This is a genomic window from Haloferax prahovense (assembly GCF_000723845.1).
Taxonomy (GTDB): Archaea; Halobacteriota; Halobacteria; order Halobacteriales; family Haloferacaceae; genus Haloferax; species Haloferax prahovense.
The window spans coordinates 723,541-834,885 of sequence record NZ_LK053000.1 but is presented as its reverse complement, the minus strand read 5'-3'; the positions used below and the strand labels follow the sequence as shown (position 1 = coordinate 834,885).

General features: G+C 64.3%; 115 protein-coding genes, 2 tRNA genes and 1 pseudogene. 59 read left to right on the top strand and 59 right to left on the bottom strand.

Annotated elements, in window-relative coordinates:
- Positions 1-260: 260 nt before the first annotated feature.
- Both BN984_RS03965 and BN984_RS03960 read right to left on the bottom strand, forming a co-directional pair.
- Positions 261-2,135: a DUF2075 domain-containing protein gene (locus BN984_RS03965; RefSeq protein WP_049967728.1), complete on the bottom strand. Its 1,875-nt coding sequence runs from the start codon at positions 2,133-2,135 to the stop codon at positions 261-263.
- 5 nt (positions 2,136-2,140) lie between these two features.
- Positions 2,141-2,488, bottom strand: a complete 348-nt coding sequence (locus tag BN984_RS03960) for a nucleotide pyrophosphohydrolase (RefSeq protein ID WP_049967727.1) — start codon at positions 2,486-2,488, stop codon at positions 2,141-2,143.
- 871 nt (positions 2,489-3,359) lie between these two features.
- Between BN984_RS03960 and BN984_RS19015 the strand changes: the two genes are divergently transcribed.
- Entirely contained in the window at positions 3,360-4,067 is a 708-nt protein-coding gene (locus BN984_RS19015) for an endonuclease/exonuclease/phosphatase family protein (protein ID WP_081909177.1), read from the top strand.
- A gap of 96 nt (positions 4,068-4,163) precedes the next feature.
- On the opposite strand, the gene BN984_RS03955 is transcribed toward BN984_RS19015, so the two are convergent.
- The 8 genes from BN984_RS03955 to BN984_RS03925 all read right to left on the bottom strand — a co-directional run bounded on the left by BN984_RS03955 (position 4,164) and on the right by BN984_RS03925 (position 10,071).
- On the bottom strand, positions 4,164-4,772 hold the full coding sequence (locus BN984_RS03955; protein ID WP_049967726.1) for a methyltransferase domain-containing protein: 609 nt from the start codon (positions 4,770-4,772) through the stop codon (positions 4,164-4,166).
- A gap of 369 nt (positions 4,773-5,141) precedes the next feature.
- Entirely contained in the window at positions 5,142-6,077 is a 936-nt protein-coding gene (locus tag BN984_RS03950; protein WP_049967725.1) for an alkaline phosphatase family protein, read from the bottom strand.
- Positions 6,074-6,415, bottom strand: coding sequence for a hypothetical protein (locus BN984_RS03945; RefSeq protein ID WP_049967724.1), 342 nt, complete (start codon positions 6,413-6,415; stop codon positions 6,074-6,076). Before BN984_RS03945 ends, BN984_RS03950 begins: the two co-directional genes overlap by 4 nt.
- Positions 6,412-6,945, bottom strand: a complete 534-nt coding sequence (locus tag BN984_RS19335; protein ID WP_156037876.1) for a class I SAM-dependent methyltransferase — start codon at positions 6,943-6,945, stop codon at positions 6,412-6,414. The genes BN984_RS03945 and BN984_RS19335 overlap by 4 nt, the downstream gene beginning before the upstream one ends.
- Complete coding sequence (locus tag BN984_RS03940) at positions 6,942-8,093, bottom strand: glycosyltransferase (protein ID WP_049967723.1); 1,152 nt, start codon at positions 8,091-8,093, stop codon at positions 6,942-6,944. The genes BN984_RS19335 and BN984_RS03940 overlap by 4 nt, the downstream gene beginning before the upstream one ends.
- Positions 8,094-8,232: 139 nt before the next feature.
- Positions 8,233-9,186, bottom strand: a complete 954-nt coding sequence (locus BN984_RS03935) for a hypothetical protein (RefSeq protein ID WP_049967722.1) — start codon at positions 9,184-9,186, stop codon at positions 8,233-8,235.
- Positions 9,183-9,770: a hypothetical protein gene (locus BN984_RS03930; protein ID WP_049967721.1), complete on the bottom strand. Its 588-nt coding sequence runs from the start codon at positions 9,768-9,770 to the stop codon at positions 9,183-9,185. The genes BN984_RS03935 and BN984_RS03930 overlap by 4 nt, the downstream gene beginning before the upstream one ends.
- A complete protein-coding gene (locus BN984_RS03925) occupies positions 9,763-10,071 on the bottom strand; it encodes a hypothetical protein (RefSeq protein ID WP_049967720.1) in 309 nt (102 codons plus the stop codon). Before BN984_RS03925 ends, BN984_RS03930 begins: the two co-directional genes overlap by 8 nt.
- Positions 10,072-10,222: 151 nt before the next feature.
- Here BN984_RS03925 and BN984_RS03920 point away from each other — a divergent pair, with 151 nt between their 5' ends.
- The 14 genes from BN984_RS03920 to BN984_RS03855 all read left to right on the top strand — a co-directional run bounded on the left by BN984_RS03920 (position 10,223) and on the right by BN984_RS03855 (position 20,569).
- On the top strand, positions 10,223-10,723 hold the full coding sequence (locus tag BN984_RS03920; RefSeq protein WP_244877446.1) for a hypothetical protein: 501 nt from the start codon (positions 10,223-10,225) through the stop codon (positions 10,721-10,723).
- Positions 10,724-10,781: 58 nt separating this feature from the next.
- Positions 10,782-11,213 (top strand): hypothetical protein, encoded by a 432-nt coding sequence (locus BN984_RS03915; RefSeq protein WP_049967719.1) that lies wholly within the window; start codon positions 10,782-10,784, stop codon positions 11,211-11,213.
- On the top strand, positions 11,210-11,509 hold the full coding sequence (locus tag BN984_RS03910) for a hypothetical protein (RefSeq protein WP_049967718.1): 300 nt from the start codon (positions 11,210-11,212) through the stop codon (positions 11,507-11,509). The genes BN984_RS03915 and BN984_RS03910 overlap by 4 nt, the downstream gene beginning before the upstream one ends.
- Positions 11,506-12,105 (top strand): hypothetical protein, encoded by a 600-nt coding sequence (locus BN984_RS03905; protein ID WP_049967717.1) that lies wholly within the window; start codon positions 11,506-11,508, stop codon positions 12,103-12,105. Before BN984_RS03910 ends, BN984_RS03905 begins: the two co-directional genes overlap by 4 nt.
- Before the next feature lie 3 nt (positions 12,106-12,108).
- A complete protein-coding gene (locus tag BN984_RS03900; RefSeq protein WP_049967716.1) occupies positions 12,109-12,981 on the top strand; it encodes a hypothetical protein in 873 nt (290 codons plus the stop codon).
- Complete coding sequence (locus BN984_RS03895; protein ID WP_049967715.1) at positions 12,981-13,421, top strand: hypothetical protein; 441 nt, start codon at positions 12,981-12,983, stop codon at positions 13,419-13,421. The genes BN984_RS03900 and BN984_RS03895 overlap by 1 nt, the downstream gene beginning before the upstream one ends.
- A 435-nt stretch (positions 13,422-13,856) precedes the next feature.
- Positions 13,857-16,091 (top strand): hypothetical protein, encoded by a 2,235-nt coding sequence (locus BN984_RS03890; RefSeq protein WP_049967714.1) that lies wholly within the window; start codon positions 13,857-13,859, stop codon positions 16,089-16,091.
- Positions 16,091-16,351 carry a hypothetical protein gene (locus BN984_RS03885; protein WP_049967713.1) on the top strand — a complete coding sequence of 87 codons (261 nt, stop codon included), beginning with the start codon at positions 16,091-16,093 and terminating at the stop codon, positions 16,349-16,351. The genes BN984_RS03890 and BN984_RS03885 overlap by 1 nt, the downstream gene beginning before the upstream one ends.
- Positions 16,348-16,626: a hypothetical protein gene (locus BN984_RS03880; RefSeq protein ID WP_049967712.1), complete on the top strand. Its 279-nt coding sequence runs from the start codon at positions 16,348-16,350 to the stop codon at positions 16,624-16,626. The genes BN984_RS03885 and BN984_RS03880 overlap by 4 nt, the downstream gene beginning before the upstream one ends.
- Positions 16,627-16,682: 56 nt before the next feature.
- Positions 16,683-19,334, top strand: a complete 2,652-nt coding sequence (locus BN984_RS19915) for an Ig-like domain repeat protein (protein ID WP_244877445.1) — start codon at positions 16,683-16,685, stop codon at positions 19,332-19,334.
- Entirely contained in the window at positions 19,334-19,702 is a 369-nt protein-coding gene (locus tag BN984_RS03870) for a hypothetical protein (protein ID WP_233517318.1), read from the top strand. The genes BN984_RS19915 and BN984_RS03870 overlap by 1 nt, the downstream gene beginning before the upstream one ends.
- Positions 19,699-19,998, top strand: a complete 300-nt coding sequence (locus BN984_RS03865; protein ID WP_042663252.1) for a hypothetical protein — start codon at positions 19,699-19,701, stop codon at positions 19,996-19,998. The genes BN984_RS03870 and BN984_RS03865 overlap by 4 nt, the downstream gene beginning before the upstream one ends.
- Complete coding sequence (locus tag BN984_RS03860; RefSeq protein WP_049967710.1) at positions 19,995-20,222, top strand: hypothetical protein; 228 nt, start codon at positions 19,995-19,997, stop codon at positions 20,220-20,222. Before BN984_RS03865 ends, BN984_RS03860 begins: the two co-directional genes overlap by 4 nt.
- Positions 20,219-20,569, top strand: coding sequence for a hypothetical protein (locus BN984_RS03855; RefSeq protein WP_049967709.1), 351 nt, complete (start codon positions 20,219-20,221; stop codon positions 20,567-20,569). Before BN984_RS03860 ends, BN984_RS03855 begins: the two co-directional genes overlap by 4 nt.
- Here BN984_RS03855 and BN984_RS03850 read toward each other — a convergent pair.
- Complete coding sequence (locus BN984_RS03850) at positions 20,566-20,922, bottom strand: hypothetical protein (RefSeq protein ID WP_049967708.1); 357 nt, start codon at positions 20,920-20,922, stop codon at positions 20,566-20,568. The two genes, BN984_RS03855 and BN984_RS03850, sit on opposite strands and share 4 nt — an antisense overlap.
- Before the next feature lie 119 nt (positions 20,923-21,041).
- Between BN984_RS03850 and BN984_RS03845 the strand changes: the two genes are divergently transcribed.
- Positions 21,042-22,046 (top strand): Cdc6/Cdc18 family protein, encoded by a 1,005-nt coding sequence (locus BN984_RS03845; protein WP_049967707.1) that lies wholly within the window; start codon positions 21,042-21,044, stop codon positions 22,044-22,046.
- 2 nt (positions 22,047-22,048) lie between these two features.
- On the opposite strand, the gene BN984_RS03840 is transcribed toward BN984_RS03845, so the two are convergent.
- The gene (locus tag BN984_RS03840) at positions 22,049-22,498 is read right to left on the bottom strand and encodes an HVO_A0114 family putative DNA-binding protein (protein WP_181950683.1); all 450 of its coding nucleotides are present in this window, start codon (positions 22,496-22,498) and stop codon (positions 22,049-22,051) included.
- Positions 22,499-22,519: 21 nt separating this feature from the next.
- Entirely contained in the window at positions 22,520-22,858 is a 339-nt protein-coding gene (locus BN984_RS03835; protein WP_049967706.1) for a toxin-antitoxin system TumE family protein, read from the bottom strand.
- Positions 22,859-23,109: 251 nt separating this feature from the next.
- Here BN984_RS03835 and BN984_RS03830 point away from each other — a divergent pair, with 251 nt between their 5' ends.
- The 6 genes from BN984_RS03830 (at position 23,110) to BN984_RS19330 (ending at position 27,943) form a co-directional block, all read left to right on the top strand.
- A complete protein-coding gene (locus BN984_RS03830; protein ID WP_049967705.1) occupies positions 23,110-23,382 on the top strand; it encodes a hypothetical protein in 273 nt (90 codons plus the stop codon).
- A gap of 702 nt (positions 23,383-24,084) precedes the next feature.
- Positions 24,085-24,699, top strand: a complete 615-nt coding sequence (locus BN984_RS03820) for a hypothetical protein (RefSeq protein WP_049967703.1) — start codon at positions 24,085-24,087, stop codon at positions 24,697-24,699.
- Positions 24,696-25,637 carry a hypothetical protein gene (locus BN984_RS19005; RefSeq protein ID WP_181950682.1) on the top strand — a complete coding sequence of 314 codons (942 nt, stop codon included), beginning with the start codon at positions 24,696-24,698 and terminating at the stop codon, positions 25,635-25,637. Before BN984_RS03820 ends, BN984_RS19005 begins: the two co-directional genes overlap by 4 nt.
- Positions 25,634-25,951 (top strand): hypothetical protein, encoded by a 318-nt coding sequence (locus tag BN984_RS03810; protein ID WP_049967702.1) that lies wholly within the window; start codon positions 25,634-25,636, stop codon positions 25,949-25,951. Before BN984_RS19005 ends, BN984_RS03810 begins: the two co-directional genes overlap by 4 nt.
- Positions 25,952-26,152: 201 nt before the next feature.
- Entirely contained in the window at positions 26,153-27,265 is a 1,113-nt protein-coding gene (locus BN984_RS03800; RefSeq protein ID WP_049967700.1) for a tyrosine-type recombinase/integrase, read from the top strand.
- 312 nt (positions 27,266-27,577) lie between these two features.
- Complete coding sequence (locus BN984_RS19330) at positions 27,578-27,943, top strand: hypothetical protein (protein ID WP_147298771.1); 366 nt, start codon at positions 27,578-27,580, stop codon at positions 27,941-27,943.
- A gap of 492 nt (positions 27,944-28,435) precedes the next feature.
- Here BN984_RS19330 and BN984_RS03790 read toward each other — a convergent pair.
- The 4 genes and pseudogenes from BN984_RS03790 to BN984_RS03780 all read right to left on the bottom strand — a co-directional run.
- A pseudogene (locus tag BN984_RS03790) lies at positions 28,436-29,695 on the bottom strand (RNA-guided endonuclease InsQ/TnpB family protein); the annotation flags it as partial.
- Positions 29,696-29,776: 81 nt separating this feature from the next.
- Positions 29,777-29,902, bottom strand: coding sequence for a hypothetical protein (locus tag BN984_RS20050; RefSeq protein ID WP_255409923.1), 126 nt, complete (start codon positions 29,900-29,902; stop codon positions 29,777-29,779).
- A gap of 113 nt (positions 29,903-30,015) precedes the next feature.
- Complete coding sequence (locus BN984_RS03785; RefSeq protein WP_004042445.1) at positions 30,016-30,285, bottom strand: DUF7571 family protein; 270 nt, start codon at positions 30,283-30,285, stop codon at positions 30,016-30,018.
- Between the two features lie 326 nt (positions 30,286-30,611).
- Positions 30,612-31,133 (bottom strand): HPP family protein, encoded by a 522-nt coding sequence (locus tag BN984_RS03780; protein WP_049967697.1) that lies wholly within the window; start codon positions 31,131-31,133, stop codon positions 30,612-30,614.
- A 136-nt stretch (positions 31,134-31,269) separates the two neighbouring features.
- On the opposite strand from BN984_RS03780, the gene BN984_RS03775 reads away from it, so the two are divergent.
- Positions 31,270-31,854: a GNAT family N-acetyltransferase gene (locus tag BN984_RS03775; RefSeq protein WP_049913608.1), complete on the top strand. Its 585-nt coding sequence runs from the start codon at positions 31,270-31,272 to the stop codon at positions 31,852-31,854.
- 1 nt (position 31,855) lies between these two features.
- Here the strand turns inward: BN984_RS03775 and asd are convergent, their stop codons facing one another.
- Positions 31,856-32,890, bottom strand: coding sequence for an aspartate-semialdehyde dehydrogenase (gene asd, locus BN984_RS03770; RefSeq protein ID WP_008095439.1), 1,035 nt, complete (start codon positions 32,888-32,890; stop codon positions 31,856-31,858).
- Positions 32,891-33,087: 197 nt separating this feature from the next.
- On the opposite strand from asd, the gene pccA reads away from it, so the two are divergent.
- Positions 33,088-34,890 carry a propionyl-CoA carboxylase biotin carboxylase/biotin-carboxyl carrier subunit gene (gene pccA, locus BN984_RS03765; RefSeq protein WP_049967696.1) on the top strand — a complete coding sequence of 601 codons (1,803 nt, stop codon included), beginning with the start codon at positions 33,088-33,090 and terminating at the stop codon, positions 34,888-34,890.
- 66 nt (positions 34,891-34,956) lie between these two features.
- Positions 34,957-36,033, top strand: coding sequence for a biotin--[acetyl-CoA-carboxylase] ligase (locus BN984_RS03760; RefSeq protein WP_049967695.1), 1,077 nt, complete (start codon positions 34,957-34,959; stop codon positions 36,031-36,033).
- 48 nt (positions 36,034-36,081) lie between these two features.
- On the opposite strand, the gene BN984_RS03755 is transcribed toward BN984_RS03760, so the two are convergent.
- From BN984_RS03755 to BN984_RS03735, 5 genes are all read right to left on the bottom strand, one after another.
- Complete coding sequence (locus tag BN984_RS03755; protein ID WP_008095442.1) at positions 36,082-36,636, bottom strand: universal stress protein; 555 nt, start codon at positions 36,634-36,636, stop codon at positions 36,082-36,084.
- A 132-nt stretch (positions 36,637-36,768) separates the two neighbouring features.
- Positions 36,769-37,782: an amidohydrolase family protein gene (locus tag BN984_RS03750; protein WP_008095443.1), complete on the bottom strand. Its 1,014-nt coding sequence runs from the start codon at positions 37,780-37,782 to the stop codon at positions 36,769-36,771.
- Positions 37,783-37,834: 52 nt separating this feature from the next.
- Positions 37,835-39,058, bottom strand: coding sequence for an HD domain-containing protein (locus tag BN984_RS03745; protein WP_049967694.1), 1,224 nt, complete (start codon positions 39,056-39,058; stop codon positions 37,835-37,837).
- Positions 39,059-39,127: 69 nt separating this feature from the next.
- Positions 39,128-40,300, bottom strand: coding sequence for an HD domain-containing protein (locus BN984_RS03740; RefSeq protein WP_049967693.1), 1,173 nt, complete (start codon positions 40,298-40,300; stop codon positions 39,128-39,130).
- A 93-nt stretch (positions 40,301-40,393) separates the two neighbouring features.
- Complete coding sequence (locus tag BN984_RS03735) at positions 40,394-40,996, bottom strand: hypothetical protein (protein ID WP_049967692.1); 603 nt, start codon at positions 40,994-40,996, stop codon at positions 40,394-40,396.
- Positions 40,997-41,775: 779 nt separating this feature from the next.
- On the opposite strand from BN984_RS03735, the gene BN984_RS03730 reads away from it, so the two are divergent.
- The 7 genes from BN984_RS03730 (at position 41,776) to BN984_RS03700 (ending at position 46,537) form a co-directional block, all read left to right on the top strand.
- Positions 41,776-42,036: a hypothetical protein gene (locus tag BN984_RS03730; RefSeq protein WP_008095449.1), complete on the top strand. Its 261-nt coding sequence runs from the start codon at positions 41,776-41,778 to the stop codon at positions 42,034-42,036.
- A 102-nt stretch (positions 42,037-42,138) separates the two neighbouring features.
- Positions 42,139-43,131 carry a 2-phospho-L-lactate transferase gene (gene cofD, locus BN984_RS03725; RefSeq protein ID WP_008095451.1) on the top strand — a complete coding sequence of 331 codons (993 nt, stop codon included), beginning with the start codon at positions 42,139-42,141 and terminating at the stop codon, positions 43,129-43,131.
- Positions 43,131-43,922 (top strand): tRNA-dihydrouridine synthase, encoded by a 792-nt coding sequence (locus BN984_RS03720; RefSeq protein WP_008095453.1) that lies wholly within the window; start codon positions 43,131-43,133, stop codon positions 43,920-43,922. The genes cofD and BN984_RS03720 overlap by 1 nt, the downstream gene beginning before the upstream one ends.
- Entirely contained in the window at positions 43,922-44,782 is an 861-nt protein-coding gene (locus BN984_RS03715) for a triphosphoribosyl-dephospho-CoA synthase (RefSeq protein ID WP_008095455.1), read from the top strand. The genes BN984_RS03720 and BN984_RS03715 overlap by 1 nt, the downstream gene beginning before the upstream one ends.
- Positions 44,779-45,468 (top strand): DUF447 domain-containing protein, encoded by a 690-nt coding sequence (locus tag BN984_RS03710; protein ID WP_008095457.1) that lies wholly within the window; start codon positions 44,779-44,781, stop codon positions 45,466-45,468. Before BN984_RS03715 ends, BN984_RS03710 begins: the two co-directional genes overlap by 4 nt.
- A gap of 24 nt (positions 45,469-45,492) precedes the next feature.
- Positions 45,493-45,681, top strand: coding sequence for a 30S ribosomal protein S17e (locus BN984_RS03705; RefSeq protein WP_004042417.1), 189 nt, complete (start codon positions 45,493-45,495; stop codon positions 45,679-45,681).
- A 199-nt stretch (positions 45,682-45,880) separates the two neighbouring features.
- Positions 45,881-46,537 (top strand): glycerophosphodiester phosphodiesterase, encoded by a 657-nt coding sequence (locus BN984_RS03700; RefSeq protein ID WP_008095462.1) that lies wholly within the window; start codon positions 45,881-45,883, stop codon positions 46,535-46,537.
- Between the two features lie 36 nt (positions 46,538-46,573).
- Here the strand turns inward: BN984_RS03700 and BN984_RS03695 are convergent, their stop codons facing one another.
- The 7 genes from BN984_RS03695 to BN984_RS03665 all read right to left on the bottom strand — a co-directional run bounded on the left by BN984_RS03695 (position 46,574) and on the right by BN984_RS03665 (position 53,933).
- The gene (locus BN984_RS03695; protein ID WP_049967691.1) at positions 46,574-46,882 is read right to left on the bottom strand and encodes a hypothetical protein; all 309 of its coding nucleotides are present in this window, start codon (positions 46,880-46,882) and stop codon (positions 46,574-46,576) included.
- 64 nt (positions 46,883-46,946) lie between these two features.
- Positions 46,947-47,216, bottom strand: a complete 270-nt coding sequence (locus BN984_RS03690; protein WP_008095466.1) for a hypothetical protein — start codon at positions 47,214-47,216, stop codon at positions 46,947-46,949.
- Positions 47,213-48,757, bottom strand: coding sequence for an acyl-CoA carboxylase subunit beta (locus BN984_RS03685; RefSeq protein WP_004975110.1), 1,545 nt, complete (start codon positions 48,755-48,757; stop codon positions 47,213-47,215). The genes BN984_RS03690 and BN984_RS03685 overlap by 4 nt, the downstream gene beginning before the upstream one ends.
- A 232-nt stretch (positions 48,758-48,989) precedes the next feature.
- Positions 48,990-50,408, bottom strand: a complete 1,419-nt coding sequence (locus BN984_RS03680) for a sodium-dependent transporter (protein ID WP_049967690.1) — start codon at positions 50,406-50,408, stop codon at positions 48,990-48,992.
- A 172-nt stretch (positions 50,409-50,580) separates the two neighbouring features.
- Entirely contained in the window at positions 50,581-51,918 is a 1,338-nt protein-coding gene (locus BN984_RS03675) for a sodium-dependent transporter (protein WP_008095471.1), read from the bottom strand.
- A 251-nt stretch (positions 51,919-52,169) separates the two neighbouring features.
- Positions 52,170-52,877, bottom strand: a complete 708-nt coding sequence (locus tag BN984_RS03670) for an SDR family oxidoreductase (protein WP_049967689.1) — start codon at positions 52,875-52,877, stop codon at positions 52,170-52,172.
- A 90-nt stretch (positions 52,878-52,967) separates the two neighbouring features.
- The gene (locus tag BN984_RS03665; RefSeq protein WP_049967688.1) at positions 52,968-53,933 is read right to left on the bottom strand and encodes an NADPH:quinone reductase; all 966 of its coding nucleotides are present in this window, start codon (positions 53,931-53,933) and stop codon (positions 52,968-52,970) included.
- A gap of 185 nt (positions 53,934-54,118) precedes the next feature.
- Here BN984_RS03665 and sucC point away from each other — a divergent pair, with 185 nt between their 5' ends.
- Positions 54,119-55,264 carry an ADP-forming succinate--CoA ligase subunit beta gene (sucC, locus tag BN984_RS03660; protein WP_049968576.1) on the top strand — a complete coding sequence of 382 codons (1,146 nt, stop codon included), beginning with the start codon at positions 54,119-54,121 and terminating at the stop codon, positions 55,262-55,264.
- Positions 55,261-56,130 (top strand): succinate--CoA ligase subunit alpha, encoded by an 870-nt coding sequence (sucD, locus tag BN984_RS03655; RefSeq protein WP_004062518.1) that lies wholly within the window; start codon positions 55,261-55,263, stop codon positions 56,128-56,130. The genes sucC and sucD overlap by 4 nt, the downstream gene beginning before the upstream one ends.
- 48 nt (positions 56,131-56,178) lie before the next feature.
- Here sucD and BN984_RS03650 read toward each other — a convergent pair whose 3' ends face one another.
- Positions 56,179-56,472, bottom strand: a complete 294-nt coding sequence (locus BN984_RS03650; protein WP_008095476.1) for a hypothetical protein — start codon at positions 56,470-56,472, stop codon at positions 56,179-56,181.
- Between the two features lie 142 nt (positions 56,473-56,614).
- Here BN984_RS03650 and BN984_RS03645 point away from each other — a divergent pair, with 142 nt between their 5' ends.
- From BN984_RS03645 to BN984_RS03635, 3 genes are all read left to right on the top strand, one after another.
- The gene (locus tag BN984_RS03645) at positions 56,615-58,921 is read left to right on the top strand and encodes a methyl-accepting chemotaxis protein (protein ID WP_049967687.1); all 2,307 of its coding nucleotides are present in this window, start codon (positions 56,615-56,617) and stop codon (positions 58,919-58,921) included.
- 1 nt (position 58,922) lies between these two features.
- Complete coding sequence (locus BN984_RS03640) at positions 58,923-59,360, top strand: CBS domain-containing protein (RefSeq protein WP_049967686.1); 438 nt, start codon at positions 58,923-58,925, stop codon at positions 59,358-59,360.
- Between the two features lie 93 nt (positions 59,361-59,453).
- Positions 59,454-59,963: a DUF2062 domain-containing protein gene (locus BN984_RS03635; RefSeq protein WP_049967685.1), complete on the top strand. Its 510-nt coding sequence runs from the start codon at positions 59,454-59,456 to the stop codon at positions 59,961-59,963.
- A 2-nt stretch (positions 59,964-59,965) separates the two neighbouring features.
- Here BN984_RS03635 and BN984_RS19635 read toward each other — a convergent pair whose 3' ends face one another.
- The 3 genes from BN984_RS19635 to BN984_RS03625 form a co-directional block, all read right to left on the bottom strand.
- Positions 59,966-60,115 (bottom strand): hypothetical protein, encoded by a 150-nt coding sequence (locus BN984_RS19635; RefSeq protein WP_004975129.1) that lies wholly within the window; start codon positions 60,113-60,115, stop codon positions 59,966-59,968.
- 227 nt (positions 60,116-60,342) lie between these two features.
- Positions 60,343-60,417: transfer RNA gene (locus tag BN984_RS03630), tRNA-Val, on the bottom strand.
- A 45-nt stretch (positions 60,418-60,462) separates the two neighbouring features.
- Positions 60,463-60,537 (bottom strand) — tRNA-Val (locus BN984_RS03625).
- A gap of 239 nt (positions 60,538-60,776) precedes the next feature.
- Between BN984_RS03625 and trpD the strand changes: the two genes are divergently transcribed.
- The 4 genes from trpD to trpG are packed head-to-tail and all read left to right on the top strand — an operon-like array spanning position 60,777 to position 64,621.
- On the top strand, positions 60,777-61,772 hold the full coding sequence (gene trpD / locus BN984_RS03620) for an anthranilate phosphoribosyltransferase (protein WP_049967684.1): 996 nt from the start codon (positions 60,777-60,779) through the stop codon (positions 61,770-61,772).
- Between the two features lies 1 nt (position 61,773).
- Positions 61,774-62,439 carry a phosphoribosylanthranilate isomerase gene (gene trpF / locus BN984_RS03615; RefSeq protein ID WP_008095489.1) on the top strand — a complete coding sequence of 222 codons (666 nt, stop codon included), beginning with the start codon at positions 61,774-61,776 and terminating at the stop codon, positions 62,437-62,439.
- Entirely contained in the window at positions 62,436-64,010 is a 1,575-nt protein-coding gene (trpE, locus tag BN984_RS03610; RefSeq protein WP_008095491.1) for an anthranilate synthase component I, read from the top strand. The genes trpF and trpE overlap by 4 nt, the downstream gene beginning before the upstream one ends.
- Positions 64,007-64,621, top strand: a complete 615-nt coding sequence (trpG, locus tag BN984_RS03605; protein ID WP_008095494.1) for an anthranilate synthase component II — start codon at positions 64,007-64,009, stop codon at positions 64,619-64,621. Before trpE ends, trpG begins: the two co-directional genes overlap by 4 nt.
- A gap of 70 nt (positions 64,622-64,691) precedes the next feature.
- Here trpG and BN984_RS03600 read toward each other — a convergent pair whose 3' ends face one another.
- Positions 64,692-64,904: a hypothetical protein gene (locus BN984_RS03600; protein ID WP_004975139.1), complete on the bottom strand. Its 213-nt coding sequence runs from the start codon at positions 64,902-64,904 to the stop codon at positions 64,692-64,694.
- Between the two features lie 535 nt (positions 64,905-65,439).
- Here BN984_RS03600 and BN984_RS03595 point away from each other — a divergent pair.
- The gene (locus BN984_RS03595) at positions 65,440-68,541 is read left to right on the top strand and encodes an adenosylcobalamin-dependent ribonucleoside-diphosphate reductase (RefSeq protein ID WP_049967683.1); all 3,102 of its coding nucleotides are present in this window, start codon (positions 65,440-65,442) and stop codon (positions 68,539-68,541) included.
- Positions 68,542-69,322: 781 nt separating this feature from the next.
- Here BN984_RS03595 and BN984_RS03590 read toward each other — a convergent pair.
- Positions 69,323-72,061, bottom strand: a complete 2,739-nt coding sequence (locus BN984_RS03590; RefSeq protein WP_049967682.1) for a BGTF surface domain-containing protein — start codon at positions 72,059-72,061, stop codon at positions 69,323-69,325.
- Positions 72,062-72,843: 782 nt separating this feature from the next.
- On the opposite strand from BN984_RS03590, the gene BN984_RS03585 reads away from it, so the two are divergent.
- Together BN984_RS03585 and BN984_RS03580 are read left to right on the top strand one after the other, a co-directional pair.
- Positions 72,844-73,272 (top strand): type IV pilin, encoded by a 429-nt coding sequence (locus BN984_RS03585; RefSeq protein WP_008095501.1) that lies wholly within the window; start codon positions 72,844-72,846, stop codon positions 73,270-73,272.
- Entirely contained in the window at positions 73,273-73,746 is a 474-nt protein-coding gene (locus BN984_RS03580) for a type IV pilin (RefSeq protein WP_008095502.1), read from the top strand.
- Positions 73,747-73,907: 161 nt separating this feature from the next.
- On the opposite strand, the gene BN984_RS03575 is transcribed toward BN984_RS03580, so the two are convergent.
- The 4 genes from BN984_RS03575 to BN984_RS03560 all read right to left on the bottom strand — a co-directional run bounded on the left by BN984_RS03575 (position 73,908) and on the right by BN984_RS03560 (position 76,329).
- A complete protein-coding gene (locus BN984_RS03575; protein WP_008095503.1) occupies positions 73,908-74,096 on the bottom strand; it encodes a hypothetical protein in 189 nt (62 codons plus the stop codon).
- Positions 74,097-74,148: 52 nt separating this feature from the next.
- Complete coding sequence (locus BN984_RS03570; RefSeq protein ID WP_049967681.1) at positions 74,149-74,709, bottom strand: DUF1684 domain-containing protein; 561 nt, start codon at positions 74,707-74,709, stop codon at positions 74,149-74,151.
- Positions 74,710-74,769: 60 nt separating this feature from the next.
- Complete coding sequence (locus BN984_RS03565) at positions 74,770-75,753, bottom strand: aldo/keto reductase (protein ID WP_008095505.1); 984 nt, start codon at positions 75,751-75,753, stop codon at positions 74,770-74,772.
- Between the two features lie 309 nt (positions 75,754-76,062).
- Positions 76,063-76,329, bottom strand: coding sequence for a hypothetical protein (locus tag BN984_RS03560; RefSeq protein WP_008095506.1), 267 nt, complete (start codon positions 76,327-76,329; stop codon positions 76,063-76,065).
- Between the two features lie 351 nt (positions 76,330-76,680).
- Between BN984_RS03560 and BN984_RS03555 the strand changes: the two genes are divergently transcribed.
- Positions 76,681-76,962 (top strand): hypothetical protein, encoded by a 282-nt coding sequence (locus BN984_RS03555; RefSeq protein ID WP_049967680.1) that lies wholly within the window; start codon positions 76,681-76,683, stop codon positions 76,960-76,962.
- A gap of 9 nt (positions 76,963-76,971) precedes the next feature.
- Here the strand turns inward: BN984_RS03555 and BN984_RS03550 are convergent, their stop codons facing one another.
- The 6 genes from BN984_RS03550 to BN984_RS03525 all read right to left on the bottom strand — a co-directional run bounded on the left by BN984_RS03550 (position 76,972) and on the right by BN984_RS03525 (position 84,203).
- Positions 76,972-77,907 carry a DMT family transporter gene (locus BN984_RS03550; protein ID WP_004975175.1) on the bottom strand — a complete coding sequence of 312 codons (936 nt, stop codon included), beginning with the start codon at positions 77,905-77,907 and terminating at the stop codon, positions 76,972-76,974.
- Between the two features lie 126 nt (positions 77,908-78,033).
- On the bottom strand, positions 78,034-79,365 hold the full coding sequence (locus BN984_RS03545) for an ABC transporter ATP-binding protein (protein ID WP_049967679.1): 1,332 nt from the start codon (positions 79,363-79,365) through the stop codon (positions 78,034-78,036).
- Positions 79,358-80,542 (bottom strand): ABC transporter ATP-binding protein, encoded by a 1,185-nt coding sequence (locus tag BN984_RS03540; RefSeq protein WP_008095509.1) that lies wholly within the window; start codon positions 80,540-80,542, stop codon positions 79,358-79,360. Before BN984_RS03540 ends, BN984_RS03545 begins: the two co-directional genes overlap by 8 nt.
- 1 nt (position 80,543) lies before the next feature.
- Positions 80,544-81,608 (bottom strand): ABC transporter permease, encoded by a 1,065-nt coding sequence (locus BN984_RS03535; protein ID WP_008095510.1) that lies wholly within the window; start codon positions 81,606-81,608, stop codon positions 80,544-80,546.
- Positions 81,609-81,614: 6 nt separating this feature from the next.
- Positions 81,615-82,613, bottom strand: coding sequence for an ABC transporter permease (locus tag BN984_RS03530; RefSeq protein WP_008095513.1), 999 nt, complete (start codon positions 82,611-82,613; stop codon positions 81,615-81,617).
- A gap of 3 nt (positions 82,614-82,616) precedes the next feature.
- Positions 82,617-84,203, bottom strand: a complete 1,587-nt coding sequence (locus tag BN984_RS03525) for an ABC transporter substrate-binding protein (protein ID WP_233517274.1) — start codon at positions 84,201-84,203, stop codon at positions 82,617-82,619.
- A 199-nt stretch (positions 84,204-84,402) separates the two neighbouring features.
- Between BN984_RS03525 and BN984_RS03520 the strand changes: the two genes are divergently transcribed.
- Both BN984_RS03520 and BN984_RS03515 read left to right on the top strand, forming a co-directional pair.
- A complete protein-coding gene (locus BN984_RS03520; protein WP_008095516.1) occupies positions 84,403-85,041 on the top strand; it encodes a ribonuclease H family protein in 639 nt (212 codons plus the stop codon).
- A gap of 152 nt (positions 85,042-85,193) precedes the next feature.
- Positions 85,194-85,901, top strand: coding sequence for a hypothetical protein (locus BN984_RS03515; RefSeq protein WP_049967677.1), 708 nt, complete (start codon positions 85,194-85,196; stop codon positions 85,899-85,901).
- A gap of 35 nt (positions 85,902-85,936) precedes the next feature.
- Here the strand turns inward: BN984_RS03515 and BN984_RS03510 are convergent, their stop codons facing one another.
- Positions 85,937-88,195 (bottom strand): NADP-dependent malic enzyme, encoded by a 2,259-nt coding sequence (locus BN984_RS03510; protein WP_049967675.1) that lies wholly within the window; start codon positions 88,193-88,195, stop codon positions 85,937-85,939.
- Between the two features lie 131 nt (positions 88,196-88,326).
- On the bottom strand, positions 88,327-89,433 hold the full coding sequence (locus BN984_RS03505; RefSeq protein WP_008095520.1) for a M24 family metallopeptidase: 1,107 nt from the start codon (positions 89,431-89,433) through the stop codon (positions 88,327-88,329).
- 222 nt (positions 89,434-89,655) lie between these two features.
- Here BN984_RS03505 and BN984_RS03500 point away from each other — a divergent pair, with 222 nt between their 5' ends.
- From BN984_RS03500 to BN984_RS03480, 5 genes are all read left to right on the top strand, one after another.
- Entirely contained in the window at positions 89,656-90,447 is a 792-nt protein-coding gene (locus BN984_RS03500) for a COX15/CtaA family protein (protein ID WP_181950703.1), read from the top strand.
- Positions 90,448-90,713: 266 nt separating this feature from the next.
- Positions 90,714-91,526, top strand: a complete 813-nt coding sequence (locus BN984_RS03495) for a basic amino acid ABC transporter substrate-binding protein (RefSeq protein WP_008095523.1) — start codon at positions 90,714-90,716, stop codon at positions 91,524-91,526.
- A 49-nt stretch (positions 91,527-91,575) separates the two neighbouring features.
- Positions 91,576-92,409, top strand: coding sequence for an amino acid ABC transporter permease (locus BN984_RS03490; RefSeq protein WP_004975207.1), 834 nt, complete (start codon positions 91,576-91,578; stop codon positions 92,407-92,409).
- The gene (locus tag BN984_RS03485; protein ID WP_008095525.1) at positions 92,406-93,134 is read left to right on the top strand and encodes an amino acid ABC transporter ATP-binding protein; all 729 of its coding nucleotides are present in this window, start codon (positions 92,406-92,408) and stop codon (positions 93,132-93,134) included. Before BN984_RS03490 ends, BN984_RS03485 begins: the two co-directional genes overlap by 4 nt.
- 70 nt (positions 93,135-93,204) lie before the next feature.
- A complete protein-coding gene (locus tag BN984_RS03480) occupies positions 93,205-93,438 on the top strand; it encodes a hypothetical protein (protein ID WP_049967673.1) in 234 nt (77 codons plus the stop codon).
- Between the two features lie 35 nt (positions 93,439-93,473).
- Here BN984_RS03480 and BN984_RS03475 read toward each other — a convergent pair whose 3' ends face one another.
- From BN984_RS03475 to BN984_RS03465, 3 genes are all read right to left on the bottom strand, one after another.
- Positions 93,474-94,535, bottom strand: coding sequence for a zinc-dependent alcohol dehydrogenase family protein (locus BN984_RS03475; protein ID WP_008095527.1), 1,062 nt, complete (start codon positions 94,533-94,535; stop codon positions 93,474-93,476).
- Between the two features lie 87 nt (positions 94,536-94,622).
- The gene (locus BN984_RS03470) at positions 94,623-96,086 is read right to left on the bottom strand and encodes a replication factor C large subunit (RefSeq protein ID WP_008095528.1); all 1,464 of its coding nucleotides are present in this window, start codon (positions 96,084-96,086) and stop codon (positions 94,623-94,625) included.
- A 65-nt stretch (positions 96,087-96,151) separates the two neighbouring features.
- On the bottom strand, positions 96,152-96,544 hold the full coding sequence (locus BN984_RS03465) for a hypothetical protein (RefSeq protein ID WP_008095529.1): 393 nt from the start codon (positions 96,542-96,544) through the stop codon (positions 96,152-96,154).
- Positions 96,545-96,742: 198 nt separating this feature from the next.
- Between BN984_RS03465 and BN984_RS03460 the strand changes: the two genes are divergently transcribed.
- A complete protein-coding gene (locus tag BN984_RS03460; protein WP_049967672.1) occupies positions 96,743-97,381 on the top strand; it encodes a GNAT family N-acetyltransferase in 639 nt (212 codons plus the stop codon).
- Positions 97,378-98,025, top strand: a complete 648-nt coding sequence (locus BN984_RS03455; RefSeq protein WP_008095533.1) for a GNAT family N-acetyltransferase — start codon at positions 97,378-97,380, stop codon at positions 98,023-98,025. Before BN984_RS03460 ends, BN984_RS03455 begins: the two co-directional genes overlap by 4 nt.
- A 7-nt stretch (positions 98,026-98,032) precedes the next feature.
- On the opposite strand, the gene BN984_RS03450 is transcribed toward BN984_RS03455, so the two are convergent.
- Positions 98,033-99,208 carry a metal-dependent hydrolase family protein gene (locus BN984_RS03450; RefSeq protein ID WP_049967671.1) on the bottom strand — a complete coding sequence of 392 codons (1,176 nt, stop codon included), beginning with the start codon at positions 99,206-99,208 and terminating at the stop codon, positions 98,033-98,035.
- 171 nt (positions 99,209-99,379) lie between these two features.
- Between BN984_RS03450 and BN984_RS03445 the strand changes: the two genes are divergently transcribed.
- Positions 99,380-99,961 carry a hypothetical protein gene (locus BN984_RS03445; protein ID WP_008095537.1) on the top strand — a complete coding sequence of 194 codons (582 nt, stop codon included), beginning with the start codon at positions 99,380-99,382 and terminating at the stop codon, positions 99,959-99,961.
- A gap of 55 nt (positions 99,962-100,016) precedes the next feature.
- On the opposite strand, the gene BN984_RS03440 is transcribed toward BN984_RS03445, so the two are convergent.
- Positions 100,017-100,583: a GNAT family N-acetyltransferase gene (locus tag BN984_RS03440; protein ID WP_008095539.1), complete on the bottom strand. Its 567-nt coding sequence runs from the start codon at positions 100,581-100,583 to the stop codon at positions 100,017-100,019.
- A 78-nt stretch (positions 100,584-100,661) separates the two neighbouring features.
- The gene (locus BN984_RS03435) at positions 100,662-101,309 is read right to left on the bottom strand and encodes a metal-dependent hydrolase (protein WP_049967669.1); all 648 of its coding nucleotides are present in this window, start codon (positions 101,307-101,309) and stop codon (positions 100,662-100,664) included.
- Positions 101,310-101,449: 140 nt separating this feature from the next.
- On the opposite strand from BN984_RS03435, the gene BN984_RS03430 reads away from it, so the two are divergent.
- Together BN984_RS03430 and BN984_RS03425 are read left to right on the top strand one after the other, a co-directional pair.
- A complete protein-coding gene (locus BN984_RS03430) occupies positions 101,450-102,157 on the top strand; it encodes a helix-turn-helix domain-containing protein (RefSeq protein ID WP_004975230.1) in 708 nt (235 codons plus the stop codon).
- A 108-nt stretch (positions 102,158-102,265) separates the two neighbouring features.
- Positions 102,266-102,568, top strand: a complete 303-nt coding sequence (locus BN984_RS03425; RefSeq protein ID WP_008095543.1) for a DUF5789 family protein — start codon at positions 102,266-102,268, stop codon at positions 102,566-102,568.
- Positions 102,569-102,632: 64 nt separating this feature from the next.
- Here the strand turns inward: BN984_RS03425 and hmgB are convergent, their stop codons facing one another.
- Together hmgB and BN984_RS03415 are read right to left on the bottom strand one after the other, a co-directional pair.
- Complete coding sequence (gene hmgB / locus BN984_RS03420; RefSeq protein WP_008095545.1) at positions 102,633-103,970, bottom strand: hydroxymethylglutaryl-CoA synthase; 1,338 nt, start codon at positions 103,968-103,970, stop codon at positions 102,633-102,635.
- A 79-nt stretch (positions 103,971-104,049) separates the two neighbouring features.
- Entirely contained in the window at positions 104,050-105,957 is a 1,908-nt protein-coding gene (locus BN984_RS03415) for a type IV pilin (RefSeq protein WP_049913597.1), read from the bottom strand.
- A 77-nt stretch (positions 105,958-106,034) separates the two neighbouring features.
- On the opposite strand from BN984_RS03415, the gene BN984_RS03410 reads away from it, so the two are divergent.
- Positions 106,035-107,666 carry a hypothetical protein gene (locus BN984_RS03410; protein ID WP_008095548.1) on the top strand — a complete coding sequence of 544 codons (1,632 nt, stop codon included), beginning with the start codon at positions 106,035-106,037 and terminating at the stop codon, positions 107,664-107,666.
- A gap of 102 nt (positions 107,667-107,768) precedes the next feature.
- On the opposite strand, the gene BN984_RS03405 is transcribed toward BN984_RS03410, so the two are convergent.
- The 3 genes from BN984_RS03405 to BN984_RS03395 form a co-directional block, all read right to left on the bottom strand.
- Positions 107,769-108,356: a DUF2150 family protein gene (locus BN984_RS03405; RefSeq protein ID WP_008095550.1), complete on the bottom strand. Its 588-nt coding sequence runs from the start codon at positions 108,354-108,356 to the stop codon at positions 107,769-107,771.
- A gap of 139 nt (positions 108,357-108,495) precedes the next feature.
- A complete protein-coding gene (locus BN984_RS03400; protein WP_049967668.1) occupies positions 108,496-109,344 on the bottom strand; it encodes a TatD family hydrolase in 849 nt (282 codons plus the stop codon).
- Between the two features lie 142 nt (positions 109,345-109,486).
- Positions 109,487-109,963, bottom strand: a complete 477-nt coding sequence (locus tag BN984_RS03395) for an NYN domain-containing protein (protein WP_008095553.1) — start codon at positions 109,961-109,963, stop codon at positions 109,487-109,489.
- Positions 109,964-110,158: 195 nt separating this feature from the next.
- Between BN984_RS03395 and BN984_RS03390 the strand changes: the two genes are divergently transcribed.
- A partial coding sequence (locus tag BN984_RS03390) for a S8 family peptidase (protein WP_244877475.1) occupies positions 110,159-111,345 on the top strand: 1,187 nt, incomplete at its 3' end.

Genomic DNA, 111,345 nt, shown 5'->3' with positions numbered 1-111,345 from the left:
TTATTTCTTTGTAGGCCGTTGTTTCACGAGTTTTCCGAGCTGTGTTAGCCGCGGATATAGCTTCTCAACCGTTTTATAGTGATTTACTCGTGAAAAGGTCCGTCCTGGAGACACCATCCGAGAGAATCTGTTTGATCAGCGCTTCCACCGAATGTTTAAGTGGTGTTGATATACTGACATAGATGGCTCAAAAAGATAAAATAGCATGGGTGGTAGCAGCTCATTTACTCTGTCACACGGTTCAATTTAAACAATCGTCGTCAGAGGACCTCGTTAATTCGTTGCCTGAAGTACTCCTGAAGACCATCATCACAACAATAAATATAGCAACCCTTCATACCACGAGTCATTAGCGTCCGATAGGTGTTCTTGATAATCTCATCGGCTAATTCCTGAGCATCTTCGGGCGTCTCTTTGAACATCTTCTTCATCCCAAAGACCGACCGATCGCTACTCGCTCGCTGTTTGAAGTCGGTCACAATCTCACCGTCTTCATATCGGAGATCTGGTCCGATGATGACGCCAGCGTAGTCGAACTCGAGGCCTTGGCACGTGTGGATACAGCCGACCTCGTCAACTGATCCTTCAGCAATCGCCCACGGGTCTCCCTTAGTGAGGTTCCAACTCCGTTCGTAATCTCCGATTTCGATATCCATGTAGTCCGCATCGCCCTGTCCGTCTGTATCCCACTCCCAACAGTACCCAGCAACGACCCGTGAGAGGCCAACCTGCTCATTCTTCTCTTCGATGGCATCGTGTAGCGACTCAGGCGAGTCGAACAACTGGACATCGTAATCGACCTCGAGGGAGTCGGCTACAGTTGGTGTTTCAATATCTAATACATCGTTGACCCAGGCGATGTAGTCGCCAGAACCACCACACCGCAACTGTGACTCAAGTGCAGTCTCTTCAATTTCTGCTCCGAGCTCGCCCGCCTGCTTTCTAATCTCAGCCTTCGTTCCAATGTCGTCAATATGGACACGCTGTTCCTCGTCGATGAAGAACACGCTGAACTGGGCAGCGTTGATGATCTCCATGATCTGGTTCTCACCATGCCCGAAGAAGTTCGACTCCGCGTTGAGGCGGTGGGCCTCATCAGCGATGAGCGCTGGGATCGCGTTTGCAGACTCGTCGACGTACGAGCCAGCACCTTTGAACAGATGCTTGATGTTCTTGACCAGCATGTCGCCCCGCAGCTTCTGTTCGTACACGTCTCGAGGAGCGGCGTTCTTTGAGACGTACTGGGCAGTCAGGTCGTTTTGAATGAGTTCTGCGAGGATGTTAATCGCGACAACTGTCTTCCCCGTACCCGGTTCCCCTTCGACGAGGAGGACACGCTTCTGGCCATCCTGCTGAGATTTCTTCGCAAGCTCAATAGCCCGCTCGTAGACGACTTTCTGGGAATCGAGGAGCGTGAACTCTCGATTTCCATCGATCATCTCTCGAATTGAGTCTTGGAGCGATTTGCTGGGTCGAAGGCTGCTGTCTTCGATATCACGGAGGAGTTGACCACCGTCTCCGACTTGGAGTCGCTCTTCTAGGAATTCCCGGAGTTCGACTGCATCTCCTTTGAGATATAGGGGTGCAGCCTCGGTGTAGTGTTCGTAGCTCTTGTTGTCGATGGCGTCGCGGTATTCTGGTTCGTAGTTGTGGAGGTACGCCAGAGGATGCAGTTCGATTGGTTGCTCTTGGATTTCGACGTTGAAATCACGGAGGAAACTGGCGTAGGACCATGCCTGATAGCTGGGGTGAGTCGTCTCGCGAATACCGTTGCCGATGTAAGTCTCAACGATTCCATCTTTGCCTTCAACCCGCGAAGTGTCCTTGCCTTCCCACTGTTTCAGTTCAATGACGACGACGTTCGCGTTCCCGTCGTTGTCCCGTCCTGAGAGCATCAGATCGACTCGACGCGAAGTGAGTGGGATTTTGAATTCAATCGCGACGCCAACGTCGTCTGGGATATCGCTGCCCGCGAGTACTTTGTTAACGTGCTGGAACGAATTGTGCCAGGCGCGACGTTCATTCGGGTTTACTCCTAGCCCATTGGCCGCATACGCATCTTCGAGTTCAGAGACAAGATCGTCAGTGAGGATATCTTCTAAGAGTCCAGATTTGGTATTCTCGTAGATTAGCATCTCAGTTATTCGTTGTATTTCCTGTTGCTAGACTTGTATTCTTCTTTCGGGTACCGCTCGCGGTTTTTCTCGAGTTTCGTTGCTAATGCTTCCTCAAGATCAATGTCGTTGAGATCAGCAAAACGCAGCAAGAAGAAGAGTACGTCTGCAAGTTCATCTTCGATATCCCCACGCTTATCTGAGTCTTCAAGAATGGTTGATTGCTCGTGTTCGTCTTTGAATCGGAAAATCTCTAGTAATTCGTTTGACTCTGTCGTCAAGCCAATTGCCAGATCTTTTGGTGTATGAAACTGCCCCCAGTCTCGTACCTCACAGAAGGTCCGAATCTCTTGATTCAGGTCGGTGAAATCCATAGTCGTCTTTCAAACTCAATAAGTAAATACTGCAATCCTCTCAACCGAGACAGGCGTCTCTCGATTACACAGTTCGAGAGCAATTGGTTACGAGAATAGCCTGTTCTCGGAACTGGTGAATGCCTTCGAAGTTCTCGCATACCCGACGTTTCCGACGCTAACCGAGTCGCACAAAATCATTGGGATATACAGCGCGCAAGTCGATCACAAGTCAGTGGTCGCCTGATCAGGGAACGGTCCCTACAGGGAACTAACAATCACCCTCGTGTTCGTTTTCAGTGGTTTCCTACTCTGAGCGCACCGGGTCAAAGCTCGGTCCTCTCCTCACGATGTGTTGATTTCGGTCCCAGATGACCAATCCCTTCTCCTCCAATTCGTCAAGAGGGACGTGAGACAGCTTTAGGCGGAGTTTTGCCACATCTTCATCGGCAGATGGTGGGTCATCACGCGGTGCAGTTTCAGACGACCTTTCGCCCAGCATAGATATATAGAACGGTTCTTGAGACTGATGAACCCCGGAGCTTTTCACTGAAGTTTGTTGTTTGAGTAACCGGCTGACTACTCATTCCTGCGTAAACTTCGCAGCGAACTTCAACGTCTGTTAAAGCCAAGATTTGCTAAACCAATCGAACGGGACTGCTGCATACACCCTTTGTCTGTGTCACGCGGGTTCTATCAAGTTCTACGGATTTCAACAGGGCCGTAAATACTGCAATCCTCTCAACCGAGACAGACGTCTCTCGATTACACAGTTTGAGAGCAATTGGTTACGAGAATAGCCTCTTCTCGGAGCTAGTCGAAGGTTGAACGATAACTACAGAGGATTCAGTTAGCGGCTGTACTTTTGTCATTTCGGATGTGAGTCCTGCCTATGACTACAATAGCGACTTGGAACTGTAATATGGCCTTCCGAGAAAAGAAGGGTTTAATTCTCAAATATGATCCAGATGTTCTAATAATTCAGGAGTGTGAAAATCCAGAGACGAAAGGGGAATGGGGAGAATTTTCTGACTGGCGGTGGATTGGTGACAATGATCACAAAGGTCTCGGAGTGTTTTGTAGAAATGGCTTAACAGTCGACTCTACACCCTCACAAGATAGCAAATCCCGATACGTACTTCCAGTTCACATCTCTGGAGGGATAGACATTCTCGGCATCTGGGCAATGAACGATAAAGAAAATCCACGGCAGAGGTACATCAGCCAAGTGTATACAGCTCTTCAAGATTATCGGGAGTTTTTAAGCTCTAACTCAGTTGTTGCGGGCGACTTCAACTGGAATATCATCTGGGACGAGTCACCAGATGCTCCACTTCAAGGAAACTTCTTAGAAACAGTTGATAAATTGAGTGAGATTGGACTGGTTAGTTCATACCACCGCTTGAGAGGGAGCAAATACGGAACTGAGGACTTACCAACATTCTTCATGTATAAGAAGCAGAGTCGCGGTTACCACACAGATTATCTATTTATTCCAGAAAAATTGTCATACAGCGTGGATAACCTCAAAGTCGGCTCATTTCAGAACTGGATTGATGCAAGTGATCACATGCCAATAATTGTCGATCTCGGCAACTAAAGAGGGAGAGTTCAGCGGTCTGTAACTGAGGGCATCGCCACCGAACGTTATCCCCATCCGTCGTGCTCCAAAGAGGAGGCTCAAGAGGCTTCAATTCTACTTCCGTACAAACAATATTTCAGCAGCATGTTGGTGTGGTTCATCTCCAGAATCGTCGTCGAAGATGACAGTTTCTGACTGAAGAACCTCCCAGTCTTCGTAATAGCTCAGGAGTTCACCCTGTTCGTAGAAATATTCGTTCTCCGTCCAGTCAGGTGGTGTCGGTACGTCTGGGTGATCGATGAACGCAAAAATTGCGTGTACTCCGCCCACCGCTGTGTTCTGTTTGAAGTGATTGAACTGCTGCGAGCGACTCGTTGGATGAATGTACTGGACAGCCCCTGCCGAATACACAACTTCGACCGGTTCCGGGAGAGAGACCTCATTTGCGTCGGCTCGGATCGTCTGGAGGGTTACTCCTCTCTGGTCAGCGAGCCGCTCGGCCTTCTGCAATCCATTTGGAGAGACGTCCATCGCATAGACGTTCCACCCTTGTTGGGCGAAGAAGACAGCATCTCGCCCTTCGCCAGCACCAATATCAATCGCTGTTATGTCAGTAAAATCTCCAGAGGTGAGTTCTACAACCGTTTCTGCCATCTGATTCGGTTCTGTTCCCCAGTAGTAGTCGTCTCGTCCGTAGATCTGTTCTCTGTCTTCGAAGTCCATTATATGGCTGTGTTTTCAGACACTAGATAAGAAATACTCGGTTCTTTGACCGACTTGATAGCTCGAACTATAGTAGAATCTGGAAGTCTTTGCACCCTATGACGACGTAACCTGCTGCTATCCGTCGCTTTTTACCCTTGCGTCAAGAGAAATGAACAAATTCTTCTGGAGATTACTATAGTCGTTTCAGAGCTGGCCACCCTCCAATCGCAAGGACGCCGACGAATCCGTTGAGAACAGACCCAACGATCGCGTGATTCCACGCCCCAAAGGCTGCGAAGGCGACCATCAGAAAGCCCCCGACTAATCGGACTCTCTGAGAATTGTTGACCGCCCATCTCTCAGCCCGTCCGGGCTGTTGCGAGTCAGTCATCGGTACCCTAGTGCCTCCAGTTGCTCTGCGATATCAGTCTTCGACGCGTTTGCCGTTACCTCACCGGGTCTGTACACCCCGCTGTCACTCGCGTCGAGTTCTATCCACGGCACCCGCTTTAGCGCTGGAACCCACGAGTTCCGCGGATGTCCGAAGACACCGAACTCGCCAACTGCGTTCGCATGGTCAGCCGAGACCACAACCATCCCATCGACATTCTCGACGAGAATTCGAACTTCGTCGAGCACAAGTTCGAGGTTCCGTCGATAGGCGTCCCACACTTCGTCAAACGAACGCTCGCCATCTCGAAGTTGCATCCACGGTGATTTGACCCCACTATCGACACTCGTCTTGCCGACGTCACGTCGGTCGGGGTAACCATCCGACCACTCTTCCTCGACGAACGGAACGTGCGGCTGCATGAACCAGACAATTATCCGGTCCTGGTCGCCAGCACGAGACTGTCGAATCGCGGCATCAGTCACCGACCGAGGCAGAATCGTTCCGTGGTCGTCATCCCACGAGTGTCTCCACACCTCGTTGACGGTGAACCACTCCTCGCTGTCGATGTCACGAGAGAATGGATTCGCCGTCACTAGTGCGGTTCGCGACATCTCGTCACGATATCGTGGTCGCGTCATCCGCTCGACGAACTCCGCTGACATCGACGCCGGACTCACATGAGTGTCGACATCCGGGATCCAGTCAGTCTCGTCAGCGACCTCGGTCATCAAGTCGAACCGGCACGCGTCGAGGAGAACCAGAATGTCCCAGTCGCCACGCTCCCAGTGAGGAACACCATAGTTCACGCGCCCACCAACGCGCCGGCCAACGCCGTTGACGATTTCGCCAACTGTGGTCTCGAAGGCTTTCGACGGCGGATGTCGCTCGAAGTCGGAGCGCACCTGAGCGAGAAAGTCCGACACCGTCATTTCTCGTCCTCCAGTTTGTCGAGAATCGCCTCAGTATCGCGCTTCAGAGGGCTTCTTGCGGCCCTCTGCGATTGCGTTTGGTTGAACGATTGCTCGCTCGGCAGAACCACCGCGTAGTCGAACAGCATCCACACCGACAGCGACGAAACAGCCACACCGATGAACACGACGAAGCTTCCGAAGACTTCGCGAATCACCGGCGTCGTCGACCAAGCTGCAGACATCGCCGAGAGCATCGTGATGAGCTGCGTCACCATCCCAGACCGCTGGAACAGCACTTTTGCACCACCGAGACGGATCACGCCGCTCTCGAGCTGGGGCAGCAGTCGAGAACTCATTTGTCGCACCTCCGGAACACAGCAGTCAATTCACCAGCGTAGCATCGACTTGACGCCCAATCTGGCCACCGTTGTGCTGCGAGTCGCAGCAGCGGAGATGCTGGGGACAGCGGACCACCAAGCCAAACGTCGACCTCGCGGTGCACAAGTTCCAGCGGGATATCCGGGTCCCACTGTCTTCGATGCGCCCGCGAGAACTGTTCAGGAGTTCGCCACGTCCACCGTGGAGCGACGTGGTCAGAGTCAGTGTCGAAGTTCGAACCCAGCGGGACCGTGATGCGCAGAATCCCGTTTGGTCGCAGTGCCTTCGCCGCCTCAACGAAGAACGCCGCCCGGTCTTCCAGGTGCTCAACGACGTGGTGCGCCTCGATCACTCGCACATCATCCGACGCGAAGTCCCACGGCTTGGTTAGGTCAGCCACCACGTCCGGGTCAGCGTCTTCGTTTACGTCGACATTTGTCCAGCCATCTCGGTAGTCGGGTCCACTCCCGAGATGGAGATACTCAGCGCTTCTCTCTGTCAGGCTCATTGTTCATCACCACCATCTGCTGCGAGCCTCCGCGTTGGTAACGGCGGCTCGACGGACGTCTCGATTTGCGAGTCTTCGACCGCTTCGTTCACGATAGAACGCATCTGACGTCTGAATCGCTCCACCGAGAACTGTTGCGCGAACCTCTCGATATCGTGCTCAGTCGCAGTGACGCCCTCCGACTCGAATCGCTCTATCGCGTCGACGAGGTTGTCGACGCCGCGGTCGAAGAGAACTCCGTTCACGCCATCGATGATTTGGTGGCGAGTGAAGCCTTCACGAACACCGATAACTGGCGTCCCCGCGGCCATCGATTCGACTGGGACCATCCCGAAGTCCTCGTTGTCCGCTGCGAAGAGCGTCGCTTTCGCTCCACTCACCAGACGGCACAGTTCGTCCCACTCGACGAATCCACGGAACTCGACTGTTGGCCCCGCTATCTCTTCGAGACGCTCGCGTTCCGGACCATCACCACCGACAATCAGCTTCGTCCCCGTTCGGTTGCACGCGCGAACAATCTCGTCGATGTTCTTGTTGTCGAACATCCGGGACCACGTCACAACGTAGTCGCCAGTCTCATCGTCATGTCGAGACCAGCCCTCGACATCGATTGGAGGGTACACCACGTCGACGTCGTCAGCATCCACGTCCCAGTATCGAACAATCCGGCGCTTCACGAGGTCGCTGTTCGCGACCAATCGGTCCGCGTACTTCCCTTCTGGATGGAGCGTCCTCGCAGCCTTCGTGTAGATGTGTTTGGCAAGACCGTGGGTCTCCTCAGAGTCCGCCCACATGTCGTAAGGCGTCCGTTGAGGTGAGTGCACGTAACTGACGACCGTCTGCGTGTCACGCGGCACGAACCAACCGGGATTGTTCCCGCTCGTCACGATCACGTCGAAGTCACGCAGCTCAACCACATCCGTCCACGCGAACTGATAGAACGCGTCTCTGATGAACGCAGACCGTCTGATGAGTTGGCCCAGGACTCCATCACCAAACAAGTCGTGAAGCTCGACGTCCGGCGCGGTCGCATCCCTGTTGACGAACCCGGCGTAGACTGGTGCGTCGAACGTCCGTGCGAGTTCGTCCGAAACCATCTCGCCGCCCCCGCGCTGCGGATAGTGCTCGTGAGCGATGGCAATCTTCATCGCACACCACCGTAGGACCTCGCGAGCGCCGCGCCAGCCGGGCGTACACGCGATGAAACGCCGAAGGACCGCCGAAAGCCACGACCCGACGAACCGCCACTTGCGTATCTCAAGTTAATATAAACACAAGGGTGTGGGGCTACATGACATCCAGATCCGCCTCCCGTACGACGTATTTCTTGATCTGCTTCGACTCGTCCTCGCTCACGCCGTAGTCCATCTTCAACAGAGCACGGTCGAAGTACTCGCCACCCGACGCCTCACTAATGTACTCCTCAACGCGGCCCTCGTCGAGAATCTCTTTTGCCACCTGCACCGGCGAGAGTTGCTCCGCCTCGGCTTCCTTCGACTCCGCCCGTACCTTCTCCAGCAAGTCCTCGATGAGGTCGTCAGTGAACTCTCCCTTTGTCGACTCGTACTCCTCCACGAGATCGGGTGTCGGGAGCTGAAACTTCATCCACTTGTGCCGGCGAAGCACACCATCGTCGCCGATCATCCGATGGTACTTCTTGTACATCTTTCCCGTCTCGTTGTTCGTCTGGATGTACTTCCACCGTGCCTTGCTGATGCCGGCTGACTCGTCCTTGCCGACCATAATCCCGAGGTGATGGAACCGACGCTGAACGTGCGAGTCGATGAGGTCGAAGTCAGGCGCGGTCATGATCGCGCCGTTGTTTCGATGTCGCCACGTCTGCGTTAGAGCGTCTAAGACCTGATTGGCGACCGTGTACCAATTCCGGTTCCCCGCGGCGACACCCGCTTCTTCGAGCACGATAATCGCACCCTCTGGGAGGTCACTCGCAGCGATTTCGAGGAACTCCTCAACGGAGTACGTCACACGATGCGGCCCGAACGTCGGGTCAAGTGCCTCCGCGAGTCGGAGTGCCGCGTAAGACTTCCCGTCCCCAGTCTCCCCGGCTAAAAAGCACATCCAGTTCTCGTTGTACACGTTCATCCGCGGCCATATCTTGCGTCGGAGAATCAGGTTCTCGCGAACTCGGTCGGGCATCTCCGACCAGTGGCTTGAGAGATTCTTAGGAGGTACGTGCGACTGCATCCGGTCGACGATCTCCGGCTCGATCTGTGAACTCATACGACTTCACCCTCCGCGTCCTGAAGTTCGATAGACGGCTTGAACCCGAGTTTCGTCGCCGCGTCGTCGAGGACACCCGCGATATCCATCAACTGTCGTACGTCGAGGACGACCTGTTGCGTCGTCTGTTCCTCCCGCACTCCGCGCATCGTTGAGCGGGTTTCCACGACTGTCTCGGTCGCATCCTCCAGTTCGTCGAGACGTTCGAGACCTCGATATGGGATGTCTCTGACTTCGACTGGTGCCACACCTTGTTTCTCGTAAATCGTCATCGCCTCGTCTTGCGACACCTCGATTTCCTGCCCGTCAATCTCGAAGACGTACTCTCGTCCGGCGGTCCAGCTTGGCGACAGTACCACGGAAGACCACCACTCTTTGATGATGCCCTCGGTCCGAAGTGGACGGAGCGCTCGGTAGTACTCCAGAACCCGATTCTGGAAATCGCCTCGGAGAGACCGCGGAACTATCGACATCCGCAACCGGGCGTCTTGGACCTCCGAGCGCTTCTGATGGCACCGAACCTGTGCGTCTTCGATGATACGCTCACGGACCGTCTTCGACCGCAAGTCATCCGATTTAGACATCACAGTCACCGTCAGGAATCGTGATGACAATCGAATCGGCGAGCGTGTGGACCACGAGGGGCTGCTGTTTCTCGAGTTCAAGCCACTCCGCTGCGTAGCTCGTGAGATTGATGTTCATCGAACTCCCCGTCTGCTGGATATTCCGAACCTCGCTGTTGAGCGACACAGAGTCGAGGTTGCCGGACTCGATGTGTTGAGCGAGTTTCTTCAGCTCAAGCGACTGTCGAACACCCATCTGAGACGTACACTCCGCGATTACAGACTCTATTTGCCGTGTCTGACCACTATTCTGGATTGCCATAGCGGCCGTACTAGAGAATCTGCATTAAGTCTCTACACGAGGATAGCCATGGTGGCTATCCGGCTGGATATCCACCGGAGACCCGCTCTATTACCCCATTCGTGACAGTATATTCCGGAGACATATCATCTCTGCAAAAGAGGGCACGTGTATGTCTGCATGTGCAGGCCACCCCGCCGCTGGGTTCCGCCTGGGGCCGGGTGCCAACGTCGACGACGACCACGCTATCGAAGTGGCGGTCGAGGAACCGTTCACCAACCCAATCGAGGAGTTCGTCCACGGACGTGGCGGATTCTCCGGTCAAGCGCTCAACCGCGGACTCGAAACCGCACAGCGCCTCGGCATCGAACCCAAACAGGAACACTTCGCAGAGGACGCGACGACCACCGCCCGCATCTCCGGCTCGATCATGATGGTCTCACAGGCCATCATCGTCGCCGTCGTCGCTCTCATCGTCCTCGGGTCGCTCTACTCGACCGAAATCGTCGCTAATCCGACGTACAACAACACCTGGACGTCGATGTTCGATACGTTCGCCAACTATGGTGAGACGGCGTTTATCCTCATCGGCGTCGGTCTCATCGCCGCAGGTGCGAGCGTCGCGCTCGGATTCTTCGGTGGCATGGGTGGTGGTATGGGCGGCGGCCGGTAGACCGGAACACACCACCTACGCACCGATTTCTCACCGCTCATCACCCAACTCAAGAGCCATGACTAACGCAATCGTCACGTTCGCTGTCATCGTCGTCGTCGGTGTTTTTGCTATCGCTACCTTCGGGACCTCCTATATCGAGAGTGCCGAAGCTCAAGCGACCACCGAAGGCATCACCCTCGACGATGCCGGTCGTCTCGTCGACGCATCCGGCATCGCCGTCGACTTCGGCGCGAACGTCACCGTCACACACAACGGTACGACCCTCACCGAAGGCGTCGACTACCGTTTCAACGAATCGAATGGGGAACTCGAACGACTCGAAAACGCCAGCGTCCCCAGCGGGACGCAGGTCAACATCAGCTACCAGTTCGACGCACCCGACAAGACCACTCGCGACGTGAACCGCGGGCTCGGAGCGATTAGCATCCCAGTCCCGCTTCTCGCGCTCATCGCCGCCGCATTCGTCGTCTGGGGGGTTCTCGGATGATACTCGTCGCCCACCAGCTGGCACTCGGGCTTCTTGGGACGCTCGCCCTCTTCGGGGCGCTCGTTTTCCGCGGCCACGACTCGGAAGCCATCTGGGCACTGCTTGGTCTCATCGTCTGGGGCGCACTCGCCATTACTGGCGGTAACGTCGCCGTGTTCAACGAATCGACCGGCGAGTTCGTCTCACTCGGCTCGCCGACCATTCAGTTCGTGTGTCTCAGTGCGGCCGCCGTGAGTGCCATCGCACTCTACGGAGCCGTCTTCCACACTGCCACCAACGAGGGGGTTCGCGCATGATGGGACACGACTCCCAGCCCGACCCCGGCGAACTTCAAGCGCGAGAACTCGACGAGCGCGCCGCCCAAGACCTCGAACGGACCGCGGTCAACCGCGGTGTCTCGAACGGCCCGGTAGTCGACCCCATGCACGACATGGAGCCCGAGGATCTCCTCGACCGCCTCCTCGAAGCCGACGTCGAATCCAACGAGTACGAAGAACTCGTCTCGCTCATCCAGCCATACCTCTCGCCGAGTGAGATGCTCGCCGACCACGACGAGGAGTACTACGACGCCCGGTCCCGGCGACTCCTCAACGAGAACCTCCGCGACCGCATCGTCCGCGGCCGCGAGTACCCAGACCTCTGTACTGGCGTCTTTCGGCAGGTCGCACAAGAGGTCAACGGCGACTCGTTCAGTGGCGTGCGAAGAGACCTCGCAGAGCATGAAAAAGAGGCTATCCGCACGGTCATCGACGACGTTCGAACCGACCGCCAGTCGCTCGGTGACGGCCGGCTTCTCGAAGCAATCACCGAAACACACGTCTCCAGCGAACGGCGCGACCCCGACGGCGACACGCAGTCCAGTGGTCGAGTCAGCAGTATCCTCCCGTGGTAATCCATGACTGACAAGAATCCAAAACCCGACGACACCGACCCACTCGCACCGGACGAACCAGAGCTGTTCGCGAACACTCGAGAGAAGCTCGACGAAGAATCAGAAGACCACAAAATCGCCCGGAAAGTTGGTGACGCCAGCGGCGGCCTCGTCTACAACTTCTTCCGCGGCTGGTGGGTCTTCTGGGTTTCCTTCTTGCTGAAGGTACTCAGATTCGTTCCGAGGACGAACAAGCTCGGTGACAAAGTCATCGACGCCGGCTACAAGCTCAAGCTCAAAACGACCGGAGCCGACACCATCACGCACGTCATCTACGGCGACGGCGTCATCGCACCGCGCGCGTCTTCGTGGCACACGACTGAGAACGAGTTCCGAAGCGAGAACGACGAGCGCTTCAAAACCGACGAGCAGGGCATCCCGTACCGGATGCTCGGGAAGTACCCCGTCGCGTGGGCGCTCGGCAAGTATGCCGAGACCACCGACCCAATCGAGGCGTTCATGGGTGGACAACGTCGCCGTGGGGAGTTCGAGCCAAGCGCCACGACCGACGGAGGGACTGATGTTGCAATCCACGCCGAAGTCGTCGATGGCGAATACGACGGTCGTGTTATCTCTTTCCGGGACGGCTACCGCCTGTTCGGTAGCAAGGTCACACAGGAGGACATGAGCCTCCAGGGGACGCGTGCGAAGCTCGCCGAACTCGACTGGTCCCGGAAAGAGCAGCTCTACCTCGTACTCGTCGGTCTCGGAGGCGTCGCACTCGGTCTCTTCGGCCCAGCGCTCGCCGCGAGTATCGCAGGGAGCGCATCCGGCACTGGCGGCGGAATCAACGTCCTTCCGTTCATGATTAACGCTGGTCTCGGGGGTGTGTTCTGATGTCCGCTGTAGACCGTATTTTCAACGCCACGGTGTTCGCGTGCCTCCTCGTGCTGAATTTAGCCCAGCTCACCATCCTCAACGAGCTGAACGCGTTAGATCAGTCTGCCGTCGAAGGATTATCACTCACCATCTGGCTGTTGGCGGGTCTCGTAATCTCATGGGGGTGTAGCGGGCTTTTGAGTCACCTTGTCATTGGACTCAAATCCGTGGGAGGCAAGCGAAATGGCTACTGGATCATTTTCGGAGCGACCGTTGTTGCCTTCACGATTACAGCATATCGAACAGCTCCGGATCTCTACACCGTACTCAATGCAATTCAGTTCGGTTCTATGCTCGGTATTCTGGCCGGGTACCCGGCGCTCAAAGCAACCCCACAGTGGGACGCCGCAGTGGACGCACTGAATCGGCGGTTCGACAACTCCGAGGAGGTGGTCTAAATGCCACTCCCCGGCGGTGGGGACGCCGAGGACCGCGAAGCGAAGCGCCGCGCTGAGGAAGACATCCGTGACGCTCGCGACCGCGCTCGGGATGACAACGACAGCTCTTCGTCTTCCTCACGCTCGTCGTCATCGAACGACGATGATAGGGGCTCGTCGGTTGACCGCTCGCGAGACCGTGACCGACAGATCGTCGAACAGCGGAAATCTCAGCGTCGAGGGGACCGATACCAATCGGGTTCGTCGTCATCCAGCTCATCGTCGTCTGGCTCGTCAGATTCGTCTTCCTCGGGCTCGACATCTACCGGGCGCTCCAGCAGTCGCTCATCCAGAGACCGTGACCCGGTTAGTGACCGCGAAGCAGCCACTCGGTACAAGCGAGAAGTCCGCGAGACGAAACAGCAGAACCAACGACGGCAGAAGCAAGACGCGCCGATGGTGGCCGACGACTTCGGCGGCCGTGGCGAGCCCATCACCCGCGCCGAAGCGAGGCGTCGTGCGAGACTCCGAGACAAGAAGCAGGAACTCAAACAGCGCGTCGTCGACCAAACGGCCGGCCTCGACAACACTCGGAACGTCCGAGTCCGACGCGACGGCAACAAGCTCGTCGCATCGATCACACCCGCCGGTCAGCAAAACATCCGCGGCTATCAGGTCGAACAACAGCGAAACGCACGAGCGCGCGAACGGCGACTGCCCGAGAAGCTTGGGCTTGACTCATCGTCTGGTGACGTGACCGACCAAGCCGCAGACATCGACGCCGAACTCACCAAGGACGCCAGCGGCGACATCTCCACGGTCCAGCGGGAGAAGGCACGCCGCGACATCGCCGACAAAGTCGACGTCGACCCCGACCGAGTCAAGATTGTCGGGCAGACGGACGGCGGCGGCTTCCGCGCGCGTATCCAGGAGCAACCCAAACGCGAAGAGCAGTTCGGTGATATCGACTGGTCGTTCGGCTTCGGCGACCCCGACAAAGACGAAGTCGAGGGTGGCCTCCGAAGCGCCGCCGACGAGGTCGACAAGGCCACGAGAAAGGTCGTTGAGATCAACGACAAGTACGGCCCACCCGCAGCGATTGGGGCGACCTATGACGCGGTTCGAGAGTACGTCCCCGAACCCGTTGATGACGTCGTTGCCGGACCAGACGGCGAGACCTTCGGCGAAGAGTTCGCCAGCGGTGCTGTCGAAGGCGCTGTCCAACTCGCCAACGTTCCGCAGACGGCTGTTGGTCTCATGGAAATCGGTGAAACGGGGAAGTACATCGTGGCCGGTGACGAGGGGACTGACGGGGTTGTAGACCTCAGTACAGACACCTCCGCGGCCGTGATGGGCGCAGGCTGGAAGGCAGCCCAAGAAGCAAACGACGCTTTTTGGAAGAATCCCGGACGGACCTCGGGCGCTGTCGTCGGGTCACTCGCTGTGTCTGCCGGGGGATTTGCGGCGGCGGCGAAGGTCGGTGGGAAGACCGGCGCGGCCGCTCGCGTCGCGGTTCAACCCGGTGAAGAGGCTGCGAGTTACGTTGCGACGCGCGCTCTCGAGCAGACGGCAAGGGGTCAGCGCATCCTTGACGCGATCCCCGGTGGTCGCATCGACAACGAGGAGATTGCGATGGCTGCCGCGTCCAAAGCGAAGCCAGCCACCTCGAAACTCGTCCGTGGTATCCGACGCACCAAATACGACGCTGTCCGTCGGTTCGAAGTAGAAGGCAAGCGCGCGAAACAGTTCCTCGCCGGTGAACGGGGGCAACTCGAACTCTCCGGTCCGAGCGGGCGGCAGACTGTCGAAGTCGATGACTCTCCCGGTCGGATGTCGCCCGAACTCGACCGCGCCGACGCCCGCGAACAGGACCTCGACCAGACGCAGTATGAACTGCGTCGGTTTGCCCAGGAAGAGCGCGATGCCGAGCAGGTCCTCTTGGAGGACGCCGGACAGCCGACCTCGACGCCGACGCAGGCCACGCGCGCCGACCAATTGACTGTCGACCCAGACGAACTCGAAGCTCGCCGTCTCGAAACTGAGAGACGCTTCCGCGAAGCCTACAGCGTCGGTGGCCGCTCCAGTCGAGGTCGTCGTCAACTTCGAGACGGAAGTCGCCTCAGCGGACAGGAGTGGCCGACTCGTGAGGCGAGACAGATGCGGCAACAAGCCGAAGCATCCAGTTTCGAAGCTGATGCGGCTCGAACCAGGCGGAGAAAAGCCACTGGGGCTGAAATCGCGACCGGACAAGAACTCGCGCGCCAACAGCAGCGGGAGTTCGAGCGCGCACAGGCAGACCTCGCACAGCGTCTCGGTCTCGACACTCGGGGCGATACTCGACAGGATACGTGGCAACCCACAGACGTTCGTCTCGACCAGCGGTTCGAGACTGGCTTCGAGACCGAGACGGAACGTGCGACCGAGTTCGAGAGTGAGATTGGGCGTGCCGGGACCGAATACGAATACGAACCGGTCCAGATGTCCACAGGAACTGAAGTCGAACGCGAATTCGAACAAGCTCGCAGACGCTTCGAGACCGAGTTCGAGCGGGAGCGAGAGCGCCAACAGTCCTTCGGAAATCGGAACCCCAGCAACGCGTTCGCGGTCGATATGAGCGCGTGGGAGAACAGTTGGCGAACTGGCATCGCCGACATCGACAAGCTCTGGAAAGAGCGCTTCGGAGGTCTCTGATGGCGACCTTCGGGTTCTACATCAAGGCGGCGCTGACGCTCTTCCTCTCGGTGTACGTTCAGGACATCCTCCAGACGGTGACCGAACCAATGCTCGGTCCCGCCTGTGGGCCATCACGGGTTTCCCAGCCCGTCGTCGAGGGTGCGCAGAACTGCCTCTACGTCACGCAGGCCGTGACGTGGCTCGTTGCACTCGTCATCGTCGGTCTCTTCGTGACTGGACTCACCCGTGGTGCGCTCCTCGGTGGTGTCAGTCCGTGAGCCCTCGAGTACTCATCTTCGTGGCAGTCGGTATCGTCCAGATTGCCGGACTCGTGTTGTTCCTCAACACCGCCGGTGCGGAGGTTTTCCACGTCGCGGAGAGTATGTCATTCCTTCAGTCCACGTGGGTCTGGGGACCGATTCAGAACTTAGAGACGCTGAGCTACTTCCTCATCGTCCCGATATTCATCGTCGACTACCTTGTGTACGCGGCCATCGCTGGCGTGACGCGAGAGAAACAACAGGTCGCACAGTACCGGAGGGGTCGGTTGTGAGGCGTCAGAGTATCGTCCTGTTCGCGACCATCGCGTCGTTATTGGTTGTCAGTGCCGTGCCCGTATCCGCGACCTCGACCAACGTCGCGATTGGTTCCGAGAACGATACCGACACGGAACTCCAATCGGGAACACTCGAAGGCGTCTCTGTCACAGGCGCTGGGGCCGGTGCAACAGTTCGCTACCATCCAACCGATATTGTCGACGATTTCGAAGACGGTGACGTTAGCGAGTATACGCAGTATGGCGGTGGGACCGGGACGTGGGGGACTGACACCACGTCTTTCGAGGGGTCTCTCTCGCTCAAAGGCGACTCCGGTTCGACACGGAGTGACCTAATTTCAACGACCGGACTCGGAAGATATCCGAGTGCCGGAGACTCGTTTAGCACGCGGTTCCGGTATGAGGATACCCAGGTTCACTACCGGCTCTACTGGGCAGCACAATCGTCACAGGAGACGCCGGATGGATACAACATCCGTTTCAATTTCGATAAGAACCAAGTTGAGTTGCAGAAATCCAACGGGTCGGATGTCATCCTCGACTCAGCGAGTGTTGACCCCACGCTTTATCAGACCGAGTGGACCAAAATCGAAGTCGATTGGCAGACTGACGGGACCATGACCGTGACGTGGGTGGATTCCGCAGGTTCCGAAATCCTCCAACTTCAGGGGACTGACTCGGCGTTCACGAGCGGGGGAATTGGATTCCGTCACAACAACAAGAACGAGAACGCGGTCGCGTTCTGGGACGACTTCAGAGTCACTGGTGGTTCCTCATCGGGAACGTATACCTCCGGTTCTCACGTCGTTGACAACGCCACTGGCGGGAGTGTCGAAATCACGACACTCATCGATGCGGAGGTGACTGTGACGTGGCAGCAAAATGTGGCGGGAACATGGTCGAACATCACGAACACGACCCACACCACGTCCGGCGTCAAGACCGCAGACATCTCGGGCGCTACCTCTTCCGAGGTTCGTGTCCGAGTCGATTTCGAACCGACCGGCCAATCCCCCGAGGCAGAGTTAGACCGCGATTTCGTTGAGTTCACTAACCACGCACCGACAGCATCGAGCCCGTCGCTGAGCGGTGGCGAGGTGGTCCATGACGCGAGTCCAAACCTCTCGGTCGTCGTTGACGACGATGAATTCTCCTCTGTGCAAGGTGACTTGGTCACTGTCGAATGGTTCATCAATGGAAGCAAAGTCGGGGAGAAGAACGTCTCTTCGTCGGGGGCAGTTAACTATTCAGACACGAAATTTCCGGATGGAAACCACTCGTGGCACGTCGAACTCACGGATAGCTACGGGGGTTCGTTGACGTCGCCGACGTGGTCCTTCGAAGTCGGACACTTCGACCCGTCGGTCACGGCTCTCTCCCCGCCCGACAATTCAACCCAAAGCACTCGGGACATCTCACTATCCGCGGACCTCACAGATTCCGACTTCGCGTTCGAGGGCGACGAACTCACGGCAGAGTTCATCGTCGACGGCAGTGTCGTCGGAACTGACACACTCATCAGCAACAGAACCGTATCAACGAGCTATACGATGCAAGGTGGGACTGCATCGTGGTCAGTTCGTGTGACCGACGACTACGGTAACGTCGTCACTTCTGAGACTCGAACGATTCGCTCACCATCGACACTCACCATCCGGAACGTCTCGACTGGCGAGCCGATAACAGGGTCCGCGCAGGTGACTGCGAAGCTCTACTCAGGCGAACTTATCTTCACGAAGAACACCTCTGACGGGACAATCGACCTGACCGGCGTCCCGGTTGAGCGCGGGTACATCATCGAGGTGACTGTCGACGGCTACGTTACTCGGACGGTCGCCATCGAGTCGGTGTTCGAGCAGGGAGATGTCTATCTACTGCCGGAAACCGCCGATACGGTCTATCAGGAGATGACGCTGAACGACCAGACCGGTGACTTCGAGGCAAGCTCGACGGTGCTCTACGTCGAGCGACCAATCGAGCGGAACGGAACTATCGAATGGCGCGTCGTAACTGGAGACTACTTCGGCGCGGACTCAGTGTTCAAGACGACGCTCGAACAAGACCAACGCTACCGGCTCGTCATCGAGAACGACGACGGCGACCGTCGCGAACTCGGTGCGTACATCGCCGCGGTCAACGGCACTGCCCCCCTCGATGTCGGGACGATCCAGTGGCAGGCACCCAAGGGAGACACCTATCAGTGGGATGCATTCGTCAACGAGGAGAACGCGGCACTCCGCGTCATGTTTTCTGACCCGGAAGATGAGACCACGTCGTTCAATGTCGTCGTTCACGAGCGAGGCAACGCCTCGAATGTCATATTCGAATCGTCGGCGACGAATCTCTCAACCTTCCAGCGCACGCAACCACTCAGCCAGTCTCAACTTGAACAGGACTGGGCGGTGAACATCACCCTCGAACGGAACAGCCAGACGACCACCATCAACGAGCCGATCTCGTCGGCCGCCTCGATCCGGACGCCCGTCCCTATCGATACTCGATGGGCGACGCTCGCCGGACTCGTCCTTCTCGTCGCACTTTCGGCCGCGTTCCCCTCGACGCTGTCGAGAGTTGGCGCGGTTGCTGTTGTCTCCGTCGCCACGGGCATCACGTGGCTCGGCTGGGTCGACATCCCGATGAGTGTCATCGGACTCTCCGGCGCAGTCGCGCTACTCGGGCTCGCAGCCTCCTTCAACTCCTACTAATGAAAGTCACAGTCCCAATGCTGTTCGTCATCTGCTTCGCCGTCGCTGGCGGCCTCATGGCCGGGTCCGGTTTCAACGACGCCGTTGGAATCGACAAAGCGACTGGTCTCCAAGATGACGCCGACCAGCTATCCGAAGACGCATCGTCGTACCGTGCTGACCGCGGCGGCTCAGTTGAGTCCTACCTCGGGTTCACCACGCAGGCGACCGGCGCGATAGTGAGTGCTCTCAAATGGAGCCTCATGCTCCCGCTTGCTCTCCAGAACGTCGGGTTCCCTGCATGGTTCGCCGGTCCCATCGGCATTCCGATTCAGTTCGTGAACTACATCGGCGTCTGGCAAATCATCCGGGGGATGCGTATCTCATGAGCGAACTCGACTGCTGGTTCCAGCAGGACGTCCACTCGTGTGTCGCTGATGGCCTCGGAAGCGCCTTCGGTCCCGGTACCGAGAGCGTCCTCGCGATGTTCATCGTCGCGGGCGTTATCATTCCGATCTACGCAAAGACCGGCGACTACGTCCTCCCCGCGACGCTTCTCGTCCTCATCTCGGGGTTCGCTGCGACATTGCTTCCCGGTATCATCGCCTCCATCGCTTGGACAGTCATCTTCATGACGCTCGTCGTCTCGTTGTTCGCTGCACTCTTCCAGACGGTGGTACAATGAGCATCGCGAATCTCCGCGATGGATTCTCTCTTGGTGAGGACCTCGACGAGAAACAACTCGCCGCGCACGTCTTCATCATGGTCAACCTTCTCTGCAACGGGCTCATGACCGCACCTATCGCCCTCGAGGCACCTGACGTCCTCACACGCGTTGGGATCTACTTCGCGCTGGGATTCAACGGCATGGTCCTCATCACGCTCTTCGCCCGCGAGGTGCCGCGATGAGCCGCCTCTCGAACCTGCTGACGCCATCGGTTCCCCTCCACGAACTCACTCACGCTGCCGCGGCCTACCCGTGGGCAGACATCGACATCTCTCTCGATGGTACTGACTCACGAGTGACGATGGACTGGGACGACGACGCGCCTGTCTGGGCGATTCGCGTCGCGCATCTCGCACCGACGCTTGTCGGTCTCGGTATCGCGATGCTCCTGGTCGTTGTCTTCGGCGTCCCGAGTGTCTCCGGTCTCGCCGGGCTCGCACTCCACGATCTCGGCCTGTTCGTGATACTCTTCGTCAACTGGGTCGTCTACGCCTTCCCGAGTTACGCCGATAGGCACCCGTTCGGTTAGCTTCCGCCAAGAATCCCGACTTTTCTGAGGACAGTGTCGATGACATTCGTGAGGTAGTCGAGTGCGAGAAAAGCGCCAGCAGCCAGAGAGCCACATACTGATGTCAGTAGTACGAAGACACCGACCCTGCTGGTGATGTCTGAAAAGAGGATGGAATTGACAATCGCGGACCACTGTGGACCAACCATCGGAAACGCTTTTGAAACAAAGCCGACAGAGATGGCCGCGACGATTCCTATTGCAACAATAGCGCTGAATGCGAGCCAGTAGAGGATGAGTACTGACACGACGAGACCCGCGATTTCGTCGACGAGCGGAAGGTCGTGGAACCGATGATTCAGCCCTTTTCTCATATCAATATCACTGAGTGAAGACTTGATAATCGTTCTGCCGTCTGACGACTTTCAGCTGTGTCTTTACTTTCACTCTGCTTGCCGACTATTCAAAGCACTGTCTCACGAATGATACCGGCATGATACGCGATGCACGGGCACTCCGGGACAGCTTCGTCCCGGCTGACCTGGAACATCGAAACGCCGAAATCGGGCACCTCTCGTCGTTACTGAAGCCAATCGAAGGCGGCGAAGCCGGATCGGACATCCTTATCACCGGACCCTCGGGTGCGGGTAAGACGACCCTTGCTCGGTTCGTGGCGAACGAACTCGAACGTGCGACGCTCGATGTCCGAACCGCCTACGTAAACTGCCTCTCTAATTCGACGAACGCCGCTGTTCTCCACACGCTCATGCGTGACGCTGGCCTCGGACTCGACTTTGACCGAGCGTCGACGCCAGTTCACGAGTATCTCGCTCGAATCGATGACCGAAACGAGCAGTTCGTTATCGTCCTCGACGAGGTTGACGTCCTCGAAGACCCGTCGCTCATCGCGATGCTCTACGACATCGACAACGTCACTACGATGATGGTCTGTGTCTCCGAAGACGCGTTTCTCTCTACGCTCGACATGCGCGTCGAGTCACGCGTTCGCGCCGCGGCGTCGGTCGTCCTCGAGAAGTACCGCGACGACGAACTCGCCGATATCATCCGGGCCCGCGTCGACCACGGTCTCGTTCCCGGTGCTGTCGACGAGGCGACGATCAAGCATATCGCGGATCGCGCAGCTGGTGACGCGCGGCTTGCAATTACCAAACTTCGACGGGCGGCCCAGCTTGCAGACCTGCAAGAACTCGATGCACTCAGTCCGGGTCTCGTCGATGACGTCGCTGATGGTGCCGCGGGAGAAGTCCACGAGCGGAACGTCGAACGCCTCTCGACGCACAAGCGACTCCTCTACGACATCGTCAAGCGCTACGGTGAGGTCTCGTCTACGGACCTCCACGCAGCGTACGAAGAGCACATCTCCGCGCCAAAATCGAAGGCGACCCGTCGCCGCTATCTAGGTGCGCTCGAACGGTACCGACTCATCGAACAAGAGGGGGCGACGCGGGGGACTCGGTATCGACTCGTTGAGCCGTAGTCTCACGACGCTGCTGCGGCTGTGTCGTTGTTCTCCATGTCGAATGGAAGGTTAATGACTAACTCATCAAACCAGACGACTGGTCGCTTACTCTGGCCCTCTTGCTCGAAGAAGATGACACCCAATCGAGCGAGACGGTTGAGCTCTTCGTGGACGTTCTTCACGTCACGGTTGACTACGCGGGCCGTCTCGTTGATGCTGGATGGTTCTTCCCGACGAATAGCTTTGATGAGGTCAAGCGTTCGCGGAGTTAGCGTAGCCATCAGGTCATCATAGCTTGTGAATGAAATCGTCGGTGTGGAGTCTACAGAGTCGCCATCTGCGAGAGCGGTGAGACTCTCGGTAACGTCCTCTTCGAACTCTCGGTCCGATTTTACTGTAACGACGAGTGTCGATTCGGCTTCGAGTAGTTCGCGTTCCATCGGGTGCAGCGGTGGCACAGTATCTGACATTGGGACCTCCCTCGGATGGCCTCACTTGAGTTCAAACTCCGATTTCGGTATCTCGCTCCAGAACCGCTCCCAGAGTTCGACGATTCCGGGGAACTCAATGATCTCTGGGTCAGGGTTCGGCGCGACGTGGAGTTCGTGGCCTTTTGTGTCTTCGTGTGAGTTATCGTACCGACGAATCGTTCCATCCTTGAGAGTGCGCTCAGAGTCTGGTTGTATCGCACCGTAGTGGAGCTTGTAGGCCCACCCAGATGGGTACGCATCATCTGAGGTTCGCATGCAGAACACTCGAACCACAGTTCCGTCGGGGTATTTCTCCCCTCTGCTCACACCATCAAGGTCGTCGTCGGTCAGCGAGGCCATCCTCAACCATTGGTACGTAGACCAATTGCATAACTCTATCCATTGGTCTGAGTACCAATAGTAGTGGGAACGATTGATTCGCTCATCGCGCTAATCGACAGACTGCGCGAGGATTCGTTCATTCGCTCATTTTCGCTCATTCGAGAGAAGAGAAGCGAGAGCGTCCAAAAACCAGAGAATAGAACGTCGAATTTCGATGATTCGCTCACCACCCTGCAAACCGTTTATATCCAATTCTCATCGGCTCGGGTATGTCGACGACGATTGGTAGTGGACCGAACGGAACCAGCAGAAACCTTCGGCTGCTGAGTGGTGTCGAAGTTCGAATCGAAATTACCTCGGACGCGGATTACGCGGCCCGCCTTGACGTTCATCACGAGGGGCAACGCTGGGTCTACGGTATTGATTCGAATCAGCGTGCGACGTTCATCGATGTGTTCAACGGAAAAGGTCGGAGCGACGATCCTGACGAGCCGGACTGGATGCGCGAAGTTTTCGTGCAGCTGGAGGTCGATTGGGAGTGACGCTACTCACTATAGAATTCGTAGCTGGAAGGGTCCCTTTCACCACGGATAACGGCTTGGCCTTCCGCCGTGATTCGATAAAATGGGCCACCGTCAACCTTCTCTACAAGACCACCCTCAAGCAGCATCTTCAGAGCACGATTAACTGTCGACCGAGACGGTGGTCTCTGCATCTGATTCTCAAGATTGTGGACCATTGCTTTCGGATTCAGATCGAGACCGGATTGGTCCAACAGAGACAGAATCGGCTCAATTGCATCGTTCCTCCACGGACTCATGTCTGGACCGTAAAGCGGCCATGCTGTAAAATTACGCAAACGACCTTCCCGAATCAATTTAGTATCAATAGGGCCCATACTGGTTCATTTGACATAGTACTGTATCAAGCTTTATGTAGAGGTGGGGTTATGTGGGAAGTGACGACTCTCTCCGGATGCTACTCGTTCGGGCAAAAGCCCGGACCCCTGTACCAGCAGGAGCCCGGTAGGAGGTCGTCACCCCAGATGACGACCAAATCAGCACTCTCGCGGGTGCGAAATAAGTCCCGCGACACGACTAGTGCAACGTCTTCGAACTGCCCAGCGTGTGCCACGCCCATTGAGGGGTTCGCCGCGAGTGGGCCCGCCAGTCGTACGGTTGAACCGTGCGGTTGTACCCTACCGAACGTCCGCGCGAGCGATATCGTGCGGGAGGACTAACACCATGAGTTACAACAACCTCGATACGCTCCTCGCGTTCCTTCGTGAGGACCTCGACCCCGGACAAGACCGCATCTACTACGCGAAGAACATCTCGAACAGGACTGACATCGATGGGAAAGAGGTCGGCTACTGGTTCTCCCGTGCTATCGGTCTGTACCCGCAGTGGGACCCCGTCGAGTTTGACGGCCTCGAAGTCGAACGCTACCGTCCGGAGACGAAGGCGACACGATGGCGAGTGACTCGTCTTGAGCAGGATGTGGGGCTCGTTGCCGATGGTGGTGTTCGGTGGCTCGACCTGACCGGCTTCCAGCAGCAACTCGTCAAGGCCGTCATCGAGTTCGAGAACGAGGAGGGCAAGTCGCCGTACGGCGTCCAAGTGAAGCGGTCACTAAGTGAGTGGTACGGTCACGAAGTCAGCAACGCTCAGGTCTACCCGAATATCGATGACCTCGTTGAGATGGGCGTTCTGGACCGGGAGCCGCTCGACAAGCGAACGAACGCGGTTCAGTCGACTCCGCTGGCGCGCCAGATGCTCGCTGGAGAGGCTGAACACATGGCTCACGTTGCCGGGCTCGAACTAACTGAGGCTGTTGCTGATGGTGGTGAAGAACGGTGAGTCAGACGCCAGACGACAGCTGGGAGTCGCCAGTCCCCGACGCACAGGCGGCCGCCGGTGCTGACGAGATGCACGTCTCGCTCGATATGGAGTCGACCACTTCGAATGGCGGGGTGACCGCGGATATCTCCGACCGGGTCAACCGGCTCTACGTCGAGTCGACGACCGACCGAGTCGTCTTCGAAGTCTGTGAAGAGTTCGACACGGTGCGCGCCTCGACGACGATGACGCCAGACCAAGCCGAAGCGATTGGCATTGGCCTGATGCAGGCCGCGGCACGCGCATCTCGTGGACGTGAGGGCGTCGTCATCAAGAAGTACAATCTCGCTGGAGTCGAACGTGGCGACGGTATCGAGACTGACGGGAGTGGAGAAGAGAACCCACTCGACGATCTCCTCGTCAACGCGCAAGAGCAGAAAGAACAGTTCAACGAAGCCCGAGAACGGTTGCAGTCGGTTCGAGAGAAACTGAAGCTGTTCGTCCAGCAGCTCCGCGAAGACGGAACGTTGGACGACGACGATGCAGAGGAGATCTACGGGCTCATCTCTGACGGCCAGTACGGCAAAGCCCGAGGGGCGATTTCAGAAGCGCTCTCGAAGAAGGAACTGGAATTCGATGACGACGAGAAGGACCTCTTCGCGCGGAACTTCTCCGAATCGTGGGAGGTGCACGTCGAGGCTGTCGAGCAGGTGCGGACAGCACTCCTCAATTTCTCCCGCGACCTGAGCCGAGAGGACCTCGTCGATTACCTCTACGGCAAACACTCCGGCTTGAACAAAGGAGACATCCGCGCCGTCTTCGACGCGTTCGATGAGGTCGAGCGGACCGGACTCGGCGTCAACCAGATGGCGCGCGTTCTCGCGTCGTACAACCGCGACCTCAACATCCAGCCAACGGAGGAGGTTCTAAAGGCCATCAAACAGGAGGCCGACAGATGACGCCGGCGATCACGTCGCTGCAGGACGCCCTCGACGGTGCGAACCACGAGCGCAGTCGCGAACTCATCCGCGAGGCACTCCAGTACGAAGAGATTCACATCAACGAGTGGCTCCAGACGGTCAGCGGCCTCGAAGGCGTCCGACACATCGAGTGTGACCGCGACGGCTCCGAAATCGTCTGGTTCGACCCAGACGCCGACTTCGCCATCGAGGCGACGCTCGAACTCGCACAGAAATTTGGATGGTCGATTAAATCGGTGAGCTTCCACGCTCGCTCGCTCTCCTTCGAGAGACCGGAGGTTAGTCTCGAATGACTAACCGTCGCTTGACTGACCGTGTCGACGGCACGATGATTGTGCAATGTCCGAGCGACCCTGACCATGTCGCGTTCGAGATTGAGGTCGCCTGCAGCGAGACGAAGCCCTCGGAGATGTTCTCCCTGGAAAAGTGTCCTGACTGCGGGTCGGATCTCTCTACTATCGAATCAGTCACTCCTACGGAGGTGCTCTGAGACGATGAGCGATCTCGAACCACTCTCGCCCGATGATGCGATGGAGATGTGGCTCACTCGACAGCGGTCGGAGAAGGCCGACCAGACGGTTCAGAGCTACTACTACCGAGTCAACCAGTTCATTGAATGGTGTGATGAGAACGACGTCAAGAATCTCAATGCACTCACAACACGTGATATCTTCAAATTCGACACTGAGCTGCGAGAACGCGACTTGTCTCAGTCAACGCTGAAGAATCGATTCGGGACGCTGAAGCTGTTTCTGTCTTTCTGCGAGGACCTGAACGCCGTTGAGGAGGGACTGGTCAAAGCCATCGAGATCCCGAGTCTGCTGAAGGACGAGCGGGTCAATAAAGAGAAACTCGCATCGGGTCGAGCTGAAAGGATTCTCGACAACCTCGCCAAGTATCGATTTGCATCCCGCGAGCACGCGATGTTTGCCCTTGCTTGGCACACAACTGTCCGTGTTGGTGCCCTGCGAGCGCTTGATGTCGGGGACTGCTACCTCAATGACGACGATCTAGATCGTCTTCGACACTACCCTGAGGTTGGTGAAGAGGAGTTCGAGGAGATCGTCGAGACTGTGGATACGCCGTTTGTCTATTTCCGGCATCGGGAGCAGACGCCTCTGAAGAACAAGTTCGAGGGACAGCGTCCTGTTGCTATTTCGGATGAAGTTGCTGAGGTTTTGGACGCGTTCATTCGGGTGAACCGGGTTCCAGTGACCGATGATGATGATCGAGCCCCTCTCTTCTCAACCGAGAAGGGAGAGAATCGGATGAGTCGGGGTGCGATTCGACGCGTTTTCAATATCATCACCCAACCCTGCCGTTTCGACGAACCGTGTCCGCATGGTCGGGACGTCCAGACCTGCGAGGCTCGAGAACATGGACTCGAGCAGCGGTGCCCTTCTGCCCGCTCACCACATCGGGTTCGGACGGGGGCGATCACGCACCACCGTGACGAGGGATGGCCGCCTGAGGTGCTGTCAGAACGCGCGAACGCGACTCCTGAAGTCATCCGGCAGCACTACGACCATCCTGATTTGCTCAAGCGGATGCAGTCACGTCGGGCGTTCCTCGGAGAGGATTCTGAAGAGGAGGACGAGGATGAATGAGATGCCGGCGCGCAGAACTCGGATTCTTCACCTCAGCGGTCCCATACCACCTTTTTACTTCGTCGACTGTCGCTCACAGAGCGATAGTCTCCTCGCAAGGAGCTGGACGAAAAACGTCCCGCGAGGACTCGCTTCGCCCGCATCGCAGTGCAGTAATCCGGGTGTCCGGGCTCAGTCTGGTCTCGGCTACTCAGGCGGTGCCGTGTCTCCGAGTGACCGGTGTCGTGCAGACCCATGCGTGAGACACTAACTCGGGCTGCCGAAAATAGCTAAATAGAACACTCTACTGCGACGAGGAACCCCTTTCCGAACATGATTAACGCAGAGATAGTCAACAGAGTGGAGAGACCAATCAGAACCGCACCGTCCCGCTGGACGACCGAATTCCCTCGTATCCACTTTTCGTATCCACTCAGAAGCCAATTTTCCACAAACACCTGTGAGTGCTCTTGGGAGGTGAATATCTGGTCAAGTGTGTCACCAGAGATACCGCCAGTATACTCTACGGTCACATACAGATACGTTGCTGAGAAAATTGAAAACGTCAGTAGTCCGCTCCCGACCTGCGTGAACACGTTTACAAAAGAAACTGCGGTAACACAAGAGTCAGAGTCGATGCCAATAGCAATAGCCGAGATGAGGATACTGGCTAGCAGCAGGTTCAATTTGATCAACTGAATCGCGTCTGTTCGCAAGTTCTGGATTGAACTGACCTGATGATCGACTACGGTTCGAGCCTCTTCGAGAAGGGTTGAGAGTTCTTGATCGGAATCTACTGTTGGGACAATTCGGACGTTATCTTGCCCAACTCGCCGGGGTTCCTCGCGAATGAGTGTACTGAATAGAATGAGGAACCCACCCGCAACGATACCCAAGGCGGGCCAATCATACGGGGCAAGTGGGGTGTATACTGGGTGGTTTTGGATGATTCCGGATAGTTGAACGAATATGAGACTGACCAGACCAACAGAGAACAATACCCGCCCAGCCAGCGATGTCCCCGATTTGAATAATTCCTTGAGCCAGGACATGGTATCTGAATGAGCGTATACACAACGTGTGTGAAAACTCTATTCACCCGTCGCCAGACCTCTTTCGTGGTTACATTCCTTTTGTGGCGGAAGCAGCTCGCTGTGTCGATTCTTTCGGCTCAATGTGAACTACCCCGCCCTACTCAGCCGCTGACGCGGCTTCCTTGAGGACGGGGCTTCCTGTTTCTGTGACGCGACTTGCATCCACGACGATGGACGATGAATCGCCACCATCAGTGGACACAGCGGTCGCAGTCTCCACAGGCGTGTCTTCGGAGTGAACCACTCCTAGTTTGTCGAGTCCTCGTGAGAGGACGTTAAGAGCCGCATTCCAATCCCTATCGAGTTCGAACCCACACGACGGGCACGAATGCTCGCGCACCCACAACGGCTTGCCAGTCGAAACGCCACAGCTCGCACACTCTGTGGTCGTCCCGCGCGGGTTAACCTGCACGACGTGACAGCCGTTCTTCTCACCGTGGTGTTCGAGGATGGTGATGAAGTCTCGCCAGCCGACTTCGGCCTTGTTACGAGCGTTTTGCGGGGATTCGAGCATCCCCTTGACATTGAGGTCTTCAACGAATACGGCATCGTACTCAGTGGTGTAGAAGTGTGCTAGCTTGTGTTTGAAATCACGCTTCTTGTTCGACATTCGTGCATGGATTTCCGTGACGCGACGCCGTTGTCTCTCCCAATTGTTGGACTCGTAGTCCTTTCGAGAGAGCGAACGTTGCTCTCGTTCGAGGCGTTCTCGGTCGTTAGACAAGTCGAGTCGCCCTATCGAACGCCCGTCCGAATCGTGGGCGAAGTTGAGAACACCGAGGTCGAGACCCACCGCATCGTCAGAGCCGATGGCTTCGACGGCAGGTTTCTCGGGAGTTTCTGTTTCGATGCAGAATGATACGTACCACGCTCCCGTGGGTTCTTTTTTGAGCGTGACTTCTTTGACTTTCTCGTGGTCTGGAAGGTCACGATGGATGCGAATTGGAATCTCGCGGGTTTCGCCTTTGAGTTTCTTGAGGATGAGGAGTCCGCGACCATTCGGGCCACTCTTCTTGTCGAGTTCGAAGCCCGATTGCCGGTACGTGAAACTCCGGTACTCACGCGGTTTCTTCCAGTTCAACGACCCCACGTCGTATCCTTTCGCTTTGAGCTTCCCGAGGTTCTGGATGTTGTCTCGGATACGCTCGACAGCTTTCTGGAGAACGGTCGAGTAGACCAGTTTGAGGTCGGTCCACCAGCCTTTGAGCGCCGGGAGCGTGTCTCGGACCATCCAGACGCGCTGGCGGAGCGTGCCCGCGTCTTCGGGTATCTGGTCAAACTCGTTGAGAGCGTGGTTGTACAGTTGTCGCACGGTGTTTCGTTGCCAGTCCATCGCTTCGCGTTGCTCCGTGGTGGGGAACTAAAATCGCGGCACTGGATCCGACCGAGCGGGGGCGTTGTTATAGTTGGCTTGTTCTACCAGCAGTCCACGAGGAACTCACTCCCCGTAGAACAGATACGAAAACGCCAGAAACGCCAGCACCGACCCGACGAAGAACGCCAACAGCCCCATCGTTCCGCCTGTCTGAGACCCGACGAGCTCGACCGTACTCTTTTCAGCCATACAACATTTCTCCCGGCGGCGGACAAAAATCTCGTGGTGACTCCGAGCTTGATACGGTGTGACTGTTCGTCACACCCTGCAACAACCACCAAAAAACGGCCGGGAACCGCTACTCAGGTCGAGACGGCATCGCAGGTCCAGCCGGGGTCGCTCCCCGTGCGCCGGATGAGGTCCGCGCGGCACGCCGGACAGTAGTCGGGGACCGTCGTTTCGCCCCGCGGGACATAGACGCCACCGCCGCATTCCACGCACGCATCGGCGACGACTGTCGTGCAGTCAGCACAGAGGTTGAAGTCGTCAACCGTGAGGTCGCGCAGCACTTCGAGCTTTTTGTCCAGGATGTACTCGTCGATAACCGCCTGACAGCTGTGGCACGGCTTCATAGCGATACAGCGTGACAATTGAGACCATGGAACATATACTTGTCGTCGTAGGTGTCTCTTGTCGCGGAATGTCAGTCGGGGCGGAGGCTCACCGATGCCGGATATGCCACGGTTGCACGCGAGCGACCCTAGCGCGGCCGGTGTGAACGTGTTTCACAGAAATCATAAGTTGGATGGTGACGAATTTCGTTTGCTGCTGTCAGAGGCACATCAGGGCGACGAGCGGAATCATTCGCCCTCTATCCATCTATTCTCTCGGCTATCGATTCGAGCCGGCGGTACCGAGAATCGACCGTCTGAGCGGCTTCCGAGGTCCGGACAAGACCTCAACTCCGCGTTCCCGCGTCGGTTGGACTGTCCCCGTACATCTCAACGAGCAGCGCGTCCGTCGCCCGGTGGGCCCCCACGAGAACGACCACGCTCGCGACGATAGTCGCGACCGACTGCGGCGTCGAGAGCAGGCCGAGCGAGACGATGAGCGTCGTCGCGCAGGCCGGCGGGTGGACCGCGTCGAGTTCGACCATCCCCCAGCCCGTCGCGGCGACCGAGACCGCCCCGCTCGTGACGAGGCGCAGCGTGTCCGTCGACGCGGCCGAGAGCGACGGGTCGAGCGTCACGCCGGGGGCGATGAGCGCGTAGGCCGCGAAGCCGACGACGGCACCGACGGCGTGGCCGCCGACGATGCGAGACGAGCGGGAGCGCCCGCCGCGACGGCGGAAGGCGAGGACGAACGCCGTGGGGCCGAGGCTCGGAAAGACGAACGGCTCGCCGGTCGCCCACGCGATGCCGCCGAGTGCGGCGACGAGCAGGCCGGCGGAGAGTCCCGTTTCGAGACCGCGTCGAGACATGTGACACGCTCTGTCGACGCGGCGTGAAAACGGTGTCTAACTCTGGACGAATCGAACCGGTACCGTGAGACTCGCCGACAGATACCGCGTGCTCCGCACGCCCACGTTGAAGTGCGGCCGCGACGACGGACGAGATATGTGCGGAGCCGCGTTTCTCGAAGGCGACCGCGTCGAACTCAGAACCGTCGAGTCGGAGCACGTCGAGTTCCTCCACGAGACGGTCAACGACCCGCGGGTTCGGCGGGGAATCGCCGCCACCGACCCGGTGACGCGGGCGACAGAGCGCGAGTGGGTCGAGTCGCGCGGCGACGGCGACGACATCAACTTCGTCGTCGCGGTCGACGGCGACCCGGTCGGGACTATCGGACTCAAGCCGCCGAACGTCGTCACCGGCGCGGCCGAGGTCGGCTATCTCGTCGCGCCCGACCACTGGGGCAACGGCTACGCGACAGACGCGCTGCGGACGCTCTGCGGCTACGCCTTCGGCGAGCGCCGACTCAACAAACTGTACGCGAACGCCTACGAGACGAACCCGGCGTCGACCCGCGTGCTGGAGAAAGCCGGCTTCGAACGCGAGGGCGTCCACCGGGAACAGGGATTCGTCGACGGCGACCACGTCGACGTGCTTCGATACGGTCGGCTCGCCGACGAGTGGCGAGACGAAGAGAACGTCGGCGACGCCGAACGCGAGTCCGGGAGCGACGCCGACGGGTGGATATAGCCTAAATCCAGCCCTCTTGGGCGAGGAGTTCGCCGTTGAGGACGGACGCACCGGCCGCGCCGCGAATCGTGTTGTGCGCGAGGCAGTTGTACTTCACGCCGCGCTCGGTGGCCTGGATGCCGCCCGCGGAAATCTGCATGCCGTCGCCGCGCTCGCGGTCGAGGCGGGGCTGCGGGCGGAAGTTGTCCTCGAAGACGTGGATGAGCTGTTCGGGCGCGCTCGGGAGGTCGACGCCGGGGTACTCGCGCATCGCGGCCGCGACGTCCTCGGGGGAGGCGTCGTCGGCGAGGTCGGCGAAGACGCTCTCGAGGTGGCCGTCGAGCGTCGGGATGCGGTTACACGAGGCGTTGACCTCCGCGCCGTGGAGCGCGACTTCCGCGCCGTCGAACGAGCCCAGAAGCTTGCGGGACTCCGTCTCCATCTTCTCTTCTTCGCCGCCGATGTGCGGGATGGCGTTGTCGATTATCTCCATCGAGGTGACGCCGTCGTAGCCCGCGCCGGAGACCGCCTGCAGGGTCGTGACGTCGACGCGTTCGAGGCCGAACTGGTCGAGGGCGGCGAGCGTCGGGACCATCGTGATAGTCGAGCAGTTCGGGTTCTTCACGAGCGCGCCGTCCCAGCCGCGCTCGTCGCGCTGGACCTCGATGAGGTCGAGGTGCTCCGGATTGATCTCCGGAATCGTGAGCGGCACGTCGGGTGCCATGCGGTCGTTCGAGGAGTTCGAAGAGACGACGTAGCCCGCCTCGAGGAACTCGGGTTCGACCTCGGCGGCGACCGACGACGGGAGCGACGAAAACAGGAGGTCGATGTCGTCGGGCACGTCCGCGGGGTCGGTGCTGCCGACTTCCATCGCGGCCACGTCGTCCGGGATGGGAGTGTTGACGCGCCACTTCGCGGCCTCGTCGTATCGCTTGCCCGCGCTCGACTCGCTCGCGGTCAGCGCCGCGAGTTCGAACGTCGGGTGGTCTTCGAGGAGTTGGATGAATCGCTGTCCGACTGCGCCGGTTGCACCGAGGATGCCGACTCGTACTGCCATTACCCGTGTCGTAGTGTGGCACACGCATAAGGCCGTTTGGATTTGAACCAGTATTCGCGGCGTATAGTGCCAGAGAAGTGTAATCTCGGCCGTTCCTTCATGGTCGAACACGTAAATCGTCGTCTGTCGAAGCGGGCACCGACGTGCGTTGGTAAAACCGATAGAATAACGTGCGGTTCCCTGAAAGACTACCGCAAATGTTCAGCAAGGTTCTCGTCGCCAACCGAGGCGAGATCGCGGTGCGCGTCATGCGCGCCTGCGAGGAGTTAGGAGTCCGGACCGTCGCCGTCTACAGCGAGGCGGACAAACACGGCGGGCACGTGCGGTACGCCGACGAGGCGTACAACATCGGTCCCGCCCGCGCGGCCGATTCCTACCTCGACCACGAGTCGGTCATCGAGGCCGCACGGAAGGCCGACGCCGACGCCATCCACCCCGGCTACGGCTTCCTCGCGGAGAACGCCGCGTTCGCCCGGAAGGTCGAGGAGTCCGAGTTCAAGTGGGTCGGCCCGTCGGCCGACGCGATGGAGCGCCTCGGCGAGAAGACGAAGGCCCGCGCGCTCATGCAGGACGCCGACGTGCCGGTCGTCCCCGGCACGACCGAGCCCGCCGACTCCGCCGACGACGTCAAGGCCGTCGCCGACGAGTTCGGCTACCCGGTCGCCATCAAGGCCGAAGGCGGCGGCGGCGGCCGCGGCCTGAAGGTCGTCCACTCCGAGGACGAGGTCGACGAGCAGTTCGAGACGGCAAAGCGCGAGGGCGAGGCGTACTTCGACAACGCCTCCGTCTACGTCGAGAAGTACCTCGAAGCGCCGCGCCACATCGAGGTGCAAATTCTCGCCGACGAGCACGGCAACGTCCGCCACCTCGGCGAGCGCGACTGCTCGCTCCAGCGCCGCCACCAGAAGGTCATCGAGGAGGCCCCGTCGCCCGCGCTCTCCGACGACCTGCGCGAGCGCATCGGCGAGGCCGCCCGCCGCGGCGTTCGCGCCGCCGACTACACCAACGCCGGCACCGTGGAGTTCCTCGTCGAGGACAGCGAGTTCTACTTCATGGAGGTCAACACGCGCATCCAGGTCGAACACACCGTCACCGAGGAAGTGACTGGCCTCGACGTGGTGAAGTGGCAACTGCGCGTCGCCGCCGGCGAGGAACTCGACTTCTCGCAGGACGACGTGGAAATCGAGGGCCACTCGATGGAGTTCCGCATCAACGCGGAGGCCCCCGAAAAGGAGTTCGCGCCCGCGACGGGCACGCTCGCGACCTACGACCCGCCGGGCGGTATCGGCGTCCGCATGGACGACGCCGTCCGTCAGGGCGACGAAATCGGCGGCGACTACGACTCGATGATCGCCAAGCTCATCGTCACCGCCTCGGACCGCGAGGAGGTCCTCGCCCGCGCCGAGCGCGCGCTCGCCGAGTTCGACATCGAGGGACTCCGCACGGTCATCCCGTTCCACCGCCTCATGCTCACCGACGAGGCGTTCCGCGAGGGGAGCCACACGACGAAGTACCTCGACGAGGTGCTCGACCCCGACCGCATCCAGGCCGCCGTCGAGCGCTGGTCGCCCGAGGCCGTCGCCGACGATGACGACGACGACGAGGTCACGGAACGCACCTTCACCGTCGAGGTAAACGGCAAGCGCTTCGAGGTCAGCCTCGAAGAGCGCGGCGCGCCCGCCATCCCGGTCGGTAACGCGTCCGCGGGCAAATCCAACTCCTCCGGCCCGCGCAAGCGCCGCGACGACGGCGGAAGCGACGACTCCCAGCAGATTATCGAGGGCGACGGCGAGTCCGTCACCGCCGAGATGCAGGGGACCATCCTCTCTGTCGAAGTCGAGGAGGGCGACGAGGTCGAACCCGGCGACACCGTCTGCATCCTCGAAGCCATGAAGATGGAAAACGACGTGGTCGCCGAGCGCGGCGGCACCGTCTCGCAGGTCCTCGTCTCCGAGGGCGACAGCGTCGACATGGGCGACGTGCTGCTCGTCCTCGAATAGTCCCGAGACCTCGGGACCGACGTCCGAACCGCGAACCTCTTTTCCCGTGCGCCGGTATCCACCCGCATGAGCGACACGCGACGCGCCCTCCTCGACGCACTCGCCGAGGGTCCCGTCTCCGGGCCCGACCTCGCCGACCGACTGGGCGTCTCCCGCGCCGCCGTCTGGAAGCACGTCGAGTCACTCCGCGACGAGGGGTTCGGCGTCGAGAGCGCCGGCGACGGCTACGTCGTCACCGACGTGCCGGAGTACGGCGGCCCGGCAATCGAGTACGGCCTCGGCGTCGACTACGACGTTGAGTTCCACGAGACGCTCGACTCCTCGAACGTCCGTGCCCGCGAGCTCGCCGCCGAGGGCGCGAGCGACGTGGTCGTCGTCGCCCGCAAGCAGACCGCCAGCCGGGGAAGAAAGAACCGCGAGTGGTCCGCGCCCGACGGCGGCGTCTGGATGAGCCTGCTCGTGCGTCCCGACGAACCGCCGGCGTACGCCCCGCTGTACACGCTGGCGATGGCCGTCGCCGTCTGCGACGCGGCGCGCGAGGCCGGGGTGGGCGCGAGCATCAAGTGGCCGAACGACGTTATCGTGAGCGAAGCGAGTGGCAGTTCGTCTGCGAATGCAGACGGTGTTTCCGCGAACGAAGTGAGCGGAAGCTCACCGAGTCACGTCGGTGGCGTTTCCGCGAGCGAAGCGAGTGGTGGTTCGAAGGACTCCGACACGCCCGCCGACCGCGGCTACCGAAAGCTCTGCGGCATCCTCACCGAGATGGAAGGCGAGGCCGACCGCGTCTCGTGGCTCGTCATCGGCCCCGGAATCAACGTCAACCTCGACCCCGCGGACCTCCCCGAAGGCGCGACGAGCGTCGCCGCCGAGGCCGGCCCCGTCGAGCGCCGCGTGTTCGTCCAGCGGATGCTCGAACGGTTCGACGAACTACGCGGCGACCTCGACGCCGTCCTGCCGGCGTGGCGCGAGCGGGCGGACACGCTCGGCAGGCGGGTCCGCGTCCACACCGCGAACGGCGTCATCGAGGGGGAGGCGGTCGATATCGAACACCCCGGCACGCTCGTCGTTCGAACCGACGAGGGCGAAAAACGAGTCCACGCCGGTGACTGCGAACACCTGCGCCCGGCCGACGGCGGGCGCTGAAACCGCGACCGAACCCGCGCACCGCCGGTCGGCTAGTTCACTAGCCCGCTATTCTCCGCCGTCCGCCGTCGCCGTCGAGTCGGCGACCGCGTCCGCCTCGGCGGGCGACTCGGGCGCGGCGTCGTCCGGTACCTCGACGGCGAACTCGTCCGCGTCGTCGCCACCGCCTTCGATGCGGACGGTCAGGACGGGGACTTTCGACGCCCGGACGACCTTTTCCGCGACCGACCCGAGGAGGAGGCGGTCGATACCGCCGCGCCCGTGGGTCCCCATCACGATGAGGTCGCACCCGCCGCGCTCGGCGAACTCGACGATTTCCCGGCTCGGCGTCCCTTCGAGGACGTGCGTCTCGACGGGGACGCCCTGCGACTCGGCCGCGCGCTCGACCTGGTCGAGCGCCGACTCGGCGTCGGCGCGCAGCATGTCGTCGAGCCCCTCCCACGACGATTCCATCGGGAGCCCCGCGAAGCTCCCGGCGTTCACCACGTACACCCCGTGGAGTTCCGCATCGTGGACGGCCGCTAACGCCGCCGCGTGGACCGCGACGCGCTCGGAGCCGGCGGAGCCGTCGATGGGAACGATGATTCGGTCGTACAACACCATGACACTTGATAACATTTTCTCGGGGTCGGTAATAACCCTTTGCTACGGGAGGAGTACTGCGAGAATAGGTCGGCTCCACGGGAGTTCTGGGCCGCTTCGGTCGGAAGCCGAAGGCGGGGGCGTCGCCCGAACTCAGAGGTACACGTCTTTCACGTCCGCCTGCCCGGCGCGGCGGACGACGGCGCGGACCACATCCTCGACGCCCGCGAGGTTGTCCGTGTCGCCGTCGAGGACCAGCAGCTTGGCGTCGCGGCCCTCCTCGACGAGACCGTAGTTCAGCCCGGCGATGTCGGCCCCGTTGACGGTCGCCATGCGGAGGACCTCGGCGGCAGAAACGTCCGCCAGCTTGGAGGTGAACTCCATCTCGCGGAACATCGAGGGGCTGTTGAGCATCACGTTGTCCGTGCCGAGCGCGACGGTGGTGCGGTCGACCAGTTCGCGAATCGGCGCGACGCCCGCGTCGGTGACGAGGTTCGACCGCGGGCAGATGACGACCGGAATCTCGCTGTCCTCGACGCGTTCGAGGTGGAGCGCCTCGGGGTGGACCATGTGGACGAGGAAGTCCGGTTCGAGGTCCAACGCGGCGTTGATGTCGTGGGCGTCGCGCTCGCCCGCGTGGATGCCGAACAGCTTTCCGGCGGCCGCGGTCGCGTTCCGGAGCGCGCCGAACTCGCCGTCCCGCGCGCCCGACGCGCCGAAGCCGTCGGCGACTGCCATCGCGTCGGCCGTCTCGCGCCCGAAGACGACCGCCTCGATGTCGCGGCCGTCGAGCGCCCGCCGGATGACGTCGACGCCCTCGACGCCGCCCTCGCGGAACTCCAGACAGGCCGCGGTGCCGCCGGCCTCCATCATCCGGAGCGACCGGTGCATCGCGGCGGCTTTCTCCTCGGTGCTCGCGGCCCGGAGGAGTCGGTGTTTCAGGCCGTCCGGCGGTGCGACGAGGTCGTCGAGCGACAGTCCCTCGCCGGCCTCCTTGGCGATGGAGTCGCCGAGGTGGGTGTGGGCGTTGACGAACGCGGGCAAGATGATGTCCGTCGAATCCGTCGCCGTCTCCTCGATTGCGGTTATCGTGCCGTCTTCGACGACGACCCGCCCCTCGACCGGGTCGAAGTCGCGGCCGCGGAGTATCGTCCCCTCGAGTTGCATCGCTCTCGAATGCGTCTCGGCGGTGCTTGAACCTCCCGTCTCGGGACGGCGGCTACTCGAACTCGTCGAGCGTCGCGTTGAGGCCGCTTCTGACCTCGGCGACGAGCGCGCCGTCGACGTCGAGGCCGAGCACGTCCGCGGCAGCGCGGCCGACGCGCTCCGTCTCCTCGCGCGGGGCGTAGACGCCGAGTCGCCACTGCTGTTCCTGTGCGGTCCGAAGCGCCTGCACGAGCGGCGATTCGCGCTCTAACTGCCGAATCTCGCCGTTGACCATCACCCGCGACGACGACTCGGTCATCGACGGGCGCGAGGGCACGTCGAGGATGACCGACTCGGGCGACACGTCGGCGGCGTCGGCGATGTCCCGCTCGAACGTCGCGAGCGCGTCGTGCCCGGCGTCGATAATCGAGTCGGGGACGTTCGGTAACTCCGCCCAGACGGCCCGCTTGTAGAGGTCGCGGGTGGCCAGTCGCTCGGCGAAGGCGCTCGTCGAGTCGGTGAGTTTGAGCGCGACGAGCAGGTCGGGGTCGTCCATCCGCCGAAGCTCCTCGGCGTCGATGTCCGGCTCGGCGAGCAGTCGCTCCGACGCGCGCCGGAGCATCGCCTTCGAGATGCGCGCGACGTGGTGCTGGTAGACGGTCGGGTTCATGAGCGCCCGAGCGAGGAGGAGCGACTCGGCGGTCTGGACGTTCCCCTCCGCGAGGACCAACTCGCCGTCGACGAACGTCAGTTCCCGAATCAGGCGCTCGTGGTCGATGGTGCCGTAGGGAACGCCGGTGTGGTGGGCGTCGCGGACGAGGTAATCCATCCGGTCGACGTCCAACTCACCGGAGACCAACTGGCCGAACTCGCCGTTGCCCTCGACTAAGGCGGCGACGCGCTCGGGGTCCAGTCCCTCGTCCTCAAGCGTCTCGCCGACGGTCCCGCGGGCGACGAGCTCCTCCACGTCGTCGTGGTACTTGCCGGTGTGGCGGTGGGTCACGTCCTCGATGTTGTGGCTGTAGGGCCCGTGGCCCACGTCGTGGAGGAGCGCCGCGGCCTCGACGTGGGCGGCGGCGTCGCCCTCGATGCCGAGGTGCGAGAGGGCGCGGGAGGCGAGGTGGTAGACGCCGAGGCTGTGTTCGAACCGCGTGTGGTTCGCGGAGGGGTAGACCAGTTGGACGGTTCCCAACTGCTTGATGCGCCGGAGCCGCTGCATCTCCGGCGTATCGAGGAGGGCTTCGGCCGCGCCCTCGACCTCGATGTGGTCGTGGACGCTGTCCTTGATGGTCGTCATTGTGGGTGAATCGGCCGCCATCGGTGAAAAAGGGTCGGACGACCGTGTGTCTCCGGCTTTCCCCGCGCCTCAGACCGGGGTCGTCACGCGAACCGGAAGTCCGAGCACGTCCACGGCGGCCGCGGCCACTTCGTCGCGGACCGCCTCGGGCGCGTAGACGCCGAGTCGCCACTGCGTCCGCTCGGCCGACCGGAGCGCGCCCACGAGTTCCGAGGCGTCTTCGAGCCGCCGGACGACGCCGTTGACGACGACGCGCGACCGTGACTCCTTGATTCGCGGCCGCGACGGGGCGTCCACGATAACCGACTCGGGCGACACGTCGGCGGCGTCGGCGATGTCCCGCTCGGCCGCCCGCGTCGCCTCGAAGTCGAGTTCGACCACGTCGGTCGGCACGGCGTCGATGGGGGCCCAGACGGCCCGCTTGTAGAGGTCGCGGCGCTCGATTCGGCGGCCGAGGTCGGGCACGCGCTCGCCGAGGGCGACGAGCAGGTCGTGGTCGGCCATCCGGACGAACGCCTCGATTGGCACGCCGTCGTCGACGAGGCGCTCGGAGGCGCGTTCGAGCATCGCGCCCGCGATGCGGGAGACGTGGTGGCGGTAGACGATCGCGTTCATCAGCGCCCGGGCGAGAAGCAGGGATTCGGCGGTCTGGACGTTCCCCTCGGCCAACACGAGTTCGCCGTCCCGGTACCGGAGTTCGCGGACGAGGCGGCCGTGGTCGATGGTACCGTAGGGGACGCCCGTGTGGTGGGCGTCGCGCACGAGGTAGTCCATCCGGTCCACGTCCAACTCGCCGGAGACCAACTGTCCGAGACCGCCCGCGCCGTCGACCATGTCGGCGACGCGCTCGGGGTCGAGGCCGTGGTCGGTCAGGACCTCGCCGACCTCGGTCCCGTCGAGCAAGTGGTGAATCTCGTCGTGGTCGCGCCCGGTGCGCCGGCGGATGAGGTCCTCGGTCTGGTGCCCGTAGGGGCCGTGGCCCACGTCGTGGAGGAGGGCGGCGGCGCGGACGTGGGCGGCGCGGTCGCCGTCGACGCCGAGATGCGAGAGGGCGCGGGAGGCGAGGTGATAGACGCCGAGGCTGTGTTCGAACCGCGTGTGGCTCGCGGAGGGGTAGACGAGCCGGACCGTCGAGAGCTGTTTGATGTGTCGAAGCCGCTGGAAGGCGGGCGTATCGACGAGTTCGGCGGCCACGGGGTCGAGCGAGATGTAGTCGTGGACGCTGTCCTTGACGGCGGTCATAACGGGTGTTGCACGAGAGGAGTCAAATAGCCGAGCATTCGGGTCGTCGCGGAGGCGGGGTGGCCGCCCGTACGGCCGCCCGTGCCGCCCGCCTCACCGCTCGGGGAACTGCCCGACGACCTGTTCCGCGGTCGCATCGGCGACGACGCCGACGAGGTGGTCGCGGTAGGCGGGTCGGCTGACGACCCCGGTCCCGGCGCTCTCGACCGACGCTTCGACCGACCCCGCGAGGTCGGGACCGTCGGTTGATTCAAAGACAAGTGGACCGCCCGACAGCGCCGCGTCGACGTGTCTCTCGTGACCGCCCGCGTCGAACGCCGCGCGCCACGCCACCGACCCCGAAGGAGCGACCGGGTTCCAGCGCGAGTCCCACTCGTCCACGACGACGACCACGACCGGACCCTCAGCGTCTTCGTCGCGGATGTCGGTCGGTTCGAGCGTCACGCCCCGCTCCGCGAACGACTCGACGAGTGCTGCCGTGAGATCGTCGCGGACGGCCTCGGGCGCGTCAACCACGAGGACACCCTCGGTAACCGGTGGGAGCGAATCGAGGTTCGTCCCGCCCGACGAGGCGGTCGCCGAGGCCGTCGTCTCGTAGTTCGCCGCCTCGAAATCGAGGGCGAGCAGGCCACCGGAGACGGCGGCGACGACGAGAACGAGTGCGAGCGCGACCGCGGTTCGAGGGGACAATTCCATGGGGTGTATTCGTCTCGCGGCGGCGATAGCCGTTCTGTGACGCGTGTTGTCGGTGGTCCGTCTCGTCGGGTTCTTCAATCGCTGATAGTTTGCTGAGACCGTGCTGAATACAGGGCGCGTATCTCTCATCTAGTATCTGAAAATGATAGAATTGTTACTTAGCATGAGGTGTCTGTAATCTGAACGCCGTAGTTCCCATTGAATCCAATATTAATATCGATTTCTTCGTCCATCGGTTGGTCCTCTCGACTGGTACAGTCCATAGTTGTGTCGAGTGTTTCTGTTTCCTCTCCGTCAAAGAAGAGAGAAACAGAGTATGTGACACCAGCAGGGATACTTGAGAGCGCCGGGGTCTCTGTTCGCACATGCGGTTCGATGCCTTTCCCGGTGGGGAGCTGCTTTGCAGCAGGCAGCTGGCATGTCTGCTCAAATGCAGTTCGTCCGTGGATTTGAATTTCAATACGTGCTTTGTATGCCTTGTCTGTGTAATTTCGGAGATAGAATCCCAACGACCCCACAAGCGGCAGTGAGGCACAACCGGACAACCCTGAGACGGCAGAAAGACCACCAAGCTGGAGGAGTCGGCGTCGAGACCAATTAGAGGGCATATTAGCTAAGTTTCAGACTACAGTGATGTGCTTTCTGATGAATCCACCCTCTCTATTCAGCACGCCGGTTCTGTCAGACTCTGCGGATTTCAAGGAAGCTCCTGTCGCACGATGGTAGCGGTGGTTCGACCGCCCACAAACCGTTTCACTCGGGAGCGACGAGACGCCGACATGAGCCTCCGCTCGGCCCTCGGAAGCGCCATCGGCTACGCCCTCCTCGGCCTCGCGTGTCTCTTCGTGGCCTTCGCGGGCTACTGGGCTGCCATGAGCGCACTGACCGGCGTGACCGCCGGGCGCGTGATGTTCGTCATGTCCGGCCTCGGGGCGGCGCTGATAACCGGCTTCTCGGGCTACTTCGTCAGGAAGGCGGTCGCCGGACAGGTGATGCCGTCGGAGTTCGACGTGTCGGTGGCCTATCGCGGCAGTCGCTGAGGAGGACTTCGTCGGTCTGCGCGACTTATCGACATCCACCGGCGACCGGCCGGCGTCTCCGGTGAAGGAACTTTCAAACGGACACTCGCCCTACGGCGCATCATGGTTACCTTCCTCGCCGGGGGTACGGGCACCCCCAAACTCCTCGACGGGGCCGCCGGGGTGTTCGACCCCGCCGAGACGACCGTCGTCGCCAACACCGGCGACGACGTGGAACTCGGCGGTCACCTCGTCTGTCCCGACGTGGACACCGTCCTCTTCGCCGGCGGCGGCGTCCTCGACACCGACCGCTGGTGGGGCGTCGCCGGCGACACCACCGCGACCGACGACGAACTCCACCGGCTCGCCGACGCGGCCGGCCTCGAACCCGGCCCGCGCTATCTCCCCGAATCGGCCCAGACCGCCGGCCGCGACATCGCCCGCTGGCGGCGCTTCTCCGGCGTCGCAGAGTTCATGGAAATTGGCGACCGCGACCGCGCGGTCCACATCACCCGAACCTCGCTTCTCGACGAAGGAGACACGCTGACCGAGGTCACAGAAACCCTCGCCGAGGCGTTCGACCTCGACGTGTCGCTCCTCCCGATGAGCGACGACCCCGTGGCGACGCTGATTCACACCGACGAGGGGACGATGCACTTCCAGGAGTACTGGGTCCACCGCCGGGCCGACCCCGCCGTCCGCGACGTGGAGTTCCGCGGCGCTGCCGACGCGACCGTCACCGACGACGTCGCCGACGCCCTCGCGGACCCCGTCGTCGTCGGTCCCTCGAACCCAATCACGAGCATCGGACCGATGCTCGCCATCGACGGCTTCGCGGACGCCCTCGCCGACACGCCCGTCGTCGCCGTCTCGCCGTTCGTCGAGGACACCGTGTTCTCCGGCCCCGCCGCCGACCTCATGGAGGGCGTCGGCTACGACCCCTCGACCGCGGGCGTCGCCGAGGCCTACCCCTTCGCCGACGCGTTCGTCCTCGACGCGGACGACGGCACCGACCTCGACCGCCCGGTGGGTAGAACCGACACCCGAATCGACGGCCCGGAAGACGCCGAGCGCGTCGCCCGCGCCGTCGCCGAGGCGCTCGCGGAGGTGTCGTGATGTTCGAACCGCGGGTCGCCGTCGCGAGCCTCAGCGGCGAGTCAGACGCCTCGTGGGCGGACGCTGCGGCACCCCACGTCGGCGCGGCGTTCCTCGGCGGCGTCGCGCTCGACGACGCCTCGCAGGCGGCGGCTCGCGAACTCGTCGCCCGCGGGCGCTCGGAGTTCCTCGCCGACGACCCGGTCGCCTTCGTCTCCGACCAACTCGCTTCCCTCGCCGGATTCGACGGCGAGGACCGCTTCGCCGCGGTCAACGTCAGAGCGACCTCGTCGGCCCCGATTCGGGAGGTTGCGGCCGTCTGCGCCGACCGCAGTGCGGGCGTGGAGATAAACGCCCACTGCCGACAGGACGAACTCTGCGCCGTCGGCTGCGGCGAGACGCTCCTGCGCGACACCGACCGACTGGCCGCGTACGTCGCCGCGGCCGCCGAGTCGGGCGCGCCGGTCGGCGCGAAAGTCCGCGCCGAAATCGACGGCGTTGACCTCCCGAGCCTCGCGGTCGCGCTCGCCGACGCCGGGGCCGACTGGCTCCACGTCGACGCGATGGACTCCGAGGCCGCGGTTGCCGACGTGGCCGCCGCCGCGCCCGAACTCTTCCTCGTCGCCAACAACGGCGTCCGCGACCGCGAGACGGCGACCGAGTACCTCGATTACGGGGCCGACGCGGTGAGCGTCGGGCGGCCGAGCGACAACCCGGCAGTCCTCCGCCGGGTCCGAACCGCCGTGGACGACTGGTTCGGTGGCCGCGAGGACGCGGCCGAGTCGGGCGACGAGAGCGGGGTGTCCGCCTGATGGCCGCGCCCGTCTCCGACCGCGGGTTCGGCCCCGCGCGACACGCCGAACTCGCGCTCCTGCTCGAAGTCGCCGGCACGCCCAAACCGGGGAACGTCGACCGCCGCCGCGACCTCTCGGACCTGCACTTCGAGCACTTCCTGACGGGCGCGGTCGGCTCCGCGGCCGGCCTCGAACTCGCCGCGTCGGGCGCGCCCGTCGGCGAGGCGTTCGAGGAGGCGGTCGCCGGCATGAGCCGACAGGGCGGCGGGAACACGCAGTTCGGCTGTCTCCTGCTTCTCGCCCCGCTCGTCCGGGCCGCGGCCGACGACGACCGAGACCTCTCGCCCGCCGGGGCGGCCGACGTGGTCGAGTCGACCACCGTCGCCGACGCGGTCGACTTCTACCGGGCTTTCGAACACGTCGACGTGGCCGTCGGCGACGTGCCCGAGGACGCCCCCGACCTCGACGTTCGGCGCGGCGGCCACGCGGCTGCCGCGCTCCGGGACCGCGATTTCACGCTCTACGACGTGATGGACCTCAGCGCCGAGCGCGACGCCAACGCCCGCGAGTGGACCGGCGGCTTCGCCCGCACGTTCCGCGCGGCCGAGGCCGTCCTCGCGGACGACGGCCCCGTCACCGACCGCGTCGCTCGCGCGTTTCTCGACCTGCTCGCGGAGGAACCGGACACGCTCGTCGCGACGAACCACGGCGAGGCCGTCGCCCGCGACGTGATGGACCGCGCGGCCGCGGTCTCGGACCTCGCCGAGGCCGAGGAACTGGCCGACGAGTTCGTCGCCGAGGGAATCAACCCCGGCACGACCGCCGACATCGTCTGCGCGGCGACGTTCGTCGCGCTGGAGCGGGGGGTCCCGCTGTGAGCGACGACGAGACGACAGACGCGGGGCGTCGCGTCGGCGACCGCGACGGCGACGACTGGCCCGTCGAACTCCGCGGCGTCACCGAGACGGTCGTCGCCACGCTCGGGCCGAACGACCGGTGGAACTTCGCGGCGCTCGGCGTCCACGCACCGGAGACCGACGGCGACCCCCCTGCCAGCACGCCCTCGCCGCCGCCCGCCACCGCCACGACGTGGGGAAACACTCGAACCCGTCGGAACTTCCACCGACAGGGGGGCGGCGTCGTCCAGTTCGTCTCCGACCCGCGGGCGTTCGTCGAGGCCGCGATGACTATCTACGAGCGTGACTCGCCGCTCCTCGACTCGGCCGACGCGTGGGTCGAAGTCGAGGCGACTGCGGTCGATTCCGGCCAAGACGGCGGGACCGAATGGGAGGAATGGGAACTCCGGCCCGTCGATGCCGCGGTCGAGCAGCGCCGACCGTTCACTATCAATCGGGGCTTCGGCGCGGTCATCGACGCGACGGTGGCGGCCTCGCGCCTCGACGTGCCCGCCTTCGACACCGACGCCCTGCTGGATCGGCTCGCGTACTTCGCCGAGACGGTCGAGAAATGCGGCGGGGAAAGAGAGCGCGAGGCGTTCGCGCGAATCGACGAGTTGACGGGCTGGCGCGAGCGGGCGGCCGCGAGACGGAACGAATCGTTTTAGTGTTCGTCCGGGGAATCTTCCGACATGGCAATCAAGCCCAAGTACGTCAAGCAGCTTGGTAACATCCTGCTGGAGCGATACCCGCAGGCGTTCAACACGGACTTCGAGACGAACAAGGACAGCGTCGAAGAACTGACCACGGTCGAGTCGAAGGGCGTCCGCAACCGCATCGCCGGCTACATCACGCGCAAGAAGGGCGGCCAGGGCGCGTAAGTTCGAGTCAGTCGATTCTCTCTGCGAACACATCTTCTCCAGCCCGCGCGGAGCGGCCGCGCCGGTCCGCGCGCGGCCCGTGACGCCCGCACGACGGTCCCCAGTAAACGATTCCCGTACAAACTGCTCCCCACCGCTCCCCATCGCTTTCGACCGGTCCGGAGGAAGCGTTTAGTCCGCCCTCCCGCGATGCACCGACATGCGCATCATCGGTCACCGCGGCTGTCCCGCCCTCGCGCCGGAAAACACGCTCGCCGCCTTCGAAGCGGCCGCGGCGCGACTCGACTGGGTCGAACTCGACGTCCGACGCTGCGGCTCCGGCGAACTCGTCGTCTTCCACGACGAGACGCTCGACCGCCTGACCGGTGCGACCGGTCGCGTCGCCGACACGAGTCTCACGGACCTACAGGAACTCACAATCGGTGACTCAGACGAGTCGATTCCGACGCTCGCCGCGGTGTTCGACGCCCTGCCGGACCGCGTCGCGGTCAACGTCGAACTGAAGGTGGCCGGCCTCGCCGACGACCTCGCCGCCGTCGTCGGCGACGCGGGAAACGAAGTGCTCGTCTCGTCGTTCGACCCGGTCGCACTCCGCGAGGTGCGCGAGACGACCGCGCTCCCGCTCGCCTTCCTCTTCGCGGCCGACTGGGCGGAGTCGCTGTCGGTCGCCGCCGACGTCGACTGCGCGGCCGTCCACCCGCACTACGACCTGCTCTCGTCGGCGCGGGTGGACGAGGCGCACGACCGAGGCTTCGAGGTCAACGCGTGGACGGTCCCCGACCGCGAGGTCACGCGACGACTCCGGGAGTACGGCGTCGACGGCGTCGTCGTCGACGACCCGGCACTCGCGGTGTGAACTACCGACCATCGACTGCCGGCTACTGACCGCCGGCTACCGAGATCGAGTCCGAGCGTCGCCGCGAAACGCCTGAAACGCCGTCTGGTCCCGTTTCACACCGAGCGCGAGCGAGACCAGGGCGGCGACGATGCAGACCCCGACCGCGACAGTCGGGAAGACGCTATCGGGAATGTAGCCGTTCGCCATTCCGAGTTCGACGCAGGTCCCGGCGAAGACGGCGGCGAGCGCCGCGGAGACGAAGTCGGGCTCGCCCTCGTCGGCGTAGTGTGCGGCGACCGCGACGGCGGCGAACCCGGCGAGGCCGGCGTTGAGAAACAGCCAGACGAACGCGGTTTGGACCATGTCGGGCGAACTGCTGTCGGGAGAAGATGTAAGCGTTCTGGAGTGAATTTGCGGACGCCCCGACTCAGAACCGGTCGACGCGGCCCGAGGCGGCCCACGCGTCGGTCGGCGCGCCGGAGGGGACGCGACGGCCGCAGCCGGTGACCGATTCGAGGCGGCCGGCGTAGCGCCAGCGCTCCTCGTTCCACGTCTCCTCGCCGTCCGCTGCGGCCGCGGCGGCCGCGGCGACCGACTGGTCGTGGAGGTGCGCGCCGACGGCGGCGGCGATGGCCGCGGCCTCCTCGGCGTCGGCGTCGTCCGGAATCGACAGCCCCGACAGCAGCTCCCCGCTCATAGCGGGATATTGCCGTGTTTCTTGTCGGGTTGGGACTTGCGCTTGGAGTTCAGCATCCGGAGGTCCGAGATGAGGCGCTCGCGGGTCTCGCCGGGTTCGATGACGTCGTCGATGAAGCCGCGGTCCGCAGCGGTGTAGGGGTTGGCGAACTCCTCGCGGTACTCCTCGATGAGTTCGTCGCGGCGGGCGTCGGGGTCGTCCGCGGCGTCGAGTTCGTCGCGGTAGAGGATGTTGACCGCGCCCTGCGGGCCCATCACGGCGATTTCGGCGGTCGGCCACGCGTAGTTCACGTCCGCGCCGAGGTGCTTCGAGGCCATCACGTCGTACGCGCCGCCGTAGGCCTTGCGCGTGATGACGGTCATGAGAGGCACCGTCGCCTCGGAGTAGGCGTACAGGAGCTTCGCGCCGTGGCGGATGATGCCGTTGTGCTCTTGGTCCGTGCCGGGCAGGAAGCCGGGCACGTCCACGAAGGTGAGGATGGGAATGTTGAACGAGTCGCAAAAGCGGATGAAGCGCGCGCCCTTCTCGGAGGCCTCGATGTCGAGGGTGCCGGCGTTCACGCGGGGCTGGTTGGCGACGATGCCGACCGAGCGGCCGTCGAGGCGGCCGAAGCCGACGACGATGTTCTTGGCGAAGTCCTCCTGGACGCCGAAGAACGAGCCCTCGTCGAGGACGCCGTCGAGCACGTCGTGGATGTCGTAGGGCTTGCGGGGCTGGTCGGGGACGACCTCGGCGAGGTCGTCGTCGACGCGTTCGGGGTCGTCCCACGGCTCGACGCGCGGGGGGTCTTCGACGTTGTTCTGCGGGAGGTACGAAAGCAGGTGGCGGATGTCGTCGAGCGCCTGCTCTTCGGTGTCGGTGGCGAAGTGGGCGACCCCGCTTGTCGAGGTGTGCGTCGTCGCACCGCCGAGTTCGTCGAAGGTGACCTCCTCGCCCGTGACCGTCTTGATGACGTCCGGGCCGGTGATGAACATGTGGCTCGTGTCGCGGACCATGAACGTGAAGTCCGTCAGCGCGGGGGAGTACACCGCGCCACCCGCGCAGGGGCCCATGATGGCCGAAATCTGCGGGATAACGCCGGACGCCTCGGTGTTGCGGCGGAAGATTTCGCCGAAGCCGCCGAGCGACTGGACGCCCTCCTGAATCCGCGCGCCGGCGGAGTCGTTGAGACCGACGACGGGTGCGCCGACCTCCATCGCCTTGTCCATCACCTTACAGACCTTCTCGGCGAACACCTCGCCGAGCGAGCCGCCGAAGACGGTGAAGTCGTGGGCGAAGACGAAGACGGTCCGGCCGTCGACCTCGCCGTAGCCGGTGATGACGCCGTCGCCGGGCAGTTTCGTCTCCTCCATCCCGAACTTGTGGTTGCGGTGGGTCCGAAACTGGTCGAACTCGCGGAAGGTGCCGTCGTCGAGGAAGTAGTCGATGCGCTCGCGGGCGGTCATCTTGCCCTTGTCGTGCTGGGAGGCGATTCGGTCCTCGCCGCCGCCCTTCAGGGCTTCCTCGCGCTTCTCGCGGAGTTCGTCGATCCGGTCTTCCATCGTCATGCCAGACCACCTTCGCTCATTGGAGCAACGGTCCGCAGTCCTCGGTCAAAGGAGTTCCGCAATCCGGCAACCCTTACTTCGACAGTTGTCGAAGAATAGGTGGAACAATCATCATGGTTAGCGACGCGAACGCGAAGTACTCCCCGCGGTCGAGTCGGTCGAAAACGGAGCAAACAGAGCAGTCGGAGTCGAGTCAGCGCGCCGAACGCGGCGGGGAGAGCCCCACTCAGACGACTGAGTTGGGCTGTCGCAGGCCCAAGAAGGCGGCGGCGGACGCGACGACGGCGACGCCGACGGTCGGCCAGAAGCCGATGGTCGTGTCCACGCCGAAGTGCGTGAGGAGCGTGAAGACGAGGAACAGCGGGAGGACGACGCCGACGGCGAAGAGCCACGGCGTGCCGAGAGACTTCGAGAACTCGCCCGCGCCGGCGGAGAACTCCTCGAGCGCCTCGCGGCCCATGACCCAGCCGACGAACAGGAGGAACGCGGCGAGGCCGGCGGTCAGGAGGACGTTCACGAGCGGTCCGGCGACGAAGCCGAAGATGCCCGGATTGAACGCGCAGACGGTGCCGGTGACGGCGACGAGCGCGGTCATCCCGGTGACGGCGCGCCTTCGCGAGACGCCGTACTCGTCGACGAGGAACGCGACGGGGATCTCGAGCATGCTGATGGAACTCGACAGCGCCGCGAGCGTCACGACGGCGAAGAACGCGGTGGCGATGAGCGTCCCCGCGGGGAGCTGCGAGAACGCCCCCGCGAGGCCGACGAACAGTGCGCCCGGTCCGGTCCCGGTCTCGGTCGGGTTGACGCCCTGCGAGAACAGGAGCGGGAAGACGACGAGACCCGTGATGACGCCGACGCTCGTGTTGAGGACGGCGATGGCGCTGCCGTCGAAGGGAAGCGAGCGGTCCTCGTCGAGATACGAGGAGTACGTTATCATCGTGCCCGCGCCGAGCGAGAGCGTAAACAGCGCCTGTCCGGCGGCGGGGCCGAGGATGGCGAAGAAGTTCTCGGTGATGACCGAGGGGTCGAAGCGGAGGAAGAAGGCGTAACCGGCGGCCGCGTTAGGCTGGGTCGCGGCCCAGGCGGCGAGACCGGCGAGCAGGACGAGCACGGCGGGCATCATGATTTTCGTGCCGAGTTCGATGCCCTTGCGGACGCCCGCGAAGACGATGAGCGCGGTCAGTCCGAGAAACAGGAGGTGATAGAGCGCCGCATCGACGCCGGCGGAGACGCCGCCGAAGTACTGGCCCGGATTCGTGAAGTACGCGGGGCTGCCGCCGACGACCGCGGCCCCGCTTTCGAGGAGATACCGGATAATCCACCCGCCGACGACGCTGTAGAACGAGAGCAGCGAGATGCCGGTGACGACCGAGAACGCACCGACGACGCCCCACGTTTTCGACCCCGAGAGGTCCCGGAGCGCGCCGACCGGCGACTTCTTCGCCCGGCGACCGATGACGAACTCGCCGAGCAGACCGGGGACGCCGACGAGGAGGACGATGCCGAGATACACGACGAGGAACGCGCTGCCGCCGTTTTCGGCGGTCTGCCACGGGAATCGCCAGATGTTCCCGAGGCCGACCGCGCTGCCGACGGCCGCGAGGATGAACCCGAGCCGTGTTGCCCATGTTTCTCGTGTCATTGACACCCATTGCCAGTCCACCGGTAAAAGGGCTTTCGAACCAACGATACGTCATCGGAGAAATTTAACGGTTTTGAGTAGTCTACGCGTGAAAATCGCCGTCGAATAGTCGAGAAAAACGCACCGCTACCGACGATTCCTAGGCGCGATGAAAGCGGGACCGGTCGCCGCCTCAGAGGGGCGGAACGATGGCCGGGCTCTCGCCGAGGAACAGCGTCTGGAGCCCGAGGGCGAGCGTCGCCACGACGGCGACGATAACGAGCGTGCGGACCAGCCAGAGCCACGTCAGGCCGACGCCGTCACCGAGTCCGCTGCCCTTCATTAGCTCGTCGATGGCGGGCGCGCCGTAGACCCACGCCGCGAAGACGAGGATGCCGAGGACCGAAAGCGGGAGCAGCAGTTTGTAGGCGAGCGTGTCGAACCAGCCGAGCCACGCGGTGTCGATGGCCGACGGGACGCCGAGCAGGAAGATGGCGCCGCCGAGGCCGACGGCCATCTGCGGACGGGAGACGTCGTAGTTGTCGATGGCCCACGAGACGACGACTTCGAGGAGGCTAATCGCAGACGAGAGCGCCGCGATGAGCACGACCACGAAGAAGACGAGGCCGATTATCTGGCCGCCGGGGATGTCGCCGAACGCGCCGGCGACGCTGATGAACACCGCGCCCGCGCCGCTCGTGTTGGGGTCGATTCCCTGGGCGAACAGGAGCGGGAGGACGACGAGACCGGCGAGGATGCCGACGAAACTGTTCAGGAAGACGATGGTGATACCGTCGCCGAACAGACTCTGGTCGCCGTCGATGTAGGAGGCGTAGGTTATCATCGCGCCCATGCCGAGCGACAGCGAGAAGAACGCCTGCCCGACCGCGAAGGGGACGATGTCGGCGAAGTTCTCTGCGAGCGCGTTGAAGTCGGGCGAGAGGAAGTACGCGTAGCCCGCGGACGCGCCGGGGAGCGTGAAGGCAAAGGCCGCGAGCACGCCGAGGATGACGACGATGCTCGGAACCATCAGTTTCGTCGCCTTCTCGATGCCGTCTTCGATGCCGGCGGCGACGATGCCGACGACGAGCGCCATGAACACGGCGTGGAGCGCGAGCGCGTCCATCCCGGCAGACACCTGGCCGAAGTACTCGGCCGGGGCGGCGAAGTACGCGCCGGTCAGGCTGCCGCCGATGTACCGGAGGACCCAGCCGCCGACGACGCTGTAGTACGACAGAATCCAGAAGCCGGTGAACAGGCCGATAGCGCCGACGACGCGCCACTCCTTGTAGCCGAGCTTTTCGAAGGCGTTGATCGTGTTCAGGTTGGTCTTGCGTCCGATGACGAACTCGGCGAGGATGGCCGGGAGGCCGATGCCGAGCGCCGCGATGATGTAGACGATCAGGAAGGAGGCACCGCCGAACTGAGCGGTCTTGAACGGGAACTGCCAGATGTTCCCGAGGCCGACCGCGCTGCCGACGGCCGCGAGGATGAACCCTGCCCTGGTTGCCCACGTTTCACGTTCGGTCATGTCTATCACCCTGTTGCCGATGTGGGTGTGATAAATGACGCGGTATGCCGTCGCATATCGGAGCGAAAATCAACATAATTCTCCAACCAACTATAGTATGTGGCACGTTCGTCCGAATTTAGACCTCGATTAGCCTCATTTTTCTAACGAGTGTCGTGTTCGTGAATCCCTTGCGCACCGCGTAAAAATTCGTGCGCACCACAACGAATGTTATGTCTCCTCGTGGCGAATGGTGCCACGAAATAGGGCAATCAGGCCTCGCCGTACACCGGGACGGCCGCGCCGCTCGTCACGGGGGTCGCGTCCGAACAGAGCGCGAGGACGGTCCGGGCGATTTCCTCGGGTTTCACCCACTTCTCGAAGTCGGCGTCGGCCATCATCTCGCGGTTCATCGGCGTGTCGATGACGCTCGGCATGACCGCGTTCGCGCGCACGACGCCGCGGTTCTCCTCGGCGATGGTCTCCGTGAGTAGACGGACGCCCGCCTTCGACGCCCGGTAGACGCCGTCGCCCTCGCCACCCTCCAGCGACGAGCGAGCCGAGACGCTCACGACGGACCCCTCGGTCTCCCGGAGGTGCGGAATCGCGTGTTTCGACGCGAGGAACATCGTCTTGAGGTTTACGTCGAACAGGAAGTCGAACGTGTCCGCCTCCGTCTCGTCGATTGGCGTCCCGCCCCGCCACGTCCCGGCGATGTTGGCGAGGTGGTCGAGACGGCCGAAGTCGGAGGCGACCTCGCCGACGACGCGCGCCACGTCGTCCTCGTCGGTGAAATCACCCTCGTAGAATCGGACACCCTCGGACTCGAAAAAGCCGTCCTCGTCGTCGGGTTCGACCACGTCCGCGGCCGCGACCGACGCGCCCGCCTCGTGGAACGCGCGAGCGATTGCGCCGCCGAGCGCGCCGCTCGCGCCGGTCACGAGAGCCACGGTTCCGTCGAAATCGAATGTCACGTCCATGTGCGTGCAATAGGTGCGCACGGGACATAATTCGGTCGCGGCTGTGTGCTCACCGGCGACCGGCCGCGTCCTCACCCCTCCGCGTCGCCCTCAGGGCGTGATGACCAGTTTGCCGAGGAAACTGTCTTCCATGACGGCGCGGTGGGCCTCGGCGGCCTCGTCGAGGTCGTAGGTCCGCGCTACGTCGATTTCGAACTCGCCCGCGCCCATCTGGCCGGCGAGTTCGCGCAGGGGAGCCGACAGGTCGGGCGTGTTGAACATGCTCATCATCGTGAGCGAGAGGTCCTTGCCGCGGGCCGACGACGACAGGTCGAAGCCGACTTCCGGGTCGTTCTCGCCGATGCCGACGACGCGACCGCCGTGGGCGGCCACGTCGGCGTCGAACTGGAGGTAGTCGTCGAGCCGGTGGTCGAGCGTCAGGTCCACGCCGTCGCCCGTCGCCGCGTCAACGACGGCGTCGGCGAGGTCGTCGCGGGCGTAGTCGAGAACCACGTCCGCGCCGAGTTCGGCCACGCGGCCGTGGTAGTCGGGCGCGGCGGTGGCGACGACGCGAGCGCCGGACGCGGCGGCGAGCTGGACCGCAGCGTGACCGACGCCGCCGGACCCACCGTGAATCAGGACCGTGTCGCCGAGTTGCATCCCGCCGTGGTCGACGAGGGCGCGCCACGCCGTGACGCCGGCGACGCCCGCGCCACCGGCCGCGACGAGGTCCACGTCGTCCGAGAGGACCGCGAGCCGGTCGGTTGGGACGGCCGCGAACTCGGCGTAGCCGCCGTAGTGGTCCTTGCCGATGCCGGTGCCGACGACGTGGTCGCCCTCGGCGAAGCCGGTGACGTCGGCCCCGACCGCCGCGACCGTTCCGGCCACGTCGACGCCGGGAATCATCGGCATCGCGAAGGGCTGGTACGAGCCCTCGCGGAAGTACGTGTCGACGGGGTTGACGCCCGCGGCCGCGACTTCGACGAGGACCTCGCCCGCCGCCGGGTCGGGCGTGTCGATGTCGTCTACCTGAAGCACGTCGCGTCCGCCGTGGTCGTGGAATCTGACAGCGCGCATGCCGAACGATGGGGTCGGACGGGTGATAAATTCGGACGACTCGGAGCGAATCGCAGCGGTTCGATTGGCGGCCGCACCGACCGTTATCTCGGCGGCGAGTAAACGCCCTGCGGCAATTCTCTCGGTCGTGCCTGAACGGAGATGAATGGGATTTAAGCGCGTGCCTTTCCCTCCCACGCATGGTAATGAAGCTTCACGAATACCAGGCGAAGGATATCTTCGCAGAGGCTGGGATTCCGGTGCCAGAGTCCCGTCTCGCGTCGTCGGTAGAGGAGGTCATGGAGGCGGTCGAGGAGATCGGATACCCCGCCGCCATCAAGGCGCAGGTACACGTCGGTGGGCGTGGCAAGGCCGGTGGCATCAAAATCGCCATGGACGAAGACGAAGCTCGACAGGCCGCAGAGGACATCCTCGGGATGGACCTCAAGGGCTACACGGTCGACCGGGTGCTCGTTGAGGCCGGCGTCGACTTCGAAAACGAACTGTACGTCGGTATCACGATGGACCGCAGCGAGGGCAAGCCCGTCGCGATGGTCTCGACGGAAGGCGGCGTCAACATCGAGGAAGTCGCGGAGGAGAACCCGGACGCAATCGCCCGCGAGCACATCGACCCCGCGTTCGGCCTGCACCCCTATCAGGCCCGCAAGGTCGTCTTCGAGGCGGGCATCCCCCGTGACGTCGCATTCGACGTCGCCTCGTTCCTCACGACGCTGTACGACCTCTACGAGTCGAACGACGCTTCGGACATCGAAATCAACCCCGTCATGATTACGTCCGACCGCGACATCGTCGCCGCGGACGCCGTCATGAACATCGACGACGACGCCCTGTTCCGTCACGAGGACCTCGCGGCGATGGAAGAGGACGCCTACGAGAACGACCTCGAAGCCAAGGCCGGCGAGTACGGCTTCGACTACGTCCGTCTCTCGGGTAACGTCGGCATCATCGGCAACGGCGCCGGTCTCGTCATGACGACGCTCGACCTCGTGGACTACTTCGGCGGCGAGCCCGCCAACTTCCTCGACATCGGCGGCGGCGCGAAGGCCGAGCGCGTGGCGAACGCGCTGGACATGGTCTTCTCCGACGAGAACGTCGACTCCGTCGTGTTCAACATCTTCGGCGGCATCACCCGCGGCGACGAGGTCGCCAAGGGTATCAACGAGGCGCTGGAGAGCTTCGACGAGATTCCCAAGCCGGTCGTCGTCCGCCTCGCGGGCACGAACGCCGAGGAGGGCATGGAGATTCTGAACACGGACCTCGTACAGGTCGAGGGGACGCTGGAGGACGCCGTCCAGCGTGCCGTCAAGAACGCACAGGAGGTGTCCCAATGAGCATTTTCGTCGACGACGACACGCGAGTAGTTGTACAGGGTATCACCGGTGGGGAAGGTAAGTTCCACACCCGGCAGATGGTGGAGTACGGCACGAACGTCGTCGCCGGGACCTCCCCCGGTAAGGGCGGTCAGGACGTCGACGGCATCCCCGTCTACGACACCGTCGAAGAGGCAGTCGACGAGGAAGACGCCAACGCCTCCGTCGTGTTCGTCCCGCCGGCGTTCGCCGGCGACGCCATCTTCGAGGCGCTCGACACGGACCTCGACCTCGTCGTCGCCATCACCGAGGGCGTCCCGACGCAGGACATGGCCAAGGTCAACAAGCGCCTGTCGGAGACCGACACGCGCCTCATCGGCCCCAACTGCCCGGGCATCATCACGCCCGGCGAGGCCAAACTCGGCATCCTCCCCGGCAACATCTTCGAGGAGGGTAACGTCGGTCTCGTCTCCCGCTCCGGCACGCTCACCTACCAGGTCGTCTCGAACCTGACCGAGCGTGGCATCGGCCAGACCACCGCCATCGGCATCGGCGGCGACCCCATCATCGGCACGTCGTTCGTCGACGCCCTCGAAGCGTTCGAGAACGACCCCGACACCCACGCCGTCGTCATGTGCGGCGAAATCGGCGGCGAGGACGAAGAGCAGGCCGCGAAGTACATCGCGGAGAACATGGACACGCCGGTCGCCGGCTTCATCGCGGGCCGCACGGCACCGCCGGGCAAGCGCATGGGTCACGCCGGCGCTATCGTCTCCGGTTCGGGCACGGGCACCGCGGAGTCCAAGATTTCCGCCCTCAACGACGCGGGCGTCCCCGTCGGCGACACCCCCAACGAAGTCGCCGACCACATCGAAGACTTCCTCTAACCCCGCTCGAACGCGGTTTTTCGGTTCTCGTCGATTCTTTTTCGCGCCCTATCGCAACGTCGCGCCGCACATTCCACAGCGTCCGCCGTCGGCCGCGTTCGGCACGCCGCACTCCCGGCAGACCGCCGTCCGCCGGCGCGATTTCTCCCGTGCGGACCGCAGGAACGCCGTCGGGTCGACCGCCGTCCCGGTCGGCCCGCCGCCCTCGTCGACCCTGTCGAGGACGCGCTCGACGAGGTCGTCCTCGCGCATGGCGTCGAGCAGTCTGACGAACCCGACGAACAGGAGCGACGGCGCGACGATACAGAAGCCCGCCACGAGCAGGCGGAACTCGGTTTCCATGTGGTTTGCTAGCGCCCGACAGGCGTATGGTTGACGCTCGTGTCGCCCGCGAGCACTCGCGCACGCCGTCTCCGTCGACTAGATTATCTAGATTGATATTCAAGTGCGCGGATTTATGCACCGCATTCCGGTCGGTACGGTAATGGCCGAGAATCTCGTTTTGGAAGCCGAATCACGGCTTCCTGATGCGATTACGGAGAGCTACACGCGGCGGCTCGTCGCCGCGATGCTGCTCGTTTCAGTCCTCGTCGCCGGCGTCGGAGTCGTCCAGTATCAACAGACGGCATCCACGATAGACGAGGACGCCCGCGCCGACCTCCTCACCGAGGCCGAACGCGAGGCCCTGCAGGTGAACACGTGGTTCGACGAGCGGACCCGCCTCGCGACCATCGTCGCCGACGACCCCTCCGCCGGGAGCACTCTCGACGGGCGGTCCTCGGCGACCCTGACGGCCGCAAAAGAGGACATGCCCGCCGACGTGGCCGCGCTCCACTTCGTCGACATCGAGACGACGACCGTCCTCGGCTCGTCCGAGGAGGGCGCGGTCGGGACGACGCTGTTCGAAAGCGGGTCGCTTCCGCTCCCCGCGAGCGCCGACCTCTCGGACGACGGCGTCGAGCGGACCACCGTCTACGTCGAAGACGGCGTCGCCTACATGGGTTTCGTCGCGCCGCTTCCGTCCATCGAGCCCCGCGCAATCGTCCTCGTCGCCGAGGCGTCCTCGCTCGGGACCGCGCTCGACGGCAACCACATCGACGGCGGTTTCACCCAACTCGTCACGAGCGACGGAACCGTCCTCTACGACGGCGGCGGCGGCCAGTCGAACGTCGCCTACCCCGCCGCCGAGGCGTCCGAACTCGACGCTGCCTTCGCCGGCGAGACGGGGGTCAGCCGCCTCGCTCCCGTCGAGGGCTTCGTCTCCTCGCCGCACGTCGTCGCGCACGTCCCCGTCTCCGGCGGCGTGCTCCTCCTGCACGCGCCGGCCAGTAGCGTCTTCGCGCTCTCCCGGAGCGTCGGCCTCCAGATTGCGACGCTGCTCGCGCTTTCGATGTTCGGCTTCGTCGCCTTCGCGCTCATCGTCCGCGGGAACACCGCGCTCCCGCTCGTCGACCTCGCGTCGACCGTCTCCGCGCTCCGCGACGGCGACCTCGACGTGGAGCTCGAAACCGACCGGCGAGACGAGTTCGGGCAGGTCGTCCGCGGCGTCGACAACCTCCGCGACGACCTCCGCGACCAGCGCGCAGACGCCCGCGCCTACAGCGAGGCGATGACCCGCGCGGCCGACGGCGACCTCCGCGTCCGCCTCCCGACCGACTCCGAGAGCCGCGACATGGCGACGGTCGCCGCCGCGTACAACGAGATGATGGACGACATCGAACGGACCGTCGGCACGGTCAAGACCTTCGGCGAGGACGTGGCGACGCTCGCCGACCGCGTGACCGACCGCGCCGACGACGTGTCCGCCGCGAGCGAGGAGGTGTCCGCGTCGGTCCAGCAGATTTCCGAGGGCGCGAGCGAGCAGACCGACAGCCTCGTCGCCGCCGCCGACGAGATAAACGACCTCTCCGCGTCCATCCAGCAGATTGCCTCGTCGGCCGACGAACTCGTCCGGCTCACCGAAGAGGCCGAGGCGCGCTCGCTCGACGGCCAGACCGCCGCCACCGACGCCCTCGACGATATCGACGCCGTGCGCGCCGAAACGGAGGCGACCGTCAGCGAGGTTCACGAACTCGACGACCGGCTCGCCCAAATCGAGGACATCGTCGAGGTCATCACCGACATCGCGGAACAGACCGACATCCTCGCGCTCAACGCGAACATCGAGGCCGCCCGCGCGGGCGAGGCCGGCGAGGGCTTCGCCGTCGTCTCCAACGAGGTCAAACAGCTCGCACAGGAGACCAAGTCGTCGGCGGGCGACATCGAGTCGCTCGTCGCCGAAATCGAGACCCAGCGCGACGCCGTCGTCTCCCGCATCGAACGCATGCGGGCGCAGGTCGAAGAGAGCGCGACCTCGGTCGACGAGGCGCTTTCGTCTTTCGACGGTATCGTCGAGCGCGTCGAGGAGACGACCGCGAGCGTCCACGAGATTTCGGACGCGACGGGCAGTCAGGCCGACTCCTCCCAAGAGGTGCTCTCGATGACCGACGAAATCGCAGGTATCTCCGAGGAGACCGCCGCGGAGGCCGAGAACGTCTCCGCGACCGCACAAGAACAGAGCGCCGCGCTCGTCGACGTCAACGGCGACGTGCGCGAGCTCTCGTCGCACGTGAGCCACCTCGACGACCTCCTCGACGCCTTCGAGGTCGACGACGTGGGCGAGGTCTCGTCGACCATCGACGACGTGCTCGGCGACGCGGCCGCCGGCTCCGGCGCGAGCACCGACCCGACCCAGTCGCGCGCTGCATCGGACTCCCACCACGAGCGAGAACCCTCGCCTGCGGACGACTAACATGCGCGTCGACGAAATCATGACCGAGGAGGTGGCGACCGTCGGACTGGGATCGAGCGTCGCCGATTGCGCGCGAACCATGCTCCGCGAGGGCGCGGGAAGCGTCGTCGTGATGGCCGACGGCGGCCCCGCGGGCATCGTCACCGAGTCGGACGCGCTCCGTGCCGGCGTGGCGAGCGGCAAGCCCCTCGCCGCGGTCCCGGCCCGCGCGGTCATGTCGAACCCAATCAAGTGGGTCCGACCGGACTCGACCACGCGCGTGGCCGCCGAGAAGATGCGCGACCAGCGGGTGAAGAAACTCGTCGTCGTCGACGGCGCGGAGATGGTCGGCATCGTGACCGCGACGGACATCGCCTTCCACCTCTCGGACGTGGCCCGCGGGGTGGGCCAGATGATAGAACTCAAGGACAAGTGGGAGTCGGACCGCCGGTTCCGCTGACCGCCGCCTCGACGCATCGACACGTCGACTGCTACCACCCGACCGATTCTCGGCGAAGCGTTGATAACGACGTCTCGCCTCTAGTCTCGACGAGTGTACGACCGTCTCGCGTCGATTCGTCCCCGCGTCCGGTCCGGCCTCGAACGAGCGTTCGCGGCGGACCACACCCCTCACGAGGTCGCCGCCAGCTTCGCGTTCGGCGTCTTCTTTGTGGCCATGCCGACCGCAGGGACCGCCCTCGCGCTGTTCGCCCTCATCGCCTACTTCGTCGAGCGGGCGAGCCGACTCGCGCTCGTCGCCACGCTCGTCGTCTTCAATCCGCCCGTCAAGTGGGCGGTCTACGGCGCGAGCTTCTGGCTCGGCTCGCACCTGCTCGGCCCGGTTCCGGGGGCGTCCGTCGCCGACGTGTCGCTCAGCGCCGGTCTCGACCTCCTCTTCCGACAGCTCCTCGGCAACACGATTCTCGCCGTCGCCCTCGCCGTCGTCGGCTACGCGGTGGCGCTCCAACTGGCGCGCCTGCACCACCGACGACAGCGGTCGGAGACGCCGACCCGCGGCACGGACGCCCGGAACGACGACACCCGGTCCGACGTGTCGTCGTGACGCTACCGCTGTGACCGTTCTTCTCTGCCCTCTTCGAACGCCCGGAGCGACTGGATGAGTTTGTATCCGAGGTAGACGACCGCGAGCGGGATGAGGAGCAACAGCGCCAAGATGACGAGTTCGGGACCGCCGGGGATTTGCAGGAGGGTCATGGGCGGGATTCGCGGGCGGCAGACATAGTGGTTGGGTGGGTGGGATGTCGAAATACATAGGGAGGGGTCGCCAGACGTGATTCACGCTCGCTTCGCTCGCGTGTACCTCACTCGCTCACTGCGTTCGCTCGCTGGTTCAAATCTGCCCGTGACACGATTGCACGCGACTCGCGGCACCGAGCACACGCTACGCGGTGCTCGGGAGGCAACTCGTCGCGAGAAAGTAGTGGGTTGGGGCAGATTTGAACTGCCGGCCTCCTCCATGTCAAGGAGGTGTCATAACCAGACTAGACCACCAACCCGGTGTGTTGCGAACATCGCCGAACGCCGAAACGCGGGAAGAGGAGTGGGTTGGGGCAGATTTGAACTGCCGGCCTCCTCCATGTCAAGGAGGTGTCATAACCAGACTAGACCACCAACCCGGTTACGGTGCTTCCCGCGCCCGTTCGGACGCATCTCTCCGTTGTCCGGGGTTACAATTTAAGCTTTCGAATCGGACTACGTGCGGCGATTCGGGTCACAGCGCGCTCCCACCGTTCGAGGCGGGCGATTCGCTCCGGGTCCCGACCGTCGGAGCCGGCGATTTTCGCCAGCCCGACACGCTTAAGCCGATGTACTGATTTGTACATCATAACCCGAAGAAGTACATCGGTGATTACCAATGCAGGATTATATCGAACGTGTGACCGGCGGTGCGGACCTGACTGTCGAGGAGGCGCGCGACGCCGCGCGGGCGGTCTTCGAGGACGCGACCGAGGCGCAAATCGGCGCGCTCCTCGCCGCGCTCCGGGCGAAAGGCGAGACCGAGGCCGAAATCGCGGGGTTCGCACAGGGGATGCGCGACGCCGCCTTGACCATCGACCCCGACCGCGGCCCGCTCGTCGACACCTGCGGCACCGGCGGCGACGACTACAACACCATCAACGTCTCGACCACGAGCGCGCTCGTCGCGGCCGGCGCGGGCGCGGCGGTGGCCAAGCACGGCAACTACTCCGTCTCTTCGTCTTCTGGGAGCGCCGACGTGCTGGAGGTCGCCGGCGTGAACGTCGAGGCCGAACCCGAGTCCGTCGAGGCGTGCATCGAAGACAACGGCGTCGGCTTCATGCTCGCGCCCGTGTTCCACCCCGCGATGAAGGCCGTCATCGGCCCGCGGAAGGAGCTCGGCATGCGGACCATCTTCAACGTCCTCGGCCCGCTGACGAACCCCGCCGGGGCCGACGCGCAGGTCCTCGGCGTCTACGACTCCGACCTCGTCCCCGTCATCGCCGAGTCGCTGTCGCACATGCCCGTCGAGCGCGCCCTCGTCGTCCACGGATCCGGCATGGACGAAATCGCGCTCCACGACGCGACCACGGTCGCCGAAATCGACGGCGACGAGATTACCGAGTACACCCTCACGCCCGCCGACCTCGGCCTCGAACAGGCCCCCATCGAGGCGGTTGCCGGCGGCACTCCGCAGGAGAACGCCGACGACCTCGAAGGCATCCTCACCGGCGACGTGACCGGTCCCAAGCGCGACCTCATCCTCGCCAACGCCGGCGCGGCCGTCTACGTCGCCGACCTCGCGGACTCCCTGGAGGAGGGCGTCGAGGTCGCCCGCGACGCCATCGAGTCCGGTGCCGCGAAAGCCAAACTCGACGCGCTCCGGGAGGCGTGAGATGACCCGCGTCAAAGTGTGCGGCGTCACCGACGAAGCCGACCTCGAAGCGGTCGACGCGGCCGGTGCCGACGCGGTCGGTGCCATCTGCGACGTGCCCGTGGACACGCCCCGCGAGATTCCTCGCGAGCGCGCCCGCGAGCTGTTCGCCGCCGCGCCGCCGTTCCTCACGACCGTCCTCGTGACGATGCCCGACTCCATCGACCACGCCCGCGACCTCGCCCGCGAGGTCCAACCCGATGTACTCCAACTCCACGGCGACTTCGCGGCCGACCACCTCGACTCGCTCCGCGCGACGGGCGTCCGCGTCGTCCCCGTCGTCGATGCCATCGACCTCGACCGCGCGCGCGCCCTCGCGCCCGTGGTGGACGCCATCCTCGTCGACACGCCCTCCGCGTCCGGCGCGGGCGGCACCGGCGAGACCCACGACTGGGACGCCTCGCGCGAACTCGTCGAGGCGGTCGACGTGCCCGTGGTTCTCGCGGGCGGCCTGACCCCCGACAACGTCGCCGAGGCGGTTCGGACGGTCGAACCCTACGGCGTCGACGTCGCGAGCGGCGTCGAGGCCGCCGGCGGCGTGAAGGACCACGACGCGGTCCGCGCGTTCGTCGCCGCGGCGAAGGCGGCCCGCGGGGAGTCCGGCGACCACGAGGAGGTCGTCGCGTGACGGCTCCCGACACCGACCGCGACGAGTTCGTCGACCTCGTCGGCGACGCGGACGAACCGGTCGTGACCCACCTCGTGACCGACCTCGACGTGTCCGTGGACCCGCTGGCCGCGTACACGACGCTCGCCGACCGCAGCGACTACGGCTTCCTCTTGGAGAGCGCCGAAAAGGTCTCCTCCAGCAACCCGCAGGGCGCGTTCTCCGCGCCCGCGACGGTCGCCGACTCGCACGCGCGCTTCTCGTTCGTGGGCTACGACCCCGAGGCTGTCGTGACGGTCGGTCCCGGCGGCGTGGACGTGACCGACCTCGGCGGTCCCGCCGCCGAGTTCGTCGGCGCGGGCGACGGCGACGTACTCGATTCCCTGCGCGGCGCGCTCCCCGACCTCCCGCGCGTCAACTTCCCCGAGACGGACCGCCAGACGCTCACCGGCGGTCTGGTCGGCTTCCTCGCCTACGAGGCCGTCTACGACCTCTGGCTCGACGAGGTCGGCCGCGAGCGCCCCGACACCGACGACCCGGACGCCGAGTTCGTCCTCACGACCCGGACGCTCTCGTTCGACCACCGCGAGGACGCCGTCCGCCTCGTCTGTACGCCCGTCGTCTCGCCCGACGACGACCCCGGCGAAGTCTACGACGGCGTCGTCGCCGAGGCCGAACGCGTCGCCGAGAAGCTCCGGGCGGCTGACGACCCCTCTCCCGGCGGCTTCGAGCGGACCGGCGAGGAGGCCGGCTCACGCGAGGACTACGAGGCCGCGGTCAGGAAGACGAAAGACCACGTCCGCGACGGCGACATCTATCAGGGCGTCATCTCGCGCACCCGGAAGCTCCACGGACAGGTCGACCCCGTCGGCCTGTACGCTTCGCTGCGCGAGGTGAACCCCTCGCCGTACATGTACCTGCTCCGGCACGGCGACCGGCGCGTCGTCGGCGCGAGCCCCGAGACGCTCGTCTCGGTCAGGGGCGACCGCGTCGTCGTCAACCCCATCGCGGGGACGTGCCAGCGCGGCTCCGGCCCGGTCGAGGACCGCCGCCTCGCCGGTGAACTCCTCGCGGACGGAAAGGAGCGCGCAGAGCACACGATGCTCGTCGACCTCGGCCGCAACGACGTGCGCCGGGTCTCGACGCCCGGCAGCGTCCGCGTCGAGGACTTCATGAGCATCATCAAGTACAGCCACGTCCAGCACATCGAATCGACCGTCTCGGGGACGCTCGACCCCGACTCGGACGCCTTCGACGCCACGAGAGCGACGTTCCCCGCGGGGACACTCACCGGCGCGCCGAAGGTCCGCGCGATGGAGATTATCGACGACCTCGAAGACGAGCCCCGGGGCGTCTACGGCGGCGGCGTCGGCTACTACTCGTGGACCGGCGACGCCGACATGGCCATCGTCATCCGGACCGCGACGGTCGAATCCGACGGCTCGGAAGACACCATCACCGTCCGCGCGGGAGCCGGCATCGTCGCCGACTCCGACCCGACCTCGGAGTACGAGGAGACGGAACAGAAGATGGGCGGGGTGCTCGACGCCGTCCGCCGCATCGAGTACGGGACCGAGGAGGTGTCGCAATGATTCGACTCGTCGTCGTCGACAACTTCGACTCCTTCACGTACAACCTCGTGGAGTACTTCTCCGAGCAGACCGTCGAGGGCGAACCGCTCGACATCGAGGTGCGCAAGAACACCGCCTCGCTCGACGAGATACGCGACCTCGACCCCGACGCCATCGTCATCTCGCCGGGGCCGGGCCACCCGAAGAACGACCGCGACGTGGGCGTGACGAACGACGTGCTCACGGAGCTATCGACCGAGATTCCGACGCTCGGGGTCTGTCTCGGCCTCGAAGCCGCGGTGTACGCCTACGGCGGGACCATCGGCCACGCGCCGGAGCCGATTCACGGCAAGGCGTTCCCGGTCGACCACGACGGCGAGGGCGTCTTCGCCGGCCTCGAAGACGGCTTTCCGGCCGGCCGCTACCACTCGCTCGTCGCCACCGAGGTCCCCGACTGCTTCGACGTCTCGGCGACGACCGACCACGACGGCGCGGCGCTCGTGATGGGCGTCCGCCACCGCGAGTACCCCATCGAGTGCGTCCAGTTCCACCCGGAAAGCGTGCTCACGGGGTCGGGACACGGCGTCGTCAGAAACTTTCTCACGGCGGTCGCCGGCCTCGACGTGGCCTGAGTCGGATTAGACACGCCGAGGTGCGGGCGCGGTTTTGCCGTTCTCTTCCCCCGATGGCCGTGCAGCCACCTCAGAGGACGTTGATGCCAAAGAACGAAAGCAGCAGCAGCGCCCCGACGACGATGGCGGCGATAGTGACCAGTCGCCACGCGACTTTGAGGAACAGTCGCCCGACGAGGATGACGACGGCGACGGCCACGAGCACCACGAGCATCTGACCGAGCGGCCCGGAGAGCAGGCCGCCGAGCTGTAACGGTGTGAGCGCGAGGGGAGTCAGTACCATACCCCGATATGACTCCCGTAGAGCGGATAAGCTTGTGGGCGGTCTCGTCTCGCGGTTCCGGTGCGATTCCGCCGTCGAAACGACCGATTTCGGCACCCCTGAGCGGTTGGCTGATTTGAACGTACGAATTCTGATACTTATCTGAATGTCGACTGTCCGGCCTCCCTTTATATCCTCTCCGGTGATGCGGCACTGTTCACCATGTGACCGATTCAGACGGCTCGTCTCCCCCCTCACGTTCTACTGGATATAGCCGTTACGTCTGCCGATTTTCTCCGCCGAGATTTCACTTCCGCTCCGCTCTAACTACGGTTATGTGGCTTCCGTCCGTTCTATGAATCCGTGCACTTCGGACCCGGTCGTCGGCCGCCGACGTAATTGCACTAATTATGATACGTTCGGCGGTGGAACCTCCGAGTTCGAAGCCCTTAACCAACCACGCAACACACACCAATATCGTCACCAATGAGCGGAATTTCCGGACACTATCGACGCGACCTCGCCCGAACGCGGCTCGGGCGGGAGGAACAGTAAGATGAGCGACGCGAACCTCTCGACGGACGAAATCGTGCTTCCGGTCAAGCGGACCGAAGGCGAGACCCTCGAAGAGCGGATGACGGGCAACGCCTACAACAATATTCTCCCCGCCCGTTACCTCCGCAAGGACGCCGACGGCGACCTCGTCGAGACGCAGGAGGACCTGTTCCCCCGCGTCGCGAAGAACATCGCGCTCGCCGAGGCCGTCTTCGAGGCCGAACAGCGCGACATCGAAATCACGGTCACTCCCGACCTCATCAAGCCGGACCATCCGCGCCGCGACGAACTCGCCGAGGAGGTCTTCGGCAAGGGCGTCACGGCCGACGACGACGAGGCCGAGACGACGCTTTCGGTCTACAACGTCAACAAGTTCGCCTACGACACCCTCGTCTCCGAACTTCCGGAGGGCGTCCGCGAGGTCGTCGTCGAGAAGCGCGAGACGTTCGAAGAGATGATGGGACAGCTCTCGTTCATGCCGAACTCGCCGACGCTCATGAACGCCGGCGACGAACTCCAGCAGCTTTCCGCCTGTTTCGTCGACTCCCCCGGCGACGACATCACGGATATCCACCAGACGGCCAAGGAGGCCGCCGAGGTGTTCCAGTCCGGCGGCGGCATGGGCTACGCCTTCTGGAAGCTCCGCCCCTACGGCGACGCGGTCGGTTCGACCGGCGGCATCGCCTCCGGCCCCATCACGTTCATGCGGACGTTCGACCAGATGTGCGAGACCATCGCACAGGGCGGCGCGCGCCGCGGCGCGCAGATGGGCGTCATGCGCGTCAGCCACCCCGACGTCATCCAGTTCCTCCACGCGAAGAACAAGGACGTCTCGCTCGCGCACACGCTCCGCCTGAACGACCCCGACGACTTCACCCACACCAAGTTCGTCGACGCGCTCGACGAGGCGCGCGAACTCATCGACGAGGACGGTCGCGTCCCCAAGCACCTCCGTAACGCCGTCGAAGGCCACCTCTCGAACTTCAATATCTCGGTCGGTATCACCGACGGCTTCATGGAGGCGCTGTACAACGACGAGGAGTTCGTCTTCACGAACCCCCGCACCGAAGAGCCGCACATCGCCACGCCCCAGACGAAGGAAATCTACGACATGTTCGGTCTCGGCGAGCACGTCGAGGTCGGCGAGGTCCTCTCGGTCCCCGCGAAGAAACTCTGGAACCAGATCATCGAGGGCGCGTGGGAGAACGGCGAACCCGGCGTCGTCTACCTCGAACGCGCGAACAAGCAGCACTCCTTCGACGTCGAAAAGCACCCCGACCACCGCATCCTCGCGACCAACCCCTGCGGCGAACAGCCGCTCGAGGAGTACGAGGCGTGTAACCTCGGACACATCAACCTCTCGACGCTCGTCGCGGAGGACTCGCCCGACTGGCGCGTCTGGTACGACGCCCACGGCGACGAGTACGACTCGCTTGAGGCCGCGACGGACGCCTTCCTAGAAGATGCCGTCGACTGGGAGGAGTTCGACCACCGCATCGAAAACGGCACGCGCTTCCTCGAAAACGTCGTCACGATGTCGGACTTCCCGGTCGAGAAGATCGAACAGAAGGTCCGCGAACTCCGCAAAATCGGGCTCGGTATCATGGGGCTCGCCCAGATGTACATCCAACTCGGCGTCCGCTACGGCTCCGACGAGGGCAACGAAATCGCCCAACAGCTCATGACCCACATCAACCACGGGTCCAAGCGGGCGTCCCACGAACTCGCCGAAGAACGCGGCCCGTTCGAGGCGTGGGAGGACTCGAAGTACGCGAACCCGACCGAGTACCGCGAGTGGTTCGAACACCACACCGGCGAGTCCGCCGACGATTGGGAAGACGGCTACCCCATCCGCAACCACAACACGACGACCATCGCCCCGACGGGCACCACGTCGATGGTGTCGAACACCACCGGCGGCTGTGAGCCCATCTACAACGTCGCTTACTACAAGAACGTCTCCGACGACGTGCAGGGCGACGAGATGCTCGTCGAGTTCGACGACTACTTCCTCCGCGTGCTGGAGGCCAACGACATCGACGTCGAGGCCGTCAAGCGCGAGGCCCAAGAGCAGATGGCCAACAACGAGTTCGACGGCGTCTCCTCGCTGTCGACCGTCCCGGACGCCATCTCCGAACTGTTCGTCGTGACCTCCGACCTCGCGGGCATCGAGCACGCGGGCGTCCAGTGCGCCCTCCAGAGTGGCGTCGACTCCGCTATCTCGAAGACCTGTAACTTCCCGAACAGCGCGTCGAAGGAGGACATGGACGAGGTCTACCGCTACATCTACGACCACGGCGGCAAGGGCGTCACCGTCTACCGCGACGGCACCCGCTCGAAGCAGGTGCTCACCACGCGCGCGAAGAACACCGAGTTCTCCGACGACGAAGAGGCCGCCGAGGCCATCGTCTCGCAGATTCGCGACGTGTTCGGCGACGTGGAGGCGTTCCTCGAATCCGAGGAGGTTTCGGACCTCATCGGCAGCGAACTCGAACTCGCCTTCGCCGATTCGCCGAGCGACGTCGGTAAGAAGCGCCCCCGTCCGGACGTGCTGTACGGTGTTACCCAGCGCATCGACACCGGCTACGGGAAGCTATACGTCAACATCAACGAGGACGAACACGGCGAGCCGTTCGAGCTGTTCGCCAACATCGGTAACTCCGGCGGCTTCACCGCGTCCTTCACCGAGGCGCTCGCCAAGACCGTCTCCACGTCCCTCCGCTCGGGCGTCGACCCCGAGGAGATTGCGAACGAACTGAAGGGTATCCGGAGCCCGAAGGTCGCCTGGGACAAAGGCGAGCAGATTAACTCCATCCCGGACGCCATCGGCACCGCGATGCGCCGGTATCTCGACGGCGACATCGACAAGGGCTACCCGCAACAGCAGAACCTGACCGAGGTCGAAGCCGAGGCCGCCGCGGCCGAGGACACGGACACCGACGGCGGCGTCGCTGTCGACGAGAGTCCCGGTGGCAGTTCCGACGCCGTTGCGGACCTGCTCGCGGCGGGCGAGAGCCCCGAGTGTCCCGAGTGCGGTGAGATGGACCTCTACTACTCCGAAGGCTGTAAGACCTGCCAGAACTGCGGCTGGTCCGAGTGCTGAACGCGAGACGGTAACTCGCCACCGTCGCTGTCTCGTCCGTCACTCGATTTCCGTTCTTTTCTTTTGCGCTCCCCGACCTCACGAGCCTGTACTATCCAGTCTTGCTGGCGTGTTCGACACGAAGGTCTCGTCGAGGCCGACGGGAGAGACACGCCGATAGCGGACTCCGTCGCTCGCCCAATAACCCTCTCTGCTCGGGAACAGCCATCGCTCCCTTCTGCTGGACCGCCCGTCGACGACGGGAGAGATGTGGTGAAATAGAGTGCGACTGTGGAGCCCGCGGTCGTATCGCTCCTGTGATTCCACGCTGTTCGAGACGAGGTGTATCGGACGACGACACGAGAGACGCACTCGCTCGACCGTTAACCTCGACTGCGTAGTACGGTACGTCGTGAACTGCGGGCGCGTCGGCCCACGTAGTCGGTCACGACTGCCATCGGTCTCGGCTCACTCACGGCGGTCGACCGGCCATCGCCCGATGCAATTCGTTCTCCGCACGTCGCCGACGGAACGCGAAGACCGGCCTTCGACGAACCCAAACCACGCACAGCGACTGGGAAGGACAAGGACCACCTCGGTACGACCGCGCGTCTCGGTTCTGTATCGTCGTCTGGTCGTCAAGCGGAGTCGTCGCTCATAGCTTTCTGACTTCGAGGTCTGCACGTCGCGACGTTACTCGCCGTTTGAGTGCGTGACGACTGTCGACCCGAGTGCTGCGGCTGTCGGGTCAGCGTCGAAAGAAAGGAAAAACGCCGGGAAGGGTCCCGGTGGTTAGCTATCGTTAGTTGTCGCGGCGGACCGCGAGGAGCGCAGCGGCGACGAGCGCGACGAGGGCGACAACGACACCGAAGCCGGGCGTCTGGGACGACGTGGTAGTCGTCTCTTCAGTCGTGGTGGCGGCGGTGGTCGTCGTAGCCGCAGTCGTGGTCGTCGTGTCTGCGGTCGTCGTGGTGTCAGCCGTCGTCGTGGTGTCCTCAGACGTCGTGGTGGAGGTTTCCACGGACTCGACGACGTTGCCGTCGACTTCCTCGTCGGACGCGACGCCACCGTCAGCCGTCACGGTGAACGTGTCGCCGACGCTCTGCTCGGAGAAGTCGAAGCTACCGGAGAACGAGCCGTCTGCCTGAACGTAGACCGTAGCGGTCTTCAGGAAGCGCGGCTGCGTGTCACCGTCGGACTCAACGCGGAGCGTGAGTTCCGTACCGGGCGCGACGTTCGAGGAGCCAGAGATCATCTGGTCCGCAGCGTTCGTCACGTTAACCGGGTCAGCGTCGAACGTGTGTTCGGCTTCGACGTGCTCGTAGGAGTCAGTCTGCGACGAGTTGTCGTCAACGAGCGCAAGGTTGGAGGAAGAGACCTCGTCTTCCTCGATCATCTTGAACTGGACGTTGAACGAGTCGTCGTCGTCGACGTCAACAGTACCGGCGTTCTTCTCAGAGGTCTGGAGAACACCGTCGTCGTTCTCGTCGCGGTACGCGTCAATTTCGTCCGAGTCGAACACGACGAAGTACGTGTCGTTGTCGCCGTCTGCGACAACAGAGGCGTTAGCGACGTCGAGGATCTTCGGGTCGCGGTTCGGGTCGGGGTTCGTCTGGTTGATCGTCAGACGGTAGGAGTCGTCGTAACCGTTGCCGGTCGCGAAGAAGTTAGGCGTCTCGTCGTCCTGGGCACCCGTCGTGCCCTCGAGACCGGAGGCCTCGATCTGGACGACAACCTGGTCTTCGAACGCGATCTGGCTGTCTTCAGTGATGTTGCCGTTCTCGAGCGCCTCGGAGACCTCGTCGAGGTCCGTCAGCGACTCGCCGGCCGGAGCGGTCCACGTGCGGACCGCGGAGACGCCGCCTTCCTCGAGGACGAGGGTCGCGACGTTCTCGCTGTCAGAGACTGCGCTGCCCGTGCGGACTTCGAGGTCGTAGTCGCCAGCGTCGATGAGGTTGCTGGTCGCGAGGCCGACTTCGGCCACGCCGTCGTTACCAGACAGGACGTCATCGTCGCCGTCTTCGACGTCGAAGACGCTGCTCGGGTTGTTGTTACCGGTGGCGGTGGACTTCGAGGAGTCCCAGAGGAGGATGACTTCGCCGTCGTCGTTACCGTCTTCGACGGTGACGTTAGCGGCGTAGCCCTGCTCCCAGCTACCGATGGAGACCGTTGCGGTGTCAGTGTTTTCGACGGTCACCGGGATGGAGACAACGTCGCCGCGCTGCTCGGTGATGACGGACTCGCCGAAGTCGGCGGAGCCCTCACCGGCGTCTTCCACGGTGATGGTGTCGGATTCGACGGAGACACCGGAGGCCGTGTCGGTCACTTCGACCGTGTAGTCGCCGGTGTCGAGGTCGAGTTCGCTCGCGTTGAACTCGAAGTCGTATTCACCCTGACCGTTGAGGTTGACAGTCATGCTCCCGTCGTCGACTTCGTCGCCGTCGTCGTCGAGGAGAGCGATCTTGACGTTCTCGCGGTCGGAGTTCGCGTTGACCGTACCTTCGATGAGGTCCTCGTCGGTGACGTTCAGGTCGTCGATGGAGACCTCGAGACCGAGGTCACGGACCTGAATCTTCTCGTCGAGGCCGGTACCGATGGTGATGTTGTAGCGCTGGAGTTCGCGGTTGGACGTGTCGAACGTGTAGACCGCGGAGGTCGAGCCGGTCGAACCGGAGCGGAAGAAGCTCTCGACGTCGTCCTGACTGTCGTCAGATTCGACTTCGACAGCCGTGCCGAGGTTACCGCTCGTCGCTGCAACGGTCTCGCCCTTGTAGGCGTCGGTGACGGAGACACTGCCGTCGTCCGTGACCGTGACCGTCGCGACGGTGACCGTCGAGTTGTAGTCGTCGTCGAGACCCTCTTCGAGCTCGTTGCCCTCGGTGTCTTCGACACCTTCGAGGTTCACGACGATGTCGCCCGTGTAGAGGTCAGTCGTCTGGATGACAACCTGACCGGGGTTGTTCTGGGTCGGACCAGAGGAGACAACCGCGGAGGTGACCTCTTCGCCGTCCTGGTACACTTCGATGTTGCCACCGAGGTTCTGGACTTCCTCGTTGAACGAGAGTTCGAGGAGGTCGTTGCTGCCGTCGTTGTAGTGGACGGCGGAGATGAGCTCAGGCTCGTCGTTGTTCGTGACTGTGACCGTGGAGCTCACGTCTTCGGACGTCGTGCCCGTGACGGGAGCGCCGGCGGTCTCAGCCGCGGCCAGCTCGTACTGACCGGGCGTCAGGTCAGAGACGTCGAGGCCACTGACGAGAACGTCCATGGCCGAGCCCGCGGTATAGGAGTCGTTAGTTGCGACCGGTTCGCCAGAGTCGAGTGTACCGTCGTCGTCAAGGTCGATCCAGACGGTGGTGTTGTTGTCACCAGCCGTGGCGTCAACCGTGACGTCGACAGTTGCGCTGCTTCCACTCACCGTCGTGGTGTTGATGGAAGTAGCGGCAGCAGCAGCACTACCCGTAAACGCGATGGACCCGGCGAAAACCGAGAAGACCATCAGCGCAGCGAGGAGTACCGCGCGGATTTGCTTATTGCGTGTCATTGTTGATGGTGTTGCAGTCGGGGACATCGTTTTCGTCGGCCCTCGGACGGAACCAAGCCGGGCAGAACCCGGGCCGAGGCGAGGTACTCACAGATGCCTCCGTGGGCAGGGGTACAGTTTGCTCTGTTGACCGTTCGCGGTAAATACTTTGTGTGATTGAATGGTCTCTGAAACGTTACCAATCGTGTCACACAGGCCTCGAAACCCGATTCTACCCCACAAAGCATATGTACGTCTGTTGAAAATATATCTAGCGCGTGCGCACGCCACCTTGGGTAGGAACGGCGTCCCCGGTTCGCCGGGGGCGTACTCGTTCTCGATAACTATTCGTCGAGCCTTGGCTGTCGAAGCCACTCGACGTCGGCACTTCTCACAGATTTGGATTGTCGACCGCGTCTGCGGACGTACGTCCCTCGCGTGTACTATGGGACTCCACGCGTACGTGCGAAAGACACATTTTTTGGTACGTTTATCGTCACCAGCCGACAGCCATACCGAGTAGTGGAGAAGAACGACCGGGAACGTGTCAGACATTCTTTAAGCTGATTCGACGACGGAGTACCATCACCCTCTTAAACGACATATAAACACTATATTAATGCCCGAATTGTTTCGAGAAACCATCCATTAATCTGGCACGTACATTTAAGTTACCCCGGGGATACGAGTCGGTTGGACACACCGCGACGGGTGCCGGGCAGGGATGACGGTTGCGCAGCGATGAACGCGTGCGCACCGGCGTCTTCGGCGAGCGATACCGTCCCGGGTGTCGGACACAACGCATGCAACTCAAACATCTCTTCACGGAAGACCGTGCAGTCAGTCCCGTCATCGGGGTTATCCTGATGGTGGCGATTACAGTTATCCTCGCGGCCGTTATCGGTACTTTTGTCCTTGGTCTCGGCGATCAAGTGAGCGAGACGTCCCCGCAGGCGAGCTTTAGTTTCGATTACGACGGGTCTAGTGCGCTGACGATTACCCACGAGAGCGGTGAGCAGATTCCGGCGAATCAGGTCACTGTGACGGGTGACTTCAACGACTCTGGTAGTGCTTGGACTGCACTTGGTGGCTCAGACCCAATCACAGCAGGTGGCTCCGCAGTTGTAAACGACTCTAGTGGGTTCAGCGACGGAGACACCATCCGCGTCGTCTGGACCTCCGAAAGTGGAAGTAGTTCCTCCACGCTTCAAAAGTGGACCTACAACGGATAGATGAATTTCAAGCAACTCCTCGCTGAGGACGACGCGGTATCACCGGTTATCGGTGTTATCCTCATGGTCGCGATTACCGTTATCCTCGCGGCCGTCATCGGCACGTTCGTCCTCGGTCTCGGCGACCAGGTTGGCGATACTGCTCCGCAGGCCAGCTTCAGCTTCGACTATCAGGACGAGTCGTCACTAGATAACCTCACCGTCACCCACGACAGCGGGACAGCAATCGACGCTGAAAACGTCAACCTGACCGCCGATACGTCGTTCCAAACGGTTGCATCAGACGGCAGCCTCGGCACATCTGAAACTACCCAGTCCTTCGCAGACATGGGCGTCTCTGACGACGTGACAGCCGGAACGTCCGTCCAAGTCGGTAACAACGATTTCAACAGCGCAACGTTCCGCATCGTCTGGACCTCCGAGAGTGGCAGTAACTCCGCCACGCTCCAGAAGTGGTCCGGCCCCGACGCCTAAAGGCGACACAACCTTCGCGGCAACGTTTTCTTCGAACCGACTGACCACGTAGCGTTGCGACTGGCACGACACGGAAGGCATCGCTATCACGGCTGTGGCGAACGAAACGTGCTCTCACGAGAAAAGACGGTTTTAGTCAGTACGACGGGCGAGTGCCGGACTCAGACCGGCCGGCCGCCCTCGGACGTGCCGACCAGCCACGTCCCGAGCGTGAGCGCGCCGGCACCGACGGCGAGCGCGTAGGACATCACCTGTGCGGCGTTCGGCAGCATTCCCGGCAGCATCGTGAGCGTCCCGACGATCATCAGCGCCATCCCGATGACGGCCTTCTTCGAACTGAGCAGTCCCATGTCCGTCTCTCCGGAAGCGTCCGATATGGAACTTGCGCTTTTGCTTCGCCGGTTACTCGTAGTCTCGCTCCCCGGCGGGGACGACTACGTCGAGCCAGTTCTCCTCGGGGGGAAGCGGACACTCGAAGGTGTCGGTGAACGCGCAGAACGGGTTGTACGCGAGGTTGAAGTCCACGACGACTTCGTCCAACTCGTCGAGGGGCGCGTCGGGCGTGAGTTCCATGTACCGACCGCCGTTGTAGGTCTGCTGACCCGTCGTCTTGTCGCGGAAGGGAACGAACAGTGTCGGTGAGTCGTCGTGTTCCTGACGATACGCGCCGAGGGTGAGTTCCGCGTCGCGGAGTTCGAAGTGGAACGTGGCGACGCGGAGATACCGGACCTCGCCGTCGGTCGAGGTGTCCATCGCCACCGGCTCGGGGTCGTCGTGCGTCTCGACCGACGCGGTCACCCGGTAGTCGGGGTCGGGGTCGAAGTAATCGAGGCCGTCGAAGTCGTCCCGTTCTTCGGGCGGAATCGGCGACTGGGGATGCGACCCGAAGAAGTCGTCTTTCTCCTCGCGCTTCGCCCGGAGTTCGGAGACGTAGGCGTCGGCGTCAAACGCGTCGGCGGTCATACGCGGCGATACCCACCGGCGACACCTACACCTGACGGTTCGGGGGCGCTTCCGAAGCTGTTACGCGGACAGGTGACGCTTGGCGGCAGAGATGCGTTTGAACTGCTCGTTCGTGAGTTCGATGTCTGCGGCCACGACGTTCTCGCCGAGCTGGTCGACGGTTCGTGCCCCGATAATCGGCGCGGTGACCTGCGGGTGGTGCATGAGCCACGCGAGGCTGACCTGTGCGGGCGACGCACCGACCGCCTCGGCGACCTCCTCGATAACCTCGAGCGCGTCGAAGTTCGACGGCGTGAGGTAGGAGTCGGCGAACCGCTGGTCGTTCGCCGCGCGAGAGTCCGCAGGCGGGCGCTCGTCGCGGGCGTATTTCCCCGTGAGAAAGCCGCCAGCCAGCGGCGACCACGGGACGACGCCGATGTCGTAGTCGGCGCACATGTCGAGGTAGTTTCCCTCTATCTCGCGGTTGACGGCGTTGTACCGCGGCTGGGCGACTTTGAACGGTTCGTAGCCGCGCTTGTCGGCGAGTTCGTTCGCCTTGACGACTTTCCAGGCGTTGGGTTCGAGCGTCGAGGTGCCGAGGTAGTTCACCTTCCCGTCGCGCACGAACCCGTCGAGCGTCCGCATGAACTCGTCGACCGGCGTCTCGTCGTCCCATCGGTGGATGTACAGCAGGTCGACGTAGTCGGTGCCGAGTCGGTCGAGGATGCGGTCCATCTGACGGCGGAGGTGTTTCCGGTTGAGCCCGCGGCCGTTGGCGTCTTCGCGCGTGGGCCAGAAAATCTTGGACGCGACGACGAAGTCCTCGCGGTCGCGCGCTTCGAGCCACTCGCCGATGTACGTCTCGCTCGCGCCGTCGCCGTACATGTCGGCGGTGTCGATGAAGTTCCCGCCGGCGGCGGCGTAAGCGTTGAGCAACTCGTGGGCGCGGTCGCGGCCGACCTCGACCTCGCCGTCGTCGGCCTGTCGACCGAACCGCCACGTCCCGAACGCGAGTTCGGAGACCGTCGTTCCGGTCCGTCCTAGTGGAACCATCGCGAGCGACATACCGAACCCGAAGACCGGACCGCGGTAAAGCCACTCGATTCCCGATGGTCGAAGATGAGAAACGTGAGGCCGTGGCAGGTCGGCGCATCGAGCGTCTGAGGAGCGATCGAGAACCTCGATGGAGGCGCGTGGCGGGCGCTCGCGAGGCCGAGAAATGGAGAGCGGGAAGTGGAAGCGGGAAGTGGAAGCGGGAAGTGGAAGCGGGAAGTGGAGGGAGAACACCGCGTCTGTTTGATTCGCCGTGTCCGGCAACGCACGCACGATTACGAACAGGCGTGTCGGCGCAGGCGTATCGGTGCGACCGGGAGACTACGACCGGGCGTAGTTGTGCCCGAGCACGAGCGCGAGCGCGTTGAGCGCGAGAAGCGCTCCGAAGACGGTGAACTCGCCCGCTTCGAGGCCGCCGAAGAGCAAGGGAACATACAGGAACGGGAGGGCGACCGCGGCCCAGAAACCGACGAACCGGAGCGGTGCGGCGACGAGTTCGAAGCCGAGGCGGAGCGGTTGCTCTTCCGTTACGACGTCGCGGAGTTGGGAGAGGCGTTCGCGGGGGACCGTGGATGGGGAGTTCGACATTGGTTGGGGGGCACCTACGACTACATCATGGAGTGGAGGGGTCATAATTACGTGCGAGAATTCCATTCGTTTCATACTCGTTTACTGGTGACTATTCGATAAATGTGAAGTTTCATAGAGTTACGAGCGGCGCCCTAACACTTCATAACCGCCTCTAATTCTTTTATTCGCACAACAGTCAGGCGTTCTTGAATAGTCGCAGAACCCTGAATTTCTACGGGGGTCGACCGAACGGATTCGAACCTCGGTGCGCTCGGTGGCCCCCCGCGTGGACCGTCGAGCGGGCGACGTTTCGACCGGCAGCGTCCGCAGGGAGCAGGGATTTAGCCCGCCGGGACGACTGTCGATGCGATGCCAGAGCTCAATCGCGTCGCAAAGCGCATGTACAACATCCACCCGAACGCCATGCACCTCACCGTCGGCGAGGAGATAGACGGCACGTTCACGCTGGAGAGCGCGGAGTTCTTCCAGACGGACTTTCAGGCCGAGGGCCGACGCGACGGCGACGACGCAGTCTACCGGTTTGCGACGACTGAGGACAACGACGCTGTCGTCGTCGGTCAACAGCGACCCGGTCAAAACGGGTGGAGGATGGTCGGCGAAGTGGACTCAGTCGAGCGGGCGGACGCGTAGCCGCGCTTTTCAGTCGGTCGCGCGGACGCCGTCGCCGAACCGATAGCGGAGTTCGCGTCGAATCGCCCCGCGCTTCAGAAGGAGGAACCCGAGAAAGATGAGCGCGAACCCGCCGACCGTCGACGGGGTCGGAACTTCGCTCAGGAACGCCCACCCCGAAAGCGCCGCGAAGACGGGCGCGACGTACGAGACGAGGTTGATTTCGATGGGGCCGAGGCGGTCGAGCAGGTCGAAGTAGATGAGGAAGCCGAGCGCGCTCGCCGCGAGCGAGAGGTACCCGAGCGCGGCGACGGACTGGACGTTGAAGACGACCGAGCCGAGGCGCTCGCCGAGCGCGACGGACGCGACGTGCATCAGTCCCGCCCCGAGGAGCATCGACCACGCCTCCATCGTCTCGATGGACAGTTCCGAGTCGACTCGGCGGGTCAGCACCGACCCGAGGGCGAAAGCGGCGGCCGCGCCGAAGATGAGGAGCTTCGCGACCGTGCCGCCGGCGAGGAGGTTGCTCGGGTCGAGCCCCGAGAGCACCGCGACGCCGACGAGGCCGAGGAGGAGGCCGACGACGCCGAGCGCGGTGAGCCGCTCGCTCGGGAGCAGGAGCCGCGCGAATCCAGTGGTGAGCACCGGGCTGAGGCTCACGATGACCGCGGCGGCGGCGCTCGTCACGCCCGGGTCGGTTTCGCCGATGAACAAGAGCGCGTGGTAGGCGGCGATGAGGAAGACCGCGCCGATGGCGACTTCCGTCCACTCGGCCCTGCCGCGCGGAAGCGGCGAGTCGGTGGCGTACAGCGCGTAGGCGAGCATCACTACCCCCGCCACGTCGTACCGGAGGGCAGCGAAAAGCACCGGCGGAAAGAACTCGAGTCCGGCTTTGATAGCCATGAACGCGGACCCCCAGACGGCGGCGAGGACGACGAACAGACCGAGGTTTCGGTACCGTGTCACAGCGATGGTGCGCCCGGTGGGGGCCTGAACGTTTCGTTACGGGGTGGTTTCGCCGGTGCCGCGGAGCGAGAACCGCCCACCGCCCACCGCCCACCGCCAGCACACTGGTCGGTCGCCCGTCGGGTCTCAGTCGTCGGCCTCAGCGGTCGCGCCAGCGTTCGTCTCGATGACGGTCACCTCGTCGGAGCCCTCGTAGAGGTGACACGCCGCGGGATGCGGCGCGTCGCCGACGGCGGGGCGGCGCGTCTCACAGGGACTCTCGAAGCGTTCCCGAAGCGTCTCGCTGGCGCTGTCGGCCTCGCCCTCGGCGAGGTGGCCGAGCGCCGTGTCGACGACGCCCGCGACCTCGCCGCGGAGTTCGGCGTCGACGTGTCGCGCGCGGGCCTCCTCGATGAACGCTTCCGTGTCCGCTCGGTCGGGGTCGGCGGCGTCCCAGATGTGGTCCGGGTTGACGTCGCCGACCGCCAGCGCGTCGCGGAGGTCCATCAGGGCGCGGTAGGCACCCTGCTCAATGTCGAGGTCGTCCGGGGGGATGACCTGCGGGCACCGCGTCCGGAAGCGACAGCCCGACGGCGGGTTTCGCGGCGACGGCACGTCGCCCGACAGCGCCTCGACCCGCCGGCCGTGTTCGGTCGTGGAGGGTCGGGGAACGCTCTCCAACAGCGCCTTCGTGTATGGGTGTTTCGGCGACTCGAACAGCTCGTCGGTCGGACCAAGTTCGACCACGTTGCCGAGGTACATCACGGCGACGCGGTCGCAGATATGGCGGACGACCGAGAGGTCGTGGGCGATGAACAGGTACGTCAGCCCGAACTCCGCTTGGAGGTCGTCGAGCAGGTTCAACACCTGCGCCTGGACGGATACGTCGAGCGCCGACACCGGCTCGTCGAGCACGATGAAGTCCGGTTCGAGCGCGAGCGCCCGGGCGATGCCGATGCGCTGGCGCTGGCCGCCGGAGAACTCGTGGGGGTAGCGGTCGAGGTGGTTCGCCGAGAGGCCGACCCGCTCCAACAGGTCGGCGACCTTGTCGCGCCGCCACTCGCGTTTCGACTCGGTCTCGGTGGTCTCCGGAATCCCGTGAATCTTCAGCGGTTCGGCGACGATGTCGCCGACGGTCATCCGCGGGTCGAGGCTCGAAAACGGGTCTTGGAAGACGATTTGGGCGTCCCTGCGGAACGCCTTGAGTTCGTCGTCGTCCATCTCGAAGACGTTCGTCCCGTCGAAGGTGACCGTGCCGCCGGTCGCCTCGCGCAGTCGGAGCAGCGTCTCGCCGGTCGTGGACTTTCCGCACCCGGACTCGCCGACGAGGCCGAGCGTCTCGCCGCGTTCGACCTCGAAGGAGATGCCGTCGACGGCCTTGACGCTCGTCGGGTCGCGCCCGAGGAGGCTGTCGACGAACGAGTCCTGCTCGAAGTAGTACTTCTGGAGGTCCCGAACCGCGAGGAGCGGCTCAGTCATCGGCGCTCACCTCTCGGTCGACCGCGTCGGCCGAATCGACGGCGTCCGCGGGGTCGTACTCCTGTTCGGCGAGGACGCACCGGACGCTGTGTCGGCCGTCCAGTTCGTACTCGGGGATGCGGGTCAGACAGTCGGTCATGGCTTTGGGGCACCGGTCGGCGAAGTAACACGCGTCGGGCATCTCCGAGTCGAGCAGGCTCGGGACGTTGCCCGAGATAGGTTCGAGGCGACCCGAGGGGTCGTCCACGTCCGGAATCGACCCCAACAGCCCCTGCGTGTACGGGTGGACGGGGTTCTCGAAGATATCGGCGAGCGGGCCGCGCTCGACGACCTCGCCGGCGTACATGACGCCGACGCGGTCACACATCCGGGCGATGACGCCCAAGTCGTGGGTGATCATCAGGATGCTCATCCCCTCCTGTTCCTGCAGGTCGCGCAGCAGGTTGAGAATCTGTGCCTGGATGGTCACGTCTAGTGCCGTCGTCGGTTCGTCGGCGATGAGGATGTCCGGTTCGCCGGCGAGCGCCTGGGCGATCATCGCCCGCTGGAGCATCCCACCCGAGAACTGGTGGGGGTACTCGTCGGCGCGGTCCTCGGGGTCGGGGATACCGACCTGGTCGAGCAGTTCGACCGCGCGGTCCATGCTCTCGTCGTCGACGTAGCTCTTCGAGGGGAGAAGCGAGTCCACGAGGAGCGAACCGAGACCGTAACCCTGCGTCCGCGAGCGCGTGCTTCGCGGGTTCGAACGGGCGCGCCGCTGGACCTCGACCGCCTCGGCTATCTGCTCGCCGACGGTTATCGAGGGGTTAAAACTGCTCATTGGGTCCTGAAACACCATGCTGAACGACGGGCCGCGGAGCGACCTGCGGACGCCCTTCGGGAGCCGGCGGATGTCCACGAGGTCGCCGTCGACGGCCTCGGGTTTCGACCCGCGGAACTCGTCGGCGAGGTCGGCGTTGCGGTACCAGATCTCGCCTTGGGTCACGCGGCCGGGCGACTCGATGAGGTCGATGACCGAGAGCGCGGTCACGGACTTGCCGGAGCCGGACTCGCCGACGATGCCGAATATCTCGCCGTCTTCGACGTCGAACGAGACGCTCTCGACCGCGTTGACCTGCCCCTCCTCGGTGAAAAACCGGGTGGAGAGGTCGCGGACGCTGAGAATCGTGTCGGCCATCTCAGACGCCCCCCTCCCCTTCGATACCGGGGTCGAGCGCGTCTCTGAGCCAGTCGCCGACGAGGTTCAGCCCGATGACCGTCACCACGATGGCGAGGCCGGGCATCGTCGAAATCCACCACGCGGTGGACTGGTACTGCCGGCCGAGGGCGATGTCGAAGCCCCACGACACGTCGGCCCCGGAGAAGCCGAGGAACGACAGCGCCGATTCGAGCAGGATGATGGCGGCAACCTGAATCGTCGCCAACACGAGGATGGGCGTGATGGCGTTGGGGAGGACGTGTCTGAGCATCGTCCGCCCGTCGCTCGCGCCGAGGGCCTTCGCGGCCTTCACGTACTCCTCTTCGCGGATGGAGAGCGCCTCGCCGCGGGCGACGCGGGCGAACCACACCCAGTTGACGAGCGCGACGACGACGATGACCGTCCCCGGGAGGACGACCGTTTCGGGCATGCCCGTCGGTAACCCGACCGCCGAGCGGAACGCCGGGGCGAGCCCGGTGGCGACGAAGGGGTCGGGGATGGGCGCTTGGGCCTGCCCCCAGACGCCGACGAGGGCGATCGCGAGGACGAGCGAGGGGAACGCGAGCATGATGTCCGCGCTCCGCATCAGCACGTCGTCCACGCGACCGCGGTAGAACCCCGCTGACAGCCCGACGAGGACGCCGATGAGCGCCGCGAGCGACGTGCCGAACAACCCGACGAGGATGGACGTTCTCGCGCCGTAGATGATGCGCGAGAGGATGTCCCGCCCGTTGCCGTCGGTGCCGAGCGGATGGGCGGCCGTCGCGTTCGTGTAGACGGTCTGCGTCTCGGTGACGACCTGGCCGTCCTCGATGACGACGCTCCCGTCTTCCATCTTCGTCACCTCTTTCGTCTCTTTGGTGCTGAAGCCGAGCGGTGGCTGTCGGGAGTTATCGAGATTCTGTTGAGACGGGCTATACGGGGAGATAAACGGGGCGAAGACGGCCATCGCCACCATGAGGACGACGACGATGATGCCGAGCTTCGCGAGGAGACTCCGTCTGAGTTCCCGACGAAGGTTTCTGCGTGTGCGTTCCGATATCATAGAGCGTTAATCGTAGGCCACCTGCGGGTTGACGTAGGCGTACAGGGCGTCGACGAGGATGTTCACGAGGACGAACCCGACCGCGACGACGATGAGCGAGCCCTGTAAGACCGGCCAGTCGCGGGCGTTGATGCTGTTGATGATGAGCGTCCCGAGCCCCGGCCACGCGAAGACGGCCTCCGTGATGACGGCCCCGCCGATGAGGGTGCCGAGTTGGAGACCGATGACGGTGATGACCGGGATGAGCGTGTTCCGAAGCGCGTGCTTGTAGCGAACCAGCGTCTCCGGGAGCCCCTTCGCCCGCGACGCGCGGACGTAAGTCTGTCCGAGCTGGTCGAGCATCCCGCTGCGGGTGAGTCGCGTGATGAGCGCGGTGAAGTAGGTCCCGAGCGTAATTGCTGGCAGTGTGATGTGCCACAGCCACGTCACGAAGCCGCGTATCGCCGCGCCCGCCTCACCGCCGGCGAGGAGCATCGCGATGCCGTCGAGGCCGATGGGGCGCTGGCTCGTCGGGAACAGGTTCAGCTGGACCGCGAGCACGAGGATGAGCATCACCCCGAGCCAGAAGTTGGGCGTGCTGATGCCGACCAGTGAGAACACGGTCGCGCCGTAGTCCGCGGGCTGGTGACGCCGCGTGGCCGACAAGACGCCGAGCGGAATCGCGATGACGACGGCGACGACGGTCGCCGCGATGGCGAGTTCCAGCGTCGCCGGGAGCTTCGCGACGACGCGCGCCGCGACCGGCGTTCGGGTCACGAGCGACAGGCCGAGGTCGCCGAACGGGATGCCCGAGACGAACTCCCAGTACTGCACGTACAAGGGCTCGTTCAGCCCGAGTTCGGCGATGACCTGCGCCCTGACCTCCGGGTCGACGTCGGGCGGTAACAGCACGTTCGCCGGGTCCCCCGGCGAGATGAACCGGAGGCCGAAGACGACCGTGATGACCCCCCAGATGACGAACAGCCCCTGGAGCGAGCGTTTGATGAGGAACCTCGACAGCGACATCGACTACTGCTGGCTCATCGCGTACGCGTCGATGCGCTCGTCGGAGCGGGCCTCCCAGGCGATGGCGTCGTTGACGCCGTAGACGCTGTACTGCTGGTTCAGGAATATCCACGGGCACTGCTCGTGGGCCATCGCGTTCGCCTCCTGGAGGGTCGCCTCGCGCTCCTCGCCGGACTGGTTGCCGGCTTGTTCGAGTAGTGCGTCGAACTCCTCGTTTTGCCACGTCGTGAGCGTCCCGTCGGAGGCGAGAAGCGCCTCCATGACGAGGCCGCCGTCGAACGTCGCCTCGCCCCAGCCGATGAGGAACCACGGCGGGCGGGCCTCGATACTGCCCGCGAGCAGTTCGTCCACGAGCGAGCCGAAGTCGCGCTGGCGGACCGTCGCCGTGACGTTCGGTAGCTCGTCGATGTAGCCCGCGACCGCCTGCGCGATTTCGAGGTCCTTCAGGTAGCGGCCGACCGGCGTGTTGAGTTCGATCTCCGCGCCGGCGTAGCCGGACTCTTCGACCAACTGCTCTGCCTGGTCCGGGTCGTACGGGTACGGGTCGAGGTCGGGGTTGTGGCCGACGAACTCGGGGAGCGTCGGCTGGCCCGTCTGCGCGCCGAAGCCGCCGAGGACGTTCTGGACGATGCTCTCGAGGTCGATGGCGTAGTTCATCGCCTGCCGGAACTCGACCGAATCGAACGGTTCGACGTCGTAGCGCATCCCGTTGTAGATGATGCGGGTCGACGGGGCCGCGGCGACGCGCGCGTTGTCGGAGTTGGTGACGCGCTGGACCTCCTGCGGCGGGACGTTGACGATGAGGTCGGTCTCGCCCTGCAGGAGTTGGTTGACGCGCGTGCTGGCCTCGGACGCGGCGCGGAAGGTGAGGGTATCGACCGCCGCGGGCTCCTGCCAGTAGTCCTCGTACGCCGTGAGGACGACCTCCTCGTCTTCGGTGTACGAATCGAGTTGGAACGGCCCGGTGCCGTTCATGTTCTGGCCGATGTACGCCTTGTCGTTGTCCTCGACCCACGACTGCTGCATCACGTCGAGGTAGGTTGCGAACTCGGAGAACACGATGGGGTTGAGCGAGGAGTTGTTGACCTTGACTGCGTTCTCGCCCTCGATGACTTCCGCGCCGGCGACGCCGGCGAGTTGGTCGCTCTGCGGACTGGCGAAGCCCACCTCCTCGTCGACGACGCGGTTGATGCTGTACGCGACGTCTTCGGGGGTGAGTTCGTCGCCGTTGTGGAACGTGACGTCCTCGCGGAGGTCGAATCGGACCGCATTCTCCCCGTCGATGCGCTCGTAGTTCGTCCCCAGCGCGGTCTGAATCGACCCCGCCGCGTCGCGGGTCAGGACGCCCTCGTACGCGTGGAGGACGACGATGTCCGTCGTCGTCTCGCGGTGGTCGTGGGGGTCGAGGCCGGAGGGCATCTGGCCCTGCGTGATGGTCACGTCGAACGAACCGCTGTCCTCGGTCGTCGTCGTTTCGGTGGTCTCGGTCTCCTCGCCGCCGGTCGTCGTCGTTTCGGTGGTCTCGGTCTCCTCGCCGCCGCCACCGGAGCAGCCCGCGAGCGCCGCCGACGCCGCCGCGCCGCCTGCCAACTTCATGTACGACCGCCGACTAATGTGTGAATTGGTATCAGCCATCGAAGGTAGATTGCGTCGGTCGTTCTTATATCCATTGCCTGTGATTCGGCCCCCGCATAGCGTTCTGCCCATATATTGTGCACAGTTATGCTCCCGAGTCATCACCCCCCGAACACGGGGTACGTTTATTAGGGACTATCGCCGAACGATTCGTATGGCCGTGACCGGCCGTCCCACACTTCGGGACTTGTTCGACGAGTCGCCGACGCCCCACATCGCACACCCGCCGCGCACGCACCAACGACACTTCTACGTCGCGACGGACGGGTCGTACCGCCCGAACGGCGGCGGACTCGGTGCGGTGATAGAGACCCGCGACGGCGAGCGAGTCGCCCGTATCGCGCTCCCAGACGTGCCGCCGGACAACAACGTCTCGGAGTATCGCGCGCTCCATCTCGGATTGGACGTGCTCGCCAATCGCGCGCCGCCGGGCGCTCGCGTCGGCGTCCTCGTCGACCACGACGACCTCGCCGCGAACGTCAACAACGCGGTGCTCGCCGGCGACCATCCCGACTGGAAGTCGCCGAAGCGCATCGTCGTCCCCGCCGGCAGCGAACACCACTGGCGGGGGATTCAGGCCCGCATCGCCGGGTTCGAAGAGCTTCGCGCCGCGCGAATCGATAGCCGCGAGAACCCCGCGCACCCGCTGGCGAACGCGCCGGGGGAGTACGAACACGTCAACCGGCGGCCCGACCGCTGCGTGCTCCCCGACCCGCCGGAGTTCGAGGCGGACTCCGGCACGGACGTGAGCTATCTCCCGCCCTCGCGGTTCGAGGGACGCGCGAGCGACTGAGCGCAAGGCGTCGACGACGACCCGTTCGCCCCGCCCATCCGGTGGGCCGCCGAGCGCGAGCGGTCCCACCCGTCTCGCCCTACCGTCGCCCTGCCGACGGCCGGTCACTTCATCGTCAAAAAGTAGACAACGCGGAGCGACGACGCTATCGCATGGACTCCGCGGAGACCGTCGACGCGTTCGACCCCCGGCGACGCGGGCTCTCGCCGCTCGGTGCGGCCGCGAGACGCCACGCACGCCGACTCGCCGCCATCGGCCTCTTGACGGCCGGTTTCGTCTTCGCCGCCGTCCGGGACCCCGGAACCCTGTCACCGGCCGCCGGCGTCTCACCGACCGCCGGTGTTTCGACGGATGTCGTTACCGCCGGCGACCCGACCTTGCTCGTTCGCCTCGAACTGGGCGTGCTCGCCGGCCTCCTCGCCGCCGGCGCCTCGCTCGTGTTTCTCGCCGACCGCGACCCCGCAGTCGATATCCGCGCCGCGTGGGGCTGGTTCGCGCTCGCCGCCGCGGGGTTCCTCGTCGGAACCGCCGCCGCGCGTCAGGTCGCGCCCGCGCTCTTCGACCTCTTGGTCGAATGGGGCCGCGTGGCCGCCGGCTCGCGCCAGTCGGCGCTCGAACTCGAACTGTTCTTCCCGGCCGCGGTCGGCGGCGGCGCGGCCGTCGCCCCGCTCTTGCTCGGATTACGCCGCGCCGGCGCGCTCTCTCGTCGACTCGCCGGTGGGACGAGAGGGCTGTCGCTCCTCTGTCTCGTCGCCTTCGCCGCGTGCTTCTCGCCGCCGGATTCGGCGACGTTCGCGCTCTACGCGGCCCCGTCGGCGCTCGGGCTGGGCGTCGCCGTCGCGTGGGTCGAGTTCGGGTGAACGACTCGCCGAAAAAGCAGAACCGAGGTCGTCAGTTACTCTTCTTCTTGCGCGTCCACGACTGCCGTCGCCGCCAGATTGACGATGTCTTTGACTTCGTCGCCGCGCTGGAGGACGTGGACCGGCTTGTCCATGCCGACGAGCATCGGGCCGATTGCCTCCGCGCCGCCGAGGCGCTGGAGGAGCTTGTAACCGATGTTACCCGCTTCGAGGTTCGGGAACACGAGCAGGTTCGCGGGGTCGTCGAGCTCCGCGAAGTCGTAGGTGCCTTCGAGGATGTCCTCGACGAGGGCGGTGTCGGCCTGCATCTCGCCGTCCACCGGGAAGTCAACGGCGGGGTCGTCCTGCAGGAGCGCCGCGGCGTCGCGGGGCTTGCGCGTCCCCTCGTTCGTGACGCTGCCGAAGTTGGAGTACGAGAGCAGCGCCGCGCGGGGTTCGACGTTGAACTGGCGGGCCAGCTCCGCCGTGTGCTTCGTGATTTCCGCGAGAATCTCCTCGTCGGGGTCGAGGTTGACCGTCGTGTCGGCGCAGAAGACGACGCGGTTCTTGAACGTCATCATGTAGACACCGGCCGCGTAGTTGGCGTCGTCGGCCGTGCCGATAATCTGGAGCGGCGGGCGAAGTGCGGAGGGGTAGTGGTGAGTCAGCCCCGTCAGCATCGCGTCCGCGTCGCCGACCTCGACCATGACGCTGGCGAAGTAGTTCGAGTCGCGGCGGACGAGTTCCTCCGCTTCGGACTTCGTGATTCCTTTGCGCTGGCGAAGCTCGTAGAGGCGGTCGACGTAGTGGTCCCACTCGCCGTCGCGGGGGTTGGCGATGGTCGGGTCGAAGTCGAGACCCAACTCCTCCGCCTTGCGCAGAATCGTCGTCGTCTTGCCGACGAGGATGGGTTCGGCGATGCCCTCTTCCTGCATCTGGTAGGCGGCGCGAATCATCTTCTCGTTGGAGCCCTCGGCGAGGGCGACCCGCTTGGGGTGCGACTTCGCCTTGTTGAGGACGACGCGCATCATCTCGCGGGACTTCCCGAGACGCGCTTCGAGGCGCTCGCGGTACGCGTTCATGTCGAGGCGCTTGCGGGCCGCACCGGAGGTCATCGCCGCCTGCGCGACCGCGGGTGCGACTTCGAACAGCACGCGGGGGTCGAGCGGTTTGGGAATGACGTAGTCGGCACCGAACTGGAGCGGGTGGTCGCCGTAGGCCTTGACGACCGCGTCGGGCACGTCCTGCCGGGCGAGTTCGGCGAGCGCCTCGGCGGCCGCGCGCTTCATCGCCTCGTTAATCTCGGTGGCGCGCACGTCGAGCGCGCCGCGGAAGATGAACGGGAAGCCGAGGACGTTGTTGACTTGGTTCGGGTAGTCGGAGCGCCCGGTCGCCATGATGACGGTGTCCTCGCGGGCCTCTTTCGCGTCCTCGTAGGTGATTTCGGGGTCCGGGTTCGCCATCGCGAAGATGACGGGGTTGTCGGCCATCGACCGCACCATCTCCTGACTGACGATGCCGCCGACCGAGAGCCCAGCGAACACGTCCGCGCCCTCCATGGCGTCCGACAGCGAGCCCTCGTCGACCGGCTGTGCGAACTCGGCTTTGTACTTGTTGACGTCGCCCGCCTCGACGCGCGACTCGGTGATGATGCCCGTGGAGTCGCACATCGTGATGTTCTCCTTTTTCGCGCCGAGGGAGACGTAGAACCGCGCCGTCGCGAGCGCTGACGCGCCCGCGCCGGAGAAGACGATTTCGAGGTCGTCGAGGTCCTTGTCCACGATGTCGGCGGCGTTGAGGAGCGCCGCACCGGAGATGATGGCCGTGCCGTGCTGGTCGTCGTGGAACACGGGGATGTCCATCTGTTCGCGGAGCTGTCGTTCGATTTCGAAGCACTCCGGGGCCTTGATGTCCTCTAAGTTGATGCCGCCGAACGTCGGCTCCATCGCCTTCGTGGCCGCCACGAAGTCGTCCACGTCGGTGATGTCGAGTTCGACGTCGAACACGTCGATGTCGGCGAAGCGCTTGAACAGCACGCCCTTACCCTCCATTACCGGCTTCGACGCCTGCGCCCCGATGTCCCCCAGCCCGAGGACGGCGGAGCCGTTCGAGACGACGCCGACGAGGTTGCCCTTCGCCGTGTACTCGTAGGCGGCGTCTTCGTCCTCCGCGATGTCGAGACACGGCGCGGCCACGCCCGGCGAGTACGCCAGGCTCAGGTCGCGCTGCGTGTTCGTCGGCTTCGTCGTCGCAATCTCGATTTTTCCGGGTGGGTCTTGTCTGTGATATTCCCGTGAGTCGTCGTCCAGTCCCATGACCCACACGTCCTCACGCAGGGGGCAAAAAGCTATTCAACAACGTCGAATTTTGACTTCGACAATAGTCGAACACTCACCGGACGGCGGCGAGGTCGGGACGGTGAATCGACGCCGTCGCGCTCGAAAAATTACTCCGTTTCGATGTGAAGAATTTCCGGGCGTTCGAGTTCGATGGTCTCCTCGGCGTCGGTCACGGTCCTGGTCGGCCAGCGACCGGTCGTGGTCAGCACTTCGACGCCCTCGTCGGTGACGAGCGCCGTGTCCTCGCTTTTCGCCCCCTGGATGGTCGGGTTGTAGGCGTAGCCCATCGGCGCGTGGACCTCGTCGTCGGCGTCGGGCGTGGCGAACCACTCGCGGCCGGCGAACCCGGCCGCGCCGCCCTGGTGGTGGTTCAGCCACTCCTCGGACTCGCCGACCGAGTCGTAGGCGTCGCGGATGGCGTCGAACACGTCGCCGGCGGTTCCGCCTTCCACGGCGGCCTCTCGGGTCGCCGCCAGCGCCTCCGTCTCGACCTGCATCGCTCCTTCGTGGCGGGTTTCGAGCCACTCGGGCGCGTCGAACGCGACGGTTCGCGTGCAACTCGCGTAGAGGCCGCCGCGCTGGGCCGTCACGGAGACGAGCGCGTAGTCGCCGAGTTCCTCCTGTTTGGGCGTGTAGTGGCGGTACTTCTGGGCCCGCCGCCCGCTGCCGACGAGGACAACCGGCGCTTCGATGCCCATCGCGCTGAGCGTGACTTTCAGGCCGGAGGCGACCTCGTGTTCCGTGTCACCCGGTTCGAGTTCGCGACAGACCCGCTCGACGGCGCTCGCCGCGTCGCGGCCGAGTTCGCGGTAGGCCTCGATGTCGGCGTCGGAAAGCGGCTGGCGAACGGCCGCGGCGTCCACGTTCTCGAAGCCGGGCACGTCGAAGTCGGCGGCGGCGGGGGTCGGCGAGACCGCCTCGACGCCGGACGCCAGCGAGCCTTCGTACCACTGGAAGCGGTGGACGCGAACGTCCTCGTGGGGTACTTCCTCGTGGAGCAGGCGCTCCGCTTCGATGTTGTCTGTCACGACGTGGAACTCGTCGCCGTCGTAGCCGGCGGCGGCGACGCCCAAAGGCGAGTCGCGGTCGACGACGTTGTCGCCGCCGAGGAGCCACGCGAAGGAGTTCGGTCGGGCGAACCAGACCGCTTCGAGGCCGTTGTCGTCGAGGTAGCCATCGAGTCGGTCCGCTCGGGATTCGAGTCGCTCGTCCATGTTCGCGGGTCCAACCGAACCGACTTGAATGGGACGGCTCGGACAAGTGGGACGAAGCCCGTCGGGTCGTCCGGGGCCGGCCGGTTCCGACTGGTGCCAGCCGTGGGACTTCGTTCCGGGCTGACGCCTTCGAGGACCATACCGACGAAATATAAGTTCGCGCGGTCCTGAGCCACGCGTATGACACCTCGGCTTCGCCGCCTCCTCACGGGGGCCGCCGCGATGACCGGCGTCCTGATGGTCCTCGGCGTGTACACCGCCGCCTCGGGGGCCGGCCTCACCTGCGCCGGGCGCTGGCCGTTCTGCGACGGCTTCCTCGGCCTGTTCCCGGCCAACTGGGGCAGCTTCATCGAGTGGTTCCACCGCCTCGTCGCCATGCTCACCGGCTTCCTCATCCTCGGGACGACCGTGCAGGCGTGGCGCGAGGGCGTCGCGAAAGGCGTCCGCTACGCGCTCGTCGTCGCCACGGTCATCCTCCCGTTCCAAATCGTCCTCGGGGCGCTCACCGTCACCGAGTACGAGTGGGTCATCCTCACCGCCCACTACGTGGTCGCGACGTCCATCTTCACCGCCGTCGTCGCCGCCGCGGCCGGGGGGCTCGTCGACCGCGGCATCCCCCGCATCGCCGACGCGGTCAGACTGGCGCTCGTCGGCGCGCCCGTCATGCTCGTCCTCGCGCCCCACGCGTTCGTCTCCTTTGGCCCGACGACGCAAGCGGTCTACTACGTCGTCGGCCTCGCCACCTACGCCGCGCTCCTCGCGGTCACCCTCTGGGCGAACACCGCCCACGGCCCGCGAGCGGACGCCTACGGTCGGCTCAGATTCGTCACCGCGCCCGCGAGCGTCGTGGTCGTCGCGCTCCTCATCGCCGGCCGGCAGGTGTACGGTCCGGCGCTCGAACTCGCCCACCTCGGCGGGACGGTCCTCGCGCTCGTCCTCGTCGTCGGCGCGGCGGTGCTCGTCCGCGGTGGGCTTCCGGTACCGCAGGCCGGCGCGACGAACGACGCGGACTGACGAGCGGACCGCAACCTGATTGGTCGTGCGCTCGCCCGCTTGTCGGAGCTGGCTTCAATACTCGCACTAATCGCGGCAAAAGTTACAACAGTATCGCCAGAAGTTGTACGGCAATCCGAGACCCACGAAGGGGCTGACTCCGTTTCGCGGTTGGAGATATATCCCACCCATCTACACAATTCCCGGATATTTTTCGTCAATATCGGAACGAATTGATGAACGGACCGAAGAAGTGTTATACGGGGCTGTGCTACCTGATGGCTGTTATGGAACGTCGTACCTTTCTGAAGGGCTCCGCCGGGGCCGCGGCCGCGTTCACGCTGGCCGGCTGTCTCGGCGGCGGCGGCAGCGGTAGCGAGACGATTACCATCGGCTCGGACATCCCGTACCGTCCGTTCGAGTACGAGACGACCGAGGGCGAACTCGTCGGCTTCGACGTCGACATCGCGGAGGCGGTCTTCTCAGAGGAACTCGGCTACGAACACGAGTTCCAGAAGACGAGCTTCGACAGCATCATCCCCTCGCTCAACAACGGGAACTTCCGCGTCATCATGTCCGCGATGACAATCACGGAGGACCGCGCGGAGCAGATCGACTTCTCGGACCCGTACTTCACCGCGTACCAGACGGTCATCGTCCTCAACCAGAGCGACATCTCCTCGAAGGAGGACCTCCGGGGCGTCACCGTCGGCGTCCAGAAGGGGACGACCGGCGAGAGCGCCGCGACCAGCCTCAAAGAGGAGTTCGGCGGCGACCTGACGATTCAGAGCTACGACCAGGTGACCGGCGCGTTCGACGCGCTCCGGAACAACCAGGTCAGCGCCGTCGTCAACGACAACACCGTCAACGCCGCGTTCGTCGAGCAGAGCGACAACGTCCGGTTCCTCGAGGGGGCCGGTGCCGCCGAAGAACAGGGCAAGGAGAACGCCCCGCCGTACCTCACCCTCACCGTCGAGGAGTACGGCATCGGCTTCCGGCAGGACGACGACGACCTCCGCGAGGAGGTCAACGGCGCGCTGGAGACCATCCGCGACAACGGGACGTACGACGAGATCTACTCGGAGTACTTCTCCGGATAATTCGACCAGGACGCGTTTTTTTATCCCACTACCGTGAGAAATACTACCAATGGCTGAATCTTACTCCGAGGGACGAACCGGCGACGGTGAGTACCAAGAGCAGTTTTTGAACGACAAAACGCTCAGACGACTGGGCGCGGCCATCGCGGGGCTATTCACGCTCGGAGTCGGCGGATTCATCGCGGCGATTATCTTCACCCAGGTCGATTTCGAACTCTTCGTGGAGATCATCCACCCGCAGTTCGTCAACGCGTTCCTGCGAGTGCTCGCCATCATCCTCGTCGGGAGTCTGTTGTCCGTTACCGCGGGCATCTTCGTCGGACTCGGTCGGGTGTCGAACACGGGGTTCACGAACGCCGTCGCGACCGCCTACGTCGAGTTCTTCCGCGGGACGCCGCTTCTGTTCCAGTTGCTCGTCATTTACGTCGGGATTCCGGCGTTCTGGCCGCCGGGGCAGTTCCCTATCTCCAACTGGCAGTACCCTACAGCCATCATCGGGCTGACGCTCAACCACGCCGCCTACGTCGGCGAGGCCGTCCGCGGCGGCATCGACGCCGTCCCGGAGGGACAGATGGAGGCCGCCCGCTCGCTCGGGATGTCCTACGTGCAGGGCATGCGCGAGGTCGTCCTGCCGCAGGCGTGGCGCAACGCGCTCGCCGCCATCGGCAACGACCAGGTCATCCTCGTGAAGGACACCTCGCTCCTGACGGTCATCGCCGTTCCGGAACTCATCAGCGCGTTTCGCAACGTCAACTCGACCACGTTCGACCCGTGGACGCCGATTATCCTCGTCGCCATCGCCTATCTCATGATTACGGTTCCGCTCGGCAAAATCGTCAGCTACCTCGAAGCCCGCTCGGACTGGGGGGGTGACCGCCGATGAGTCTCCTCGAATTCGACGAGGTTGACAAGTACTTCGGCGAGACGCACGTCCTGAAAGACGTCGACCTCGACGTCGAAGAGGGCGAAGTGTGCGTCATCATCGGCCCCTCGGGGTCCGGGAAATCGACGCTCCTCCGCTGTGCGAACCGCCTCGAAGAGATTCAGGACGGCGAGATTCGACTTGAAGGCCAGTCCATCTCCGCGGCCGACGCGGACATCAATCGCCTGCGCCAGCGAATCGGCATGGTGTTCCAGAGCTTCAACCTCTTTCCGCACAAGACGGCGCGGGAGAACGTGACGCTCGCCCCGACGAAGGTCAAGGGTCTCAAGAAAGGCGACGCCGAGCGCCGCGCCGACGAACTGCTCGACCGCGTCGGCCTCCGCGCGCAGTCGAACTCCTACCCGAACCAACTCTCCGGCGGCCAGCAACAGCGCGTCGCCATCGCCCGCGCCCTCGCGATGGACCCGCACGTGATGCTGTTCGACGAGGTCACGAGCGCCCTCGACCCCGAACTCGTCGGGGAGGTGCTCGACGTGATGCACGACCTCGCCGAGGAGGGGATGACGATGCTCGTCGTCACCCACGAGATGGGCTTCGCCCGCGAGGTCGGCGACCGCATCGTCCTCATGGCCGACGGACAAGTCGTCGAGGACTCGCCGCCCGAGGTGTTCTTCGAGAACCCGAAGACCGACCGCGGCAAGCAGTTCCTCTCGAAACTGCTCTGAGCCGGGGTAGCCGGGCACACACCCGGATTCATCCAACAAGCTTATCCCCCGAAACGCCGCTTGCTGCGGCATGAACTACGCTCCCCGCGAATTCAGTCACGAACCGCCCGATTGCGAACACACCAAGACCGTTCTCTTCTGTCAGACCTGCGGTCGCGCCGCCGGTATCGACGAGTGGCCCGAACAGGTGCGCGACGGCCGTGCGGTCCGACTCGACTGCCCGGACTGCGGCGAGGTCGTCTGGCGCGGACTGGCCGACGACGAGTCGTCAGAAAAACGTCGGGCGCCGACGCCGACGCCCTGAGCGGGCAACGGGCATCCGAACCGACGACCGCTGTTTTACGGAACCATCACTTCGACGCCGACGGTGTCGTAGTCGGTCATCGCGGCCAACCGCCCGGGAACCTCGTCGAGCGAGACGGTCTTCGTCACGAGCGACCCGGGGTCGACCGCGTCCGACGCGAGCAGCGAGAGCAGGTCGTCCGCGCTCGTCGGCGGCATCCCGCGCGCCCCGAGGAACGACACCTCGTGTCTCGTCATCCAGTCGGTCGGCAGCGACACGTTCCCCTTTTCGGCCTCGGTCGTCAGCCCGACTTGCACGTGCGAGCCCCGCGGCCGGACCGACCGAACCGAGTTTCGGCAGGTCTCCGCAACGCCGAGCGCGTCGAGCGAGACGTGCGCCCCGCCGTCGGTCAGCCCCCGGATGGCGTCCACGGGGTCTTCCGCCGAGCCGTTGACCACGGCGTCGGCTCCGAGGTCGGTCGCGGCGTCCAGCGCGGAATCGCGTACGTCGACCGCGACCACGCGCGCCCCGAGGACGTTCGCCACCTGAATCGCCGACAGGCCGACGCCGCCGCAGCCGTGGACGGCGACCCACTGGCCCGCGCGGAGGCCGGCGCGGGCGTCGAGGGCGTTGTAGGCGGTCATGAACCGACAGCCGAGCGCGGCCACGTCGGTCGGCGAGACGCTCTCGGGGAGCCGAATCGCGTTGTAATCGGCGGAGGGGAGATGCACCAAGTCGGCGAACGCGCCCTGCGCGGAGAGTTCGAAGCCGAGGGCGTTGGGGTGGTCGCCCGTGCAGACGTTGCCGTGGCCGGTCCGGCAGTAGCCGCACGAACCGCACGCGAGGTTGAACGGCAAGGCGACGCGGTCGCCCTCCGCAATTGTCTCGACGTCCTCGCCGACTTCGACGACGCGGCCCGCGGGCTCGTGGCCGAGAATCTGTCCGGACGGAACGGCGTCGTTTGCCCACTCGCCGTGGCCCATCCACGAGTGCCAGTCGCTCCGGCAGATGCCGCAGGCCTCGACCTCGACGACGACGCCGTCGGAGTCGCACGTCGGGTCGGGGACTTCGGTCACGTCGAGCGGTTCACCGTGTTCGCGGAGGACTGCGGCTCTCATACGCGCGGTTCGTCGGGCGACCTGAAAAAGCTCCGCGTGGCGTCAATCTCGGGCGTCGGTGCGGCGGAGACGAGACGGCTGGCCCGCTCAGAAGAAGTCGTCGAGGCCGGACTGTCCGTCGTCGGTCGACGCGTCGGTCTCGTCGCTCTCGGCCGACTCGTCGGCGTCGGCGTCCCGGTCGAGCACGTCGTCGGAGCCGCCACCATCGCCGTCGGCGGCCGCGGCGTCGCCCTCGATGGCCACGTCCTCCATCCCGGCGAACGCGCCGCCGGCGTGTGCTTCGACCAGTTCCTCGCGGAGTTCGCCGGCGTCCTCGACGATGGACTGGACCTTGTTCGTCGTCTCGCCGCTCCCGGTGACGAAAGAGACGTGGGACTCGTCGAACTCGTAGTAGGCGGCCGTGGCCACGGTCAGCTCGCGGGGCTTGCAGTGGTGGGTGATAGCCGAGAGGTACGGAAGGACCTCGCGACGGGCGGTCGCCATGCTGAAGCCACCTTGCTCCGCGATTTTCCGGACGACGGTGTCGCGGGTCTTGTCGCGGGTCGAGCGGTAGGGTGCGCCGCCGTAGCGCGTCCACCCGCCGCGGGTCCGGTCGCGGGAGGCCGCGACGCCGGCGGCGAGGTTGTCGGTCGCGTAGCGCCAGTAGGAGTAGTTCTGCGTGGCGCGGACGCGGCCGAGCCAGCGGTCGGCGTTGGCGAGGAAGTCGTAGGCGCGGGCGAGTTCGTCGGGTTCGTAGACGAGCGAGACCTTGTCCTCGACCCACTTCGTGAGGTCGTCGGGCGTCTCGTCCACGTCGTAGGCGGTGTAGAGCGCCTCCTGTGCGGACTTTTCCTTGAGGACGGCGTCGAGGAACTCGAACAGGCCGACAGAGCGGTCGCGGTCGCCCATGACCACGTCCTCCTCGGTGATTTTCTCGCGGCCCTCGGCGATGGCCTGCAGGTCGTTGACGGCCGACCGGAGGTCGCCGCTGTTCATCTCGGCGATGCGGTCGAGGGCGTCGGACTCGAACTCCAGTCCCTCCTTGCGGCAGATGTCGCGGAGGACGGGGACGATAGAGCGGGCGGACACGTCGCGGAACTCGATTTCCTGACAGGCGTTCCGAAGCCCGCGGCTCATGTCGTAGAACTCGTTGGCGATGAGGACGATGGGCTGGCTCGACGACTTGACGAGGCGGGTGACGGCGCTGGCTCCGCCGCGGTCGTAGTTGCCGTGGATGTTGTCGGCCTCGTCGAGGATGACCAACTGCCGGGTGGACGTGCCCGCGGAGGAACCGGCGAGCGTCGCGTTCTTCGCGGCGCGGCCGGCGAAGCGTTCGATGACGTCGCCGGTCCGCTGGTCCGACGCGTTCAGCTCGACCGTCTCCCAGCCCATGTCGGCGGCGAGCGCGTGGGCCGCGGAGGTCTTTCCGATGCCCGGGCTCCCGTGGACGACGACGGCCTCCCGGTGGTCGTCCCACGTCTTGGCCCACTCCGCGAGGGCGTCGCGGGCCTTGTTGTTGCCGCGGACCTCGGAGAGCGTCGATGGGCGGTACTTCTCCGTCCAGTCTACCATTACCGGAAGGAGGACCGAGGCGCGTTTAGTGGTTGCGGAGCGCCGCGCGCCGGTCGGACGTGGACTCACCACGCCGCCCGCCGCGCCCGGTTCCGGGCGTCGACGAGCAACCAGCCGAGCGCCGCCAGAGTGACGAGGCAGACGACGAACAGCGCCACGACGACGCCGACTCGTCCGACACCGGCGTAGTAGCCGGCGCTGTCGATGACGCCGGCGAACAGCAGGCCGAAGGCGACGAGGCTGAGCGGCCGCGCCCACAGTTGGCTCCGGACGAGTCCCACGCCCGTCGCCAGCAGCGACACGCCGGTCAGCCCGCCCAACACGAGCGACGCGAACAGCGCGAACGGGTCGGTCCGCGGTTCCATGACGGACCCGTGCTCGACGGTCAACACCCAGATGGCGAGCGTCACGGCTCCCATGACGAGCGCGTAGCCGCCGACCGTTCGCTCCCAGTCCATAGCGACTCCCTTCTGTCAGACGCGCTCCGGCCACAAATACGCATCTCCGCGTTCTCGCGCGGGAGAACGTGTGTGCGACCGGAACGTGTTCGAATCCGACTGCTCAGTCGTCCGCGACCGCTCGCCGGACACTGTCCCGTGCCGACATGTGTCAATATTCAGAAAACTTATTAGCGCCCTCCGAGTGGACTCCGTTCCATGTTTCCCGACGAAATCGTGACCCCGCGGCTCAGGCTCCGCGCCCTGTCGCGGGAGGTCGTCGACCCGTTGGACGCGTACGAACACTTCGCCGCCTCGCGGTCGGACACCATCGAAGAGGAGACCGAGTTCGTCACGTGGGGGCCCCACGAGACGCCCAAGGAGACGCTGGACTTCCTCGAACAGGCCGAGGACGGTCACGAGTCCGCCGACAACGCCATCTACGCCGTCTTCCCCCGCGACGGCGAGGACGGCGCGGGCGAGTTCGCGGGCACCGCCGGCTTCAACCCCGAGTGGGACAAGCGCCGGGCCGTCTTCGGCATGTGGCTCCGCAAGGAGTTCTGGGGCCGCGGCTACTCGGGCGAGCGCGCGGCCGCGTTCTTCGCCGCCGTCTTCGATGTGCTCGACCTCGACGTCGCGCTCGCGTACGCCATGCCCGAAAACGAGGCGTCGTGTCGAGCCATCGAGAAGTACACCGACCGCTTCGGCGGGCAGGAAGACGGCCTGTTCCCCAACGAGGCCGTTGACGCCGACGGCACTCCACGGGACGTTCGCGGCTGGTCCGTGACCCGCGAACAGTGGGAAGACGCCACCGGCGGCGACTACGACGCCGAGTTCCGCTGGGAGGGCCGCGCGTGAGCGACCTCTTCCCCGAGGTCATCGAGACGCCGCGGCTCCGACTGGTCGCCCGCCGCCCGAAGCACGTCGGTGTCCACGAGGCCTACGACCTGTGTTCGGCCCCCGAGATGGACGACGTGACCCGGTACATGCCGTGGTCGCGCCACGAGACGCCGAAGGTGACGAAGGACTTTCTCGACCGCGGGGAGTCGAGTTGGACCGACGCCGAGAGCGCCGACTACGCGATTATCCCGCGCGAAGGCGAGGAAGGTGCGGGCGAGATTGCGGGGTTCGGCGGCCTCCACACCGAGTGGGACCGCCGCGTGGGCGAACTCGGTCTGTGGCTCCGGCCGCGCCACTGGGGTCGCGGTTACTCGGGCGAGCGCGCCGCGGCGCTGGCGGCGCTCGCGTTCGACGTGTTCGACCTCGAAGTCGTCGCGGTGTCACACGTCGCGGCGAACGAGAAGTCCCAGCGCGCCATCGAGAAGTACACGGCGGCGCTCGGCGGCGGCCTCGACGGCCGCGAGCGAAACAGCATCGTCATCGACGGCGACCCGGCCGACGAACTCCGCTACAGCGTCTCCCGCGAGGATTGGCTGGCGACGACCGGCGGCGACTACGACGCCGAGTTCCGCTGGGACCTCGACCCCGACGACGTTCGCTGAGGCCGACTTATTCTCCGCCGGGGACCGCGCCGGCGACGACGCGGCCGCCCTTCAGGACCGCCGTCGGGTCGTTCAATACCGTCAGGTCCGACAGCGGGTCGTCGTCGAAGACGAGCAGGTCGGCGTACGCGCCGGGTTCGACGACGCCGCAGTCGTCCAACCCCACCGCGTCGGCGGCCGTCTCGGTCATCGCTCGGATAGCGTCCAGTGGCTCCATGGCGTGTTGCGCCATGAACTGCACCTCGGAGGCGTTGCCGCCGTGGAAGTTGAACGGCGTGCCCGCGTCGGTGCCGCCGGCGATTCGGACACCGGCCTCGGCGGCCAGTTTGAACGACTCGATGTGACGCTCGTAGACGGTCTCGGTCTTCGCCACGTCCTCCTTCGTCGCCGCCTCGGTGTTGCGGACGATGTGGTACGGCGCGGAGAGCGTCGGCACGAGCGTCACGTCGCGCTCCACGAACAGGTCGATGGCCTCGTCGTCGAGGAACGTCCCGTGTTCGACCGTGTCGACGCCGGCCCGGATGGCCGCTTTCACGCCCTCGCCGCCGTGGGCGTGGGTCGCGGTGTGGACGCCCCGGCGGTGCGCCTCGTCCACGAGCGCGTGGAGTTCCTCCTCGGTGAACGCCACCGCGCCGGGGTCGCTGCCGGGCGTCGTCACCCCGCCGGTCGTCATGAACTTGATGAAGTCGGCACCCAGTTTCACCTGCTCTCTGACCGCCTTTCGCGCCTCGGTCGGCCCGTCTATCTCGCGGCCCATGTGGTGGCCGTGGCCGCCGGTGATGGTTATCGACCGGCAGTTGGCGACCGTCCGCGGACCGGGCACGTCCCCGGCGTCGATGGCGCGTTTCAGCGCCACGTCGATGTCTCGCGCGCCCATCACGCGAGCGCCCGTGACGCCCGCTTCGAGCGTCTTCCGAGCGTTTCGCGCCTCGACCAGCGTGAGTTCGGCGTCGGACATGCCGACCACGTCCTCGACGCTCCGCTCGCCCGACAAGGAGAAGTGGACGTGCGCGTCCACCAGTCCGGGGGTGACCGTCTTCCCGGCGAGGTCGACGACTCGCTCGTCCCCGCGGGGGTCGAGGTCGCCGACGGCCTCGATTCGCCCCGTCTCGGCGTCGATTCGAACGTCCGCCTCGTCGATGACGCGGTCGCCACGAATCACCCGTGGGCCCCGAAGTAACATGCCCGTCGCTATCGCACGGCGAGACTTGAACGTGACCCTCCGGTATTCGATGGCCGTCGGGCGGTCGCTGGACGCGTCGCCACCGTCACGTATCGGCATCACGTACCGCGAGAGGCCCTCTCACGGCGGCCACGAGACATTTACGGGAGAACGACAATCGCTTCCGACACGATGTCAACGACACCTGAATCAACGCCCGGTTCCACACCATCGACGCTTCGGTCGGTCGGCAGCGGCGGCGTCGCCGGTCTCGGGGCGGCCCTCTTCGGCTACCTCGTGACCTACCTCCTCACCTCCTCGACCATCGAGAACTCGACGGCCAGCCAGGTGCTCGAAGCCCTCGGCTCCGACATCTCGACGTGGAAGGTCGTCGGCTGGGTGTTCATGAGCGCCCACGGCGTGACCACGACGTTCCCCGGGCTGTTCGGGACCACCTCCGCCGCGAACCTCATCGAGAGCGTCGAGGCGTTCTCGCCGGTGCTCTACGTCGCGCCCGTGGTCGCGCTCCTCGCGGCGGGCGCGCTCGCGGCCGTCGTCAGCGGCGCGTCCTCGACGCGGGCGGGCGCGCTGGCCGGCGCGGGAACCACCGTCGGCTACCTCGTCTTCGCGCTCGCGGGTATCGCGCTTTTCACCGTCACCGTCGGCGACGCGGCCGTTAGTCCCGACCCGGTCACGTCCGCGCTCCTCGCGGGCGTCGCGTACCCCGCGGTTCTCGGCACCGTCGGCGGCCTCGCGGCCACGGCGCTCCGGTAGTCGCGCCTGTCCGAGCGCTCGAATCGCCGTTCTCCAGTACCTCGCTTTCTTCGACTCAGAGGTCGCGAGCGACGAGCTCTCCCCAGTGGTCGAAGCCGTAGCGGTCGTAGAACGCCCGCGCCCGGTCGTTCGCCTCGTCCACGTCGAGGACGATTCGGTCCAACGGGAGGTCCTGCGAGCGCGCGTGGTCCAGTACGGCCTCCATGAGTTCGTCGGCGACGCCCGTGCCGCGGTAGTCGGCGTCGAGGAACAGCTCGTTGAGGACGGCGGCGTCCCAGATGAACGTCATCTCCTCGGGGAGCGCGAAGGCGTAGCCGACGAGACGAGCGTCGTCGCCGCGGTCGTCGCCGTCGCTATCGACGCCGACGTCACCGTCCTCGTCGCCCGACACCGCCTCCGCGACGACGACGCACCCGGGGTCGTCGCTCGCGCAGTGCTCGACCCACGAGAGGTAGCGTTCGCGGTAGTCGTCGGTGAGTTTCGCCTCGTACGTGGTGAGCTTGTCGTCGCCGCCGGTTCCCTCGCCGATGCCGAGTTCGAACCCGCGTTTCAGTTCCCAGAACGCGGCCGCGTCGCCCGGTTCGTAGGGTCGCACCTCGACGCCGTCGGGTGTCTCGCTCATGGACGCGAATGCGTCGCCATCGGTTATGAACGCTCGGAGTCGCGAGCCTCGGCCGCTCCCCCGTCTCGTTCCGACGACTCACTCCATCCGCCCGCGCAGGCGCTCCGAGAGGAGTCGACCGCCGACCACGCCCGCACCGAGCACGATGAGCATTAACTCCGTCCCCGACGAGGCCAGCGGAGCGACCCGCTCGACGTTCTCGGGTTCCGCGCCCGGCGAGGGGTCGACGACGGTGCTGTAGTGGAGCGTCTCCGTCGTCGGCGCTGGCGACGACGCCGGCCGTCGTTCGACGAACGTCTGGACGAACCCGCGCGTGCTCGACCACTCGGCGCGCCCGCTAATCGAGTAGAACGCGTCGTGGAGCGGGTAGAAGGCGTTGACGCCGTTGGTGAACAGGTCGGGGAAGATACCCCCGCAGAGGAGCGCGGCGATGCCGACCCACGAGACTACGACGCCGCGAGCGCCCCACCGACCGCGAATCACGGATCGCTCGGGGTCACGAACCCGCGTGTCGTAGGCCACGACGGCGGCGAGAGCGAGCGGAAACAAGAGCGTGTGAAACAGCGCGCGGTGGCTGCCGGGCAGGAGCGTGCTGGTGAACGAGTCGAGGTCGGGGACCGCGGCGGCGACGAGCGCGACGCCGACCGAGCGGGCGTCGAACCAGCGACCGAGGAGGGCGGCACCGACGAGTCCGCCGACCGCGACGTGGACGAGGGTCGATGGCATACCGCGTAGTGGTCGGGCGACGACCTTCAGGGTTCCCACGGGGTTCGTCAGGCGACGACTACCCCTTTCGACACCCTTTTGCGGGACACTCACGCACGTTGTCGCATGATTCACTCGTCCGTCGAACCGAGGTGTTCGCGATGACCGCGGCACCGCGCGACGACCTCGCTCGACGCATCGCGGGCGAGATTACCCTCTCGGACGACCCCGGTGCGACGCTCCGGAAGTGGCGGACCGACTTCGACATCTCGCAGACGGCGCTCGCCGAGCAGTTGGACGTGTCGTCGTCGGTCGTCTCCGACTACGAGAGCGGCCGCCGCGAGAGCCCCGGCATCGGCGTCATCCGCCGGATGGTCGAAGCGCTCCTCGACATCGACGAGGCCCGCGGCGGCAGTCGCATCCGGCAGTACGCCCGCGTCCTCTCGGCCGGCTTCGAGAGCGACATCGTCCAGGACCTCCGGGAATACCCCACGTCGATTCCGCTGGACAGCTTCTACGACGCCATCGGCGCGACACCCATCGTCGACGGCGACCAAGACCGCATCAGCGGCCACACCGTCATCAACAGTATCCAGGCCATCACGCGACTCTCTTCGGAGGAGTTCTACCGGCTCTACGGCCAGTCCACGAGTCGGGCGCTCGTCTTCACCGGCGTCACCCGCGGCGAGTCGCCGCTCGTCGCCATGCGCGTCGTCACGCCGACGCCGAACGCCGTCGTCCTCCACGGCCTCTCGGAGGACGAACTCTGGGAGCACGCGCCCGCGCTCGCCACTATCGACGGCTTCGCCCTCGCCGTGACCGACCGGGACCTAGACGAGATGCTCGAAGACCTGCGGAAACTCCCCTGAACCGGCGTCGGAACCCGTTTTTCGCGTTCTCTCCGATTCGATTCGAATTTCCAGAGTGTCCGTCTAAGGGCGAAAAAAGCCGAAGGGCGGCCGCGACGATGTCCGCCCATGGACATTCGCGACCTCCGATCACATCTCGAAACGGCGTTCGAATACCCCGTTACGACCGACCGCGTGCTCGAACGCGCCGGCGACGTCGAGGTGACCGCGCCGAACGTCGACGACGCGGAGACCGTCGAGACCATCCTCGCCCCGCTCGGAACCGAGACCTACGAGTCGGCCGCCGACCTGTACAACACGATACTCGGAAGCGTGAGCGACGACTACATCGGCAGAAAGTTCTACGACGACCGGGGCGCGGACCCGGCAGACTCGTGGTCGATACTCCCCGAACAGGCTCGTTCGTTCTAACGACCGGCCGCGAACGCAAGCGAGGCGCTCGCGTAGACGGTCCCCGTTACTCCGCGTATTCTACCTACTCCACGTACTCGTAGCGGCGCTCGTTCATCCGACCCCAGCCCGTGAAGACGAACTCGGCTTCGGGTTGGGTGAACTCCTCGACCTCGATTTCCTTTTCGTGGTTGTGCACGTCGTGGATGAGCTCGTAGTCGTCGAAGGAGATCTCGGTTCGGGCCGCGAGCTGGTCGTCCACGTCCACGGCCTCGATTTCGTCGCGCCACGTCTCTTGGACCGTTTCGGCGTGAATCTCGGCCTGCGCGCCGGAGCCGTACGACCCGACGAGAAGCTGCTTGCCGGTCATGTCTTTCCCCTCGTCGGCGGCGGCGATGAGCGCCGACAGTCGGGCGATGTGGACCGAGCCGGTGTACCAGTTGCCGACGCGGCTGGAGATGTCGAGCGTCGGCTCGATGACGCGGCCGTACCACTCGCGGTACTGTTCGGTCGTCTTCAGCTCGTCCATGTAGCCGCGGATGGCCTCCTCGTAGTCGTCCCACGTCTCGAAGTCCTCCTCGCGGGGCTGTCGGCCGATTTCGGCTTCGAGGTCGTCTTCGATGTCGGTGTCGCGGGTCATGTGACGGAACCCGAGGAGCGCCGCCTTCCGGACCATGCCGGGGAACGGCGTGTGGAACGGGATGTACTCGAAGAGGTCGGGGTGCGTGCGACCCGCGACGCTCTCGTAGTCTTCGAGCGCCTCGCGCATGCGGGCGAGGTACACCTGCATGGAGCGCTTGCCGTCCACCGAGGGGAACTGCTGGTTCGGCTTGAGGAAGTCCGTCTCGTCCATGCTGCCGTAGCCCTGCTCGGTCGAGAGTTCGACGAGGTCCGGGTCCTCGTCGATGAGCATCGCCACCGCCCCCGCGCCCTGCGTCGCCTCGCCGGGGTCGCCCCGCTCGTAGAGGGCGGTGTCGGTGGCGATGACGAGCGCCGCGCGCCCGCGATTGCGACCCGCCTTAATCCAGTTGTAGGCGTCGTCGAGGCTCTGGGTGCCGGCGATACAGGCGAACTTGCGCTCGCCCTTGTTCGCGTGGCGGAAGTCGCCGTCGTACACCTGTTCGAGACAGCCGGCGATATACGTCGACACCGGCTTGGAGTTGTCGAACGCCGACTCGGTCGCCACGTCGATGCGGCCGATGTCCGCGGGGGTCAGGCCCTTCCGGTCCATCAGTTGCTTGGCGGCGTTCGCGCCCATCGTGACGATGTCCTCGTACACGTCCGGGAACGACGACGTGTGGAGACCGAGGCCCTTCGTGTACTTCTCCGGGTCTTCGCCCTTCACCGGCGCGAAGGTGTTGGGGAGGTCTAACACGAGTTTGCCCGTCCAAATCTCCATGGCGTCGATGCCGACGGAAGTCATGGTCGATGCTACAGAACCGAGGGATAAGGTTTTGTCGATGGTGAGTTACGTCGGTTGTCGAAGAATAGGCGACGAGCGGTCAGGCGTTCTTGTCGCCCGCAATATCCGAGAGGACGTACCGGTCGACCACGATACCGTCGGTGTCGACGACGCGGACCTCGATGTCGTAGGTGTCTCCAGTTCCGTAGGTCTCGGCGTATTCGAGGTTGTTCTCGCTCGTCGCCGAACTTCGGACGACCCCGCTGGCCTGCGGTTGCTGACGGTTGCGGAAGTACACCTCAACTTCGGCGAACTCGCTCGTCCCGATAACGTCGTAGTCGACCCGGTAGCGAACTCGATTCCGGTTAGTCTGCGACTGATCCGACACAGACACCGAGTCGAGCGCGGGGCTTCCCGCGCGGGAGAGGCCGTCGTTTCCGGACGGGTCGGTCCAGTCCGCGTCGTCGGTCACGATGCGCTCGTCGACGACGACGCCGTCGGCGTCGAGCAACTGAAGCCGGATATGGTAGGTCATCCCAAAAGTCCCGCCGTTGTCCTCGGCGGCGAAGTCGTCGATGGTGTGCCGCGGGTCCGCGCTCTCGTAGATTCCCTCGGCGTACGACGCGTCCACGTTCGAAACCCACAGCCTGACGCCGCCGAACTCCGCCCGGTCGGTGACGTTGTACGAGGCCTCGTAGTCGGCCTGCGTCATGCTCAGGTCGTCAATGATGGTCCCCGCGAACGACGGGCTGGACGCCCGCGTCAGGTCGTCGTTGCCGGCGGGGTCGACGCCGTCGGCCACGTCCGAGATGACCCGGCGGTCGACGAGTACGCCGTCCTCGTCGAAGACGCGGATGACTGCCTCGTAGTCGTCGCCTTCGGTCCCGTCGTACGCCGAGTAGCCCGCGATGGTCCCGCGGGATGCGGTCCCGCTGAGTTCCGCGGTCGCCGAGGGCGCGTCGAGGTTGTCGAACTCGACGCGAATTTCCGAGAGGTTCGAGGCGTTCGTGACGTTGTAGTTCAGTTCGTACGCCGCACCCTCCTGCGTCAGGTCGATGAGCGCGGCACCGCGAATCTTCGGGTCGTTCGACTCGGGGAGTCCCGTGTTCGCGTCGGGGTTGTCGCCGTCGGCAACGTCCGAGATGGTCCGCGAGTCGAGCACGTTGCCGCCCGCGTCCAGCGCCGCCACCGTGATTCGGTAGCGGTCGCCGACGCCCGCGCCGATATCGTAGGTCGCGAAGCCGCGGGCGTTCGTCTCGGTGACCGTCTGGGTCGCCCACGACGAATCGAGGTTCTCGAAGGTCACGCGGACGCGGTCGAAGTCCGGACCCGCGGCCACGTCGTAGTCCACGCGGTAACCGGCACCGCCGGAGTCGGTCGTCCGGTCTTCCACGTGCACCCCGTTGATAGCGGTCGATTCCGGGGGCGTCGAAGTGGTCGTGGCCGTGGTCGTCGTTGCGGTCGTCGAAGTTACGGTCGTCGAAGTTGTCGTCGCCGTGGACGTGGTTGTCACCGGCGAACTCGTCGTCGTCGGCCGCGGCGTCGGCGCGGGGCCGGGCGTCTCCGTGATCGCGCCGAGCGTCCGCTCCGCGCGGTGGATGACGGTGTTACTCGGTTCGTGGACGACCAATACGAGGTACGGATCGCTCCCGTCGAACCCGACAGGGGCGGCCGGCCGCCAGCTGTCTCCGGGGCCGAACAGCGACTCCGTCGTCGCCGCTCGACCGTTGATGTCACCGTCAGTCCCGAGTGAGTACCGGGTCGTCGTGTCCTCGCTTCGGGTGATGACGGCCACCTCGCCGGCGCGGAGGGTGTCGCCGGCGCGGTGCGCGAGCGTCAGGTTCGACCCGTCGACGGTCACGTCGAGTTCCACTAGCGGAGCGTCGTCTCGGTAGTCGTCGACAGCGGCGAGCGCGGCGACGCCCCCGACCGTGACGACCACCACGACGAGTCCTAACAGGAGGACCATCCCGACCGTCTCGCTCTGTGCGCGCGAAGCGACCTGCACGACTGAACGCAGGCGGGTGCGACATAAAAACGTACGCGGCAACAGACCTTTATCAGTCCGACCAGTTGACCACCCCAATGGAACTCCTCGACAGCGAACGGGGGCAGGCGGTTCAGGTCGGCGCTATCCTCCTGTTCGGCTTCCTCGTTATCGGCCTGTCGCTCTACCAGGCGACGGTCGTTCCCCAGCAGACGAAAGCGACGGAGTTCGGGGCCTATCTGGACGCCTCGGACGACCTCGTGTCGCTCCACAACGACGTGCTGGCGACCGCGACGAGAGGAGTGCAGTCAGGTGTCACGGTTCAGACCGGCGTCCAGTACCGCCCGCGCGTCGTCTTCATCAACCCCGGTCCGACGACCGGAAGCCTCGCGCTTACGGACTCGCGGAACGTCACTATCGCCGGTGCCGACGCCGTCGACGGCGAACCCGAGGCCGTCCGGACGCTCTGGGACGGCGGGGCGCGAACCTACGAGAGCAAGGTCCTGCGCTACTCGCCGGACTACAACGAGTTCGACGGCACGCCGATTACGGTCTCCGGCGCGTCGGTCCAGCGCGAGGCCGGCGCGAATGTGGTCCCGCTCGGCGGCCAGACGCTCGTCTCGGGGAACCGAATCACCGTCGTCTCCGTCGACGGCCGAGTCGGTCAGACGGCGACTCGAACCCCGCTGACCGTCGCACCCATCTCGTCGGCCACGCGGACGGTGACCGTGACGAACGAGTCCGACGAGGACATCACCCTGACTCTCCCGGTCGGGTCGAACGCGACGGCGTGGAGTCGGTCTCCGACCGCCGACCGGATGCTGGAGAACGTCCGGGTGAAAGCCGTTTCCGACCTCGGCGACGGTGCGGACCCGACGAACAGCCTCGTCCGCGTCACCCTGAACGGCTCGTACACCTACGAACTCCGACTCGCCAAGGTCGAACTGTCGTCCTCGTCGGCCGCGTCGACGGTCGCCAGTCCCGACGGACAGTACCTCGTCCCGGTCACGACGGGAACTTCCGCCGCGCCCGGCGAGTCGACCGGAGTCGTCGTCGAGGCTCGCGACGGCTACAACAACCCTGTCGAAGGCGAGCGTATCGACTTCACCGTTACCGAAGGCGACGCGTCACCGACGAGTCGGACCATCACAACGACCGACGATGGCCGCGCCGGGTTCGCGTTCACGCCCGCCGCCGACGCGGACGGACCGATAACCATCCGGGCGTCGGGCGACCTCGACGGCGACGGGGCGGTCGAAGCAATCGAACAGACGACCTATACTGTCCCGCTCGTCAACGGAAGCGGCGGTGGCGGCGGCACGGGCGCGGGAGACGACGGGTCGACAAGCGAGATTAATCCGCCGCAGGAGGACCAAGACGTCATCCTAACGGGGACAACCGCCACGAACGGGAACGACGCCGCTCGAATCTCCCTCAACAACACCGGAACGGAGCGCGTCGTGACGAGTTTCCGCGTCTCGTTTTATTACCCCGACCAGGGCGGTAACGGCGCCGAGACCGCGTCGTTCAACGGTTCTCCAGCTCAGAACGTTGGGGCTGATCAGTACACGCTTGGCCCGGACCGGGTCACGCTCCCGTCGGACGCGACGACGGACATCACCATCGACTTCGCGGCGAACAAGAACCTCGACACACGTGGCGACTTCTTCATCCTCACCGTCCAGTTCGACGACGGCGAGTTCGCGACGTACTTCGTCGCGGTCCCGTAGCCGGGGCTCGCCGTCGGAACTACAGGTGGGCCGATTCCGGGGGACCCCGACGCTCTCGGCGGTCGAAAAGCGAGACGAAAAACAGCGTGAGAGAGGCCGAGCTTAGTCTTCTTCTTCGACGACCTCGGGCTCCGAGAGACCGCTCTGGAGGCTGTCGAGGCCGTTGACCCACTCGGTGACGAGTCCGAATTCGAGTTCGTCGAGAACCTCGATATCGAGGTCCTCGCCGTCGATGACGCGGGTGCCGACCTGGACGATGTAGCCGAGCGCGCTGTCGAGGTCGTCGGCGGCCTCGGCGTCCGCGGCGGCGCGGATGTAGGCGTCCATGTCGTCTTCGAGTTCGGCGGGGCCGGCGACGATGAACTCCTCGGCGGCGAAGAAGGCACACGAGAGGCTCGTCTGGACGCTCCCGATGAGGATTTCGGCCTCCTCGTTCTCCGACTCGAACTCGGGCTCGACCATGACGATGTCGTGGACGGTCGAAAGCTCGTCGAGCGCCTCTTCTTCGCCCAGCGTGTCGTCGTCGTAGGCGGTCAGAATCTTGGCGATGGCGATGGCCGCGTCGTTCTGGATGTTCATCAGAAGACGGCCGGTCTCCTCGCTTTCGAGGTCCAGGTCCTCTTCTTCGACGCGCGTCAACCAGTTCTGCCAGCGTTCCGGCGAGTAGTATCGTTCCTCGGCCTCGGTCATACCTACAACCTCCCGTGCCGGACTCAAATGCCTTTCTTATCCTGCTCGTGACCGTGTGAGGGCTCGACGTGGGAGAAGACGGCGCAATTCGGCTCGTGCGCCGGTCTCGGTGGCCGTTCCGCGCTCCGCCCGACGGTCCCTATCGGTCGAGCGTCGCTTCGGTGTCGACGCCGTAGACCAGCGCGGGCGTCTCGACGTGGGCGTTCCTGACGGCGTCCTCGCGCCCCTCGTCGAGGAGCCAATCGACGCGCCGGGGGACGGTCTTCGGCCCCATCACCGCTCCGGGCCGGTCGGGGTCGTCGATGAAGTCGGTCTCCATGAGGAACGGGTCGCCCCGCTCAGCGGCGTCTTCGAGGCGGTCCTTGTCGCTCATGACGCTCGGCGTGCCGCCGGTCAGGTGGCCCTGCGCGTAGTGTTTGACCACGCGCTCTCCGGGGACGCCGCGCTCGGCGGCCCACTCGGCCACGTCCGAGAGGTCGGTCGTCGACTCCGTGTGGAGTTGGAGCGCGCAGTCGCAGTCCGCGGCGAGGTCGAGGCCGTGTCCGAGGACGGCGTTCGAGGCCTCCCAGACGGCGTCCGTGACCTCGTAGTGCGGGCGGCCGGACTTGAGCGCGAGCGCGTCGCCCCCGCGGACGAACTCGGCGGCGGTGTCGAGACCGGCGCACATCAGGTCGCGGGCGTCCTCGGGGTCGTAGCCGCGGTCGTCGACGAGTTTCGAGACGAGGCCGGGGTGGACGCCGAGGACCGGCCACGCGCGTCCGGGAAGTAGTTCGGAAGCCTCGCGGACGACCTCGACCGTCGTCTCGAACACCGGGCGGAAGTCCTCGCCCGTCTCGACCACGTGGCCGAGGAGCCACGAGGGCTTGTTGACGACGAGGAGATGCGTGCCGCCGCTCCGGGCGAAATCCTTCACCGCCTCCAGACCGCGCCCGTGGTCCGGGTCGAGGTGGAGGTGGTTGTCCACGACCGGCGTGTCGAACTCCTGCATGGACGAGTGGTCGGTCGGGGGAGGAAAAAGCGAACCGTTCGCGGTCGAGTCGGTGTGTGGTTGGTGCGGTGTCGTTGCGGCGTCGATGTCAGGGCAGGCGGCGTCGGGAGAGCCGGTGACACCGCCCCGCTCGTCTCCCGGCTCAGTCGCCGCCGTCGGCGAGTTCGTCGAGGGTCATCGCGTGGGTCGCCGCGTTCTGGAGCGCGTCCGAGCGGCCGTAGCTCCCCGGCGCGATGGCGACCGTCCGCAGGCCGTAGGCGTTGGCCGTCTCCAGGGCGGGCTTGAAGTCGGTGTCCCGCGAGGCGACCGCGATGACGTCGGCGCGGTCCTCGACGGCGTACCGGGTGAGGTCGACCGCGAGCTTCACGTCCACGTCGCCGCTCGTGACGATGACCTCGAAGCCGCGCGCCTCGGCCGCCTGAATCAGCCCCGGCGTGGCGTGCTCGTCGAGGTAGAGCCGCGCCGCACTCAACTGCCCGCCGAGCGAGCGAGCCGCCGCCCGGATGTCGTCTAAGTCCACGTCGAACTCGTCGCGGAGGACGTTCGGGCCGTCCACGAAGAGCGCCACTCGGCCCGACGGGAGCCCGTCGGGACCGACCAACCGCCGCAGGAGGTCCATACACCACCTCACCCGGTTTCGGGTTTATAAATTTCGAGGGAGGAGCGACCGAAGCAGGAACGACGATTCGGGAATCTGTCGAGGATTTATTTTGGTTTACGATTCTGTTCCGAATGGTCTTTGAAGAACAGGCTGAAATTGAAATTTCAGTCAAGCTAACAAATATTGCCACGGTCTCCCGAGACATGTGTGCCCATGGCAGGCACACCGAACTTCGACAGACGAACCTTCCTGAAACTCGCCGCGGCCGCCGGGCTGACCGGCGCGGCAGGCGTGACCACCGCGACGCCCGGTCGGTCCCCCGGCCCGAAGAAAGAAGAGATTCTCGTCGGCGTCTCGAAGACGGCCGACAGTCCGCGCAAGGCCGTGGAAAAGCACGTTCCCGGCAACGCGACGGTCGTCCACGAAAACAAGACCCTCAGTTACGTGGCCGTCAAGTTCCCGTCGGTCGCCGCCGACCGCGCCCGCGAGAACTTCATCTCGGCCGTCACGAAGCGCGACGAGGTAAAGTACGCGGAGAAGAACGTCACCCATCAGGCGCTCTACACGACGAACGACCCGCAGTACGGCAGTCAGTACGCCCCGCAGCAGGTGAACGCCGACACCGCGTGGGACACCACGCTCGGCAGTTCCGACGTGACCGTCGCCGTGGTCGACCAGGGGGTCAAGTACGACCACCCCGACCTCTCGGCGCAGTTCGGCTCCGACAAGGGCCAGGACTTCGTCGACGCCGACGGCGACCCGTATCCGGACGTGCTCGCCGACGAGTACCACGGCACCCACGTCGCCGGCATCGCCGCCGGCACCACCGACAACAGCGAGGGCATCGGCGGCATCAGCGACTCCTCGCTCCTCTCGGGGCGGGCGCTCTCTGAATCCGGCAGCGGCTCGACGAGCGACATCGCCGACGCCATCGAGTGGGCCGCGGACCAGGGCGCGGACGTCATCAACCTCTCGCTCGGCGGGGGCGGTTACACGTCCACGATGAAGAACGCCGTGTCGTACGCGACCCAGCAGGGGAGCCTCGTCGTCGCCGCCGCCGGCAACGACGGGAGCGGGAGCGTGTCGTACCCCGCCGCATACAGCGAGTGCGTCGCCGTCTCCGCGCTCGACCCCGACGAGACGCTGGCGTCGTACTCGAACTACGGTACCGACATCGACCTCGCCGCCCCGGGGACGAACGTCCTCTCGTGTTGGACGACCGATACCGAGTACAAGGAAATCTCTGGCACGTCGATGGCGACGCCGGTGGTCTCGGGGGTCGCCGGGCTCACGCTCGCCGTCTACGACCTCTCGCCGGCCGACCTGCGGAGCCAGCTCAAGAACACCGCGGTCGACGTCGGCCTCTCCGAGAACGAACAGGGAGCGGGCCGCGTCGACGC

Excerpts from the sequence above, each read along its gene's own strand:
- BN984_RS03965 (WP_049967728.1), bottom strand. The coding sequence starts at position 2,135 with ATGCTAATCTACGAGAATACCAAATCTGGACTCTTAGAAGATATCCTC.
- BN984_RS03960 (WP_049967727.1), bottom strand. The coding sequence starts at position 2,488 with ATGGATTTCACCGACCTGAATCAAGAGATTCGGACCTTCTGTGAGGTA.
- BN984_RS19015 (WP_081909177.1), top strand. The coding sequence starts at position 3,360 with ATGACTACAATAGCGACTTGGAACTGTAATATGGCCTTCCGAGAAAAG.
- BN984_RS03955 (WP_049967726.1), bottom strand. The coding sequence starts at position 4,772 with ATGGACTTCGAAGACAGAGAACAGATCTACGGACGAGACGACTACTAC.
- BN984_RS03950 (WP_049967725.1), bottom strand. The coding sequence starts at position 6,077 with ATGACGGTGTCGGACTTTCTCGCTCAGGTGCGCTCCGACTTCGAGCGA.
- BN984_RS03945 (WP_049967724.1), bottom strand. The coding sequence starts at position 6,415 with ATGAGTTCTCGACTGCTGCCCCAGCTCGAGAGCGGCGTGATCCGTCTC.
- BN984_RS19335 (WP_156037876.1), bottom strand. The coding sequence starts at position 6,945 with ATGAGCCTGACAGAGAGAAGCGCTGAGTATCTCCATCTCGGGAGTGGA.
- BN984_RS03940 (WP_049967723.1), bottom strand. The coding sequence starts at position 8,093 with ATGAAGATTGCCATCGCTCACGAGCACTATCCGCAGCGCGGGGGCGGC.
- BN984_RS03935 (WP_049967722.1), bottom strand. The coding sequence starts at position 9,186 with ATGAGTTCACAGATCGAGCCGGAGATCGTCGACCGGATGCAGTCGCAC.
- BN984_RS03930 (WP_049967721.1), bottom strand. The coding sequence starts at position 9,770 with ATGTCTAAATCGGATGACTTGCGGTCGAAGACGGTCCGTGAGCGTATC.
- BN984_RS03925 (WP_049967720.1), bottom strand. The coding sequence starts at position 10,071 with ATGGCAATCCAGAATAGTGGTCAGACACGGCAAATAGAGTCTGTAATC.
- BN984_RS03920 (WP_244877446.1), top strand. The coding sequence starts at position 10,223 with ATGTCTGCATGTGCAGGCCACCCCGCCGCTGGGTTCCGCCTGGGGCCG.
- BN984_RS03915 (WP_049967719.1), top strand. The coding sequence starts at position 10,782 with ATGACTAACGCAATCGTCACGTTCGCTGTCATCGTCGTCGTCGGTGTT.
- BN984_RS03910 (WP_049967718.1), top strand. The coding sequence starts at position 11,210 with ATGATACTCGTCGCCCACCAGCTGGCACTCGGGCTTCTTGGGACGCTC.
- BN984_RS03905 (WP_049967717.1), top strand. The coding sequence starts at position 11,506 with ATGATGGGACACGACTCCCAGCCCGACCCCGGCGAACTTCAAGCGCGA.
- BN984_RS03900 (WP_049967716.1), top strand. The coding sequence starts at position 12,109 with ATGACTGACAAGAATCCAAAACCCGACGACACCGACCCACTCGCACCG.
- BN984_RS03895 (WP_049967715.1), top strand. The coding sequence starts at position 12,981 with ATGTCCGCTGTAGACCGTATTTTCAACGCCACGGTGTTCGCGTGCCTC.
- BN984_RS03890 (WP_049967714.1), top strand. The coding sequence starts at position 13,857 with ATGGTGGCCGACGACTTCGGCGGCCGTGGCGAGCCCATCACCCGCGCC.
- BN984_RS03885 (WP_049967713.1), top strand. The coding sequence starts at position 16,091 with ATGGCGACCTTCGGGTTCTACATCAAGGCGGCGCTGACGCTCTTCCTC.
- BN984_RS03870 (WP_233517318.1), top strand. The coding sequence starts at position 19,334 with ATGAAAGTCACAGTCCCAATGCTGTTCGTCATCTGCTTCGCCGTCGCT.
- BN984_RS03865 (WP_042663252.1), top strand. The coding sequence starts at position 19,699 with ATGAGCGAACTCGACTGCTGGTTCCAGCAGGACGTCCACTCGTGTGTC.
- BN984_RS03860 (WP_049967710.1), top strand. The coding sequence starts at position 19,995 with ATGAGCATCGCGAATCTCCGCGATGGATTCTCTCTTGGTGAGGACCTC.
- BN984_RS03855 (WP_049967709.1), top strand. The coding sequence starts at position 20,219 with ATGAGCCGCCTCTCGAACCTGCTGACGCCATCGGTTCCCCTCCACGAA.
- BN984_RS03850 (WP_049967708.1), bottom strand. The coding sequence starts at position 20,922 with ATGAGAAAAGGGCTGAATCATCGGTTCCACGACCTTCCGCTCGTCGAC.
- BN984_RS03845 (WP_049967707.1), top strand. The coding sequence starts at position 21,042 with ATGATACGCGATGCACGGGCACTCCGGGACAGCTTCGTCCCGGCTGAC.
- BN984_RS03840 (WP_181950683.1), bottom strand. The coding sequence starts at position 22,498 with ATGTCAGATACTGTGCCACCGCTGCACCCGATGGAACGCGAACTACTC.
- BN984_RS03835 (WP_049967706.1), bottom strand. The coding sequence starts at position 22,858 with ATGGCCTCGCTGACCGACGACGACCTTGATGGTGTGAGCAGAGGGGAG.
- BN984_RS03830 (WP_049967705.1), top strand. The coding sequence starts at position 23,110 with ATGTCGACGACGATTGGTAGTGGACCGAACGGAACCAGCAGAAACCTT.
- BN984_RS03820 (WP_049967703.1), top strand. The coding sequence starts at position 24,085 with ATGAGTTACAACAACCTCGATACGCTCCTCGCGTTCCTTCGTGAGGAC.
- BN984_RS03810 (WP_049967702.1), top strand. The coding sequence starts at position 25,634 with ATGACGCCGGCGATCACGTCGCTGCAGGACGCCCTCGACGGTGCGAAC.
- BN984_RS03800 (WP_049967700.1), top strand. The coding sequence starts at position 26,153 with ATGAGCGATCTCGAACCACTCTCGCCCGATGATGCGATGGAGATGTGG.
- BN984_RS19330 (WP_147298771.1), top strand. The coding sequence starts at position 27,578 with ATGATTAACGCAGAGATAGTCAACAGAGTGGAGAGACCAATCAGAACC.
- BN984_RS20050 (WP_255409923.1), bottom strand. The coding sequence starts at position 29,902 with ATGGCTGAAAAGAGTACGGTCGAGCTCGTCGGGTCTCAGACAGGCGGA.
- BN984_RS03785 (WP_004042445.1), bottom strand. The coding sequence starts at position 30,285 with ATGAAGCCGTGCCACAGCTGTCAGGCGGTTATCGACGAGTACATCCTG.
- BN984_RS03780 (WP_049967697.1), bottom strand. The coding sequence starts at position 31,133 with ATGTCTCGACGCGGTCTCGAAACGGGACTCTCCGCCGGCCTGCTCGTC.
- BN984_RS03775 (WP_049913608.1), top strand. The coding sequence starts at position 31,270 with ATGTGCGGAGCCGCGTTTCTCGAAGGCGACCGCGTCGAACTCAGAACC.
- asd (WP_008095439.1), bottom strand. The coding sequence starts at position 32,890 with ATGGCAGTACGAGTCGGCATCCTCGGTGCAACCGGCGCAGTCGGACAG.
- pccA (WP_049967696.1), top strand. The coding sequence starts at position 33,088 with ATGTTCAGCAAGGTTCTCGTCGCCAACCGAGGCGAGATCGCGGTGCGC.
- BN984_RS03760 (WP_049967695.1), top strand. The coding sequence starts at position 34,957 with ATGAGCGACACGCGACGCGCCCTCCTCGACGCACTCGCCGAGGGTCCC.
- BN984_RS03755 (WP_008095442.1), bottom strand. The coding sequence starts at position 36,636 with ATGGTGTTGTACGACCGAATCATCGTTCCCATCGACGGCTCCGCCGGC.
- BN984_RS03750 (WP_008095443.1), bottom strand. The coding sequence starts at position 37,782 with ATGCAACTCGAGGGGACGATACTCCGCGGCCGCGACTTCGACCCGGTC.
- BN984_RS03745 (WP_049967694.1), bottom strand. The coding sequence starts at position 39,058 with ATGACGACCATCAAGGACAGCGTCCACGACCACATCGAGGTCGAGGGC.
- BN984_RS03740 (WP_049967693.1), bottom strand. The coding sequence starts at position 40,300 with ATGACCGCCGTCAAGGACAGCGTCCACGACTACATCTCGCTCGACCCC.
- BN984_RS03735 (WP_049967692.1), bottom strand. The coding sequence starts at position 40,996 with ATGGAATTGTCCCCTCGAACCGCGGTCGCGCTCGCACTCGTTCTCGTC.
- BN984_RS03730 (WP_008095449.1), top strand. The coding sequence starts at position 41,776 with ATGAGCCTCCGCTCGGCCCTCGGAAGCGCCATCGGCTACGCCCTCCTC.
- cofD (WP_008095451.1), top strand. The coding sequence starts at position 42,139 with ATGGTTACCTTCCTCGCCGGGGGTACGGGCACCCCCAAACTCCTCGAC.
- BN984_RS03720 (WP_008095453.1), top strand. The coding sequence starts at position 43,131 with ATGTTCGAACCGCGGGTCGCCGTCGCGAGCCTCAGCGGCGAGTCAGAC.
- BN984_RS03715 (WP_008095455.1), top strand. The coding sequence starts at position 43,922 with ATGGCCGCGCCCGTCTCCGACCGCGGGTTCGGCCCCGCGCGACACGCC.
- BN984_RS03705 (WP_004042417.1), top strand. The coding sequence starts at position 45,493 with ATGGCAATCAAGCCCAAGTACGTCAAGCAGCTTGGTAACATCCTGCTG.
- BN984_RS03700 (WP_008095462.1), top strand. The coding sequence starts at position 45,881 with ATGCGCATCATCGGTCACCGCGGCTGTCCCGCCCTCGCGCCGGAAAAC.
- BN984_RS03695 (WP_049967691.1), bottom strand. The coding sequence starts at position 46,882 with ATGGTCCAAACCGCGTTCGTCTGGCTGTTTCTCAACGCCGGCCTCGCC.
- BN984_RS03690 (WP_008095466.1), bottom strand. The coding sequence starts at position 47,216 with ATGAGCGGGGAGCTGCTGTCGGGGCTGTCGATTCCGGACGACGCCGAC.
- BN984_RS03685 (WP_004975110.1), bottom strand. The coding sequence starts at position 48,757 with ATGGAAGACCGGATCGACGAACTCCGCGAGAAGCGCGAGGAAGCCCTG.
- BN984_RS03680 (WP_049967690.1), bottom strand. The coding sequence starts at position 50,408 with ATGACACGAGAAACATGGGCAACACGGCTCGGGTTCATCCTCGCGGCC.
- BN984_RS03675 (WP_008095471.1), bottom strand. The coding sequence starts at position 51,918 with ATGACCGAACGTGAAACGTGGGCAACCAGGGCAGGGTTCATCCTCGCG.
- BN984_RS03670 (WP_049967689.1), bottom strand. The coding sequence starts at position 52,877 with ATGGACGTGACATTCGATTTCGACGGAACCGTGGCTCTCGTGACCGGC.
- BN984_RS03665 (WP_049967688.1), bottom strand. The coding sequence starts at position 53,933 with ATGCGCGCTGTCAGATTCCACGACCACGGCGGACGCGACGTGCTTCAG.
- sucC (WP_049968576.1), top strand. The coding sequence starts at position 54,119 with ATGAAGCTTCACGAATACCAGGCGAAGGATATCTTCGCAGAGGCTGGG.
- sucD (WP_004062518.1), top strand. The coding sequence starts at position 55,261 with ATGAGCATTTTCGTCGACGACGACACGCGAGTAGTTGTACAGGGTATC.
- BN984_RS03650 (WP_008095476.1), bottom strand. The coding sequence starts at position 56,472 with ATGGAAACCGAGTTCCGCCTGCTCGTGGCGGGCTTCTGTATCGTCGCG.
- BN984_RS03645 (WP_049967687.1), top strand. The coding sequence starts at position 56,615 with ATGGCCGAGAATCTCGTTTTGGAAGCCGAATCACGGCTTCCTGATGCG.
- BN984_RS03640 (WP_049967686.1), top strand. The coding sequence starts at position 58,923 with ATGCGCGTCGACGAAATCATGACCGAGGAGGTGGCGACCGTCGGACTG.
- BN984_RS19635 (WP_004975129.1), bottom strand. The coding sequence starts at position 60,115 with ATGACCCTCCTGCAAATCCCCGGCGGTCCCGAACTCGTCATCTTGGCG.
- trpD (WP_049967684.1), top strand. The coding sequence starts at position 60,777 with ATGCAGGATTATATCGAACGTGTGACCGGCGGTGCGGACCTGACTGTC.
- trpF (WP_008095489.1), top strand. The coding sequence starts at position 61,774 with ATGACCCGCGTCAAAGTGTGCGGCGTCACCGACGAAGCCGACCTCGAA.
- trpG (WP_008095494.1), top strand. The coding sequence starts at position 64,007 with ATGATTCGACTCGTCGTCGTCGACAACTTCGACTCCTTCACGTACAAC.
- BN984_RS03600 (WP_004975139.1), bottom strand. The coding sequence starts at position 64,904 with ATGGTACTGACTCCCCTCGCGCTCACACCGTTACAGCTCGGCGGCCTG.
- BN984_RS03595 (WP_049967683.1), top strand. The coding sequence starts at position 65,440 with ATGAGCGACGCGAACCTCTCGACGGACGAAATCGTGCTTCCGGTCAAG.
- BN984_RS03590 (WP_049967682.1), bottom strand. The coding sequence starts at position 72,061 with ATGACACGCAATAAGCAAATCCGCGCGGTACTCCTCGCTGCGCTGATG.
- BN984_RS03585 (WP_008095501.1), top strand. The coding sequence starts at position 72,844 with ATGCAACTCAAACATCTCTTCACGGAAGACCGTGCAGTCAGTCCCGTC.
- BN984_RS03580 (WP_008095502.1), top strand. The coding sequence starts at position 73,273 with ATGAATTTCAAGCAACTCCTCGCTGAGGACGACGCGGTATCACCGGTT.
- BN984_RS03575 (WP_008095503.1), bottom strand. The coding sequence starts at position 74,096 with ATGGGACTGCTCAGTTCGAAGAAGGCCGTCATCGGGATGGCGCTGATG.
- BN984_RS03570 (WP_049967681.1), bottom strand. The coding sequence starts at position 74,709 with ATGACCGCCGACGCGTTTGACGCCGACGCCTACGTCTCCGAACTCCGG.
- BN984_RS03565 (WP_008095505.1), bottom strand. The coding sequence starts at position 75,753 with ATGTCGCTCGCGATGGTTCCACTAGGACGGACCGGAACGACGGTCTCC.
- BN984_RS03560 (WP_008095506.1), bottom strand. The coding sequence starts at position 76,329 with ATGTCGAACTCCCCATCCACGGTCCCCCGCGAACGCCTCTCCCAACTC.
- BN984_RS03555 (WP_049967680.1), top strand. The coding sequence starts at position 76,681 with ATGCCAGAGCTCAATCGCGTCGCAAAGCGCATGTACAACATCCACCCG.
- BN984_RS03545 (WP_049967679.1), bottom strand. The coding sequence starts at position 79,365 with ATGACTGAGCCGCTCCTCGCGGTTCGGGACCTCCAGAAGTACTACTTC.
- BN984_RS03540 (WP_008095509.1), bottom strand. The coding sequence starts at position 80,542 with ATGGCCGACACGATTCTCAGCGTCCGCGACCTCTCCACCCGGTTTTTC.
- BN984_RS03535 (WP_008095510.1), bottom strand. The coding sequence starts at position 81,608 with ATGATATCGGAACGCACACGCAGAAACCTTCGTCGGGAACTCAGACGG.
- BN984_RS03530 (WP_008095513.1), bottom strand. The coding sequence starts at position 82,613 with ATGTCGCTGTCGAGGTTCCTCATCAAACGCTCGCTCCAGGGGCTGTTC.
- BN984_RS03520 (WP_008095516.1), top strand. The coding sequence starts at position 84,403 with ATGGCCGTGACCGGCCGTCCCACACTTCGGGACTTGTTCGACGAGTCG.
- BN984_RS03515 (WP_049967677.1), top strand. The coding sequence starts at position 85,194 with ATGGACTCCGCGGAGACCGTCGACGCGTTCGACCCCCGGCGACGCGGG.
- BN984_RS03510 (WP_049967675.1), bottom strand. The coding sequence starts at position 88,195 with ATGGGACTGGACGACGACTCACGGGAATATCACAGACAAGACCCACCC.
- BN984_RS03505 (WP_008095520.1), bottom strand. The coding sequence starts at position 89,433 with ATGGACGAGCGACTCGAATCCCGAGCGGACCGACTCGATGGCTACCTC.
- BN984_RS03500 (WP_181950703.1), top strand. The coding sequence starts at position 89,656 with ATGACCGGCGTCCTGATGGTCCTCGGCGTGTACACCGCCGCCTCGGGG.
- BN984_RS03495 (WP_008095523.1), top strand. The coding sequence starts at position 90,714 with ATGGAACGTCGTACCTTTCTGAAGGGCTCCGCCGGGGCCGCGGCCGCG.
- BN984_RS03490 (WP_004975207.1), top strand. The coding sequence starts at position 91,576 with ATGGCTGAATCTTACTCCGAGGGACGAACCGGCGACGGTGAGTACCAA.
- BN984_RS03485 (WP_008095525.1), top strand. The coding sequence starts at position 92,406 with ATGAGTCTCCTCGAATTCGACGAGGTTGACAAGTACTTCGGCGAGACG.
- BN984_RS03480 (WP_049967673.1), top strand. The coding sequence starts at position 93,205 with ATGAACTACGCTCCCCGCGAATTCAGTCACGAACCGCCCGATTGCGAA.
- BN984_RS03475 (WP_008095527.1), bottom strand. The coding sequence starts at position 94,535 with ATGAGAGCCGCAGTCCTCCGCGAACACGGTGAACCGCTCGACGTGACC.
- BN984_RS03470 (WP_008095528.1), bottom strand. The coding sequence starts at position 96,086 with ATGGTAGACTGGACGGAGAAGTACCGCCCATCGACGCTCTCCGAGGTC.
- BN984_RS03465 (WP_008095529.1), bottom strand. The coding sequence starts at position 96,544 with ATGGACTGGGAGCGAACGGTCGGCGGCTACGCGCTCGTCATGGGAGCC.
- BN984_RS03460 (WP_049967672.1), top strand. The coding sequence starts at position 96,743 with ATGTTTCCCGACGAAATCGTGACCCCGCGGCTCAGGCTCCGCGCCCTG.
- BN984_RS03450 (WP_049967671.1), bottom strand. The coding sequence starts at position 99,208 with ATGTTACTTCGGGGCCCACGGGTGATTCGTGGCGACCGCGTCATCGAC.
- BN984_RS03445 (WP_008095537.1), top strand. The coding sequence starts at position 99,380 with ATGTCAACGACACCTGAATCAACGCCCGGTTCCACACCATCGACGCTT.
- BN984_RS03440 (WP_008095539.1), bottom strand. The coding sequence starts at position 100,583 with ATGAGCGAGACACCCGACGGCGTCGAGGTGCGACCCTACGAACCGGGC.
- BN984_RS03435 (WP_049967669.1), bottom strand. The coding sequence starts at position 101,309 with ATGCCATCGACCCTCGTCCACGTCGCGGTCGGCGGACTCGTCGGTGCC.
- BN984_RS03430 (WP_004975230.1), top strand. The coding sequence starts at position 101,450 with ATGACCGCGGCACCGCGCGACGACCTCGCTCGACGCATCGCGGGCGAG.
- BN984_RS03425 (WP_008095543.1), top strand. The coding sequence starts at position 102,266 with ATGGACATTCGCGACCTCCGATCACATCTCGAAACGGCGTTCGAATAC.
- hmgB (WP_008095545.1), bottom strand. The coding sequence starts at position 103,970 with ATGACTTCCGTCGGCATCGACGCCATGGAGATTTGGACGGGCAAACTC.
- BN984_RS03410 (WP_008095548.1), top strand. The coding sequence starts at position 106,035 with ATGGAACTCCTCGACAGCGAACGGGGGCAGGCGGTTCAGGTCGGCGCT.
- BN984_RS03405 (WP_008095550.1), bottom strand. The coding sequence starts at position 108,356 with ATGACCGAGGCCGAGGAACGATACTACTCGCCGGAACGCTGGCAGAAC.
- BN984_RS03400 (WP_049967668.1), bottom strand. The coding sequence starts at position 109,344 with ATGCAGGAGTTCGACACGCCGGTCGTGGACAACCACCTCCACCTCGAC.
- BN984_RS03395 (WP_008095553.1), bottom strand. The coding sequence starts at position 109,963 with ATGGACCTCCTGCGGCGGTTGGTCGGTCCCGACGGGCTCCCGTCGGGC.